The following is a 112986-nucleotide window of genomic DNA, read 5'->3' as shown; positions in this document are numbered from 1 at the left end:
GCCCGTCGTTTGTGCTTGTTTGATCCAACGGTCCAGAGCCGAGGCGGTGAGCCCATATTCCCCCACAATATCCGCTCTGGACTTTCCGTTCTCGTATAGTTGAATCATTTGTTTCTTGAACTCCGCTGTAAAGGTACGTCGTTGTTTAGGCATGTAGATGATCCGCTCCTTATGAAGATATGTTTATTCTACAAGCCCTTATTTTTGTTGTCCAACTAAGTGTAGCCGATCCAAGGAGAGTGTATCATGATGGACAGGATGAACTCTTTATGTCACCATATGCTCACATTCATCTCCTCTACAGGTGCAAGATTTGAGCACTGGCTGTTTTCTCTCTCGAACCAATAAAGCCCCGCGGCTCACTTCTACTCAGGTTATAGGAGATTGATTTCACTCTATTTCTTATAAAAAATCCTGTACTTCACATAGCCACACCATGTGATCTCCATCCTTGCCCCAATAATCCTTTGCAACGGTGTAGGGGGTGCCGAATTTTCGCAGCCATTTGGTCTGGGCTATTTTGAAGCCACTATCCAGGCAAAATTGTGCAACTTCCATTTCGTTCAGCCTGGTCATCAAAGCTCGAATTAACGCCGAGCCTACTCCCTGTCCCTGATAACTTGGCAGCACATACAAACTCCCCAAAGTCCCTACATGCTGGAGTTCGTCGTTGGTGCACTTCCTGATTTCTTCTCCGCAAGGGCCATAAGAGATCGTTCCAACAACGTTATGGTTATGTTTGGCCGTCAGGAAAAACAAGTTTGGATTCAAAGCTGACAAAGATTCGCGCAGCAATTGTTTTTTATGTTCAATCTCCTGCTGTATGTCGTCGATTAAGTCTTCCAGACCCTCCTCTTCAAATGCCGCAGATATGGAACTTTCAAAAACAATATCCGCCGCCTCCAGATCCGAAGGAACAGCGGATTGAATACTGAACTGTTTTTTCATGATGTAAAAACTCCTAGTTATTAGTCTTTTTTTGCATTTGGTCTCAATACTCTCTTATCTTATAATACTATAAAATAATTCCCGCAAAATGAGCATCTTCCAAGTATATTGAAATCCCCCGATTGGCGATTTCGTTCATCAATTCCACTAATTATTGCAAGGCCACTGCCCAGTCCAGCAAATGTATCTTTTCAAAGTAAAAGAGCCTACTTAATGATGCAGGCTCCATTGTATGTTCTTTGCATATTATGTGCATTTCCATTGCAACAGTCTGCTTTTCAAGGAGCTGTACCCGCAGCCCGCACGCTTAAGAATCAAACTGGTATATTCTTCGTATTCACATGAGTCTATTCATTCCAAATAAGCACCTGGACGGGCGTAGGGTTATACGCGTTGCACGGATTGTTTAACTGCGGGCAATTACTGATAAGCACCATCGAATGGCATCTCGATTGGAGCTCCACGTAACATCCAGGTCCCGACACGCCGTCTTCAAACGTTAATCCACCCTCAGGGGTTACAGGCACATTCATGAAAAAGTTAATGTTCGGAGACAGATCCCTTTTTGCATAACGATGACCTTCCGGATGCTTGGCAAGCTCCAGCATAAACGTATCACGGCAATTATGCATGTGGCCTTTCTCATGCGCATACCGAACCGTATTGCTCTGAGAAGAACAGGAGCCGCCGAGTGTGTCATGACGTCCGCATGTGTCTGCCACGATGGTAGCAAGCTCCTTGCCGGATTCAGCCAAAAGGGTTGAGCCTGTGGTCAAATAAATATTACTTTGCGCGTTGATCGTCCGTACAGCGCTATAATGGTCTTCCGGATGATCTGCATCATAAAACAGCGTGTCCGCGGCTTGGTTTCCTTCCAGATCCACGATTCTAAGCACCTGTCCCGGCTGCAGCTCATACATCCAGCCTTCGCCAGCCGGGATAACCTTATCATAAACAGCGGCCTCCGGATTTCTGGGACTCTCCACCCGATGAAATGCCTTTAACATGTTCTTCTTCCTCCTCACAAAAAAAGATAACAGCTAGTCTTGCAGTGCGTAATACGTCCATGTATTGTCGAAAGCCCGGCGATTCTCCGGCCGGAAATTGACGCAATAGTCAGCCGTATCAATCTGCACGGCAGGAAGCACCTCAATCTTGACCGGCACAGACGGATAAACCTCCTGCGGATCAAGAGGATGCGGCGTATTGGACAAGATCAATAGCACATCCATCTCTAAGCGAAGCGTCACCGTTATTCCCGCAGCACAGTGATTTCCTGCAAAAAGCATATTTCCTTCCTCATCGCAAAACACCTTGGAGAACCAGTTCACTACTGGTGACATATCCCTATCACCGAGGCCGTTTCTAACAAGCTCAACCGCCAGATTTTCCTGGCCGCTGCGCAGCCAGTCATTGCGGCTTTCCTGATAGCGGCTAGCCCCGTACTTGCTGTCTGTGCCCGCTCTTGTCGTGTAACCGCCCAGCGGATCATGCCAGCCCAAATCGTCGTGTACAATGCTGGCCATCACTCTTCCATTATCGCTCATGAGCACGTTGCCCTTCGTCAAGTGTGCCGTATGCTGCGCTTTCAGTGTATCGGGCATATTGTAACGCTCCGTCAAATCCCGCGCATGGTACATCAGCATCGAAACATTGGCGCCCGGTTCAACCGCAGTCAAGCGAATCATCTTCCCTTTGCCGATGATGCCAGACCATTTGCCTCCCGGATGTATCGTTTCACTCCAAATCGCATTCATCCATCGCTCACTCCTCTTCACTTCTTGTCCCTGCCATTTTCCCCATAGGGAAGATTAACTCTAGTCTATCAGACTTTATGTTAGGCAAGATAACATAGCATTTCAGCAATTGTCAAACAAGAAAAATCAAAAACTCGATGCCCAAACAAATCTCACTCCGCATACTTGCTTTCCCAAAGAACCATCTTTTCCCTGCCTTCTTATCTTCTCAAAATAGCTGGAATAGCAAGGGTTCGTGGAAATGTTTGATTAATCATTCACAAAGTCAGAACGATTTATTTAGCAACACTTCACAAATCGCCTCCTGCTTTTACGGCCTAATCTGTCGACATATGATGAAAATCCTCCCACGATCTAAGGATGTCTTGACAGTCTTCCAGACCGGGAACGATAATGAAGAACATAATTAACGTGTTAAACTTCTTAACACAAAATATTTAATTTCTCTCATAACCATTATCTCATCCGTTTTATATGTAATAATATCTTACATTAATTTTCATTAATCATCCTTTCACCAAACACATGGCTTAACGATCTGACAGAGAGGGGCTGCAATAATCTTGAGAAAATGGACCATCGACACATTGAAAATGATGTACAAAAACGACAAACTGACTCCTCTAGTTTTAATAGAGAACATTATCAGGCAGGCTGAGCAGGAAAAAGAGAGCAACATCTGGATCGTTCCTCCCGCTTTATCCCATATCAAGCCTTACCTGGACAACCTTGAACATAAAAATCCGGATGAATACCCGCTATGGGGCATTCCTTTCGCCATCAAGGATAATATTGATCTGGCAGAGGTGACGACAACGGCAGCTTGCCCCGCCTACGCCTATCTGCCTGAGAAGAGTGCGGAAATTGTATCCAGACTGGTGGAAGCAGGCGCGATTCCCATTGGCAAAACAAATCTGGATCAATTCGCGACCGGCCTCGTGGGAACACGCAGCCCTTTTGGAGAAACACATAACTCGCTTAAGCCCGAGCTGATCAGCGGAGGCTCCAGCAGTGGTTCTGCTGTAGCCGTCGCGAGAGGTCAAGCCATCTTCTCGCTTGGGACCGACACGGCCGGGTCGGGACGTATTCCGGCAGCGCTTAATGACCTGGTAGGCTACAAATCAACTGTCGGTGATTGGCCTACCTGGGGCGTGGTGCCGGCTTGCGCTACCCTCGATTGCGTAACGGTATTTGCCAATACGCTGGAGGACGCTTATCTCATTGATGCTGTAGCCCGCGGTAAACGGAAGAGCGGCGTGGGCACAGACATTTATGAAACCATTGCCTCAATGAAACCTCAAAAAATATTACTGCCCAAAGAACAACTGTACTTTTACGGAGATTACAAAGATTCATACCGCATGGCATGGGAAGCGGCGGTAAGACGCCTGGAACTTTGCGGAATTCCTATTGAATACGTCGATTCCAGCATTTTCAACAAGACCTCCAGCCTTTTGTACGACGGCCCTTGGGTCGCTGAGCGCTGGTCTGACCTGGGGGAATTTGTCGAGAGCCACCCCGGAGAAATCTTCCCGGTTACCGAGCAAATTCTGCGCTCCTCGCTGGTTAAGGGCTATAATGCAGCTTCCGTATTCAAGGCACTTCACGAGCTTCGCGAATACAAAGAGCAAGCCAGTTCTCTCTTAAAGGACGCCGTCCTCGTGATGCCAACCTGTGGCGGAACCTGGACCAGAGAGCAGGTTGCGGCCTCCCCGGTTTCCACAAACAGCGACATGGGCTATTATACGAACCACTGCAATTTGCTGGATCTGTGCGCGGTCGCCCTGCCTTCCGATTATGCAGAAGAGCAACTGCCTTTTGGCATAACCATGTTCTCCATGAGAGGGCAAGAAAGCATTCTGAAAGGGGCATCCGCTGAATTTCTGAAGACCGAATCCATCGAACTGGCCGTTTGCGGTCTGCACATGCGGGGCTTTCCGCTGGAGAAGCAACTGCTCAATTGCGGCGCTTCCTTTGTACGCTCTGACCGGACGGCTCCTTGCTATCGGCTGATCCGCTTAAACTCAATCCCTGCAAAGCCGGGGCTCATCCGTTCTGAGCAGGGAGGCTCCATTGCGGTAGAAGTATGGAGAATTCCCGTTGGCCGGCTTGGCGAATTCATCCGTCTGGTTCCCGCCCCGCTTGGTATCGGCAAAATCAAGCTGGAAGGCGGAAGTGAAATAACCGGTTTTATATGTGAGCCTTATGCCGAGCAAAACGGCGAGGATATTACGAGCTACGGCGGGTGGGCAGCGGCGGAAACAGACAGACTGCGTAATGACACCTCTGCGATAGGCTAAAATTAGTTCTCTGTTGAAAAAAAGGGAGGCGGAAGCGATGACAACAACCAGAATACCTTATGAAGAATCATCGCCTTCATTCCGGTGTACGGACCTGTTTGAAATGAATTCCTTGCAAGGTCTCAAGCTGCTCGCAGGCAGGAACCATCTCGATAATATCATTAGCCGGGTCAACATCATGGAGGTCCCGGATATTCAAAACTGGGCGCAGGCGAACGAGTTTCTGGTGACAACCGGATATTCCTACCAAAATAATATGGACGCCTTTCTTGAGCTTATCCCTCATCTGGTTAACCGGGGCGTAGCGGCATTCGGCATTAAGCCCAAACGGTTTATTGCCGAGATTCCGCAGAAGATCATTGATTGCGCAGAAGATCATGGGCTGCCGCTATTCGAGCTTTCGGAGTCCACCATTTTCTCCAATGTTGTGCGTGAGGTCATGGAGAAGATTATAACCTTTGAAACCCGCAACATTCTGCTGCTACAGCGTCGGCTTGAGCAGGTGTCGGAGCTTATGCTCCATGGGTACGATATGCCGAAAATTCTTGAGGTGATTGAAGAGATGATCGGCAATCCCATTTCCATACTGAATGCTTTCAGCCAATTCATCGCTTCAACCGAGCAAAAGAAATATTTTAAGTCCTTCTACAATCATCTCCTGAGCTTTGACTCCAGATCTTCCCCAAAGCACAGTACGATTCAGGTTGAAGATGCCGCAGGTCGCTGCGTCAACCTGCATGTCTTTAACCTGTGGGAGACAGAGCGGGACCCGATTCTGGTACTGCTTGCGGAGAAAAATGGAGCCTGCAGCGAGCTTGATCTGTCCACGGTGTCCCGAATGCTCCCACTGCTTAATATTCGGCTTAGCAGTGAGAACACCTATAAGCTGGTTCAGGCCAAATACTTTGATGATTTCTTGAAAGACTGGCTGATGGGCTGCATTCCCAGCTCGGAGGATCTCGATATTAAAGGCCAGTTTTACGGGTACAGCAATCTGTCAGCCTACAGCTATCGTGTGATCATTGTGAAATTCCATTCCAGCGTGCAGCCGACACCAGACTCAGCCATGCTGTCAAAGCTCAATCATATGAACCCCGAGAGCCCGGCCCTGTTTACGGCCATGTCTGGAAAAATCATCGTGCTCATGCCTCAGCCCGTCGACGGTGGCAATATCCCACCAGATGAGACGGAAGCCATAGTCCGGCTAATTGCCGAAGCGTGCGACACAACAGATTTCTCCTTATGCATCGGTGAATCCAGCGCTCCGCTTTCCATTAATGCGGGATATATTGATACTGAAAATTTATATATCGCCTCCTGTATCAGTCGGGAGAATGCCAAACTGATCACCTGGAAGCAACTGGGCATCTATACGATACTGACCTTGCTCCCCAAGCATGCCAACGTTGATAAGTTTATCGACCGCTTTATCCGGCCTCTCGTGCACTATGACAAAGCCCATAACTCCAGCCTGATTCCAACGCTGACTGCTTACTTTCAAATGGGCTGCAACATCAAACTCACCGCACTAGCCATGTATACACACTACAATACCATCGTATACCGTCTCGATAAGATCAAAACGATACTCGGTATCTCTTTTGATGATGCGGAAGCGCGGCTTCAATTGCAACTGGGCTTGAAAATTTACGAAATGGGAGAGTAGAACAAACATACTTTGAAAGGGGAATTAGCCAGTGAACAACAGAGGCCCGCTACGCAACCTGTTTCGGATTCGCCGGGATATCAACCCTCGTCTTTTTAATTCAATTATGATCATCACTTTTATGTTGCTGATTTTGCTGTGGTACGTAGGGAGCAATTATTCGGGGATCAACTCCATCTTTCTGCCTACACCTCAAGCGACCTTCTCTTACCTGCTCTCCGCTCTCCAGAACGGAAGCCTGTGGGCGGATATCGCTATCAGCTGCTACCGTGTGCTGATGGGCTTTCTTATCGCCGTTGTAATCGGCATTCCGCTGGGCCTGCTCTCAGGCACTTACAAAATCATAAATGCCGTAACCAAACCGTTAATCGAGTTCTTCCGCTACCTTCCCGTTTCGGCACTGATTCCGCTGATTATGGTATGGACCGGCGTAGGGGAAACCGCAAAAATTACGATCATCGTCGTCGGCGCCGTTTTTTCGATGACCGCCATGATTGCGGATATCGTCAAGGGCATCCAAATTGACCTGATCAACACGGCTTATACACTGGGCGCCTCTCAGGCACAGGTGATCCGCAACGTCATCATCCCCGCTATTATGCCTAATGTCATGGATACGATGCGCATGGTCATGGGCTGGGCCTGGACGTACCTGATTATGGCGGAAATGCTGGCTTCGAGCTCCGGCCTTGGCTACAACATTATGATTGCGGAACGGTTTATGAAGACTTATATCATCTTTGGCGGCATTTTTGTGATCGGCATTCTCGGTTTGCTATTCGACCGCATATTTGCATTCATCAACAAACGTCTGTTCCACTGGGCCGAAGATGTATAACAACAGCAACACTTGAAAGGGGGACCTATTTAATGAAACAAACGCCGGCTATTAAAATTTCCTGCAAAAATCTCAACAAAATTTACCGATCCAAAAAAACGGAAATCCTCGCGCTCCAAGACATCAATATAGATATTGCAGACAATGAATTCATTAGTGTGGTTGGCCCCTCCGGCTGCGGCAAATCCACCCTGCTCCGCATATTTGCCGGTTTGGACGAAGCGACTTCCGGCGATATCCTGTTGGATAACCGTGTCATGGCAGGGCCGGGTTCGGACCGCGGTATGGTATTCCAAGCATACACGCTGTTCCCGTGGCTGACGGTGGAGCAAAACATCCGCTTTGGCCTAAAGCTGAAGAAAATGCCCAAGCCGGAAGCGGATCAAATCGTCGAGAAGTACTTAAGCCTTATCGGCTTAACCGATTTCCGCAACAGGCTGCCAAAGGAGCTGTCCGGCGGCATGAAGCAACGGGTAGCCATCGCACGTGCGCTCGCCAACAATCCGGAGGTGCTGCTCATGGACGAGCCCTTTGGTGCGCTTGATCCCGACACTAAAGGGAATATGCAGCTGCAGCTGAGAGAATTATGGGAGAAGGAAAAGCATACCGTCATCTTTATAACACATGACATTGAGGAAGCCGTATTCCTCTCCCAGCGTGTGTACGTCATGAGCTCCCGTCCGGGGCGGGTTATTGCCGATATCCCGATTGATCTGCCTCAGGAGCGGGACCTGGACCTTAAGGACACTCAGGAATTTATTCAGATCCGCAAAAAGATACACAGTCTGTTGCATTCAAGAGATTTCGGGAATAACCTTCATGCGACAAACTAACTTTATCAGTACTTTTCATAAGGATAAGGCTTTTCTAAAAGGGTTCTTGCTCTTGTCACTACCGATCGGCCTGCAAAGCATGTTGACAAGCATTACCAACACCTTCGCATCCTTGATGGTGGGTCAGCTTGGGGACCTGCAGGTATCCGCCACGAGCCTGGCGGGACAAGTCTTTTTCATACTGAATCTCATCATTGTCGGCATTGTCAGCGGCTCTACTATTTTTCTGTCACAATATTACGGCAAGGGAGATCACCACAATCTCAAGGTCGCATCTGCAGTCGCCTTTGCCCTCGTTCTTGCTGTGAGTGCCTTGTTCACTGCGATCGCCCTGCTGTTCCCAACCCAGGTGCTGCATATTTTCTCTAACGAATACGAGGTGGTCGAGCAGGCCGCCGACTATCTGCAGATAGTCGGCACCAGTTATTTGCCTACCGGGTTATCCCTGGCCTGCACAATGATTTACCGAAATATCGGGAGAGCCGGTATTCCTCTGCGAATCATCGTCTTGACTATCATTATCGACATTGTGCTCAGTTACATGCTCATTTTCGGGTATGCTGGCTTGCCTGTGCTCGGTATTCAGGGAGCTGCCATTGCCATTGTTATGGCCAGAACGATAGAAATGCTGATTATGACTTCCATCCTGTACAGCAGATTCAGAAGCTTTGCACCGACGATCCGGGATCTGCTCTTGGCCAAAAAAAGCTTTCTTGCTGTATATTTTAAAACATCCGCTCCGGTCATTTTGAATGAAACCGTGTGGAGTATCGGATACGCAATGTACAGCGTCGTTTTCTATCATATGGGCTATACGGTCGGCGCTGCGGTTGGAATCGCCAAGGTGCTGGAACAACTGCTTATCGCATTTTTTATCGGTACGGGACAAGCCGCCGCCATTATACTCGGGCAAACCATTGGCGAGGGTAAATCCGAGAAGGCTCCCTATTATTCCAGCCGCTTGGCGACGTATACCGCCCTAGGGGGCGTGCTGCTGGGCATAATTATGATGGCCTGCGTGCCCCTCTTCCTGAACCTATATCAAGGAATTTCACAAGAAGTCCGGAACACCATTATCATTCTCATGATGTACCTGGCCGTCATCATGCCCATCAAGGGAATGAACTTCATTCATATTATGGGGACGCTGCGGGCCGGAGGAGATACGAGGATGTGCTTTGTCATCGACAATGCAACACTTTGGTGCGTATCCCTTCCGCTTACGTTCCTGACCGGCTATGCGCTTAATCTCGGCATCGAAATTGTGTTTTTGTTCGTCATTCTCGACGATCTGTGTAAATATACGCTCGTTCGCCTCCGCATTCGGAGCAACAAATGGATTCACAATCTGGTGGAATGATTCCTTGGATCACCATCGGATGTTTATCATATACAAACCAATTGGAGGGGAAGAATGAAAAATGAACCGAAACAAATTCAGCTTCATAAAAACAGGCGCGACCATGCTGTTGTCGATTGTCATGTTATCTGGTTTATTAGCTTGCGGGAACACAAATTCAGCGGGTAGTGCGACTAACGCTGCAGGCGACAATAACTCTTCCAGTGCGAAAAGAAGTCCTGTTACTGTTAAAACGGCATATGCCCCATTCATCGGGGGCATTGGCATCTATGCGCTGGATGATAAAAAATTCGACCTTGACCATAACGTAGACCTGCAAATCGGCGCGTTTGGAGCTACTTCTCCTCTAATGAGTGTCATGACGGGGGACGTAGACATTGCCTTCACGACACTCCAATCCTATTTGGTTTCCGTCAATGCACTTATCGAGGAAGGCTCCGATATTAGCACGCTGCCGAAAATCGTATATTTGCACAATGCTTCCACGGGTGCAGACGGCATTGTAGCTGATGCCAGCATCAAAAGCGTCGCTGACCTGAAAGGAAAATCCGTTACCGCTCAATATGGCGAAGTTACCCATTATATGCTGGCTAAAGCACTCGCTACAGCAGGAATGACCGTGGACGATGTCAATCTCGTAGACATGGGTCCGGGCAAAGGCGGTGCGGCGTTTGTTGCCGGCAGTGTAGATGCAGCAACAACCTTCGAGCCTTATCTGTCTCAAGGCACGACAGCACGAAATGGCAACATTATCATATCCACAGCCGACATGAAGAATACAATTCTGGATGTTGTAGTGGTATCGGCCAAGAACGCCAAGGAGAAGCCGGAATGGCTGTTGAATACACTGAAGGCGGTAGAGGACGCCACAAAGTATGTCAATAGTGATCTGGATGCTGCTGCGGAGCTGACGGCAGGCGACCTGCAGGTGAGTGCCGAAGAGGTCAAGGCCATGTACCCTACCGTTCATTTGTATACGATGGCTGACAACATCAAAGGCATGAGCGAAGGTGGGTGGATTTACGACACCATGAAGGATGTCGTTGATTTCTATACTTCCATCGGTACTTTCAAGAAGCCGTTTGATGTGAAGCAGCTTGTCTCGACAGACTTTTTGTCGAAATAGAACATAAGCGGCATACTATATTATGAACCGGAGGCAACCTTTATGATTACGATACCCGAACATAGTGTGTACATCCTGATCGATGTTCAGAACTCGGACCCTGCGAAATCGCGCGGTCTGACTCCCCAAAGACAGGCTTATCTAAACAATGTGGAGCGGGTAACCGAATATTTCCGCACGCGCGGCGACGTGCCCATCGTGCACATTCGCGAGATTCACCGGAAGGACCTGATCGACTTTGGCCGAGAGCTGGACGGCGCAGAAAATATCCATTGCGTAGAAGGTAATCCTGAAGCTACCTACTATGAGCCTACAGCACCCATCGAGGGAGAATACACGGTTGACAAGCGTCGCTACAGCGCCTTCTTCGGCACAGACCTGGAAATTTTGCTGCGCGGCCTCAAAGCTGAGCATCTGTTCCTGGTTGGCGGCATGACGGACATTTGCGTGCATTACACGGCGGTAGACGCGCACCAATACAACTACCATGTGCATGTATTCAAGGAAGCTGTTGGTACGCCAAGCAGCGACGAAGTAGCCCAAGCCGCGTTAGACAACATTGAATACTTCCAGACCGGATCGATCATTTCGGTCGAGGATTTGTTTAACTAAACCAGTGAAGGAGAAGGGAGATTACCCCGTGAACAAAATACCTGAACATAGCGCACTTATCGTCGTAGACATCCAGAATGACGTAGAGAGTGATGCCATTCCCGTCATGGAAGGTGGCACCTGCATGCTGAACAGTCCAAAAGTGATTAAGCACTTTCGCGAGCTTGGGCTGCCGGTCATTCAAATCCGAGAGCTTCACCGTGCTGATCTCAGCGATTTTGGACGTGAGCTGGACGGTGTGGAAAAGATTCATTGTCTGGAAGGTACCCCTGCCGAAGAGTTCCATCCCTTAACCGCTCCAATTGAAGGTGAATATATCATTACCAAACGGCGGTACAGCGGCTTCTTCGCCACTGACCTCGACCTGCTGCTCCGCTGCCTGGGCGTCAAACGCCTGTTCCTCGTCGGCGGCATGACAGACATCTGCGTCCGCTTCACAGCCGTCGACGCACACCAGCACGATTACCACTTTCATGTGGTATCGGACGCCGTCATCGGCACCAGCCAGCAGGCGCACGACATGGCGCTGAAAAACATGGAGTACCTGCAAACTGGCGCAAATATAACAACGGAGCAATTACTCGCCCTTTCTTTATAATCTGCATATATAAGTAGAAGAAAAAAAGCAGCATCCGCCGTACGTTCTATTTACTGGGAACATACGGACAGGATGCTGCTTTTTATTGCTGCGAGGCTTATTCAGACTGCCGCCAGGATGGACGCTCCTTCACCGACGGCTTGACATGGGCAGGTATCGGGCAGTTATAGCCTTCCATGCCTCCTCCCCGCGCCTTCAGCTCCTGCTTTGCTTCTTCCATGATCCCGGGGTACATAAGCAGCTCTGCGGCGGTGGCAGCCATAACCTTGGCAGCATGCAGCATCCCCTTGTGGCTCGCTGAAGCCATACCCTGCGCCACCATCTGCCAAGAATGGAACGGCGTTTCGGACGCATAGCATACCGTCTCCAGCTGTGCGGTCGGGACAACCCAGCTTACATCGGATACGTCTGTAGAGCCTAACATCCTCCCGCTGGCAGGTTCGTACGGGTCAAGCGTTTCCGGCAGACTTCCGCCGTTCTCTGCATCCGTTCGTCCCTGCTGCAGCGTGGACAGGATTTCGCTTGCATAGCTCTGCTCGGCCTCTGTAAATACGGGTACACCCAGATGTGTGAAGCACCGGTACATGACCTGCTCCAGCGTTACATTTGGAATAAGATTGGAGCAGGCCTTTTCGAACCGGATGTCTACTTCTGTGCCGGTCATCAGCGCCGCCCCCTTGGCCACATCGTTCATCCGGTGATAAATCTCTTCCACCTGCCGAAGTTCTGGTGCGCGAATCAAATATACAACCTCGGCCTCCGCCTGCACCACATTCGGAAATTCCCCGCCTGTCTCGGTCACAGCATAATGAAACCGCGCTTCCGGCGGTATATGCTCTCTCATGTAATTGGCTCCAACGTTCATCAATTCCACGGCGTCCAAGGCGCTTCTCCCCTTATGGGGGCTTATGCCGGCGTGTGCGCTTTTGCCTAAGAATCTGTACCTTATCTGGTAATTCGCGACTGAGGTCTGTGAAACCACTCCATTGTTATACCCTGGGTGCCAGGTTAAAGCCGCATCTACATCATCAAAGAGCCCTTCACGCACCATAAAGGTTTTGCCTGATCCTCCCTCCTCAGCCGGACAACCATAGTAGCGGATCGTCCCTGGAAGCCCTCTCTCCTCCATATATTCCTTTACGGCAACAACGGCAGCGAGCGCCCCTGTCCCCAACAGATGATGACCGCAGCCGTGACCGTTCCCCCTATGCTCAAGCGCTTGTTTGACTGCCACTCCCGCTTGCTGGCTCATGTTTGGCAGCGCGTCGAATTCCCCCAATACGGCAATCACCGGACTTCCTGAGCCATAGCTGCCAACAAATGCCGTTGGAAGACCTGCGGCGCAACGCTCGATTCGAAAACCGGAGTGCTCCAGCTGGCCGGCCAGCAGATCGGCCGATTCAAACTCTTCAAATTTGCTTTCAGCCAATTTCCAGATGTGATCGCTTATTTCCGTAAACGACTCTCTCCCACGCTCAATCCTATCCGCAAACCATTCACAACCACCTTGCTGAGCCTCATGTATGTTCTTCAAGCTGCACCTCCGGCATATTTTTGGACATATTATTACATTTTCCAAAATTATAGTATACTTAAGGGGCCTATTCAATAAGTAGAGAAAGATTGGACGTGAAGGAATGTTTAAAATCGCTTTTATAGTGGCTGAGCACTCCGTGAAACGCCTGAAGCAGGTACAGGAGCAGCTGGAGCAGTTATGTGAACTCACGGTGCTCCCTTACCGCTCTCTGGACGAAATCGCAACCCTTTATTTATCCCGGCCTATGATGCTGGACGCCATTATTTTTGGCGGAGAGCTCTCTTATTTAACTTTGCATAAAGAGATCAAAGGTCCTTACCCTCTGCCGATGAAATACTTGGATGTTACCGAACATGATTTCTATAAATTGATGTTTCAGGCTCATTCAGCCCGTCCAGAGCTGCGCAGCCAGCGTATCGCCGTCGACTGCTTGAGCCAGGATAACGGCTTTCTCGGCATTAAGGAAATACTACAGCCTGAACTCCTTCCTTATATGCCAGAAGAGTATCTGGACAGGCTGTCCTATGACGATATGCTACGGTTTCATTTAGAACTGTGGGAGCAGGGAAAAGTAGATCTCTCCGTTACCCGCTACAGCAATTTGGTCCATAAGCTAACGGAGCACGGGATAAACGCCGTCCATTTATTCCCTTCAGACAATACTATTCTTGAAGCATTCAGAAATACGGTTGGCGAAGTAGAGAGGCTGCACATGAAAGCCAACCGCACAGCTGTCGGTCATGTGCAAGTTCAAGGCTTCCGTAAGCTGCGCGAGCAGGATGAGCCCGAATCCGCGTTGATTATGGCGATGCTGCACAAAGCTCTGCTGACATTTTCCAGAGAGGAGGAACTGCCTCTTGTCGCGCAGAAGCATGCGGATTTTTTTGAACTGCTAGTATCACAGCAGGAAATGGAGGAGAAATGGACGGGGGGCTTGGCTCACTGCAAGCTGCAGGCTTTCCTGAATTATCAACTGTCTTTACGCGTGGATATCGGCTGGGGAGCCGGAGAAACATTGTATAAGGCCCGCTTTCATGCACAAAACGCACTTATGCTTGCTGAGCGGCAGCCCTTGTCAAGCACCTTCATAGTCATGGAGGACGACCGCATCCTCGGTCCGCTTGGCGAGTCAAATCGCCTGGAGGTTACGCACGCACACGATCCCCAAGCTGAAGCATGGGGCCGATATATAGGAATATCACCGCTGCAGATTCACAAAATTATATCCGTCATGAACAAGCTACAGCGTGATGAACTGTCCGCTCAAGACCTGGCACTTCACCTGGGGGTGACGCTCCGCAACGCCAACCGGACCATGAATCTGCTCGCCGAGAAAGGTGCAGCAAATGTAAGCTATCAAAAACAAGAAAAGCTGCGCGGTCGCCCAACCAAAATTTACAAGCTCCAATTTGACAAGCTGCCAGTACTGTAACTGAACAATTGAGGTCGGAATAGTCTTCTAAACATAGAAACATATGTTCTTCACTTCTATATTATGATATCTTTATGCTAGAAACGTCATGTCGGAGGTGTGAGATGTATACATTGTCCCTCCGTGGCTTTTTGAATGAAATGTGATGTTTCACTTAAACTGGGACAAGGTAAGGGCCAGTCTTTAGTCACTTTCACGACCACGACATCCAACCCCGAACAGAGAAATTAATAGATTGCTGGGATAGTCGGATCTCTGTATCCCTGAGCTTGAGTATCTGTACAGCCATTATGAAATGATCGATGCCAAGGCAGCGGGAACACACAAGTTGAAAAATGCGGCTGTTGAAATTGGAGATGCTGCCGTACTCTTTTTTGCCGCACCGGAGCATCTATATCGCCAACAGCTAGGCTATCGCTGGATTGGAACTGGTGAGCTTGTCCATGAATCCTCCTCGTGGTCACCTCATCATGCCGTAATCGCCACTTATAATGAGGACCCACTCATTGTTGATACTGGCGCAGCCCGTTCTTCTGTGTATGCTGCGTATGAAGGTGGCGCGCCACAGCAGGTTGCCGACTCTTTGGCTGACTTCTTTGCGGCTCTTTCCATCCTGATTGAAGCTGCCCGTACCTTTAAGGGAGAACTAAAAGATGAAGAGTTGATTAAGCAATGGGGTACGCCCCTTTTTAACGATCCCTGTTAACTATATAATTCATTAGATGCTTTAGAAAAGCAATATTGCGGGGTATCTGTTCAAGTGCTTCCATGGCAAGGCAATAGTGTTCCCACATCTCTTTACCGGCACCCTCGTGACCAAGGATGGACACGAAATTCGAATTGTTGTTATCAGAATCCTGACCAACAGGTTTTCCGAGTAAGAGCGTATCTCCTTCCACATCAAGCAAATCATCTTTAATCTGAAAAGCAATCCCCATATGATAGGCGAATTTCTTCAAAGCAGCAATTTCCGATTCCTTGGCCTGTGCGAGCATGGCTGGCATAACGAGACAAGCCTCAAACGCCACTCCTGTTTTGTAGAAGCACACCATATTCAGCTGCTCCAATGTCAATGCCTTTCCTTTGGAATCCAGATCCATCGCCTGTCCCATACACATATCTTCTGCCTTTTGGGCCGAGTATTGTACCAAAGCAAGTACAGTCTCAGCATTGAACTGATCAAGTGACGATTGTTCCCCAATCGCCTTCTGGATCAGGTACAGACCGGTTAATTCCGCGGTAGCGCTGTTGTGAACCTGATGTAACGTCTGACGCCCTCTCCGGGTAGATGCATTATCCTGGGAAGGCAGATCATCAAAGATCAGAGATGCGGTATGCATATACTCCAGCGATCTCAGAAGAGGTACGATTGCCGATGCATCCAGTCCATATTCGTTCACGCCCATGACCCAAGTCAATATAGGCCGTATCCGTTTACCGCTTCCTTCGAGGCTGTAATTTGCAGCATCTATAAGCTGTTCTTTCATTGACGGAATCCCATGAGGTTTGGTGATCCTCAATTGATTGTTAATCTGCTCACGGACTATTTTGATCGTATTGAAAAAGCCTTCCTTTTCCTTCGAATCGTTTTTCAGATGTGTAAGCATTTGATCCCGAAGCAGCTTATCAAAGAAATCCACATCATCCGCTTTTTGCACCATCTTCTGAATGAGACGATTGAATTCCGGATTGGCGGATGCAAAAATTCCCATCATTTCATCATACTTTTCAACACCTACACGTTCTTTATAACGTTTGAGTCCATTCATTGCACGATCCAGTATCACCTCACGAGCCCTGGCATCGGAGTCATATACGCTATGGATCAAATAGGAAATGACCGCCCAGTATAATTCAAACGGATTGATCAAATCCGACCTCTGATGATGATATTTTAAATAATAGGTATAGGGTGCCACTGCACCCTCTCTCATATCGTCAACCATATCCGCAAAATCATCAGCAAGCTGGTTATAGATACCATAAAAAAATGTTCGTTGCTCAAAGCCCTCATCCTCAGGAGCACCAATCACGGAACGAACAATCAACCGGGAAGAAGCAGACTTTAAAATGACGGGGATATAAATCTCTTCATTGGTGTAATTAGCTCGCGTTAGATCCTTGACACGGTCGATATCTTGGGAATGAAAAAAAACATAGGACTGCTCGAAAAATGTTTGCTGTGTGTCTGGCCGCTGATGTTCCTTTATATACTCAAAAGCATCCGAGAGCTCCGAATGTATGTATTGAATCAGCTTCATATGTTTTCCGGTCCAGTTGCCAAGCTCAGGCACAGATCCAGTAAGAAGCGCGGTACGTATCATATGAGAGTATTGTTTCTTCTCTTGAACGGTCAAAAGCCGAGAATCGAGAAGATCATCAATAAAAGGATAGGTTAACCCATAGGAGTAACCAAGCCTGATGGCTTCATCAAGTCTGCGAGAACGTTCATCAGGTGACACTGCATCGTCCATTTCTTCCATCACATGCAGAATAACCCCAATAATGATCTTAATCAGCTTGCGCTGGGCTTGCTCTGCATCCATTTCCTCGGGAACATGAGAAGACACAGAACCAAGCTTGTTGATTACCCAGATTACGGTGGCTTCTATCCCTTCCTTTTGGGACCACCGATACACCCCGGCTAAATTCATAAACCCCGGTTGGTCGCTCCTGTTTGTATCGGTGGATTGAAGCAAGTATCTTTTTACGTCAGCAATAACGCGCTGAATCCGGGTCTGTGTGTCAGCAGAATCCAGGGCCTTGCCTAGATCCCTCATGTAAATATAAGAAACACTTCGATCCAGATAATCATCCAATTTACCTGTATAACTCAGCCATTGAATATATCTATAATAATCCCGAGTATCCGGTTTTCTCTTTCCCCGTGAAAAGAAGGATAACCATGAAGAATGACGAATATGATTCCTTTTCCATATTTGGATATCTTCCGTAAGATTAGTCACATAAGTCTTATCCATGACCTGATCATAGAGTGATGCAAAATACTGAAACGCCTTCTGCTCAGCCAGCCGATATCCTGTATTTGCATGAAATTTTTCATTCATATGATGCATTACCTCAACTTCTCATTTTGTTAAACATGGCTGCATTTCTCCCTGAGGGAACGAATTTGGATCATGTTTTTATCTTTATACGGAAAAAAATCTGTGAGGTTACGAAATTAAATTTGTTGAGAAATATGAGCAATTGTCAGAGCGTTTAGCTTTTTTCGGCCTTCTTCCATAAAGCCTCCGTCAGCTCATCAATCGTCTCCTTCATCGAGAGCTTCTCATGCCAACGAGTTGGAATACCATTCAAACCATAGTAAGCCCCGCCAATCTGCCCGTACACCGCTCCGGTTGTATCGGCGTCATTCCCTAAATTTACCGCTAACAGTGCTCCCTCTTCGAACGAAGTCGAATGGTAAAATGCCCACAACGCAGCCTCAAGGGAACGAATGACATAACCGGTTCCCTGTATTTCGGGCGGCTCCTTATGACGGTAAGACCCCACGATTATTTCTTCAATTGCTGTCGAATAAGTTGGCATGTCCCGCCGCCACTTTCGACACACGTCGGCCGATAACATGGCTTCTTTGTCCGCTCCCTGCAGAGCTGCTACAAGAATTGAAGCAAGCACAGCGCAGGCCTCAACACTTTCGACTGCTCCATGGGTGGTGCGTGAACTCATCTCGGCGTACCTGATCGCCTCTTCCGGACGGTTCGCATAGGCCATAGCCACAGGTGCAAGCCTCATAATGGAGCCGTTTCCTGCGCTCATGGGGTCAACAGATCCGCTGTACGGATCTCCAGTGGCTTCGAACCGATGCAGCGCCTCTCTCGTAGCACCACCAATATCAAAGCACGTTCCTGTGCTGCTCATATATCCCACATAGTACCAATTCGTGTATCGCCGCATTTGGTCTGCCGGATCAAATTCATCTTTTCGCACCAAACTCTCGGCCAAACAGAGCGCCATCGATGTATCATCCGTCCACTGTCCCGGTTTTAGTCCAAACACACCGCCGCCCACGATATCCGTTACAGGTTCAAATGTACCCGGACTGCTGAATTCCACCGTGGTTCCCAAAGCATCACCCGTCGCCAGTCCGACCAGACATCCAAAAAAACGATCCTTGATAAGTGCCATTCTAGTTCTACCCTCTTTACAATTGTGATAACTAACGTATATTTTCCAAAACGCCAGAAAGGAAGCAAAAGCATAAAACACAGTACAGATATCCATTTGTAATCTATATTATAAAATTAATCTGGCTGAATTAAACATTCCACAATCGTCCCACTCCCTCCATTCCCATTTTAAGATAGAAACATATGTTCTTTACTTCTATATTATGATATCTTTATGCTAGAAACAAAACGATTACATCTCCATCATTTCGAATACTTATCCCTTTGTTAAAATCCTTTTCTACAAGTGAGGTGGTTCTTATATGATCTATATCGCGTTGCTGCGGGGCATTAATGTGGGCGGCAAAAACAAGATTAATATGAAAAAGCTCAAGGAAACGTTCGAGAAATCGGGCATGAGCCATGTGACGACCTACATCAACTCCGGTAACATCATTTTTTCCAGTAAAGTTCAATCCAACGAGGAGTTGTCGCTCCAACTGGAGCAGGCAATTCTGGAGGATTTTAGCTTACCTATCCGGGTTATCGTCCGCAATATGGCGGAAATACAGACCATTATGGAGACATTGCCGGAGGAGTGGTCTAATGATACACAGATGAAAAGTGATGTATTGTTTCTATGGGATGAAATTAATGATATTTCCGTTCTGGACAAGCTTCCATTGAAGCCGGGAATCGGCAATGTAGTGTATACGCCCGGGGCTATTCTGTTTTCTGTCAGCAGAGAGCATGCCATAAAAAGCGGGATAACGAAACTGGCCGGCTCCAGTCTGTATCAGCAAATGACTGTGCGGAATGTGAACACGACCCGGCAGATTTATAAGCTGATGCAAATGGCTGAACAGGAAGAGTTGCGTGCCGAAGGCAGCCGTAGAGCATAAAAAAAGGGAGCCTTCCTGCGGCTCCCTTAACTGCATTTTGGGGTTATATTGTTTCCTATCGTCCCTGCCTGTCAAGCGAATAAAGTTCGCTCCTCATATAGAATACCACTCAGCGTGCTGGCTTCGTTAAATTGCAAAACCGTCGACCAGTCCATTCAGCCGGGCAGCGCTTTCCTTCACCTGATCGGACTGGTGTGCCACTTCAAGAGACTTTTCCGCCGATGAAACCATATTCTCAGCAATGTGCTGGGCAGAAGCGGCAGACTGGTCGCTGGCTGTTGCAATCTCATGGATAGCTCTCACCATGGTTTGAATGGTTGCATTCACCTGCTTGGAGGTGGCGTTCAAATCATTGACTGTATTCGTATGCTCAACTGCATCATTGTAATATTGTGCTGCCGTATCCTCAAGCAGCTGATAATCCTTGCCCACCTTGGCATGCAGGAAATCCAGTAATTCCTCGGCATTGGTCGTCAGATTGGCTACAGATTGCACAACCTCTTGAGTAACACTCTGAATTTGATCTACCGCCTGCTTGGACCCATCTGCCAGCTTGCGAATCTCGTTAGCTACAACCGCAAACCCCCGGCCTGACTCACCGGCACGAGCCGCTTCAATGGATGCATTTAGAGCCAGCAAATTGGTTTGCGCCGTAATTTCCAGAATAGACTGGGAGAGTGTGCGAATTTGGTCTACCGCCTTGGCCCGTTCCAGCGCTTCCGTCATCTTTTCACTGGCTTTCCGGTAAATCTCTTTGGACGCTTTATTGGACTCACTGGCCTCATGCATCAACGCCTCTGCTTTTAGGCTTGTATCATAGGCAGACTGGGCTTTTTCTTGAGTTTTGACCGAAATGTACTCTGCCGCCCGCTGCATTTCATCGGCAGAATGATTCATATTTTCTGTATATGCCGAAGTTTCCTCCATCGCCGCTGACAGCTGTTCGACCGTTGCCGATACCTCTCTAATCCGCCCATTGAGATCTGTCATATTATGATTCGTCTGGTCACTTAGCTGATTAATTTGGCGAGATTCATTGATTACCCCCGTAATAACCATTGAGGTCGAATCTGTCATTTGTTGAATGGCACGTGCAATGACAGCGATTTCGTTATTACCCTTGAGCAGGGCTGGATCAAATGCTGCCGTTAAATTTCCTTGGGTAATCTCTTCACAGTATTTCGTAATGGTGCTCATCCGAGAACGGATATTCCGAATGGCCGACAAGGAGATCATACCAAGAACAGCCAGCACAAGAGTCAAAATCACGATCAAAACAATCGTACGCATTTTAATCTCATTTTGCGTATTTTGATATAGGTTCGCGGATTGCTCATTGTTGTAATCAGTAATATCGGTCAGTAGCTTGACAATTGCCGTACTGGATGTATTAATTCGGCTTCTCTCTTCCTTGTCATAGGTTCCGGTATTTTTTTTGACTGTCATGATCTGCTCAATATCCTGATAATATGTGGCCATACTGCCTTCTAGTTGCTCGTACAAATTCTGTTCCCTTGAATCGAGATTCTTTTGCGAGAATTTATCCAGCCCTGAAGTAACGCTGCCTTTTCCCTTCTGTACCTGATTATATTGTTTATCTGTGTACACCTCATTATCGAGTACCTTGGTATAGTTGGCCCGCATGTTATAAAAATCACTTTTTACTTCAAGAATATTCGTTTGGTGTTGAAAGCGATCCATATACAAAATACCCTGGCCCTCTTTAGCTTGATACATGCCGAAAACCCCTACCAACGATACAATGAGCAAGCCCGCTAAGCTGATCATGATCATGGAGACCATCGTTGTCGTGACCTTTAGATTTTTAAATCCTTTTACTTGTTTAGTGCTGTCTGATAGTTTTGTTCTCATCAAAACTCCTCCAGTCGTCTATGTAAAATAGATCACGCTGCTCTCACTTTCACAGGTGCTTTCGGCTGATACCATAGATATGATCCCCAAAAATAATAAGAATGAAGAGATTACACCGTGATAATATATATATCGGTAGAAAGCGCTTAATTTTGTAAGAGAAATAACAAAACTGCTAAAATAAAGAATATCTATCCAGTGAATGTGGGCTTGGAAAGTGTTAATGGATATGATGAGAAGTTGAAAAGGCTTAGGACCCGAACTGAATTCCATGGAGTGAGCGTAAAAGCCCCGGTGCTTTGCACCGGAGCTGGTAACCATAAATTATAATCATCGGTCAGGTCTGTTACGGCCCTACCTGTATACGTTTCCGTTTTCGCAGAAAATTCCGGGCCAGCCGGAGCATCCGCTCTTCACCATACGCATACAGCTTGTAATAGCTTTGGCAAAAATAGTCACGGCCCTGTCCCGGCTGCATGTTTCCTTCGGTGTGAGAAGTCCGGTTACGAGGACATCCTCCCTGACAGTAGGAGAGAAATTTACACTGTTTGCATTCCGGGGAGAGCTTGCCTTTCTGTTCCGCAAATGCTTGATATACCGGATGATGCAAGCATTCGGCAAGAGAGTCCTGGCTTGCATTCCCCAGACAATAGCGGTCATCCAGATAAAAGTCACAGGGATAGACATCCCCATTCTGCTCCAGAACCAGCGTTCCTCCGCAGGAGCTACTCTGCACACAGCATTCCGGCTCCAAACCCACCAGCTTCATCAGCCAGTTATCGAACAGACGGACGGACAAAACCGGATTACCATCCCTGTACCAACGGTCAAAAGCTTCACACAAAAAAGTGCCGTATTCCTCCGGTGTGATCAGATAGTTACCCGGAGCATCTGCCTGTTGGGAACGGAAATCCATGCAAGGAATGAACTGAACATGCCGCAGTTCTTGCTCCTCAAGCCAGGCCATTAACACCGGAGCTTCCCTGACATTCCCCTCATGAATGACGGTCAGAATGTTAAAATCAACGTCCGCTTTGCGTAATTCTTCAATTCCCCGCATCACCTGATTGTAGCTGCCTGTACCTGAGGCAGTTACACGGCGCTTGTCGTGAATGGCTTGGGGGCCGTCCAGACTCACGCCGATCAAAAACGAGTAAATACGGAAAAATCTCGCCCATTCGGCATTAATTAATGTTCCGTTCGTTTGGATCGAATTGCTGATAACCGTGTTGGGCCGGGCTAAACTGGCTTGATATGATACAACCCGCTCAAAAAACTCCCTTCCAGCCAGTAGCGGCTCACCGCCCTGCCATGCAAAGGAAGCACTGCCACGCGTGCCTTGCATCACTTCCCGGATAACCTTTCTCAGCAGCGGGTCTGCAATCCGCCGGATGGTCTTGCCTGGTTTACCTCCACAAGTGCTGTAATAGCAATAGTCGCATGCCAGATTGCAGTCCTCGGAAACCGTCTTCCACATGATGGATACAGGAGGCGAGGCAGAGACTGCCTGTGCGTACGACACAGCCCCCATTAGTTTTCATCCCTGTATACGGCGGCTGTCACAGGAGTAATAGGCGGTGCGGGTGGTGCCGACATGCCATCTCCCAGGTAATAATCCACCAATGTCGATTGCATATAGCCTTTTACACTCAAGGTATTGCGATAAGCCGGATTATGCAGCAGGGTATAGAGGCGGAGCCGTGAAGGAATGATTGTCGTGTATATTCTTAATTCAGTAAAATCGGCGCTTTCATACACCACTTCCTCCCGCCAGTCGCCAAACAGATCACCATATAGCACCGGAGCATTCCGCGAGTTTACACGAATGCCCTCGGCGGTGAACAGACGCACAGAACGGCCTTGTTCATAATCCCATTTGTCCACGAAATTCTTGTCCAGCAATTCGCCCAACGCATCGCCGTCCCACCAGATTTTAAAATTTTCGGTCGGTTTGGCTGTGCTGATCTCTTCTCCGTTCACGTTATATACACCGCCCGCACTGGACCACAGCTCATAGCCGCGGTGCCGCGGGTCAATGTCCGCTGCCGTACCCCGAGCCACATCCTGCGGTGGCTGGCCTGTGCGGATCATTCGGCCGTTCGAAGCATCGGCATAGAACCAGGGGAACTGGTTCACATGTCCGTTCTCGGCCTGCTGAATCCCGAACTGTTCCAGTCCCGGACGGTCCGGGTCAAGATCGGTAATATGGAATCGGTCACCATGCACAACACCTGGCAGGCTGTACAACGTACTGCCGTCATCATCCAGCGCCCAGCCTCCAAAGGAAACCTCGTCCTTGCCGTCACCGTCCAGATCCAGAATCCGAATCTGGTGAAAAAATTCACCGTCAGCGCCGACATGCTTCCAGCGTTCATTTAGCTTGCCGCCTGCGTAGTCGTAAGCCGTTGTAACGTAGCGGAATACCCTGTCCGTCCCCCGATTCTTGAATGCGGCAATCAGGCTTGGATGGACTCCATCCACATAGCCAATGCCAAAATGTCCGCTCAACGGCCCGTGCTGGATATGATCATTCGGCACCGGGACACGCGTCGTTTCGTATCCATGCTCGCCGTTGACAACAGAGATATACTGCACGGGCTGCGCAGACTCTGCAATGACTGCTCCATCGGCAAAACGAACGCCTGCGAACGTACGGATCAACACTTCGGCCCGGCCGTCACCGTCCAGATCACCGACGGTGACATTATCCGTATCGCGCCAGCCCCCAAGGCCTGGTACACCGTATTCACTTACAGATGCGGGCGGAGCGTTATACGTATCTATCGTTTTTACGCTGTAAGGCCCCATATCAATGCTCCAAAGCCATCCCTTGTCCAGGCTGTAAGCTTCCACCAAACGGTTGCCATCCTTTACGGGAATCCTGGTAACGATGTATTCATATGTGCCATCACCGTCCAAGTCCCCCGGCCAACCATGCTGCACAAAGTAATCACCCGGATTGGACGTAATCTGACGGAGCGGGATACTAAAATATTGGCGCTCAGGCGAATCCGCAGGCAGCACAAATTCCTCGCTCGTATCAACCCACTGCCCGTTGTTATATGATTTTACAAAATACACCTGCTTCTGGCCGGGATCGGCTCCCTCATCGGTATAATGGGTTCCTTCTCGCAAAGGCTGCTCATTCAGCCTGATCGCCGGTTCCTCCGCCGTCCGACGGTAGACGTCAAAGCTTACGCTATTTGCCTCTGTATCAAGCAACCTCCAGCTTACAAAAATCTTGCCTTCTCCTGCATGGACAGCCACCAGCCCCCGGTTCAAATATTCCACGAGCCGTGGTCCGCTTCCATTTTGGGCTTGCCCCTCCTCTGCTTGTGCCACGTCCGATGCAACACCCGATGGAACTGCCAAAGCCAATACAGCAGATAACCATACTTTAAGCCATTTACTTTTCACGTTTCATCCCTCCATATCGTTATTTCAGCGGGTTTAGACCACCACGGTCGTAAAGAGCCGGTCCTTTTGCCCAACTGCAGGCCAGATGCATCAGCAGTTCCGTTTTCAATTGTTCACGAATGGCTGCATAAGAATCGTCACTGTAGAGATTGTTCCATTCATGCGGGTCCTGTGTGAGATGGTACAGTTCTCCCCGGGTTTCATGCACCCGCGCCGCTGCCTCCCGTACCGTTCCCTCCACATACAAAATGAGTTTCCACTCCTGCGTGCGCCACATATAGGCTGGAGCAGAATGCGGCGCCGTCACACCCTTGCCGTGAAATTCACAAAAGCTCCCTCGATGTCGGATCTCCTGCAGCAGATCAAAGCCGGGCAACTGCGGATTCGTTCCCAATCCGGCTACCTCGCGCAACGTCGGCACCAGATCCACCAGTTCAGCAGGCCGCTCATCTATGCTGCCGCGCCGTTCACGCGGGATATAGGAACCCGACAGAATCATCGGAACCCGAACACTACTGTCATACAGATTGTATTTGGTAAAACGATAACGACGTTCACCCAGCATCTCTCCATGGTCGGAGATAAACACGATTAATGCGTTATCCAATCGGCCCAACTGCTGCAACCGATCAAGCACCTGACCAAAATAATGATCCAGCCATGAACAATTGGCCCAATACCGCAAAGTCGTAAGCCTACGTTCATCCCGGCTGAGCTGCTGCCAGACATTTTTCTTTTCCAGATAGGATTCACGGCTGTGGGTATTGACCTTATCTGAGGATGCCAGATGCGTCTCCTGCTCGTCTTGCCAAGGTGGTTGCGGAATATCGGGGATATCGTGCAGATTGTACAACTGCTCAAACTCGGCAGGTACGTTGAACCCGGCATGGGGCTTTAGAAAAGACAAGTAAAAAAATAACGGCCGCTCAGGATCAGGCCCCTGCTCCAAAAAACGCAAACTTTGCTCCGCCACCCAGCCGTCCCGGTGCTGATTCATCGGAATTTGGCTGGTGAGCCCCTTGTAGCCAAATTCATTTTCCTCCCCGCCCCCAAAATGACGGGTCTCACGATGGTAGGCCGCCAAGCTCTCGGGGTCCGCATCGCCCATCATGACGGCTCCCTGCTCATAATGGCCGCTTTCCCTCGCCAGACCGATGGCTCTGATTTCAAACCCGCGCGAAGATGGCTCGGCGAGCTCGCCGCTGTGGTTCCAATGCGTCTTGCCAAATCCTGCGGTCTGATAACCGGCACGCCTCATCAGCTCCGGCAGTGGTTCCGACGGCAGACGGTCTTCATCGAACAAGCCGCCGTAGTTCGTTCTGACCCCCAACTGCGAAGGGTAGTACCCGAACATCATTGAACTCCGACTTGGCACACACATGGGCGATTGGCAGACCGCCTGACTGAAGGTAATTCCTTTCGCCGCCAGCTTGTCCAGATTGGGGGTATGAATATGCTCGTTAAACGTTCCGATACAATCCCAGCGCTGTTGATCGGTCATCAAAAAAATAATGTCCGGTTTCGTATATGACATCCTATCACCTCCTGTTATGATGTGGGGCTAACAGCCAGCCCCGTTGCCCTGCTTATTCTGCCTGTCCAGCCGTACCAAATCCCTGTAGCGGCTGGGTGTTATGCCTTCATTTTTTTTGAAAATCCGGTTAAAATAACTCGCCTGATAGCCAACCTGCTCGGCAATTTCGTTCATTTTGCTGTCCGTCTCGGCAATCAGTTGTTTGGCATGCTTTAACCGGATTTCCGTCAAATAATCCACAAAATTATGCCCGATCATCTGCTTGAAAGCACGGCTCAACGTGTACGAGTGAATGCCGTGCAGGTCAGCCAATTCTTCAAGCGACATCGCTGCCGCATAAGCCTGGTCGGCATGCTTCTTGATCTCATGCACGGCCAGCTTGAGTCGTTCCTCCTCCCGACCTGTATAGTTATCAATGCACACCTGTATGATCCGGTGCCGGAACCATAGCTGCATATTTTCCGAACTGTCCAGATGCAGAAGCTCTTCAAATACATCTGCTTCAAACAGCATAAAAGGGTCGCCGCCAAGCCGGGCCATGCCGTGCTGGACAGCGGCCAGCAGTTGCAGCAGAGCCTGCTTCAACCGTTTGCAGTCGTCTCCAGCCGGGGAAACCTCTCTGCAGAAGCGTGACAGTAGTTCCGCCGCTGCTTCATAATCCGCATCGCGAATCGAGGCCAGCACTTCTTCTTCGAGATCGAGTGGATATTGCACCTGGACCAATATTTCGTCGTGCTTTGGATTGCACAGGTCGATCAGATCATGATGGTAGCTGCGCCGTAGTGCGTGTCTCGTTTGCCGGAATAGCTGCGCAATTTTGAGCGCTCCATCTGCCACTTCGCTGACCGCAACCGTCATCCGGCGGCCTATGCGCAGCCTTCCTTGGTCCACCCACCTCCTCCCGACATCCAATAGAATGGCTCTGCTGTCATTCGTTGACGCATGAGCGGGCATAGCCAGCAGCAACCCTACAGACAGATCGTGAAAATGGATGATTTCACCGCGGCATGGAAGCTCTTGCAGCAGATTATCCAGCACATCCGATACGTTCAGAACCAGCAGCTCCTCGTTATCTGCTGTATCGGTGTTGGCATAAAGCGCAGACCATGCCTGCGGAAATTGTGCAGGATAAGGGCTGATCTGTGCCAGCAGCACGACAAACGTATGCTCCTGCACCGGCCAGCCCAACCGGAAGAACCGCTCCCGCAGCTCCTGCTCCGTCATGCCGGACAGGTGTCCCTGAGCTAATTGGAGCAGGAAGCTTCGCCGAACGATGGGAAGCTGCTGCTCCAGCCTTTGCCCGAGCGATTCACGTTCATGCTGGAGCCCAAGCCAGTGCTGCTCCATTAGACCAAATTCATCCTGAACAGGAGTGCGGGCGCTCCCCCCATGAAGTACCCGTTCACCTGTAAACATATGAACAAGACGTCTCACCGGCTTATACAAATGCAGGGAACCCACCCAGGACATGAACAGTGCCAGCAGCAATCCGGCGGCATTCACAATGACTATCATTTTCGAGGCTGCCAGCATGGGAGCTGCAATCGCCGTCAACGGGGCAGCGGACACATACGTCCATTCTGCGCCTAATCGGCGAAAATTCCCGTACCGGATGGAATAGCTTTCCCCTTTATAGTCCATGAGAAAAGAAGCGTCGTGGCTGGAGATCAGCACCTTTTTACGAAGCAGAGCATTAAATTCGCGGTCCCCGGTTGAAGGGGATACAATCCACTGGCCTGCGCTGTCCAGTAAAAAGGTCGAACCGTTGGGGTATGGAGTTAGCGTTTGGATCAAATTCGTCAATTGTACAGAATCGAGGGTCATGGTCAAAGCTCCGAACGTCACACCGTTTTCCCCGGAAAGCTGAATAACTGCCATCATGGATTTACCGTCAGGCGTATGTGTCCAGAACGTGGTGTGAGGCCGCTCCAGCAGTGATTGATAACGTTCTGCACGGACAGATTCCGTGACAAACTCATAACGTTCTGAGGTCATGATCAGCGGCTTGGGCTGCTCCAGATATAATTCAATCCGCTGAATGAGCGTATTCGAGTTCTGAATAATAAGAAGCGTCCGATACAGTTCATGCACTTTTTTGTAATCATACACAAAGTTCAGTTGCTTCAAGCGGCTGTCAAACATCGGATCAAACGCCCATTGCGAAAAGGACAGCTCCAAATCATCAAGCTGCTGTTGGACAAACGCCGTGCGATGCTCCATCTGCCTCTGGTCGGTCTGCCGCAGCATCCCATCCAGACTGCCTGTCAGCCAGCCGTACAAAACACTCCCGGTTACAATACCTGGAATGCAAGCGATGAATAGCACTAGCACCAGACTTTTACGAAAAAAACGCCCTCGCTGACCTCCGCCGAGCAACCGCATGCACCGCACCGGCCCCGCCTCCCTTTCCGTTTCCTGTTGAAACCACCGGATAAATTCCGGACATTAGCCTTTGACTGATCCCATCAGCGCTCCTTTGGCAAAATGCTTCTGCACAAACGGATACACGGCCAGAATCGGCACAATCGCCACGATGATCGAAGCCATTTTCAGCATTTCCGTAGGCGGTGTCTCCACCTGCTGCCCTGGAGCAACCAAATCAATATTGGATGCGCTTAACAGCATATTTTGCAATAACACCTGAATCGGCCACTCGGCCGGATTATTCAAATACAGCAGCGCCGCAAAAAACTGGTTCCAGTACCCGACGGCAAAAAACAAACCGAATGTCGCCAAGGCTGGAAGAGATAACGGCAGCACGACGGTATACCATGTCCGAAAAGCATTGCAACCGTCCATAGCAGCCGCTTCGCTGATTTCAGCAGGCACCTGATCGAAGAAATTTTTCAGCAGAATCACGGTCCAGCCGTTGGCCAGCGAGGGCAAAATCAACGCCCAATGGGTGTTGATCAACCCCAGCTCACGCACCAGCAAATAGTTTGGGATGATGCCAGGACTGAACAAAACCGTCAGCAGAATCAGCAGCATGATGCCTCGCCGGAACACAAATTTTTTCCAGGAAAGGGCATAGGCTAATGAGGCAGATACAGCCAAACTACACACGGTCCCTACGGTGGCCAAAAACGAGCTGTTGCCAAGAGAACGTAAGAACGCTTCGGTGGACAGCAAGTAGGTGTAAGCTTCAAAAGACCATTGCTGCGGAAAAAGGACGATTTTTTTCTGTAAATACTCACCCGGATCGGTCAATGAGACGACCAGCACATAATACAACGGAAAAAACATCACTGCCGCCAGCAAGGTCAGAAACAGGACATTAACCGCTTGACCGATTCGCTCCAACTCTAATAACCTGTGCATATTGCCACCTCGTTTCTTGATCCGAAATCCGTTTTCAAGCATCAAAAGACTCCCTCTTCTCCCCAGCGCTTGACGAGACGATTGGCCAGCAGCACCAGCACCAGCCCGGTAACAGATTTGAACAGCCCGACAGCGGTACTATAGCTGTATTCCCCTTGCTCTATTCCGGTCCGGTAGACATAGGTATCGAACACTTCTGCTACCTCCGACACCGCGCCGTTGTACATCAGGAAAATTTGCTCAAACCCAACCTCCATAATATCGCCGAGCCGTAATATAAAGAGAACGATGACCACGCTCCGGATCGCAGGTAAAGTAATATGCCATATTTGCCGCAGTCTGCCGGCTCCGTCCATTCGAGCGGCTTCATACAGATGCATGTCTACCCCGGATATCGCGGCCAGAAATACAATCGTCCCCCAGCCTGCTTCCTTCCACATCGATTGCAGTGTAACCATAAGCCAAAAGCTGTCCGGATTGGTCAGAAAGTCGATTCTTTCATATCCCCAGGCTTCCAGCATATCGTTGACCAGCCCGCTCCCCTTGGCAAATAGCAATAGTGTTAGACCCGCAATAATGACCCAGGACAGAAAGTGCGGCATGTAAATGACCGTCTGGATGAAACGCTTAAATACATGACCGCGCAGCTCATTGAGACAAAGGGCAATCAGGATGGGAAAAGGAAAAAACAGCAGCAGATTCAAAGAACTGATAGCCAGCGTGTTACGGAACAATATGCCGAAATCAGGATGGGAGAACAGTCTCGCAAAATGGCTGAATCCAACCCACTCGCTCCTGCTAAATCCGATATAGGGCGAATAATCCTGAAAAGCGATCATCATTCCACCCAACGGGATATACTTAAACACGAGAAAAAAGAGGATGCCCGGCAAAGCCAGTAAATACAGGGTACGTTCCCGCAGCAAATGGCTGCGTATTCGTTTTGCTCTCCGCAATGTCCATCTGCCCTCTGCCCGTACTGCTCTTATTTCTTGATTCCATAAGCTCATATCGGGGAACCTTTCCAATCGGCCTACTGACCGATTCTTTTTTTGTACGCGTCTGTCATTTCTTGCGTTGTGGCTTTCAATTCAGGATCACGGCTAAGATCGATTACGAACGTATCCCAGGCTTCAATCGGTTCGCGTCCCAAAATAATTTTCGCTTTGAGATCCTGTATTTTTTTATTCAGCTCAGGCAGAACTCTTTGTCCGGTGGCGGATTGCAAGCCTGTGGAGATATTGGGTACACTGGTAGCCTGCCGTTCCTCTTCCACCTTTTTAAACAATTGATTAGCCTGCGTTTCTTCGTCCGTCTCCCCCTGGGTGTCCCATGGAATGTTAATAATGTTGACGATATGGTTAAAGTCCGAAGCATTATCTTGGGTCAATTTCTCGGCATTCGGTTTCTTTTCACCCTTGACGACGGTATGATGCACTCCCTCCAGGCCAAAGCGCTGAATTTCGAACACATCCGGATTCATCCAGGTATTGATGAGCTTTAAAATCTGCTTCATTTTCTCTTCCGGGACTGATTTGGGGATGGCCAGCATCCCGTTATAGCCCGAACCAAGCGGATTATAGCCATTCAGGTTCGTTAATGGATAGAAATCCGTGTATTTGAAATGAGGGTCCACCTTTTTCAGATCATCCGCATAAATCTTGCGCATCGTGCCAGTCTTGTCTACGATAATCCCGGCCTTGTTCCGCTTGAACAGCTCACGCGCCTGAGTCAGCTTGAGAGACAGCAAATCCTGTGGCATCATTCCATCTTGGTAGGCCTGACGCAAATATGCCAGCGATTCTCGTGTTTCGGGCAGCAGCGCCGTGTTAATCAGGGTTCCTTGGTGGGAATCCCATTTCCAGTTGCCGTTCACCCCGGTAAAAGCACTCTCAATGGACCCGAGCACAGGCCCGATATTTCCATTCCAGCCCAAATCGTCAGGACTGATATACGCAGCAAGCGCAGTTGTATCCTTCACACCGTTGCCGTCCGGGTCCTTCTCCACAAATGCCTTCATCACCTCGAACAATTCATCAGTCGTTTGGGGAACCCGCAGTCCGAGCTTGTCCAGCCAGTCCTTGCGGATAATAAAAAAGGATTCTCCTGTTACCGGTCTGGGACGCGGAATGCCATAATTGTTGCCGTCTGCCGCTTTTGTCGTTTCCCATGCAATCTCGGGAATTCCGTTCACCAGATTAGGATAATTCTGAATGTAAGGAGTCAGATTCCAAAAAGCGCCCTGCGTAACCATTTTGGAAAAGGTACTGTTGAACGGGTCATTAATCATAATGAGGTCGGGGATATCTCCCGATGCCAGCGTCAAATTCAGCTTGTCGGTATACACATTGTTGGACACCCATTGAATATGCATTTTGGAATTGGTCGCTTTTTCAATAGCACGCTTGATCACGTTATCATCTGCGGCCGGGATGGCGCTGGGCGTAATCGTCATAATGCTCAATTCCAGCGCTCCGGCGGCTCCGGTATTAGAGGCCCCCTCTTGCGAGTTTGCCCCGCCGCAAGCACTTAGCAGAAGTGACAGTACAAGCAGAAGTATCGTCGATTTAATCATTGACAGTCGGTTATGTTTGAAAAGCATACTCGGACCCTCCATTTTACCTATAGGTTTAATCGGATTTTGAAGTAAAAAAATGGTGCCTGCTGCCGACTTTCATTCACTATACCCAACACTGTTATTTTCTGCAATTGCATTTTTTTGCAGCCCAAATTCCTTGCTCCAAGCCAGGTATTCAACGCCCGCCAGCAGCACGATCCCGATGCCGTGGGTGTCATTTAGCTGACTCGGAAGCTCATGCTTATAGTAATTACAGGAAAAGGAATAGCCCGAACCCCGGCATACGCCACTCACGTTCCCCTGCGAATCAATCGACAGACTCGCCAACGCCTGCCAGCCTCTGGCTACAGCCTGGGTGTAATCTTCGTGCGCACCAGCCAGCCACCCGAAGCGTAACCCCCGCGCCAAACCATATACAAACATCGCCGTGCAGGATGTTTCTTCGTAGGAATCAGGATCATCCAATACCTGATGCCATCTTCCCTGGCGACCTTGCCAGCTTATCAGCCCTGCACTGAAATCCTGATACCATTGCAGCAGTTCCTGCCGCTGCGGATACGACGATGGCAGCCCACTCAGCAGCTCGACCAGTGCAAAATAAGCCCAGCCGTTTCCCCTTCCCCACGGAATTCCCGTCGCCCGGTCAAATTTAAAATCATACACATGCGACATATAACGTTTATCAGACCTGTACAGATAACGGCGATACGCCGCAAGCTGATTGCAGGCATCCTCCAGCCATCTGTGTTCACCTGTTCGTTGATAATAATGAACGAGAAAAGGAACACACATATACAGATCATCACACCACAATGTACGGTGCTTGATCCCCTGACTCTGCTCGCCGCGATATAGCGTGCCGTCCGGCAGCCGTTCCTGTATATGAGCGATATAATCGGCAATCCGTGCGGCGACTTCGGCTCCACCAGGCAGTTCACGCCTGTCCAGCGCCAGCAGCAAGGTTGCCGCAAAAGAGCCGCAATCGTCCAGACTGTCTATCGCCGCAAGCTGATGATTAATGCCGCTGGCCCCGTACATCTGCTGATCCCACAGCGCGTACTGATCATAGGCGGTGCACTGGCTGATATGATTGTACGCATAGGCCGAATACTGCCGCTCATCAAGGGCCGTGCCTGTCTGGAGCAGGCCCAGCAGGGTGACGCCCAGCGGATAATTCCAGCGCCCATAATGGTCCGTCTCCACATAGGGCCGGACAACCCGCGCCGGATTCGCAAGCTGCCAGTACACCTCCCGTCCCTGGGCCATGTACAGCTGATCCATTCGACACAACTGGCGAAGGTCGAATTCATCGTCTGCCGCGAAGGCCCCAAGATGAAGCCATGTATCCCGCTGCGCACCTTCTATCTGAACCGGCAGCGTATACCCAAACGGCCCGGAGAGAGGCGCAAGCTCGAAGTACCAGTCCTCTGCCGCCGGACGTACCGAACGAAGGACCACATCCGAGCCTTCCGGGCCCACGGGCAATGGCAGGCTGAACCTCCCGTTCACCGAAGTCGAACGGTACAACAGCTCGCCAGCCGCGTATATGTCCAGTGCGCCTGTGTGGCACCCGTTCAGCACGGCTGTCTCCACTGCCAGGCCTTCCTCTGGCAGCGACTGTACACGGGTCCATGCATAGGACACCATACCGGGCGGTGCCGTACCGAACATGGTACTTAGCCTCACAGTGCCGCATGAGGTAGATGTGGAGCGTCCGCGCCGTAAACATGGCCACTGACATTCAGCCGCCGTTGCCTGACCGCGCTGCTGACCCGGCTCTACAGCAAGCCTCTGCCCCATTTTCAGCTGCCCCTGTACTGTCGCTGCCTTCGGCTCCCGCTGCTGTTCCTGCTGCACCTCCAACAATTGCTCTTGTTTCCGCTCTGGTTCCTCCTCCCTCCACTCCGGCTCCCCCTCCCGGTTTGGCAGCCACTTGACGGCCGTGTCCTGCTCCGCTGTCCCCGGACCGGGGAGCTGATCCAGCCGCCGATCCAGCCCTGGCGTATAAATCCATCCTTCCTCCCCTTCGCGCTCCGGTGAAGGAGCCAAAACATGAAGTGGGCTGCGCTTCAACATCCCGGTTCCGAATTTGCCGCCGCAGCCGGTACCGGTCTTTTCAAACTCCAGCACAAAATGATTCCAGCCCGCTTGCAGCAGCAAAGGAACGGTCGTTTTCAACTCGGGAAATACTTCAATATGAATCGCGGATTTGTAAGCTAATTCCCCGTTCAGATACAACCGTACCGGACTAAAGCAGCTCAGGCTAAATGCTTTTACCTCCTGTGCCGGATTGAAATATTTTCCCCAGGCATATACGTACTGCCCTTCCACAAGTCCCGGCAACCGGGAATCCAAATCGAATACATAACGGCAATCCGCGTCCCTGCGCAACCCATTCCGATCCGAAGCCCGAAACACAAACGGAACCTCCGGATGATCGCTCATATACCGGTCCGCTACCAGGCGAAGAACATCCTCCACCCATTGCCAGCTATCCTCTGTGAGAGCCTTACCCGATCCTTTCCCTTGCGCCATTTCATCCATCGGCAACTCCCTTTCTACTGTTATTTCCTTGCCTCTTTTCAAATCTGCTTCATTCGTACTCCCCGCCCGGATACAGGGTCGAACTGTACAGCCTTTTCGATTGCTTTAATGTTTGGCCCGGACGGGCAGCGTCCAGAGTACCGGGGCGGTTGGCGAAAATATGCAGAGCTTCATCATCATGCAACACTACATGAGTAAATCCCGCGCCCGTAAGATCGGCATAAGCCGCCAGCCCGTCGACTGGAAAAGAGGTCACAACTTCCATGTATCCGTTGTACAGAGCCGGCAATACGCCGCCCCCTCTCCGATACGCCAAGATGTAGTCCAGACGTTCCTCATCCCAATGCCGTACGGTCTCCGCAATCGTCAGCCAGCCAGCTGTCGTGCGTTCTTCCTTCCATAATTGCCGCCCGTCTTGATCCAGCAAAAACAGCGCATCCCTGCCTGTCTCCGAAAAAACATCTCCTGCATCTCCGCGAATGATCCGGTCCACACCGGCAATCTGGAGGCCAGGGAGATCAGCGCGAAACTTGCCCAGTGCCACATGCTGTGATTCCACCGAGCCGGAATACCGCCATATCTCCTGTCCGTCGGCATCGTACATTACGGTTACACTGCCGCCAATCACAATCATGCTGCGGCCATCTCCAGCCACGTCCCCCACCCAGATGCAATCGGCATGGTCCTCAAGTCCACGACAGGACCAACGCAGTTTACCTTCATGATCCAGCATGTCGTAGCCAGCCATAACTTCATCACGCCCGTCTCCATCCCAATCATGCGCCCATGGAAAATGCCCCGGATTTCCCTCATGCGTCCAGAGCAGATTAAAATGACGGTCCAGCACCCAGAGGGTATGATACCTGTCCTTCAAAAGAATATCCGAAGGCCAATCATGGCCCGATATATTTGTGATCATAATACAATCATGGGCCATCTCCCCGGGCAGGGCGAATGAACGTTTTTCCCGTCCACTTCGCCCCTCCAATATACGAAAACGCCCGTCCATCACACACAGCACCTCGTTACATCCATCCCCGTCTATGTCCGCAATCTGCGCCGGGAAATCAGAACCGTTTCGCCCCGGCTCTGGATCTGGTGCCCCTTTTTGCCACAGAAGGTGTCCATCCAGATCATAGGCAGTTATGCATTGCACCTGATGAGGCACATACCTGTCATCAATACCTCCATTCCCCTGCACCAGCACCAGTTCCATACGTCCGTCTCCATCCAGATCACCAATCAGTAGCTTGTTGCGAGCTCCTGCCTGTCGGATATCTATCCTTTTCAGCAAATAAGGCTCCTTAAAGTTGGCTATGTTTGTTCTCTCCCTTCTCACGTGTCAATCTTGTACCGATTAAACTTATTTGTAGTATTATCAAAGTCCGTATATCCTGCAATGGGATTTTTCTGCATCATTTTACAAGCTGTTGACGCAACTTTAAACGCGCAACCATCTTCCTTGCCGTCATTTCAACCTGCTATCTGATACACGTTCGAATTATGTAGTATAATCAATTTTTAATAGCCTATCGCTATGAATGGGTTAATTTATATTATTTTGAGGTGTATGTATGAAGTGGCTGGAAACGATCAGATTATGGAACCAAACGCCAGTTAAAGTGCTGGATATTCGTCATTTTACGATGAAGCCCGGAGAGAAACTGAGTGACTATTCCCTGCCTTCAAGCGGATTTCTATTGGCCCGTCAAGGAGAAGCCAGATTGATGCTTGATGAAATCGAAACCTCATCAGCCAGGTTTCAGGTTCTTCACGGCGGAAAAGGAGCAAATCTTAACATCTGGTGCTTAAACCACCCGTTTGAATATTACCTCATTTTATACAAGCCCGTTCAAAAGCAAGCGGATCAACCTTCACATAAACAAGAAGATCCTATGGTTTTATTTAGACAGCAATATGCGTTTCAGGCCCTTTATCCGCTCCCCCTGATATCGCTTGTCGAGCAAATGAATAATCAGTGGGCCAAGAGAAATGAGCTGGATAAACTACAAGTGAATGGATTGTTCTATCAGTTCGTACATGAACAGTTTCGTCAATTGCAGATGAAGGAGGTCAAAATATCCGAGCCGGATCTGGCTACACAAATAGCTCAGTATATTCAAGCGCATTTCCAAAAACCAATAGCCATGGAGACAATGGCGAAACAGTTTCATTACAGTACCCACTATCTCGTAAAAGTGTTTAAGCGCAAATATGAATGCAGCCCGATCGAATATGTCGTTCGCACCCGTATCAACAGAGCCAAATCCTTATTGGCTGAAACAGATGCTTCCATTAGAGATGTTGCTGAAAGTGTTGGGTATACCAACTTTTATTATTTTAGTCGACTTTTCAAAAAGCTGACTGGCGAAACGCCTACACAATTTAAAATGCATAGCTTCATTTTAAAAGGTTCAACAAATGCAAATTTTACACTCAAATCATTCATTGCTCCCCGATCAGGACAAAGTTATATTAATGATATTGATAACAATGATAATCATTATCAACATGATGCTTGGAGAGTGGATGATATGAATGTTAGCTTTAAGCCTGCCTTTGCCGTTACTCTTTTGTTCAGTCTGGCCCTGCTGCTGGCAGCTTGCAGCGGTTCGAGTGACGTGGTGAAGCCCCTTGAAACAAGAACGTATACAGATGCACTGGGTCGGCAAATAGAAATACCTGTTCAACCCAAAAAGGCAGTGGTTATTACATACGGCGGTTATTTGCTTCCATTAGGCCTGCAACCGATTGGCGCCAATCAGGAAGTGCTTGATCTGTATCCGGACAAGATGGCCGATGTCCAAAGCATAGGGAAAGGAACGGGAAATGTGGAGGCCATCTCCGCCTTAGGCCCGGATTTGATTATACTGCCGGACTTCCACGACAAAGCAACCTACGAGCAATATCAAAAAATCGCCCCAACGATTGCAGTAGCATGGGGCGGTGATCCAGACGTGGTGGATACATTGCGGACCTTTGGTGATATTATGAATCGGAATAAGGAAGCAGAAGCCTGGATTGCCAAGTTCGAGAAAAAATTGCAGGGCATTCGAGCACAAACTCACATCCCTATTAAAGCAGATACTACCGCGATATCTTTCATTATTCACAAGGGAGAGGTACTGCTTGGAGGTGAGGGCGGCACACTCGGCAAATTGATCTACCAGGATTTTGGGTTCCAAATGCCTGAGCAATTCAAACCCTATGCCGATGGTGGTACTGCTCTGTCCATGGAGGCTCTGGTTCATCGTCCGGCTGACTATTTCTTTACGCAAATGACCGATCAAGAGCTGGAACAAACCATGAAGCTGTTCAGTGAACCTGTGTACCAAACGATTCCTGCTGTGAAACGTAATCACATTATTAATGTCTCTCGGGATAAATGGAACTATGGTCCCTTTCTAGTGGACGAGGCTGTCGATTCGTTGATGGAACAAATATCTCAAATTCAGCCATAAGATATGATCCACCAGTTCAGCAACCGTTAACGTATGCATGATCTTTCCCCCTTACGGGCAGTACGGTTTTAACTTGGTGCCATTCCTGCGAGGACCAGCTCCTCCTGAATCCAGCTACCTCTGTCAGACAATTGCAGCAAGTCGGCAGAGACCTGCTTGACCTGCTCTTGTAGCACATGTGGCTGATCCGTCCCTTCCAGAAAGCGACTCAAAAAATGGAGAAACACGTCTACCTTCCTGAGCAGCATCAATACAGGTAAAGCATCAATCTCGTCGGAGGACAGGTGAACTCGGCGGCTAAAGCCCTGGCAAAAATCCCGAACTGCCTGCGTCTCCTCCGGTTGTCCCAAAAAACCTGATAAGATGACCGCTGGTTCCATGACCCGAACGTCCAGCGTACAAAATTCAAAATCAAGCAGTGCAGCCACCTGGCTATGATCGGAATCCTTTACTAACAAATTGGAAGCGTTCAAGTCCCCATGTACAAGCTGATGCGGCAATTCTTCCATTGCATGAAGTGAATCTGTAATCTCTTCATATACTTTTCCTATCAATCGCAGTTCTTCCTGCAAAGCTTTCAGAGGCTCAGGCGGATTTAGGCAAACCTCTCGAACGATCTCTTGGTTGCACAATGGATAGGATTGCTGCAAGGCGTAATACGGTCGGTAGACTGGAGCCAGTTCAAGCTTGAATGTCGCAAGCACAGCAGATAATTCCCCCGTAACCTCGCCAAAAGAATAAGCAAAGCTTGAATCCTGCTCCAGTGGTGATTTGCCTTCGATGTAGTCGAACAGACAGACATATTTGCCGCCTTCCTTCTCCAGCTGAACGACGGTCTCTCCCGTGACCGTTCGCATTGGCATCGGTACACTGAATGACAGAGAATGCTTACTCAGCGCCTGCAAAACCGCATGCTCAAATTCAATTTTGTCCCTATCCCTGTGTGTATCGTAGACGCGCAGCACCCCGCTTCGGCCATTACCCTTAACAAAATACGTCGTATTATTCCAACCCCCGGTTCGTTTCTGCAACGTCCCGTTCCACGCCGGCCAGTGCCGTCTTAGTACCGCTTCCAAGAATGTATCCTCCCTTTTGCAGGAGACAAAGGTATCCCGCAGCCTATCATTTCATCAGCCTTGAGCTTATGAATTTGCAGCTATTATAACAAATATAGACGCCCGTTAGAATTGGACGTCCTTGTATATCCTTCATTTCCTCAACTGTTTGTTTCGGATATTTTGCGGAGTGGCACCATACGCCGTTTTAAATTTTTTATAGAAAAAACTCATGCTGTTATATCCAACCTGCTTAAATATCATTTCGAACGGTAGGCTGGTATTCACAACCAGAGAATAGGCTGCATTGAGTTTAATGTCGGCAATAAGCTGAGTGTAAGTAAGACCGGTTACTTTTTTTAACTTATTACTTAAATACGTACTATTGTAATTAAAATGGTTAGATAATTGCTGCAGGCTTAAATGCTGATAGTGCTCTTCCATGTAATTCAGAATAGAGGTAATATTATTTTCCTGCTGGTTTAAGTGAATATTATGCTCGCTTTCCAATACACGGACCAATTCTCCAAAAACAATTTGCAAATAAGCCTTGACCAATTCCATCGAATCTTCTTGCCTGGAAAAATATTCAATCAAGATTCTACGCAGTATATATTGAAGGTTTTCATTATGCTGCGACTCAAAAATAATAAAGTGATTATGGTGCTGATGCTGGAGGACAGAGTTGGCGAGAAATTCGCCAATCAGGCTTTTTTTCCTGGATAACCGTTGCAGGAACAGGGAAGAAATCGTTTCTCTTTGCAGCAAGATATTAATAAGTATATCGTCTTCTCCCAAAGGAGCGATGCTGTGCGGCACATCCTTATCCAGAACACACACCTGGCCTTCACAAAGCTGAATTTCTTTGCCTGCTATGATTTGATTGCACTTGCCTGAATAAACATAGTTTAATTCAATAAATTCATGCATATGCTCCAGCATCGGAGCATATCTATTGTGCTTGCTAATATAAATATCATGTTCTCCGAAGAAAAACAAAGCAGGCATACGATACATATTCTGATTCACATCAAAGTATCGTTCATCCTCCGATTCTTCGAAGAGGTCGTTAATCACCTGATTGTTTTGTTGTTGTAAAAGCTCAATTTCCGTTTTGGTTCTCAGCAGCTGGTCCAACTCATGAAGGTTCATGAACACTAACTCCTCCTTCATTATATGGTGGAAAAACGGGCGGTTCTCCGCCCGTTGCAAAAACTACCTGTATAGGATGACTTCCATTAACCATGGACTGCCGCCTGAGATTTGCTTCCCTTTCCTCTAATAGCGATTCCCAGACAGATGAGTGCGGCAATCATAAATACAATCGCAGAAACGAGGAATGCAAATGAGGCGGTTTCATTTCCAAACATCATGCCAACCAGCTTGATGACATAAGGCGAAGCAAACGCTCCCAAATTGGAGCCTACCATCGCAATGGAAATGGATAACGTCTCACTGCCTTTAGGCACGATTTTGGTTAGTATGGTAAAAATATAAGGAATAAACAACGCAAAACTAAAGCCAATGATCAGCATGGCAACAGTAACCATGGTCACATTCTGAGCAAACCACAGCAGTACAAAACCTGTTGCTGTCAATAGACTGGAGATAAAGGGAGCATAATTTCTAAACCATTTATATATTCTACCAAACAAGAAGCCTGCAATCATGGTTGACAAGGAAAACAGCGTTAACGCAGTTCCTAGAAAACCAGCATTGGGCATACTCTTTTCAGCAATCATAATGCCTGTTTTGGTATACACAATCATAATAAAAGTCATAAACAGGAAAAGTGCAGCCCCTAATCCGAGCACAGGTATGGATACTCCTCCACTCCTGTGGCCCGTTCCTGTGGAACTCACCGCAGGCTCTCCACGCTCTGGTTCGGGAATGACAAGAAAGAATAACAGTGCAATCGGAATGGTGATCGCATAGCATAAAAAGGCGAACTGCCAGTCGATTAAGGCAAGCTGTCCTGCCACAAAGGTAGCCAGGCTGCTTCCGAGCCCTTGAACGGCGCTTTGAAAGCCTACTAATTGGGCACGTTCGTCCCCTTCAAAAAAATCGCTAATTAAGCTGACAGCCAGCGAATTGAACATCCCGAGACCTGCACCGAGCACCAGACGCAATGCGAGAATCCATGTAATGTTAGTCGTGAGCATAGGAAGTATACCGCCAATAACCACGAGCAAAAGTCCTAGCAGGACTGTATTTTTTTTGCCCAATCGGGAAGAGATCGGACCACTCAACAGCACAAACAGCATCATCGAGAAGGATGGAATCGTAACTACGCTTTCAATCAGCGAGCTGGAAACTCCTGATAATTGGTTCAGCATCATCGGTATGACAGCCGAAATGGCACTCGCTGATGTCAGGACTAAGGAAATGGACAGCAACGCCGTTTTAAACAACACTTTGTTCCTAATATTCATCAAGCTTCTCCCCTCTAGTCTATGTTATTTAGCCTCTGGTTGCATGTGCAGGAACCTGGGCAGCCTGGTAGTATCTGTACTGGAATGCATACTGTCCAGAACCGACCGTAAACGTCATTTCATGATCTTCGCTCCTTTGGAAGAGCGCCTGTTCCCCTGTTGAACCTAGCTTCCCGGCCAGCTCCTGTGGCACATCACCAGGCGGATACTGAATCGACGGATATTGCATGGCAATTGTCTGCTGTAGTGCATCCGGCTCCATCACTCCCGGAAGTGTAATCTTGGCCGTCGTATTATGCGGTACGAGAACCGTCATCTGCATTTCTTCATTCACGATTTTCCAATGGACCTCAAGCGCACCATATGGCGTCTCCAATTTCCCGTGGGCCGAAGTAAGATTGGCAGGCGGTTTGGGAGCTAAACGTGATTTTTTATAGCCCGCTTCAAGCACATCGATTCCAGCAATATTCTGGTACATAAAGTCTCCAACTGATCCGTACGAATAGTGATTGAACGAGTTCATATCGGTACTCCAGAACGAGCCGTCCACTTTGATGCTGTCCCAATGCTCCCACATGGTCGTTGCCCCTCGTTCAACCTGATAGAGCCATGAAGGGTAGTCATTTTGAAATAAAATCTTATAAGCTACATCCGTATAGCCATTGTCGGATAAAACCAGGCATAGGTAGGGTGTGCCCACAAAGCCGGTATCCAGATGCATATCATTTTTTTCTATGAGCCGTACGAGCTCCTGGATCACTTGCTTTTTATGCTTTTCCGGTACCAATCCGAAGTGCAAAGCCACAACCTGTGCAGTCTGGGTATTGGAGGTCAGTTTGCCAGCGTCATCGAAGTAGCGGTTCGCAAAAGCGATTTTAATCCCCTCATGCAAGCTTTTATATATGTTGTAATCGGTATAGCGATTCAGCAGTTTGGCCGTCTGTGCCACAATATGAGTCGAATACGCAAAATAAGCAGTTGCCACCAGCGTTCCGTCCGTCGCCCCAAAATAGCTTCCTTCCTCGCTATCCAGCGCCAGCCAGTCCCCAAGCTGCAAACCGGTATCCCAAAGATATTCTTCGTTCCCCTGGGCGCGGATATAATCCACCCATGCTTTCATACTGTCATACTGCTGAGCTAAAATTTGCTTATCTCCATAGCATTGATAAATGGTCCATGGACATATAACCGCCGCGTCTCCCCATGCTGCCGTCGTTTTGTCCATATTATCGGCAAAGGTTCCTTTGAGGACATCCGGCACTACAAAAGGCACTGCCCCATTTTCCAGCTGGTTGTAAGCCAGATCCTTCAGCCACTTGCGGAAGAAGGAAGCCGCATTCATATTGAAGCTGGCCGTTCTGGCAAAAATCTGTGCATCGCCGGTCCAGCCTAATCGCTCATCACGCTGCGGGCAATCGGTCGGCACGTCCAGGAAGTTCCCCTTTTGCCCCCACACAATATTGTGCTGGAGTTGATTCAGCTTTGGATCGGATGTCTCAAACAAGCCAACAGTCTCCATGTCCGAATGCAGAACAACACCCGTAAAATCTTCAATTGCAATGCTATCCGGAAAGCCCTCAAGCTTCACATATTGAAAGCCCTGAAAAGTGAAATGCGGCCGAAATATCTCCGTCCCCTTCCCGCTGCAAATGTACGTAATCTGCTGCGCTGCATCACGAATGTTGTCTCTGTAAAAGTTCCCTTGCTGATCCAGCACTTCACCATGCACCAGATTCAAAACCGTACCTTCAGGGGCTTGAACTTTAAATTCCAGCCAGCCTACCATATTTTGACCCAAGTTAAGCACAAGCTCACCTTTGGGGGTTCGAATGAGTTCAGCAGGCTTCAATCGGTTCATCACACGGACAGGCTCGTTCTCCTGAGCAACCAGATGACTTAACGGGAATGGGACGACCTGCATCATTTTCCGTTCGGTCAAGGAGCTATGTTCGGCTGCCTGTTGCTGCTCAAGTCGGGCATCATAGATTTCGCCGTTATAAATATCCGACATTAAAATGGCACAATTCGCTTCCTCCCAGGAAGAATCAGAGCAAATGACTTCAGAACGGCCATCTTCATAGCTAATCTTCATTTGAAATAACAATGCATTCGTGTTCCCGTAGGTGTCCTTGCGCTTCTGCCAGCCCAGATAACCGCTATACCAGCCTTCTCCCACCGTTGCTGTGATTCGATTATGCTGCTCCCGAAGGGTAGAAGTCACGTCATAAGCTTGCACCTGGACACGATCGTTATAATCCGTCCATCCCGGGGTAAAGTAGGCATCGCCCACTCTTTGTCCATTTAACTCCAGTTCATACAGACCAAGGCTTGTAGCATAAATGACTGCTTTTTCCACTTTTCCCTCAACCGAAAAACACTTGGAGGCGGCAAAAGGAGCTCTTGTCTGAAACTGTTCATGGATGCTCCGCTCCTTCACGGTGATCCATTGTGCCTTCCAGTCCTGCTCATAAAGCAGTCCCATCTCCCAAAAGCCGGACTCACTCCATTCCGATTCCTCCGGTTCGGTGTCACCCGCTCCCTGAGCCCATACTTTTACCCGATAATAATATCTTTGTCCTGATTCCAGTGGAGGGCCTTCATATGGAAACAGAATGGATTGATCCGAATAGGAAAAATGATTCCAGAGCAGCGGTTCAAAAGTGGGATTTATGGATACCTGCAACTGGAACCTTTTTTGGGAAACATACATTTTTTCAGATTCGATCTGCCAACTTAACCGCGGCTTTAGACAGCCCAGCCCAATCGGATTATTTAAATGTTCGCATCTAAGCGCTTTCACTTTTAGCATTCTTATGTCCTCCCTGAGGTCTTCTTTTGTATTTCCATACTCAAATTAAAACGCTTCCATAGACTATGCGCAATGTTGTATCCCTGCATGTTGTATGCTTGATTTACAGGTGTTGAAATTCCAATCCTGATATCGAATCTTAAAATGGATTTATTGGATAAATATGTACATTGACAAGATAGCTACATCCATTAAAAAAAACCTGAATCCGTTGGGGGCGGATTCAGGCTTGATTCTTTCGAGAAGGAAGGCCTATCTATTCTCTATTCTTTTTCAGCCAGCTTATGCCTGTCCAGCTATTGCCTGTTCCGGCGTAGAGGTCGGATACAGGTGACAGGCTACCTGCCGACCTGGTGCGGCTTCGGCAAAGATCGGCTGTACTTTGCTGCAAATATCCATGGCTGCCGGGCAGCGGTTATGAAATGCACAGCCGCTTGGCGGATTTTCCGGGCTGGGCACATCGCCCTTGAGCACAATCCGCTCACGCTCGGCTTCCGGATCAGCTACAGGTACCGCAGACATTAACGCCTTCGTATACGGATGCAGCGGCTCCTTGAACACTTCCTGGGTCGGTGCAAGCTCGACCAGCTTGCCTAGGTACATCACACCAACACGGTCGCTGATAAATTTGACGACCGACAAATCATGGGAAATGAACATGTACGTTAGGTCATATTTCTTTTGCAGGTCCTTCATCAGATTGAGCACCTGCGCCTGGATGGACACATCGAGGGCCGAGACTGGCTCGTCACACACGATAAATTTGGGATGAAGCGCCAGTGCCCGTGCAATCCCGATCCGCTGGCGTTGACCGCCCGAGAACTCATGCGGGTAACGATGAGCGTGATAAGGAGACAAGCCGACCACTTCGAGCAGCTCTTCCACACGCTCTTTGAGCTGTTCTTTGCTCAATTTTTCATGCGTGATGAGCGGTTCTTCCAGCACCTGCTGCACCGTCCACCTGGGATCAAGCGAAGCAAACGGATCTTGAAACACCATTTGCATATCCGTTCTGAATTTGCGCAGCTGTTCTGTATTCAGCTTCCGTATATCCGTGCCGTTAAACAGAATCTCTCCATCGGTTGGTTCGATCAATCTGAGAATGGCCCGTCCGGTTGTGGATTTGCCACAGCCGGATTCTCCCACGATTGCCAGGGTTTCACCCTGCTGTACAGTCAGGTTAATACCATCCACCGCTTTGACTGCTCCCACTTGCTTGGAAAAAAGTCCTTTTTTGATCGGATAGTGTTTTTTCAAATTACGTATTTCAAGCAGTGTACTCATGATATCCCTCCTGCTGTAACAAGCAGCGGCTTTTGTGCCCAGGCTCCACTTCCACAAGCCCCGGGGCCTCTGCAAGGCAAATTTCCTTGGCAAACTGACAGCGTGGTGCAAAACGGCAGCCTTTTGGCATATCGAGCGGGTTAGGAACCTGGCCCGGAATGGAAGCCAGACGCTCCTGATCACTGTTCAATTGTGGCAATGAGGCTAACAGGCTCTGTGTATACGGATGCTTGGGAGCTTTAAAAAGCGTTTTGACATCCGTTTCTTCCACGACTTGTCCAGCGTACATAATTACGACCCGATCACACATCTCAGCAACAACACCAAGATCATGGGTAATCATCAGAATAGAAGTTCCTTCTGACTTCTGCAGCTCACGCATCAAATCAAGAATTTGCGCTTGAATGGTTACATCGAGTGCCGTTGTCGGCTCATCTGCGATCAGCAACTTCGGATTGCAAATCATTGCCATTGCGATCATAACCCGTTGGCGCATACCACCTGAGAGCTCATGCGGATAAGAAACGGCTACCTTCTCTGGACGCGGGATACCCACCTTCGTCAGCATTTCCACGGCCATCGCTTTCGCCTTCTGTTTACTTACACCATGATGGTATCTGGCAGACTCCGCAATCTGCTTGCCGATTTTGAACACGGGATTCAGCGAAGTCATGGGCTCCTGAAAAATCATGGCCATCTCGTTGCCACGAATCGAACGCATTTTCCGCTCTGAAAATTCCAGCATGTTTTCACCGTTAAACCTTACTTCACCAGCGGCTACTTTCCCAAGTCCTTTGGGGAGGAGCTGCATAATGGAAAGGGAGGTAATGCTCTTGCCACACCCGGACTCCCCAACGATTCCGAGTGTTTCCCCTTTGCCAACCGACAGATCGACGCCGTCCACGGCCCGGATGGTTCCGGCCGCCGTCTTGAACTCCGTCCGCAGATTGGTTACTTCAAGCAGTTGTGCCATGCCTTCTTCCTCCTCCTTGACCATCATGAACCTTCACGTTATTTATCCAAGAGAACAAGCTTATTCGGACTTGCCCATCGTTTGCAGATGCTTCATGCTGCCATACAATTTTGTAATATGCTGATACTCTTTTTCCGAATGAAAAGAGCATTGTCCACGACCATAGGCCTTGGCTGTCTCGACAGCAAACTTGGCCGCCAGCGCAATATCGCCTTCGTGGCTGGCACCCGTCGCACTGCCTGGCACGGGAGCAGCGGCCGTAATGGCTACACCAACCACCGGAGCAGATGTTGCTACCGCTGGCTGCAAAATGCTGTTTATATGGTACAGATCGTTGCCATAAGGCGTGATATCCTGCGTCGTTACAGCAAAAGTGACACACGGCTCGCCGGTTACGTTCTGGGCAATATCGACAAGGTCTTCACTGATCCGCAGCACATAGCCTTCACGTACCGTCGGGGAAATGGCAATACCTTTATGATTGATAACGCGGTTCCCTTTGGTCGTATCTATCGACAGGATCGCTTCCATTTCGGGAGTCACTTCATATTTGTTCATCGTCAAAATATCTACGGGTGAATCCATAAATGGAACCGGATCATGGGGCTGAGTGGGTGCATCCGGGCAAATATGTGTACAGATGATCACGTCTCCGTCAAGCACATCTCCTTTAGACTGCATAGACAAAAGCTTGGCTGCCGCCGAAATTGCCGCTGCTGCTCCATCACCATCCGATACAAATCCGATCATTTCCGGTCTGGCTCCAAGCCCGCCAAGGCGGCCAACTACGCCCAGAGTTGGAGAATCCCCTCCCTGAATGCGACCGTTCTTCCCGGCAATGACGATTTTAATAAAATCCGTAGAGCCCTTGTCACCTTGCACGGTTGAAACCGTGATCTCCGCTTGACCCAGCTGTTCCAGGTAAGCTTTGACTTCTGCCCCGCTGGCAGACGGGCTATCCAAAAGTTCATAGACTTCATATACTTGTTTCATCATGCGGCAGATCCCCTTATGCTTCTTTTTGTGTTGTTTTCAAATATTTAAGCGCCGTCAAAGCGTATACTTTCGCAGATTGAATGATCTGCCATACCGGAGCCTTTTCATTAAAGTTATGAATGGTCCGCAGCTCGGCAGGCCCGTATTGCAATACCGGGATATTATACTTGCGGAACGCACGTGCATCGCTGGTCGCCCATTGCAGTACGCCATAGGCTTCTTTACCGCTGACCTCAGCGATAGATTCCACGAGTTCATGCACAATCGGTTCGGTTGGCGGGGTCCAGTTAGCATTGCCGTAAAATCCGAACTGCTTGGGTTCAGCATCAATGCCTACACTTGCAAGCAATTCCTTCGCTTTCGCCAGTACATCCCGGTAATCTACGCCAAATGGAACACGGGAATCCACTTGTACAGTGCAACGGTCGGCAACCACATTGACTTTGGTGCCCCCCTGGATCGTACCAATGTTCACTGTTACATGATCAAACGCTTGTCCATAGCTCGGGTTTTCCCGTTCGCTTGCATAACGTTTGGAAATTTCAATGATCTCTTTGACTTCCTCCGGAATGTCCGGCTTGATGTCCCACAGTTGCTGCAGAGCTTCAATCCCTTTTGCCGCCTTCAAAATAGCACTTTCACCTGCAATCGGCTGCAGACTGCCGTGACCTGGCGTGCCTTCAACGGTAAATTCAAACCAGCAGCTTCCTTTTTGGCCGATGGTCGGGTTTTGCGGACCCGAGGGCTCTGCGATCACAGCAGCCGTTCCTTCAATCAGCTTTCTTTCCAGCACCCAAGGCACACCAAGATGTCCCCCGGTCTCTTCGTCTGGAACTACAAGCAGCGACAATGCCCCTTCGAGCGGTACGCCAAGCTTGGAAAACAGCGCAACGGTAAATATCAATCCAGCCAGTCCGGCTTTCATATCCGAAGCGCCGCGGCCAAGCAGATAGCCGTCACGAATTTCGCCGCAGAACGGATCGAAGTCCCAGCGGGTAAGATCCCCTGCCGGTACAACGTCTGTATGTCCACAGAAAATCAGCTTTTTTCCATCCGTTGTTGCAGCACCATAATCGGAAATGAGATTCCACATATTCGGCCCGGATTCATGTACAGTTGTTTCAATCCCCGCTTCTTTAAGGTAGTCCATAATAAACTGGCTGATTTCACGTGAATCACCTGGAGGATTTTCCGAAGGAAACTGAATCAACCGCGAGCAAAGCTCCAGCAGTTCATCCTGCCGTTTATCTATTTCATCAAGGACTAACGCTTTCCAATCTGTCATTTCATTCCATCTCCTTCGTTTTTTCATTCCATGTAGTGTAGTCATCTACAGCTTCCATACCGAAACAGCAGCCTGCCTCAGATGTAAAATGATAGCCTTCGGCTGTAGTCAACCGAAGGCATCCAGGTAAGATGAACAACTTACTCTTTATTCAATGAATAGAATCGAATGACTTCATCCGGGTAGTACACATATCCCGTGATGCCTTTGCTCATGCCAACAACCCGATTGTATTCATACAGGTACGCCCAAGGGGAATCTTGATTGATAAGCTCTTGCGCTTTGCCATACAGTTCTTTTCGTTTATTGGCATCCTGCTCCTTGCCTGCTTGCTCCCACAGCTTATCCACTTCCGGATTGGCGTAATGCATATAGTTCGAGGAACCGCCGCTGTACATCAGGAAGCCAAGATGGTAGCCTGGGTCATTGACGAAGGAGGTCCATTTGGAGATGTATGATGTCAGATTGCCTTCTCTTTGTTGTTCAAGAAATTGTGCACGAGCAACGTTGACAACGTTCATCTTTACACCGATTTTGGCAAGTTCAGCTTGAATCAACACGGCGTCATCCGCCCAGTCCTGGAAGCCGGAGCCCAGGGTCAAATCAAAGCTAAAGCCATTCGGGTAGCCTGCTTCAGCTAGCAACTGTTTTGCTTTGTTCAGATCATGCTTATAGCTGTAGCCTGCATCGGTGTAGCCAGGCGTGTTACTCGCTACAGAGCTCTTCATTTGCTTTGCTTGACCGTACATGACATCGTCGATTAACTGGTCGTAAGGAATGGCATAAGAGATCGCCTGACGCACTTTTGGGTTATTAAAAGGCTTTATTTTGTTGTTCATGGCAAAATACAAAATCCGGTTACTTGCGTTGGATTGAACCTTCAGATCAGCGTTCGTTTCCAGCTTCGCAACGTCCTTGGCAGGAATTTCAATGGCCATGTCGACATCGCCTTTATCCAGCAGGAGCACACGGTTGGAGGCTTCCTTGGTAAATTTCATCGTTACTTTGCTCAGACTTGGCGCACCTTGCCAGTAGCTGGTATTGCCATTAAAGACGGCTTCTGTCGCCGGGTCCCATTTTTCAAGCTTGAACGGACCAGAGCCTGCTGCATTTGTTTTCAAATAGTCGCCATCGCCCTTTTCCTTGACAAGCACGTCATCCACGATGGAGAAGTTGTACAAGGACAGAATTTGCAGGAACATATGATTAGGCTGGGATAAGGTAATGACAACAGTGTGCTCATCCGGCGCAGTAGCGTTTTTGATAGAGCTCATGCCGTAAAGAAAGCTGCCGGAATCGGAATTTTTGAGCCGCTCAAAGGAATACAACACAGAGTTGGCGGTCAGCGGGTTGCCGCTTTGGAATTTAACGTCTTTACGCAGATGCATTGTATAAGTCATGTTATCAGCGGAAACATCCCATTTCTCAGCCAGCATGGGCTTGATCGTCTCCGTATCTGCGACTTCACCGCTGTCCGTAGACTTTTTGCCGTAGGTCACAAGCTGGTCATAGAGCGCAAGCACAAGTGTATCGGATGTAAGATCACTTGCTTCAGCAGGGTCCATGGTCGACCCACCCTCCGAGTAGGCAAGCGTAATCGCCTTGGGCGGGGCCGAAGCTTCTGCGCCTTTTTCGCCGGATGAAGCGGACGGGCTATTGGCATTGCTTGCGCATCCTGCCGTCCAAAGCAATGTAGACAAGACGACAATTAGAGAAAGACTTTTTTTCAACATGGCTTACGTTCTCCCCTTTGATAATCTATTATTTTATTTGCTAGAGCGCAGTCTAGGATCAAGAACATCCCGCAAACCGTCTCCAAGCAAATTGAAGCCCAAAATAGCTGTCGCAATTCCAAGACCCGGGAAGGTTACAATCCACCACTCACCGGAAATGATATACGCCCGTCCTTCTGAAATCATCGCTCCCCACTCAGCAATCGGGGGCTTGACGCCAAGTCCCAAGAAGCTGAGACTGGCAGAGGTCAGAATGGCAAAGCCCATTCCAAGGGTTGCATTCACAAGCAGCGGAGCAAGTGCATTCGGCAGAATGTGGCGAAACAAGATCGTTCCGTTCGTTACACCGATCGCCCGGCTGGCCTCCACAAACTCCTTCTCCCGAAGAGAGATGGTTTGTCCGTGAATCAGTCTGGCGAATTCGGGGATACCCACAATACCCACGGCGATAAGTGCACTCATCAGTCCTGGTCCCATGGCTGCGGCAATTGCCATGGCGAGCACCAGCGAAGGGAAAGCAAGCAGGATATCCATACAGCGCATAATAAGACTGCCCATCCGACCGCCATAGAACCCGGCTACTGCTCCAAGCGGTACGCCGATGATAAACGAGATCGACACGGCGATCATCCCCGTCCAAATACTGATTCTCGCCCCGTAAATCACACGGCCGAGAATGTCACGTCCGTAATTATCGGTTCCAAACCAATGCTCCGCACTTGGCGGCAACAGTTTGTTCGCCGGGTCGGTTACATAAGGATCATGTGGAACGATCCATGATGAGAGGACGGCGACGAGCGTCCATCCCACAATAAAGATAAATCCGATTAGAGCGAGCTTGTTGCCAAACAACAAACGCCAAAAGGTCTTTCTTTTCGGTATAGCGGCTGTGTTGGGCTGAGGCACAGCCGCTTTTGCCGCCAAATCACTTGCAGTGCTCATCCGAGTACCTCCCCTACTTTTGTGCTTCGTGCTATCACTCGTACCGGATACGTGGATCAATTAGTCCGTAAATCAGATCAACTCCGAGGTTGATAAAGCTGTAAATCAGCGCACTTACGAGGGTAAATGCTTGAATCGGTGCGTAGTCAGCCGCCAAAATGGAATCCGTCACATAGCTGCCCACTCCTGGCCAGGTAAAGATCGTTTCGGTAATAACCGCTCCACCAATCAGGTACCCAACCTGCAAACCAAGTACGGTAAGCGTTGGAATAAAAGCATTAATGAGTGCATGCTTGTAAATGACAACCCCCTCACGCAAGCCCTTAGCCCTGGCTGTACGGACAAAATCCTGACCGATAACCTCCAGCATGCTGGAACGCATCATCCGTGCTACAATCGCCATGGTGCCTGTGCTGAGACAGATTGCAGGCAGAAGCAAATGGGATAAGCTGCTTTTTAGAGCTACAAAATCTCCCGTCATCAAGCTATCGAGCACATAAAACCCCGTAATGTGCGTGGGAGGATTGATGTCACCGCTAATCCGTCCCATTGGCGCAGGAGCTATCCCCCATTTGGCATAAAAAATATAAATGAACAACAGTCCGATCCAGAAGATAGGCATACATGCACCGATTAAGGAAAACACACGTGAAATGTGGTCAACTATCGATTCTTTTCGGGTCGCCGCCAAGATGCCGATCGGGATCGCCACCAGAACCGCAATGATCAAGCTTGCCAATGCCAGCTCGATGGTTGCCGGAAACCGAGTAGCAAAGTCACTTGCCACCGATTGTCCGGTGTGATAAGCCTGACCCAGGTCACCATGGAACAATCCGACTACATAATGAAAGAATTGAATGTACTTGGGCTGATCCAGTCCCATGCTGCTGCGAATATTTTCAATCGTCTCAGGTGTAGCCTGTTCCCCCGCAAGCATCACGGCAGGATCACCCGGAAGCACTCTTGAGATCATGAATGTGATGACGACAATACCAAGCAGTGCCGGAATCATTTGAATCAATCTACGTAGTGTGTAAACGGCCACAGCCTGTCCCCCTTTGCTCTTAATCCCTTTCTTCCTGTCACGTTTCTTTTCATTTGTTGTTATTTTGAATCATTGTACTAGGGAACAGACCAAGTGCCTACGTCCTGAACAGCTAAAAATAGTGACGAATTTTGTCGTTCGCGCACTAAAGCAACTCATCATGTTATTTAAATGTTATGTATTAATGAAAAAAATCAAAAACATGACAATATTACAGTAAAGCAGTACCGCATTAGCATATTATTGTATATAAAATGCACAAAGGCCCTTCATCCAACAGGACAAAGGGCCTTTGCCTTCTCTTCTCTTCTCTATACAATGCCAAAACAGGCATACACATCAGATTGAAATCATGTTCAATTTCTCATTCCACTTCTTGATGATTTTCCTGATATTTCTTGTAGCTTATTGTACCTTTTCCTTTTCTTCCCCCAACATCATGATAGCCATAGCAGCTACCAAAACCGCTATAAGCACAAAGGGAATATATTTGTCTACCCGATACAGGGTGGTCGTCAAAATAGGAGCAATGATCGCGGAAATTCCCTGTACCGCTGCTACCAGACCTGCGGCTCCCCCTTGCTGTTCCTTACTGACCGAAAGAGAAGCACCAGCCATAAATCCGGGCATCAGCAAGCCTGTACTCACACCGAACATAAAGAACGCTGCATAGTAAACGACCAAGCTGGTTGAAATCAGAAATATTCCCATGCCAGTAATCAGGAACAGAGAACCAAGCAAAATCATCAGTTTCGGCTGCCATTTAAGCCATTTCATCTGGATAATCTGCACAATCAGCATCGCTGCCCCGGAAAACATGAGCCCAAAAGAAACTACTCTTGCCGTTTCTTCGGATGTAAGGCCTAATTGATCTTGAAAATAAAAACCACCTATAACCTGAATAGTCACAATGCTAATCATCGTAACCAAGCCTGCAAGCAAATATATTCTTAGGCCAGGCTGGAAAGGGTTAATCCGAGCTGGTTTTTGCTGAATAACGGGTTTGGCAGCCGGAATCGCCAGCAGAGACACCACGAATGCAACAGCGGCAATGACAATTCCAAAATATAAGGGCCATAGAAGCCCGATCAAAGTAAAGGCACCTGCAATAGCAGGGCCGAATACCAACCCAAGCCCATTAGCTGCACTAATAATAGCCATACCACTTCCACGCTCTTCTCCCTCCGTTACATCCCCCATATAGGCTTGGGACGATGACAGTACCGCCGGGATAAAGCCTCCTATCAATCCACGTGTAACAATCAGCAGAGCTAAGAGCAGCCCACCATTGAGCCATCCATGTAATCCACCAAAAAGAGTAAGCGTAAACAGCAAGCAGCTTACACACATCCCTATGAAACCAAGCAGGATCACAGGCTTGCGCCCTTTTGCATCACTCAGATTTCCCCATACTGGAGCCATTAAGGCCATCGTTATGGAGCCAAGCGATATAATTATTCCGGAGTGGCTTTCTCTTAAGCCCAATTCACGGATAAGGGGCGGCATGATCGGAGCAATCAGCATTAACCCCAACATAGCCACAAATACACTGAAAAAGATACTCCCTTTGATTCTATTCATCCTCATGCACTCCTCTGCATTCAATATCTCTTTATGCAGAAGTATACGGGGCATATCACAAGCCCACTGCCTGTACACGGATGAATCTGCGGTTAAACGGATTTTAATTTTAAAATACTTTCTTTATTGCCGACGGCTTCACTCCGTATTCACGGAAAAATTGCTCCGAAAATGCACTCACATTGCTATATCCTACAGCCATCGCAGCTTCTGTCACATTGCTTTCTTGGCTTCGCAGCAGCTTCATCGCATAATCCAGTCGAATTTGGCGCAAATATTCAAATACAGTAGTTCCAAAGCACGCTTTGAATCCCTTTTTTAATTTAAAATCGTTTAGGCCAACTTTTCTGGATAATGTGATCAGTGAGGGAGGGTCAATCATGCAGGATTCAAGGATCTGCCGGGCCAGATGCAGCTTTCTGACATCTTCTTTGGACAACCCTTCAGGCATGGGCGTTAAATCAAATAATTGAATCATATATCTGTTTAAAATCTCTAATGCCGCTGCCTCCATTAATAAAGGGGATCTATGTACACTTTTCAGGTCTTTTATCAAATGCTCAATCATCACTTTGCTTCTGTGATCCAGTTCAAAACTAAAATGATGAAATGCAGCTCCCTTAATAATTTGATTAAATTCAATGGCTGCCTGCTGGCGAGCCATCAACTGCGAGGCTGCATAATTAAACAACGAGACAGGGATACCGAGTGCAAATGATGCGTATTGCTCATGAGCTGGGGGATGAAAATGCGCTTGGAAATCCTGTAAAAAAATAAGTGCCCCCTGCCCCATCGGGAGTGTATAATCCAGTCCGTCCACATTGACATGGCGTTGACCGGAAAGCGCAAATTGAAGCTCAATCATTTGTCCACTGGAAGCAAACTGGGTTGGGTATGGATTGTAGTATTGAATATGTGAATACACAATTTCAATTCCGCTGTAGGTTGTAACCCGGTAAATATGCCCATAACCCGCTTCCGGTAAAATCATATAGGTATGCTCATTCTGTTGCTTAAACGGAGTTTTTTCCAAATAGCGCTGGTATATTAATGATAATGAACTTGAATTCACAAGCATTCACCTCAAATGTATTCATTCAGCCTGATCCTATAAATGAGAATCATTATCATTAATCTTAACTGAATATGCACGATTTGACCAGTTAAACAGCGCGTACCCATGGAGCATCGGCACGCGCTGGCTGTATATCTTTTTATATCCGTTTCAGGTTCTCTCCACTCGCAAATCAGACACTACAAGTTAATCCAACTGCTCTCCATTTGTTTCTATCACGTTCTTATACCAATAGAAGCTCTTCTTTCTGGATCGGGCAAGTGTACCGTTGCCTTCATTATCCTTATCGACATAAATGAAGCCATAACGCTTTTTCATTTCACCGGTTCCTGCACTTACCAGATCAATGCATCCCCACGGAGTATAGCCTATTAATTCTACTCCATCAGCAATGGCCTCTTTCATCTGCTCAATGTGTTGCTTCAGATAATCAATGCGATAATCATCGTTAATGGAGCCGTCTTCTTCCACTGTATCTACGGCGCCAAGACCATTTTCAACAACCATTAACGGGATTTCATATCGGTTATAAATGTTATTGAGGGACCATCTTAATCCCTCTGGATCAATCTGCCAATCCCAGGCACTTGCTTTCAAATGAGGATTTTTTAAGCCCATGGATAAGTTTCCTCCCACCTTCTCCTGGTTGGGATCGGCACTGACACAGGTAGATGAATAATAACTGAAGGTATAGAAATCTACGCGACCTTCTTTTAAAATGTTCTCATCCTCTTCTTGCATGTTGATCTGAATGTTATGATCTCTAAAATAACGCTTGGCAAATCCCGGATAAGCTCCTCTTACTTGAACATCTGAGCATAGGAAATTACTCAAGTTATCCTTTTGTTGGGCCAGCAGAATATCATCAGGATGACATGTAAGCGGATAGGAACACATATAAGCAATCATACAGCCGATTTTAAAGTCCTTGTTGATTTCATGACCCAGCTTTACCGCCTTGGCACTGGCAATAAATTGATGATGCAAAGCTTGGTACAGAACCTGCTCATCCTTCACTGTAGCATGGGCAAGCTCTCCATTCCCCTCCGGCATCATAGCGCCAGCCATGAACGCGCCAAAGGACAAGGTTAAAATATTGATTTCATTAAAGGTTAACCAGTATTTCACCACATCTTTGTATCTGTTAAAGAGCACTTCACAATATCTCACATAGAAATCTACGACTCTGCGATCTGACCAGCCATTATACTTTTGGGTCAAATGAAACGGTGCTTCATAATGGGAGATCGTAACCAAAGGCTCAATATTGTACTTTTTCAATTCTGCGAATACACGATCATAGAACTGCAAGCCTTGCTCATTTGGCTCCGCGTCATCTCCGTTAGGAAATATTCTGGACCAGGCAATAGACATTCTAAAGACCTTGAATCCCATTTCCGCAAATAAGCGGATATCCTCTTGATAGTGGTGGAAAAAGTCAATAGCTTCGTGACTTGGATAGTTTGCTCCTTCTTCCAAAACAGGTGTAATTCTTCGTGAGGTCGTATGCGTTCCAGCTGTTATTACATCAGCGGTGCTTAATCCTTTACCTCCTTCATTATACCCACCTTCAAATTGGTTGGCAGCCGTTGCCCCTCCCCACAAAAATCCTTGCGGAAATTCCATATGCGTAGTATTTTTCATGATTTAATTCCTCCTCAGTTTTTTATTGCCCAGGCTCCCACCGGCTTCGTACAAAAGCCCGTTGGAAGCCTAAGCTCATAATTAAAATGCTACTTTCCCATATATTAGGGTCAGACCACGACGGTCAACAGGTCCTCTTGATACTCAATCGACTTCTTCTCTGTTTCAATTACATCCAGATAATTCGCCGTATTGGCAACAATTACAGGAGTGGTTAGCACATATCCCGCCTCTTTGATAGCTTCCATATCAAATTCCATGAGCAGTTGACCTTTTTTAACAATATCCCCCTGTTTTACTTTTGGATAAAAATGCTTGCCTTTTAATTTGACCGTATCCTTGCCTACATGAATAAGGACTTCAACACCGTGATCACTTGTAATTCCAATCGCATGACCTGACGAAAAGAATGAGGTTAATACGCCATCTACCGGTGCAACGACTTTGCCTTCAGAAGGTTCAATGGCTATTCCTTTACCCAGGGCACCTGTTGAAAAGGCTTCGTCGGTTACTTCAGATAAAGGCTTTACTTCACCCTTTAACGGACTGATCACAGTCTCCTGTTTTACTAAAGCTTCTCCTTTAGCTGCTCCTGCTGTGCTGTCTTCCTTCTTAGCCTCTTTTACTTCATCATCTTTAAATCCGCTAAAGAACATAAGCAGGAAACCTAACACAAAACTTACCAGGATACCAATAACCGCTCCATAAAATCCTCTGTCCATTCCTGTCGGGCTGATATAGCTTGGAATGGCGAAAATCCCCAAGCCACCAAGGATATACCCTTTGGTTCCCATCGCCCCTATAATACCGCCACCTACTGCAGCCCCTATACAGCTTAGAATAAACGGTTTCTTACGCGGTAATGTAATCCCGTAAATCGCGGGCTCTGTAACACCAAAGATCCCCGAGATGACCGCTGGAATGGAAAGTGATCTTAATTTTGCGTTTTTGGTTTTAAACAAAATGGCCAGTACGACACCTGTCTGAGCAAAGGAAGCTCCCAACGTCGCAGCAAGAATCGGGTCGAATTTGAGCACTGCCAAGTTGTTAAGCGCGATAGGAACAAGTCCCCAGTGTAAGCCAAAGATAACAAACACTTGCCAGAAAGCGCCCATGAGTATACCTTCAATAATCGGACTCAAGTTATACACAAAGAGGGTGCCTGCACCAAGCAGTTGACCTGCCCAAGTCGAGAGCGGTCCAATCACAATCAGCGCTAATGGAACAATAACCAACAGTGTGAAGAATGGAACCAAAAAAGTTCTGACTACGCTAGGAATTACCTTTTTAAAGAAGTTTTCTATTTTCGAGCCTACATAGGTGGATATGATAATCGGAAGAACGGTTGACGCATAGCTCATCAGAATTACAGGTATACCTAAGAAGGTGATATATACCGGCGACTCAAATATAGTACCGCTAAATAGAGTGTATAGTGGCTTGCCCGAGGCTGTTATCGTGCTAAAGGTTGGATACACAAGCGATGCCCCTATCGCCATACCTATAAAAATGTTGGCATTGAACTTTTTAGCCGACGTGTATCCCAGGAAAATAGGGAAGAAGTAAAAAAGGCAATCTCCTAACGCATTGAGAATTTGATACGTACCTGATGTATTGGTAAGCCAGCCCAAAGCTACAAATAAGGCAGTAAATCCCTTAATCATACCTGTGGCACTCAGGACACCGAGCGTTGGTGTAAATACACCTGAAATGGTATCGATAAATTTATTAAACAAGCTCACCTTTTCATCAGATACTTCTGAAGCTCCTGCCTGAAAACCGCCTATAGCAGCAACATCGGCATAAACCTCAGGTACATGGTTCCCTATAACAACCTGGTATTGTCCACCGCTTTTTACTACTGTGACAACGCCATCCATATTTTTCAAAACCTCTGTATTGGCTTTACTTTCATCTTTTAGTTTGAAACGCAAACGTGTAATACAATGAGTTAGACTGTTTACATTTTCTTTGCCGCCGACATTTTTGATGATGTCTTTTGCCAATGTCTCATACTTCATCGTAAGTTCCCCTTTAGTTGTATTTGGCATTTTGATCAATCCCGAGAGCGTTTTAAATCTGCAATATTATAGGTCGTCTACATATTGTGCTTTCGGGGGAATGGAACTATTCAAAATATTGGCATTTATAAAAAAAGGCGAAACCAAAAAGATCGAATTCGATCTAGATTGGTTTCGCCTGCATTACCAGTAACAATCCAAGTGTTATTTAATTTTGTCTTTGGGTCAAACGCTGAATATGAATCGTGATATACAGCTTTTCCTCATCCGACAATACCGTATTCAAGTATTTCTCGATCTTCAGCATGCAGCCGTGGGCCTTTTTATACTTTGCTTTCACTTGTCTCCACAGAAAATCGTCTTCCAGTTCTGTTTTTTCTTTTTTATTTAATCGCTGAAAGAAGAATCTTAAATGTGTAACAAATCGCTCATAACCGATCGAGTGCTCATCCAAGGTAGTGTTATAAGAGTATTTAATAATATTTAAGATATCCTGTATTTTTTGAGTTTGCTGTGCAACATCTGCTACCTTATTGTAGGAGCTGTTTACTTGAGCATTGATTAAATGAAGAGCTATATTCCCCGCTTCATCTTCTGACAATCGTTTGCCCGTTTCATCTTCAATAAAGTCCAGTGCTTTTATTCCAACCCCGAATTCTTTAGGATAAAATTTTTTGATTTCCCAAATTAACGGATTTGCATTTTTAAGCCCTTCATCAAACATTTTAAATGCATTGTTCATGTGATCCGTAAGCGAAACATATATATAATCGCTTAATTGTGCTTCTAATATGCTTTTTCCATACTCAATGATGTCATAGCATAACGAAACATATTCTGTAGGAACATCCTCTAACAATAATTTAAATTTCTCTGAAGCATCATTTTGTTTAAGCACGAACACCTTTTCAATTAAATGCTTTTCTACTTGCTCTCCTGCACTCTTTTTGAATGCAATACCACGACCCATAACAACAAATTCATCCCATTTTGAATCTTTGGCTATTATGGCGTTATTATTAAATATCTTCGTTATGATCATCTAACTGCCCCCTTATCCCACAATCATTAAAAAAGGATTTAGATGCTGGGCGAAATTTCAGATAGGTCACAAGACGGTAATAGCCGATCAAACCTTCGTCGTAAACCAAAATGGAAAGGTGACGATTTACAACTCCATGTTATGAAAACGCATTCATATCAAGAGACAAAAGCCTTACGTTTTCCCTGAATGATCTTGAGTGCCCCCAAACCGATCTGATATTCCGTTTTGTGAAAATGGATATTAGTCGGTTAACCACGTCCTGCATCATTTCTCGGCTGTCGCTTTGTTGGTCGACGTCATCATCTTTGTTGTTCAGCACTTGTAAGGCTCAACATCACTCACCTTTCTGCGTTATGGTTGGGCCAAATGTTCATATCGTGCAGGATATCGCAAAGCTTAAAAGAAAAGGCAAAACCCAACACATGGAAATATAAATTCCATGCCTCGGGTTTTGCCTTTTCAGTAACAATCCCAAGATCATAATAACACTTAATTTAAGCTTTGCCAACAAAAATGTTTGCGCTTTCTTTTTTGGGACGCTCACAACAAATACAACATATTTTTCTGGTATAAAATGTTAACCGCCAATGTAGGACATGTTAATCTTTTTTTTGTTTTTTGCTGTCTGTTCAGTGCGTTCATCGGAATATCGGTCTGTGCGTTGTTCCCATACTGAAGTAATCACATCGAGTAGTTCCTGGTCATTCGCTCCATTACGAAGCATCTGGCGTAGATCAAATCCGCCTGAAGCAAACAAGCACGTATAAAACTTGCCATCGCACGATAAGCGGGCACGTGTGCAGGACGAACAAAACGATTCAGAAACCGAAGTAATAAAGCCAATCTGTGCACCGCTGTCTTTATAACGATAACGCTTTGCTACTTCTCCATAGTAATCCTGATCCACCGGCTCCAGCTCGTACGTATTCTTAAGACGTTCAAATATTTCTTTTTTTGTTAGTACCTTTTTGAAGCTCCATCCGTTGTCATTACCTACATCCATAAACTCGATGAAACGAAGGGTTATTCCCTGCTCCTTAAAATAAGCAGCCATCGACAAAATCTCCGAGTCATTCACGCCTTTTTGAACTACCATATTGACCTTGATTTCAAAGCCGATTTCTCTTGCATATTCGATCTGCTTTAAAATAAAATCAGGCTTAATCCCCCGCCCATTCAACCGCCCAAACAGCTCGGGGTCCAGAGCATCCACACTGACATTAAGCCGTCGTAGCCCCGCGTCATAGAGAGGCTTAGCCTGCTGTCCTAGCAGCACACCGTTGGTGGTCAAGCCGACATCTTCTACTCCGTCAATGGACAGGATTTGGGAAACCAGGTCGGGTAGATTCCTGCGCATTAATGGTTCGCCGCCCGTGAGTCGGATTTTTTTTACACCCAGGGATACAAAGAGCTTCGCCAGCCGGTGAATCTCTTCAAACGACAGACATTCATTTGGGGGAAGAAAGGCGTAATCGTCACCGAAAATTTCTTTGGGCATGCAATAGGAACAGCGGAAATTGCAGCGGTCCGTAACCGATATACGCAGGTCACGAATCGGCCGCTGCAATGAGTCTTTCAGTGGATGAAAATTCATACGCCCCCTCCTTTCTAGTTGTTTAGCATCGTTATCATTAGCCGCCGCTGACTGGCGGAATAAAGGCTACAACGTCTCCATCCTGCACCACATCCGTGGACAACGCGTACTCCTCGTTTAACGCAATTCGTACAGAACTGATTGGCACAGCTGGATATTGATCTGTTATCCAATTGTATAAGTCGCCTACAGTTTGGCCTGCCAAATCTGCCATTTCTTCTGCTTTTCCCGTCACCTCACGGAGTCCTGCAAAATAGTACAGCTTAATCATAAATGATCTCCTTCGGCTTTTTCCTTTGATTTCCGACCCACTGCGTTCCATCTTCCCATATCTCTTGTTTCCATATGGGGACTATTTCTTTGATTCGTTCGATCGCATATTCATTCGCCTCATACGCATCCGAGCGGTGTGGTGAAGAAACGGCGATGACAACGGCAATATCACCTATTTGAAGCTCGCCAATCCGGTGTGCAATGGCCACTTTGGTCCCTATCCATTTTTCTTCGATTTCGCGACCAATTTCCGCGAGCTTTTTTTGAGCCATGGGTACATAGGCCTCATAAGCGAGGTATAAGGTTCGTACACCTTCGGTCCACTCCCGGACGTGCCCTGTAAACACGGTCACCGCTCCCGCTTCCGGCCTTAGGACATAATCCGCATAAGTCTGCGGGACAATAGGCTCAGTCACGATTTCAAAAACACTCATCTTTTCCACCTTCCAGCCACCGTGCAAACCACTCTATGATGACAAACTCTATCTAATAACTTCTGCCTCTTATATCTACATTCTTATGCTCAGCCGAACAACTGATGATATAGCTTTTGACCTTTGGCAATACTTCCAATACCGTGAATGAGAAGCCTTCCGTTTTTGAATAAAATCATTCGATGCTTAAAGGCATAAAATTCAACGAAATATGGGGTTCTTTTTACATTTTCGGCCATAAGTCTACCCATTTTCTCAGCATCATCGAGCGTAATCGGACGATTAGGGTCCGGAAGAACCTGCACGACATCCCGTCCACACAGCGCAGCATACGCCGAGCGGCGTGGTGCAGTCAGTGCAGGAAATACAGGGTGTTCACCACAGGTTGGACAATCCTGGTTACGGATGCGGGAAATCCCTATGTCCATCTGTGTGTTCTCCCAAAGATCAAATAGATGAACCTTGCAGCGCATTTTATCACGTCTACCGGTCAGCCACTTCATGGCTTCTGCACATTGGAGAGCCGCTGTCGCCTGAACTGCGGGCGAAATGATTCCAGCCGTATCGCAGGTCTGATTGATCGCCGGCAGTGATGGCAGAAGGCAGCGAAAACAGGCCGACTCGTCCGGAACGAAAGGAAAAACGACGCCTGTGCTTCCAACACAGGCTCCGTAAATCCATGGAATTCCGGTCTTCAGTGCGGCATCGTTTATAAGTAGACGGGTTTCGAAATTGTCCGTAGCATCCATCAACAATGTGCTTTTGCCAGCAAGCTCTTGAACAAGCCCGGCATCCAGGTTGTCGAGATATGTGTACAAACGTACGTCTTCTCGTATGGCCTTCAGTCTTTTTTCGGCAGCCATGACCTTGGGCAGCATTTCCACAGCATCCTGCTCCGTGAACAGCTGCTGACGTTGCAGATTCGACAGCTCCACATAATCACGATCAACCAGGTGAAGCTCCCCAACGCCAGCCCTTACCAGTGCTTCGGCAATGGCGGAACCCAACGCCCCGCAACCAATAATGGTGACGACAGCTGCAGACAGATTACGTTGTCCTTCACCGCCGATAGGTCTAAACAAGATCTGTCTTGAATAACGTTCATTCATCACAATGTCCCCTTACGTTGAAAAATGATCGTCATTCTCAAGTTTTTTCTCTTACTTTTGGAGTTCTTTTTGCTTCTTCTTGTCTTGCCCCACCGAATTGATCGCTTCGGTAGCCGCAGTTAAGCGTGCTTGATAATACAGCCATATGACAAGTATCATGCTAGCCAGCGCCACTTGGGAGAGCAGCATGAATCCAATGGAGTAATGGCCAGTTGCAGCATGAATCGACGATAACAAGATCGGTGGGAAAAAGCCACCGAGGCCGCCCATCATGGATACAATTCCGTTCACTATGCCTGCCTGTTTATTAAAATAGAATGGAACCAGCTTGAAAATGACACCGTTCCCGACTCCCGCACATACAGCGATAGCCAAGCAGCCCACTGTATAAAGGGTGATCCCTGGTGAAAAAGCCAAAAGAATCGCAGCGACCGTATAAACGGCAAACGTACCTACCAGCAGGAACAGGGGCTGAAACCGATCCGCCAGCCAGCCACCGATGGGGCGGAAGAATGTCGCAATCGCAATGAAGCCTGCTGTACGCATCCCTGCGTCCACTTTAGTCAGCTCAAAATTCGATACCAAGAAATTCGGCAAATACACCGTGAACGCTACAAATGAGCCAAACGTAATAAAATAAAAGAGCGAGAAAAACCAAAGCTTTTCATTTTTGTAAACTCCTTTGATCTGCTCCATAATCGGTGTTTTTACTTTAGTTTCATGACGGTCCCCAAAGAAGAAATTCAAAACGATAAAAACAAGCAATAAAATAAGGTACAGCTTGACTGTAAGTGCCCAGCCTACCTGCGTCGCTACAATTGGAGCAGAGAAGGTAGTTACTGCTGTTCCCAGGTTCCCCACACCATATATCCCATTGACAAAGCCATGCTTTTCCTTCGGATAATACTTGGGCAGCGAAGTCACCCCAACCGAGAACACCGCTCCTCCAATCCCAAGGAACAAGCCACCGATAATTAAATCCATCATCGTAGAAGCTTCACTGATATAGTAAACCGGAAACAAAAGTAAAATAAAGCTGACGAGGAAAACGATTCTAGCTCCGAAAATGTTGGCATAATAGCCCAACGGAATGCGCAGAATCGAACCAAGCACGACCGGAATCGCCGTGACCATAGCCAATTTTCCGGGTGGAATAGCAATATCCTCGGTAATGAACGGCATGAGGGAAGAAATGATAACCCATACACTAAATCCAAGGATCAAGTTCATTGTTTGTAGCGGCAACTGCAACTTTCTAATCATTTAACTCACCTTTTCCAACGTTTTTTCTGTCGAATTATTGTTTGTTTTAAATTTTCTGTCCCCATTGTAGCCGCTAGCTACTCTCAACGAATATAGGGGACTCCCCTTTCCCTAACAGGGGAGTCCCTGAAAATAAAAAAAGCCGCCTCTACTAGAAACGACTTCGTTTATTCAAGAGATATTTTTCACAAAACGTTCATTTCATTGGTTTAAAAATCCAGCATTTTTTTCTTTAATGCATATTGGACCAACTCAGGCCGACTTCTTAAGTTCAGCTTCTCCATGATTTTGGCTTTGTTCGCTTCCACCGTCTTGACAGAGATGAACAGCTTTTCAGCAACTTCCTTGTTACCGTATCCCTTTGCGACCAAAGGGAGAATCTCCAGTTCCCGCTTGGTCAGGATCTCATACGGATCTTCTGTTTGTGATGTTGTATCTTTCTTGATGAACTCACGAACGAGAGAAGTGGCCATTTTAGGATGGATATAAGTTCCGCCCCCATGAATGGTTCGTATGGCAATCAATAGCTCCTCATCTGGTGCATTTTTCAAAACATATCCCGAAGCGCCACTCTTCAAAATATGAAATAGATATTCTTCATCGTCATGCATGGTCAGAATCAGAATTCTAGTATCAGGATGGTCCTCTTTAATCTTGCCTGTGGCGATCAATCCACTTTCTCCTGGCGGCATGCTGAGGTCCATGATTAGAATATCCGGCTTACATTTAGCTACCATTGTGTACGCTTCAATTCCGTCTGCAGCCGTTCCGACAACCTCCATATCCGATTGGAAGTTGAGAATCATGGAAAATCCGCTTCGTACAATCGCATGGTCATCTGCTAACACAATTTTGATCACGTCTCTATTCCTCCTCATGTCCAATCGGAATTTGTAAAAAGACTTTGGTTCCTTGGCCAACATTCGAAAGAACACCAAAGCTGCCGCCTACCAGTTCTGCCCGCTCCTGCATACCATACAAACCGAGCCCTGTTCCAATAGGCTTGCCCCCCTTATCAAAGCCAATTCCATCGTCCTCTACAGTCAAACGAAGCGCATGATCATGCTCAAACAAAGAAACTTTAACCGTGTCTACCTGGGCATACTTCAAGGCATTGAGAACGGCCTCCTGACAAACACGGTAAATGACGGTTTCCTTTTCACTTCCATATCGCTTTCGGGGAAGATCGGACTCAAATTCAACCACTAGACCAAAGCTTTGCTCGATCCGCTTGAAATGGGAACGGAAGGCTGCTTCAAGCCCAAAATCATCAAGGGTGGCAGGACGGAGTTCCACAGACAGGTTGCGGATATCATCCAGCAATCGCGTCATGGATGCTTCGGTCTGCTTCATGTTTTTGAGGAGCTGGTCATCATTCGTCATATATTTTAACACTCGTAATTCAACAACCGCGCTCATCAATTCCTGAGCAACGCTATCATGCAGCTCCCTGGAAAGCCGCTTACGCTCATTTTCCTGCGCTTCAATGACATGCTTCATCATTTTATTTTGATACAATTTTTCTTGCGTCTGAAATTGCGGGGTCAAATCTCTGAGCATCAACACCCGAATTCCGTTTTCAGAATCAATCGTGTGAAAAGAAGCAGCATAGGGGACCATTCCGTTGCGCTTCGTTTCCAAATAGACCTGGAAAGAAGCGAAATTTTTGGATTCGGGCACATTGAAATAACAATCAAGACAGGTGCGGGGCTCTGTGTCGCTTGTATAGCCTCTGCATGTTCCGCATAAAGCTTTTTCCTTCCCTTCATAGAGTTGAATGAGGACGTCATCTCCCACAATCTCCTCAGCTGCCGGGTTCATAGCCAGGGTATCCCCTTGTCTATCAAAAAAGAAAATAGCTTCTGTACTGTTCTCAAACAATTTCACCATTAGCGCACTCAAAGAGTCGGTCCCTACAGACAATGTCAATTCACATCACTTCCTTCCCGTTCAACTCTCCAATTCCCTTCCGCGCCAAGGCTTCCAAATCATGCATCATGGCTTCGGTCATCAGCTGTTCTTCACGAAATCCGCCAAGCAGTACACCCGCAACGCGAGCATCATTCCACAGGGGTACAGCCCCGAGACTCTTGAGCCTCTCGGATTGAACGATCGGATAGTTAAACAGGTTGTCTGCCCCCACAAATTGATAAACAGATGGAATGAAAATGGATTTTCCGGTTTTAAACACGACTCCTGCTATGCCCTTTCCGGATTTCAGCACAATCCGTTTAAAGCGATCATTTAAATTCCCGGCCGCATTTTTCCATTTAATTACGTATTGATATTCGGCCGGTTCAACAAGAGCAAGTGCCATGAAATCATAACCGAAATGCTCGCGAATTCGCTCAAGCTCCCTTTGATAATCCATCCTATTATTCATCACTCTCTCCTAATTACAATTAGGAAAGAAGGCAGCGCCCGCTTTCCTAATTCGATTTATGTCTTCTGTACAGAATATAACTTCTACGCACATAATTCAATGGAACACTCCACACATGAACAAGCCGGGTGAACGGCCAGAATGCAAAAATGGCAAAGCCCATAAGTACATGAAGCTTGAAAGACAACGGTACATCTCTCATCAGTGACGGGTCGACACGGAATATGAATAAACCGCGGAACCAGATCGAGATGGTTTCTCTATAATCAAATTCAGGCTGTACTGCGTTCGTTACAAGGGTCGCAAACATCCCCATGCACACAAGGGCCAAAAGCAATACGTTAACAATCAAATCAGACGCTGAGCTTAAACGACGCACATTGCGTATTGTAAAACGGCGAGAGGTAAGAATCAACATACCCAGGAACGTTATGGCTCCAAATATGCCTCCAATATATACTGCTCCAATGTGATACAGATGATCGTTTACACCCAATGCGTGCATCCAGGTTTTTGGAATACCCAGACCGGATATGTGACCGAAAATAACAGGAATAATTCCCAGGTGGAATAAGAGGCTGCCGATCATCAATTGTTTCTTTTCAATAAATTCACTTGATTTCGCCGTCCAATTGAACTGGTCCGTTCTGTAGCGAAAAATATGGCCTACAATAAAGATAACCAAACACATGTAAGGGAAAATAACCCACAAAAACTGCTCTAGCATCATAGCGTTGCTGCCTCCTGTTCTACGCAAGCTTTAAGCGTTTCGCGCAATCCCTTGACCAGATGAAAATACGGGCTTTTCATTTTTTCCAGCGCTTTAAGCAAATGATAGGTGCCGTCTTCCAAAATCGCGACGGGCATGCGGAAGTTTTCTGTCGTCTTCGGATCTTGTACCCATTCGGCGGCATACAGAAATTCGCACATGAGTGGCAAGTAATCCGGCAGCTCTCCATCCGGCATTTCAAGACCGTACATCTCATACAAAACCTTTAATTTGACCAGCATTTGTCCTCGTTCTTTTGCATCCTCAAACTTGAAGTAAGTCATATATAGTGCGCAATTTTTTTGAAAATCGAAGGTTTCTGTATACATTTCCTGAATCTCTTCCATGCTGAATTCTTGCATAAGAGACCAGTACTTGTTAGCGTGCGTATACGCAGGATGACCCGGATCAAATGATGCCTCCAGAAAAGCCGGATGAAAATCCAGCTTTTCCGGGTACATGAGTTGTTGGGCGAAAAACCCGAATGAAGGCTTGCATTCATACAGCTTCGCTACATTAATCACGCCAAATACCCCCGTAGAAGTTTTCTTCATACATTTGCTTGCCTGTTTTTGAAGGCTCTTCCATTCCCATTGAGCTTGCCAGGCTACAGCCGCTACAGCCAGAACCACCCGATCCGCAAGCTTCCATATTCCCTAAGGTGTCGCCGAAACCCGCAGTTCCTTGGGCGCGGTATGGATTGTCGTAACTCTCTTTATGTGATGTCGGAATGACGAAGCGGTCCTCATATTTAGCAATGGCCAACAGTCGGTACATCTGCTCCGCCTGACGTGGTGTCATGCCAACGCGCTCAAGACGGCTTTCATCGAAAGAATGTCCTGTGGACTGGGCACGCATATAGGCGCGCATCATAGCCATCCGTTGCAGGGATTCCTTCACCGTAACCGTGTCGCCCGCCGTCAGCATATTGGCAAGATACTGAACGGGCGTACGCATTTCTTCGATAGCCGGAAAAATCATATCCGGATTCTCGATCGAGTCTTTCCCTTCAAAGTAATTCATGATCGGGCTAAGTGGCGGTACATACCAGACCATAGGTAACGTGCGATATTCCGGGTGAAGCGGGAATGCCAGCTTGTATTCAATCGCAAGCTTGTAGACCGGCGAGTTCTGAGCGGCCTCAATCCAGTCTTGCGAAATGCCGTCTTTTTTCGCCTGAGCAATTACCTCCGGATCACTTGGGTCCAAGAACAGGTCGCATTGCGCTTTATACAGGTCCTTCTCATCCTCCATAGAAGCAGCCTCCTGCACTCGGTCTGCATCATACAGCAGAACGCCAAGGTAGCGAATTCGTCCAGTACATGTCTCGGAGCAGACGGTTGGCAACCCGGCTTCCACACGTGGGAAACAGAAGGTACATTTCTCCGCTTTGTTCGTTTGCCAGTTGAAGTACACTTTCTTGTATGGGCAGCCTGTCATGCAATACCGCCAGCCGCGGCAGGCTTCCTGATCCACGAGCACGATTCCGTCCTCGTCCCGTTTGTACATCGCGCCCGAAGGGCAGGATGCGACACAGCTTGGGTTCAGACAGTGCTCGCAAAGCCGAGGGAGATACATCATGAACGACTTCTCGAAATTGAATTTGATCTCTTCTTCAATTTTCTGAATATTCGGATCAAGTGGCCCCGTTACATGGGCTCCTGCCAAATCATCCTCCCAGTTTGGACCCCAATTCAGATCCATTTTTTCGCCCGTCACTGCGGAATGCGCACGCGCTACCGGAGAATGCTTCTGCTCTTTTGCGTTGGTCAAATGCTCATAATTATAAGTCCAGGGCTCATAATAATCTTTCATTTCCGGCATGTCGGGATTGTAGAAAATTTTGCCCAGCGCTATCTTGGACAGCTTGCTCCCTGACTTTAGCTCAAGCTTTCCTTTGCGAAGCTGCCAGCCACCCTTATATTGCTCCTGGTCTTCCCAGCGCTTTGGATAGCCAATGCCGGGTTTGGTTTCCACGTTGTTGAACCACATATATTCCGCGCCCTTGCGGTTTGTCCAAGTTGTTTTGCACGTCACGCTGCATGTATGGCAGCCAATACATTTATCCAGGTTCATGACCATGGCAATTTGAGCTTTAATCTTCAAGCCAATTAACCTCCTTCATTTTACGTACCGCTACGTACACATCACGCTGGTTCCCGATCGGACCGTAATAATTGAACCCGTAGCTTAGCTGAGCATATCCGCCAACCATCTGGGTTGGTTTGAGATGAATTCTTGTTGGCGCATTATGGCTGCCCCCGCGCGTATCCGTGATTTCGGAGCCCGGCACTTGAATATGCTTGTCCTGAGCATGGTACATGAACATCGTTCCTCTTGGCATCCGGTGGCTGACAACTGCCCGGGCGGTTACGACACCGTTGCGGTTGTACACCTCCAGCCAGTCATTGTCGGCAATACCATGAGCTGCTGCATCTTCGTTATTGATCCATACCGTAGGACCTCCGCGGAACAGCGTAAGCATATGCTGGTTATCCTGGTAGGTGGAGTGAATATTCCATTTACCGTGTGGAGTCAGATAACGAAGCACAAGTGAATCCTGACCGCCCTTGATTTCCCGATCACGCGTGCCAAATACCATTGGCGGCAGAGTCGGTTTATAGACTGGCAACGACTCCCCAAACTGCTGAAAAATCTCATGATCGATGTAGAAATGCTGTCTTCCTGTCAACGTGCGAAACGGAACGAGACGTTCAATATTCGTTGTAAATGGCGAGTAGCGACGTCCCTGCTTGTTTGATCCACTGAATACCGGTGTTGGTATAACTTCACGCGGCTGTGCCGTGATGCTTTGGAACGTGATTTTTTCAGCAGCACGGTCGGCCGAAATGTCCATCAGTTTAACACCGTGATCCTTTTCCGCCTCTTCATAGGCTTTTTGGGAGACACGGCCATTGGTTGCGGACGAAAGATGAAGAATCGTATCGGCCACTTGGCGGGCTGTCTGGATTTTCGGCAGTCCGTCTTTAATGGACTCATCGTAATAGACCCCGTTCAGCTTCTTCAACTCCTCATATTCCTCCGCTACCGAGAAGCTAACGCCGTGCGCACCTGTCTTCCCGGTAGCCAAATTTGGACCGAGCGAGACATATTTATCGTATATTTTTGTATAATCGCGTTCTACAATGCTGAAATTCGGCATCGTTTTACCCGGAACTGCTTCGACCTCGCCCTTCGTCCAGTCCTTTACAAGACCCATCGGTTGCGAAATTTCGCCTATGGAGTCATGCCCAAGCGGTGCAGTCACAACGTCTTTATATATTCCTGGCAGATGCTCTTTGGCCATTTCCGAGAAGGTTTCGGATAGATGACGGTAGATATCCCAGTCGGAGCGGGATTCCCAAAGAGGATTAATCGCAGGATTAAATGGATGCACGAACGGATGCATGTCTGTCGAGGACAAATCTGTCTTCTCGTACCAGGTTGCAGCCGGGAGTACAACATCCGAGTACAATGGAGTTGTTGTCATCCGAAAATCAAGTGAAACCACCAGATCAAGCTTTCCTTCCACATCTTCCCGCCAGACGATTTCCTCAGGTTTCTGCTCTTCGTTCGGCCGGGCAAGCAGCGCATCGGAGGCTCCGAGCAGATGCTTCATAAAATATTCCTGGCCCTTCGCCGAACTGGAAATCAGATTGGAGCGCCAAATAAAGAGTGAACGCGGGAAGTTCTCTGCTGCCCCTGGATCTTCAACCGCAAAACGGGTCTTGTGTGATTTAATCTCTTCTACAGCGTGATTAATAATGTCCACGTTTGATTTCTTGCCCAGCTTCGCCGCTTCTTCGGCAAACAACAGGCTGTTCTTGTTAAACTGCGGGTAAGAAGGCATCCATCCCAAACGTGCTGCCAGCACATTGTAGTCTGCCGGATGCTGATATTTGACATCTCCGCCCGTCGGTGATTTCAGCGTATCCGTGCCGCTTTCTTCATAGCGCCACTGTTCTGTTGCAAAATAGAAAAATGAAGTGGCATTTTGCAATCGCGCTGGCCCCTGCCAGTCTTTGGCAAAGGCAATGGTTGACCAGCCTTCAATAGGACGGCACTTTTCCTGGCCTACATAATGCGCCCAGCCCCCGCCGTTTACGCCTTGAGAAGCAGTCAACATAACCAGGTTCAAAATCGACCGGTAGATGGTGTCACTATTGAACCAGTGATTGATCCCCGCTCCCATAATGATCATGGAGCGCCCTTGGGTATCGATTGCGTTCTGAGCGAATTCCCGAGCAATCTGTACCACAACCGATGCCTTGACACCCGTGATTTTCTCCTGCCAGGCAGGGGTATAATGCGAAGCCGCATCGTAATAATCCTTGGCGTTATGAGGGCTGTCGTTGCGAGCGATACCATACTGACTCATCATCAGATCATATACGGTCGCTACGAGACGTTCCGAACCATCTGCCAGACGTACTTTTTTAGCTGGAATCACACGTTGGAACGTTCCATTACCCGAGTTATCAAAATAAGGGAATACGATCTCTTCCCATTGCTCGTCATGACCTTCCATCGTGAGCGCGGGCTCAACCCTCGTTCCATCTTCCCGTTCCAGGATCAGGTTCCATTTCTTGCCCTGCTCCCAGCGCTGTCCCATCGTACCGTTCGGAACCAGCATTTCCTTCGTCGCTTCATCGTATATGACCGGTTTCCAGTCTGCATGCGGCGAAGCATCCCCCAGATCACTCGCCCGTAGAAAACGTCCACCTTTCCAGGCTCCCTCATGGGGATCAAGCAGAATCATAAATGGCATATCTGTATATTGCTTGGCATAGTTAATGAACATCGGTTCTTGGCGTTCTTTGTAGAACTCATCCAGAATGACATGCGTCATAGCCTGGGCTACGGCAGCATCTGTACCTGGATTTGGTGCGAGCCAATTGTCAGCGAACTTCACATTCTCCGCCAGGTCAGGTGCTACCGACACAACCTTCGTCCCTTTATAACGTACTTCCGTCATGAAGTGGGCATCCGGTGTCCGGGTAAGCGGCACATTCGATCCCCACATGATCAGGTAACCCGCGTTGTACCAATCTGAGGATTCAGGTACATCCGTTTGCTCACCCCAAATTTGAGGAGAAGCAGGCGGAAGATCGGCATACCAATCGTAAAAGCTCAACATTTCCCCACCGAGCAATGAAATGAACCGTGCTCCCGAGGCGTAGCTTATCATCGACATCGCCGGAATCGGTGTGAAGCCTGCAATCCTGTCAGGGCCGTACTTACGGATGGTATAGATCAATTGCGCCGAAATCAGGCGTAGAACATCGTCCCAAGCCACACGAACATGGCCGCCTTTTCCGCGCGCTGATTTGTAGAGCTTGGCTTTCTCAGGGTCTTCCACAATACTCGCCCATGCGTCTACCGGATTACTATGCTCCTTGATCGCAGCCAGCCACAGTCGCAATAGCTTGCCGCGCATATAAGGGTATTTCACACGTAACGGACTGTATTCATACCAGGAAAATGAAGCACCACGCGGGCATCCACGCGGCTCAAATTCCGGCATGTCTGGGCCGCAGGAGGGATAATCAATTTGCTGATTTTCCCAGGTGATGATGCCATTTTTAACAAAAACCTTCCAGCTACAGGAACCAGTACAGTTAACACCGTGCGTCGTACGAATTACTTTGTCGTGAGACCAACGCTGACGGTACACGTTTTCCCATTCTCTATTTTTTTCCTCAAGGATTGACCAGTTTCCGGAATAACTCTCGATCGGCTTAAAGAAGTTGAGGCTGTATTTTTTTTTCATCGATGATCAACGCTCCTTAGATTCATTCGCATACTCTCATTATGTAATTCATTCATCTCTGTTCCCATTAGGGAATGTCCTATAGCGATATAGAAAATCCCTCGTTCTATGGAAAGATACAAAAAAGCCTCCCTCTGCCAAAGGGAAGCTTGAATAAAATGGTTAATTGTTCTTTTGCCCCGTTAACAGGAGCATAATAAAGGAAATCAGGATGATAGAGCATGTCCAGGCCCAGGCCATAGGCAGGTGGTCAGAATCCACCGCAACATAAATGGCCGTCGGAATGGTCTGGGTTTTGCCCGGAATATTTCCGGCAATCATCAGTGTAGCACCAAACTCACCCAAACCGCGGGCAAACCCTAGTATAAAGGCCGCTTTAAAAGAAGGGAAAATTAAAGGAAAGGTGACATATCGGAAAACCTGCCACTCACTTGCTCCCATGGAACGTCCCACGTCTTCCAGATCACGGTCAACTGAAGAAAATCCCATTCTTAGCGTACGATAGACAAGAGGGAAAGCCACAACCACTGCTGCCACAACCCCAGCCCACCATGTGAAGATAATAGGCTCGCCAAACCATTGTTCTATAAAACGTCCCAACCCGCTTTTTCGTCCAAGCAATATGAGCAATAAAAAGCCAACAACGGTCGGTGGGAGTACCAAAGGCAGCATAAGCAAGGTTTCAACGACCGTTTTCCCTTTAAATAATCCCAAACGCGACATTGACCATGCCGCAAACAGGCCTATGATGATTACCAGAACGCTAGCTAACAGCGCCACCTGCAACGATAACAGGATAGGAGGCCAATATTCATTCCAATCTATAGCCTGCATGCTCACTTCGGTATGGTAAATCCATACTTAGCCATAATATTCAGAGATTCTTGTGATTGAAGGTAGGCATAGAAATCCTCGGCCTCTTGAGCATGCTTTGAAGCTTTGATAATCCCGATCGGGTACTCAACAGCTGAATAGGTTTTAGGGTCCACCTCAAAGGAAATTTTTGCCTTTTGCGAAGTCAACGCATCTGTTTTATAGACGAAGCCGACATCAGCGTTTCCAGTCTCTACATATTGCAGCACTTGTCTAACGTCTTTTGCCTGAACGAGCTTGTCCTGTAACACGTCCCAAAGCTTCGTGTTTGTCAGCGCTTCCTGTGCGTATTTGCCTGCAGGGACACTTTCAGGAATGCCTATCGCCACTTTTTTTACTTCTTCCTTGGTTAGATCATTCACACTCGCAATGTTCATCGTTCCGTCTGCAGGAATAACAGCTACCAATTCGTTCGTCAGCCATGTTTTTTGTTTATCGCTCTCTATTAGCTGCTGATCTACGAGAGACTTCATGTTTTTCTTCGAAGCGGACAAAAACAGGTCTGATGGTGCTCCTTGCTCAATCTGCTTTTCCAGCGCACCAGAGCCGCCAAAGTTGAAATTCAATTTGACATCTTTATGGCTAGACTCGTACAAAGGCTGGATTTCCTTGAGCGCATCTGTTAAGCTCGCTGCCGCGGAAATGGTTAGCTCAACATTCTCAGCCTTTTTCGAAGAATCCTGGCTGGAAGCCTCGTTCTGGGCCGTGCTGCTACCATTTGAGGCTGATTGCTGCGCCGCACCGCACCCTGAAAGTAATAACACAATGGAAAAAACAAAAAAGAATGCCTGACAATGTTTAACAATTCTTTTCATTTTGTTTGACTCCTTAAGTTTAGTCTTTCATTCATTATACAATAAATTATATTTTGAGTTGCGCCTGTCTCGTACGTTCGATTAATGTGCAATTCTCAAGAAGGATATGATTAAAAATATCTGCTTCCAGATCCTCCAACCGTCTCAATACAAGTCGGTGCGTACCACAAGCTTCCTGTGTCGGCTCAAAGCCGTTCGTTATCATGCGCAGCTCCTTTAGCAGCTCCACCACAGCCTGATGCTCATCTTGCAGCTTGGATACGTAAGGATTCAGAGCATTTGCCCGTTCAAGTGTCGATTCCTGTAAAAACGCTTCAATCAGCGGAAATACATGGTCTTCCTCACTCTGAATATGGTCGGATAGCTCCTGTTTAAGCAAGGTAAAAAGCTCATTCACTCGCTGTAGATGCGGATACCGTTCGCCATGAACCCGCGTTAGTTTGGTTACATACGGCGTGAGCGCCGACAGCTCCTCGCGAAGTCTTGTATGATACGTATCCTGAATATAGGCGATTAGCTCTTTGGTTTCGAGTGAGGACGGCTGCATTTGCTTATGCTGCGCCTGACTTTCTGCCACTTCATGCACCTGCGCCAGCAGTTCACCAGCATTCAGCCCTCGGCTGGCAGCTGCTTCCCGGAGTGGTATTTTCCCGCCGCAGCAAAAGTCAATCCGCAGTTTACGAAATAAATCTCCCGTTTTGGGGACCTCTTTCACAATATCAGCAACCCATGTTTCTTCCGTTAACTGGATCATTTTCTATTCCCCTACCTTGCCTTTAATTATTGTTCAATTTCAACTTTACCTCTCCTTTCTACCCGAGCCCATTAGGGAGTTCCCTCTTCTAAAGCAGGAAATAGCCTGATCATTACAAAGCTGAGATCAGCTGTTCAGCGGCATCCTTCCCTTGAGCGACACAATCCGGAATCCCAACGCCTCCATAACCGGCACCACACAAAAACACATTTGGAAAATGCTCTGACAAATCATGTCTTACCTTTGCCATATGCTCCTTGTGCCCAATCGGATATTGTGGCATCGATTCATTACACCGACTAACCTCGACGAATTCCGGCTCCGCTTTCAAGCCCATTAAATCCTTCAAGTCTTTGCGCGCAGCATCCACAAGCTCAGCATCCGTCATCTGCATCCATTCCTGTGCACCTGCATGTCCGATATATGTCCGTAACAGCGTATAGCCTGCTGGAGCAGTATGGCTCCACTTGGTCGAGGACCACGTGCATGCTGTAATCCTTTTACCTTCCTTGCGCGGCACCAAAAATCCCGTTCCCTCAAAGGAAAGATTAAGCTCCGTATTTTTATAAGCAAGCGCGATATTGGCTACCGAAACATAGCTGATCTTATTAAGCAAGCTGGCACTCGCAACGCCGGAAAATAATTTAGCCGCCTCGAAGGCTGGAACAGCGCAGATCACTGCATCTGCATCTATGACTTGTCCATGATCCAGGATGACCTGATAACCGTCCTCTTTTCTTACTTCAGCCACACCCTGTCCCATAACAAACTGTACGGTATGCAGCCTCTCCTTTAACCGCTCCACGATAGTAGATAATCCTTGCCGATAGGAAAGAAACATGCTTTTCTTGGCGATCTCCGGCAATTGGTTAGGAACACCCGACTTTCGCCCCGCTCCCTTAGCCATGCCTACAATCAAACTTCCATGCTTTTGTTCCATCTGTTTAAATTGAGGGAAGGTTGACATTAAGCTGAGAGAATACGTGTCGCCAGCGTAAATTCCAGATAGCAGAGGCTCTGTAATCTGATCCAAAACCTCTTTGCCAAGACGACGCTTGATAAAATCACCCAGAGATTCATCCATATCACCTTGCTTTGCGGGAAGGATTAAATCCAGAGCTGCGCGCGCTTTTCCCAGTGGAGAAATCAGCCCTGTCCGAATGAAGGGAGTCAACTTTGTTGGAATGCCTAAAATAAAGCCCATCGGCATGGTGTGCAGCTTGCCCTTATGCAAAATGCAGGCAGATTTGGCCTTCGGGTTTGTCGGCACCAGTTCTGCTTCCATTCCCAATTCCATGGTCAGCTCCAACATAGCCGTTTTTCTGGCCAGAAAAGCATCCGGTCCTTTTTCAATCATAAAATCATGCTGACGAATGGTGTGCAGCTTTCCTCCCAGCCGGTCGCTTTTCTCAACCAGCGTAATCTCTACCTCCATTTGCTTCTCCTCAGCCAGCTTTTTCACATAAAAGGCAGCGCTTAGACCACTTATTCCTCCACCGAGAATAACGACTTTTTTAGAACTCTTTTTCATAAAAATACTTTTCCTTCCTTAGCTCGAGGAGGCATATATGCACAGTAGGGGTCACTCTCCAGATAATCTCCTGTGATTGCATAAGCCCTTGCTCTGGAGCCTCCGCAGACTGTATTGAATTCGCAGACCCCACATTTTCCTTTAAGCAGTGACTTATCTCTAAGATTGTTCATGATCGGAGAGTGCCGATAAATATGTGCCAGACTATCCTCTCGCACATTTCCGCATGCAAGAGGCAGGAAACCACTCGGGTACACCTCGCCGATATGACTGATAAAAACAAATCCATCTCCATCATTTACGCCTTTTGGGGCACGTCCTAAAACATCTGTCCTTTTTTGCTCGAACGTTGCATTGCTCTTGTTTGCGCTGTGCTTTGCCTGCAGTACAACCCTTCGATAGTGAGGTGCTTCTGTAGCCTTTACACCGTAGGGCATCTGTTGTTGTATTTGATACAACCACTTCATTACTGCTTCATGCTCATCAGGAGTAATCATATCCTTCTCCATACCACGCCCGGTTGGAACAAGGAAAAACAAGCTCCACAACACCGCCTGCATTTCCTTTACCTTCTCTGCAATCTGCTCCAGATCGTGAAGGTTGTACCGGGACACGGTCGTATTTACTTGGATAGGAATGTTCATTTCCTTCAAATAGCCGATTCCGCGCATGGTCGTAGCGTAAGAGCCCACAGTTCCCCGAAAGTGATCATGAATATCTGCACACGAACCGTCCAGACTAAAAGCCCATCTAGATAAGCCTACCTGCTTTGCTTTTTCGACCGCTGCTCGTGTCACTTTAGGAGTGGCACTGGGAGTCATGGAAACCGACAGCTTTTTCTCTTCAATGGCATATTGAGCCAACTCAAATAAATCAGGACGCGATAACGGATCTCCGCCTGTGAAAACCACCAACGGATGATTCATTTCAGCAATTTGATCGATCAGCCGCTTGCCCTCCTCTAATGTCAGCTGACGAGGATCAGGCTTATACTGGGCTTCCGCTCTACAATGAAGGCATTTTAAAGCACAAGCTCGCGTTACCTCCCAAATGACGATAAACGGGTTTTCGCGATAATCTCGTGGTGTTTCCAAAGATATCATTGATGTCTCTCCTTTTTAGAAATATAAAAACAACACAGATACATAGAGCATCAATGAAAATCCAATTTCAGCCATGCCAACTTGTTTTGCCTTTAAATCGAATTTAGGAAGCCATATCGCTCGTAATAATAAAATTAAAAAAGGAACAGCCAAAAACACCTTTATCCAGGCAGCAAACAGCACAATGATCAGATGATAGATGATAGATGCATAATAGTAGCGTATATTTTTTCTTTCACGGATGATCGTTTTTACATAAAGCGCAGTTCCCGTAAAGTAAGCCACCAAAAGCAAAAATAGCTCCGTGGATATTCTCCAGTCTCCTGTCTCTCCAATATGAGCAACAGGGTAAATAAAAGAACAAAAAAGTAAAATCGCAATAATATCATTGAGCAAGGCGCGTTCATTTTTCATTTTTGCGTAGTATATGTTGGCCATAAAAAAGAACAGCAGCAGAACTCCATACCAGATCAACGCAGGCTTAATCCATACCAGTGAAACTAATAAGGGAAGCAGTATCGCTCCGTATACAACAACCGGTTTACGGTATCTTGCACGGTTTCCTGTTTTGATCCATTGGAGGACAGGAAAACTGAATAAATAGATAAAAAACCAGCACGCGAATAGTGGTATATGAATGAATTCCCCTTGAGAGGCCGCTAAACCGAATAAAAATGGAAGAATGAGCATTGCCCAGGCTCCATGCTGATTGGGAATGTATCTACTGATCCCCATCAACGACTTGCTCCTTTTTTCACAATGTTTAATATCTTTATGGCTTTGGTTAATCGATTCACCATCCATCCCCCCAAGATTAAATTTCTTACCTTCTTTAATTCTAATTATTCTTTTCAGTTGAACCAATCAGGGAGTTCCCTGATTCATATCGGGGAATAGCCTAGCCAGGGAACCAACGCTGTCTGCTCATCATGCCATTATCATCATTCGCTTTTTTTACAAAAATGTACCAAAGTAATCATTCAGTGCTTCCTGCGAGTATCCGTCATCTCCTTGCCATGCTGCGACTGCATTAAAATCATCATTTCCGTGCCGGCGTCTACGAGGTGTCTCCTGTGGAGTCAGCAATCCGGCATATCCCCACACCTCCATAACTACGTCGCGTTCATGCTTGCTGGATGGGAACACATCTTTCCAACGCTTCTCCAATTGCCGCGCACCGTTTTGAGCTTCACAGTCCTGAACGGCTGCGAGCATGTTATGAAGTATGGCAATATCCTGATCAGAAACCTCGAAATCTTCTTCTTTACAGAACAATTCAAGGTCCATCCAGCAATAGAGAAGATGATTTAGACGAACACCACCCCATTTGACTCGTTCAAAATTCAGTACATTCAAATCTTCATTGACGTATTCCTTATTGGACATAATTTTATTAAAATTACAATCCCCACAGCTGCTGTAATTGGGTAGTACGACAGACCGCTCCTCATAAGTATGCAAAGGCAGGCTTGCGGTTAAGGCCCAGCTCGACAAGGCACTGCGCAAATGAACCTTTCTCGTGGAAAGACTATGCAAAAAAGCCGCCGTCACTCGCTCTTTTGTAGCCACTTGCTGATGCAGCTCATGCAGCCTGCCCATAATCTCGTCATGTGTAATGGCAATCGGATCGAACATCAGGCCCTTGCTTTTGGCATACTCAAAATCCTCACCGGAAAAAGGCCCCCGCTCCGACTTCCAGCCACTGGCGGACCAGAAGGTGCTCATAAGTATTTTCTTTGCTTTTTTATCCATATCGTATCACCGTTATTCCTCACTATATTTAAAAGCAACTGCCGTATTCCCTGACTCCCAATCATTCATTGCTGCCTCTCCTTAACCCGATGTACGAATTTTTTCACTTTACAGTTTCCTATAATTCTCAATATATATTAAACTATAAATCACCTGGCACAAAATAGTTAAAAAATGTTGCCGGGTTATTTGACAAAGCTCGTATAAATTCAAAACTTCGGAAGGGGAGAACTCATGATGCAAAAGCTTTGGCAAAAAGGGAAGTCTCTGTCCTTGCCTATTATGAGCGGTAAAGGCACGCAGACTGAACAAGTGTCTCAAATGGACGGAACGATACGCTCGAACGAGATCCAAGTGGGTACTTTTCAGAGCAACAGATTACAGAACGGCTACCAAGTGGTCCATGCTGTGGCTGATCGGCGGGTTCTATCCCCTCTACATATAAAAACTTCGAATTATAATCACTCCTACCATTTTCCTCCATGCATTCTCAAGAACTCGTACAAACGACTTATTTTTGCTTGAAAACCCCTACTATTTTTGCCAATGACCACTGGATTCACTAGAATATATGTAATCATTTTAACCATTCGGTTCATTCAAGCAGTTGTACGTGATGAGGTGGTAATCCGGATAAAATTACATATCGCAGCAGTATAACGAAGGTCTCTTCTCACCTTCATTGTCTGCTTGCGCTTTGAAATATACTCTACCGGGGTATATCAAGGCCACCATTGATACAGCGCCGTCCACAACAGTGTATATGGTTGATTACACGCCAACTACCGTAGGGAGCCTGTTAAAAACCATAAGTGGGTAACAGAAAACGAGCTTTCCGCAACCTGAATCCTGGTCAGTTTTTTCTGGGATTTTAAAATAACAAAGGCGTACCGGGATTGGTACGCCTTTGAGCTGTTCAATTGTGAGCTTATCTGCAATGCACTTGGGTCGGATTACTTGACCAAATTGAGCTTCGCATCCTTAATATCATACAAAGTCCCTTTATTACGATCTGCAAGCTTTTTCATTTGTTTGTTGGCCAGTCCATTGGCAGGCACGATGGCATTAAAAACAACACCATTTTTCTGTAATTGCTCGTTTATTTCATCCACTGAAAAACGGGCTTTATCCGGCGCTGTACTTTTATCGTGAACCGGTGCATCTGTAATAAAAACGATCGTTTTGGAATTCGAATTTTTCGAGAATTTACTTATAGCCAGCTGGATGGCCTCCAGTCCCGATTCCTTCAAATCCCCGCCAGCGGAAGAACGCAGCAGATTTACATTACCTTTCAACTTGTTTTTATCCGCCGTAAACTCAAAGAACTCTAAATCCTTATCTGCCTTTAGATTGATATCCCGAAATGCAACAACAGCAAATTGGGAGCCTGCCGGAACGGAATCAACAAAGCCTTTTACCTTCTGTTTCACATAATCGAGCGTTCCAGTCATACTACTCGTCACATCGATGACGAACACAATATCAGTCGACTTGGTAAGAGTCGTGGAAATCTGTTTCAGAACCGGCACATTGGATTGTGGTTCAGGCTTGTCCTCGTTTTCCTCTATTAATTCTTCACTTTCACTGGTCGTCAAAACCTGTGGCGGGGCAAGTGAAATCACAACACTCTGCGCTGGAACATTCCATTTCACTTTCGCTCCCAGCGCCTCACTTACAAAGCGAATAGGAACCATCACTTTGCCGTTAATGAGTCTCGGCGCTGCATTGAGCCGCACCAGTTTCCCATTGATATAGGCATCTCTGGAGCCTACGGTCAGCTTGATCGTTGTATTGCCTTTGGTTGCGGTCACGGTCTTCGTAGTGCCGTCCCACTTCACCTTCGCACCAAGCGCCTCAAAAACAGCGCGAAACGGCACCAGCATACTCCCGCTAATGGAGGTTGCAGGCTGCTCATATTGCTGCTGCTTCCCATCAATAAACACCAAAACCTGCCCAGCTTTGTTATGATTCACAGGAACAAATTGGGGGACAGACGCTGCCGAATTTCCCGACTGATCAATCATTTTAATATAAAAGTAGTATCCGCCCGTATCCAAGTCCAGGTTACTCAAAGAGTAGTTAAATGTTGTTTTCGGATCGAACTGAATCCGTTTAACCAATTGGGCATCCGCATTTTTGACCATTACGTATGAGGTATATGTCGGTTGAATATCTTTCATTTTTAAACGAACCGTAAATGACGTACCTGAAGAGTTAATCGTAAATGTGCCCGGGAAATTTTCACCAGATGGTATGGACAAAGGAATTTCCGGTGATTCAGCTACCGAAATGTCTTCTTTAGACTCTATGACAGGCTGCGTTGGTTGAGGCTCGACGACTGGTTGAGAAACCTCGGATTCAGTGACAACCGGAGCCTCTTGCGTCTTGGTCTCCACATCAGGCTGCGTCACTTTGGGTTCTTCAACAGGTTGATCTGCTTTTAATTCCCCGTCAGACCCTTCCATGATGGAACCTATAGAAATCTCTAAATAATTTTCTGATCCTACACTAGGCGCTGGCTGCGAATCCGCAATTGTAATGGTTGAATTCGTATAATCGACTGTAAAGTTACTGGAAGGAATTTCAGTAAGGTTACTGTACAGACGAATTAGTGTACCAGGCTTAATCATATTCTCAAGATTAAATTTAAACACTCTGTTGACACCGTTGCCATCCTCAAGTAAGAGCTTAAGCTTGCTTCCCTCTCTGAATACAGTTGAAGTGGCAGCGTGAACACTTTCCGTACCCACCGTTAACCAACCCGTGAGTATCGTTGAAAACATGAGCAGAAGCATCGTCTTCTTGAATTTCATCGTTATTTCCCCTTTTGAAATCTCTGATCTATTTGGTAAATCATATCATAGGACCGGGTGTAGTTCATGTCATCTAATGACAGTTTTGGATATGGCAGCTCACTTTTTTCAAGCAGCTCTATACCACGTTCTGCTCATGAGTTCAATATCTCTGCATGATCGCTGAAAAATGCTTCTCATGCCGAAGCAGCTATTCTTTTCTCCACAACCCTCCTTACGTAAACTCATGGCGCTCACAAATGCGAAGTATCTTGAAGCTTTCAACTGTTCAGCGTTCTTGTGCAAAGCAACTATCATATTATCAGAAAATGCATTACCAAAGCTAAACCGTTTAACTCCTAACTGCTGAAGCTTGCGAACATTCGTCAGACCTCGTTTCGTCCTCATTCTTGCACTTATGGTCTACCCTGCTGTTCTTCTTTTGAGGAAACTATGCAAAAAAAGATCCACAGCGGAAATATGCCGCTATAGAGCTTCGCAATTCTCAGACACCTAATGTAATGCAGATTCTTTCCCCTTATTACTCGACTTATAGACGATTCAGTTATTGTGCAATGCGTCTAGCTACTTTATTCCATTCACTCTTATCCAGAAAACTGCCTGGTACATTGTCTTCCATCTCTTTAAACATGGCGTACAGTACACTAAATGACAGCAGATTGGTATCAATACGAGGGCGTGCCGAAATATCCATCAGCCCAATAACAGCACGCGGGTGTTCCCGGGCCGCCTCATGCCAAGGAAGTAAACAAACCGTTTGACAACCTGCTGCATAGGGAACGATAACATTATCAATGCCGGTTCGACCATAATTAGCCAATACAACGAGGGCAGACAGTTGATCGGGATTGGCATAGAATACAACAATCTTCGGTTCTTCTTTGGCAGTATCAACCTCGGTCAGTGGTGTAAATACTACGTATTGTTCAGGTATATTAATAAGAGGAATGGTTTCCATAAAATCTTTGGCTAGTTCTGGCGTCTTTTTGAAAGCTTCCGGCTCGGGTATTCCGTCCATCGGGGGCAATCCCTCTTTTCCTGTAGACATAAAGTACTCAAAACCATCCGAATACTGATTTATAAGTCCTAGTCCGATTCCGCCCCCCTCACAGCCAAATGTAGTACGGCTGAATACGGCCCGCCGCCCCTTGGCTGCTGCTGTTAACATGGCTACAACGCATCCCCAGCGTCCTTCAGCAAACTCCAGTGCTCCTTGAGGTTTCTCATTGGTGAATAGAATGGCAATAGGAGAATACTTGAGTTTTAGTCTCTGCGCAATTTCACTCTGCATATGTGGATTGCCTCCCTTTTTTGAGTTAACGCTTCTCATGAACTTAACTGCTTGTCTAGTGCCGCTTAGGTTCGCGAACACCCTTACCATATAGATATAGCGAACACAGATTGACCCGGGTCAATTATAGAGCAAAAAAAATTCTTTCCTACCTATACAGCTCAGTGTATTTCGGAAAAAACGTAATGATTTTTTATGATTCACCTTAAAACAGCATGCGGATTGACCCGGGTCAGTATTGATTGTAAAAAATTAGCATGTGCATTGTCAAGGAAAAATTACACAATAGCTGCACAGTTGGAAACAGCGATTCATACAGTAAAACTGCTGCTTCGGGAGTTACTGGAGACCATAATATTAGAAAGCTAAAATACAGAATTCTCTTGACAATGTGTACAAACTTTTTATACTTACGATTGACCAAGCTTACAGCTTTTATCGCTTGGCGATAGAACCTTGACAGTCATTAAACCGATTAGGAGGTGTTTTTTATAACTAGAGCTATAAAAGAGGCTGAAGTAAGACGGGCGGAATTGATCGATGCGGCTTTGGAGCTTTTTACCTCCAACGGCTACCAAAAAACCATGATCATTGATATTGTAAAAAAAACCGGCGCCGCTAAAGGCACCTTCTATCACTACTTTTCTTCCAAAGAAGCCATCCTGGAAGCCATTTGCACCCGCTGGGCAACTGAAACAGCCACTTCCTTCGAGTTGGAAAGCCGCCAATTCACCGCCTTGTCCAAATTGCAATTATTTATTACACGACTGTTTCATCCTAATCAGCTTAATCTATTTTTTAAAAGACTATGTGATGAAGAACAACTTAACTTATACTATAAATTATGGAGAATCATAGTAGAAAACGTCTTTAATCCTCTTATCACTGACATCATTCAGCAAGGAAATCAGGAGGATACCATGCATGTAGCTAGCCCGAAAGAAACCACTGCTTTTTTCTGGAGTACGCTGAGTTGTGTATGGGAAGCTGTGCTTTTTCAAGAACCTTCCGAAATCATTGCTATCAAAATAAAAATAGCCGAATCCTTGTTGGAACGAGCATTAGATACCAAGGAAGGTATGCTCAAATTATCATTGCCCAGCCAGGGGATTGCGTAAGAGCTCCCTCACTTGGACATCCGGATCGATTTGTCTACGCCGAGGAAAAACGTATTAACGCTTCAAAGAAACCCAAAGAGACGACAGAGGTCCCCTTACTTACCGAGCTTCGGAAGGGGCCTCTGTCTGATTCACAGGCTTTTAACGATATAAATTACAGTTCATCGCGATCAGACCTTCACACAGAGCGCGGTCGCCCATTACCATATCATCGCTACACCAAGGAATCGGTGAACTTTTCATCCCTTGAACTGTGTTTCTCGGTACGCCCAGATTATCCCGCAATGCATATTTAATTGAATATAACAGGAATAGACTTGAAAAAGGAACATATGTTCTGTATAATCTAACTTAGCAATTTGCACAATCCTGAACTAACGGAGATACGAACATGGACCATAAATTTATTAAGGAACTACGCGAAATCAGTAGAAATGACAAGCGAAGATCCGAATTTCTTATCAAGGGTATGAAGGAAACACTTCAGGAAAGAAAAGAAAAAAACTTTATTGAGAGATGGATTTGGCGACAAAAGAACAAGAAGCGTATCGCGCGGAGATTTAAGTCCTGATAGATCTAACAACGGGACTTCTTAATAATGGGTGAACAAAGTATGATTGAGCAGCTAGTCCCTACAGAAAAAGTACTGTCAATTCAATCAAAAGAGGGCCCGTAAAAACCATCTTTGTGGCCGGACTCCCTCTTTTCAGCTTATCTATAAATCTTTATTCCGTAACACTCACTTCCGTTTGAACTGAGGATCTTCGTGAAAGTAAATACACAGCTGCAATGGCGATAGCAACACCTGCTGCTCCAAACCAAGTGATGGAAGCTAGAGATACCTGACCTACAACTACGCCTCCAATTCCGGCCCCAGCTGCCATGGAAAGCTGCATCGTAGACTGATTGAGGCTCAGCATGACGCCGGAAGACTCAGGCACAAGCGTAACCAGATTATATTGTTGAGTGGGCCCGGATGTCCAGGCTGCGAACGACCACAGAATCAGTAAAGCAAACACAGCGCCTAGAGAATGAGCGGCAAAAGGAAGTATAAGCAAGGAAATGACGTGCAGTATCATGCCTCCAAATAATGTAACAGGAATACCCTTTTTATCTGCGCTGTATCCACCGATTTTAGACCCGATCAGACTGGCGATCCCGAAGGCGAGTAATACTGAACTTAGCATATCCTCCCCTACACCTGACACATTCAGCAAGTACGGTGAAATATAAGTATACGCGAGCGAATAACCCCCTAGCCAAAAGAAGGTGATAGCCAATCCCAAAGCGACTTCAGGCTTTTTCAGAAGGGCAAATTGCTGTAGCAAGGGAACAGGTTGATCTCCTCTTAAACGGGGAATCGTCATAGCGATAATAATCAGGGCAATAATCCCTGTCAAAGCGATGCCAAGAAATACAGTTTTCCAGCCATATGCAGAAGATATCATTCTTCCCAGTGGAACTCCAATGATCAGCGAGGCCGTAAAACCCATGGTGACCGTAGCAATAGAACTGGCCTGTTTGCCTGCTGGGGCAATTTTCGCTGCGATGCTCAGGGCCGTAACCACGACCATTCCCGCCCCGAGTGCCATAAGAATACGTGCGGCAATAAACATTCCAAAACCCGGCAAAACAAAGGACAGAACATTGGAGACTGCAAATAATCCGAGAGCATACAAAAGCAGCTTGCGTCTGTCCCATTTAGCTGTTATGGCCATCAGGATCGGCGTGCCAATCGCGTAGGCGAGAGAAAAAACAGTAATCAACTGACCTGCGGCAGCCACTGTAATTCCCATGGTCGTCGCAATCTGATCCAAAATCCCCGAGATTATATATTCGGATGTGCCTACCAAAAAACTGACAATTGCCAAGATATATACCTTCCATGTGCTCTGCATTTCTGAGTAACGCCTCTTTTCTTTTTTGTTTTTATATTTCTGCAAATATCGAAATTAAGACTAAAAAAAATTATTTTATCAGGAAAGGGGCATATTTCTCTGCTGCTTCAACATCTAAGCTGTAATAAATAAAAGTGCCCTCTTTCCGAAATGTCAGCAGCCCGGATTCTGCCATTTGCTTCAAATGATGCGACAGCGTTGAAATAGCAACACTATTCAGCTTTTCGCCCAGCACAGAGCAGCATTGGTCACTTTCCTCTTTTAGCAAAAGTGCTATCTTGAGACGAGTCGGTTCTCCAAGCGCTTTATATATTTTTACAGCCTGCTGCATCTCCGTAGTATCTTTCACCCTGCTCCATTCCCTTCTGGTTCCAGTCTTAATTTCGATGTTCATCGAAATAAAATTATCATAAACATCTACAAAAGTAAACCACTTATTTTAGCTCACTTCAAATTTCCGATTGTCGCATGACAAAATAATCCTCCATCCACAAAGGATGGAGGATTAAATATCCAGCAATAACCAGTTTTACTATACCGACCACAAACGAGGGAATCGCTAATATTAAAATTCTCTTATCCGTGGCTTTAATTCGGGCTTGCTGTTGGTCTAACAATAATTTCGTTCACATCTACATCCGCAGGCTGCTCCATAGCATACAGAATGGAACGAGCAATGGCATCCGGTGAAATCGAAATACGACGATACTCTTTCATTCCCTGCCGGGCCTCTTCATCTGAGATACTATCAGCAAGCTCGGATTCGGTTACTCCCGGTGATACCATCGTCACACGAATATCTCCGCCAACCTCCATACGCAACCCTTCAGAAATCGCCCGGACTGCATACTTCGTAGCGCAGTACACCGCTGCAGTTGGGGTTACACTATACGCGCCAATGGAGGTAATATTGATAAACTGACCAAATCTTTGCTTTTTCATGATAGGAAGTCCTGCAGCGATCCCATGCAAAACACCCCGTATATTTACATCAATCATACGATCCCATTCCTCTACCTTCAGCGCTTCTAATTTTGAAAGAGGCATCACTCCCGCATTGTTCACAATGACATCCACACGTCCAAATGTTTTTCCCGCGAACTTAATGAACGCTTCCATCTGCTCCCTCTTGGTCACATCCAGTTGCTGATAATCAGCCGATCCACCTTTTGAACGAATCTCAGAGGTAAGAGCTTCCAGTCGTTCTGTGCGTCTGGCCCCCAATACCACGTGCGCCCCATGATGAGCAAGTAAACGGGCAGTTGCTTCACCGATCCCACTGCTTGCCCCCGTAATCGCTACGACTTTACCTTTAATATTCAACATGCCTGCTCCTCCTTTGGTTTAAGAACTCACTGAAAATGCGTATAGATTACTTGTTGACTTTTCTGTAAAAAACCATCCCTGCATGATACAGAACACCATCCTTAAATTCGCCATCTGCCGTAAATCCGGTGTCGTCCACATACTCGATACGGTCGCCTTTCACGATATAGCTACCTGTGTAAGCACTTTGCCTTTGACCACGTGCTTCATCATAACGGCCATTAGGCAGGAGTTCCTGACGGATGTACCCATCCTGGGTAACCCACATCCCGATATAGGGATGCTGTGAAGCGTGTACACTTTTTTCCTCTTTGTTGCTCTCCATGCCTATTTCACTCCTTCTTTCTAACATCGCCATGGACAGTGAACCAGGTAGTGCATTGTTTTTCCTCTTCACTTGTTCACTTGGCGTTGTTGCTGTACCCTATTATGAGACGATCATGCTTGGAGCTGGTAGAAAAATCAGACCAAATTATTGCCTAATCCTCCAAAGCCTCTTAATATGAAATTAAATCCATATCGAAAAGCAATGCATCTGAAGTGTAGAAGTGTATAGTCTATTGAAAATATGAAGATAAGCTGCTTTTTAAAGAAGGGATGTGTCATGATGGAGGCAGCCAATATAGAGGGTTCCACCATGGAAAAACAAGCCGAATTGACAAGGCTCATAGAACGATTCTCCATCCAGGACGGAGTTCTCGCTACAGCCATACCTTCGCTTCATTTTATCCGAAGCTCCAATACAACCGTTCCGATTTATCAAGTCCATGAACCCGCCTTATGTATTGTGGCACAAGGCAGAAAAGTCGTGATGCTCGCAGAGGAAAGCTACCACTACGGCACATCCGACTATCTTGTTGTTTCGGTGGATTTGCCGATTTCCGGACAGGTCATACAAGCCTCAGCAGAAGCACCTTATTTGTGCCTCCGGCTCAATTTTGATCCGCATCAGGTTTTGGATCTGATCAAAGAATCTGCTTTATCCACAAGTTCAATTCCTGATTCCAGAAGAGGCTTGTATGTAAGCCAAACCAACCCTCTGCTGTTAGATGCCGTGGTAAGGCTAGTGCGGCTTCTGGACAAACCGCAGGATATTCCGGTGCTTGCTCCATTAGCCATTCGCGAGATACTGTATAGAATTTTACAGGGAAATCAGTGGGAATCCTTAAAACAATTGGTCATGACCGGCAGCCAATCCTACCGAATCGCAGAAGTCATCCAGCGGATCAAGCAGGATTATGATAAGCCGTTGCGCATTGAGGAATTATGTAAACTAGCTAATATGAGTTCCTCGTCGCTACATCGTCATTTTAAAGAGATTACGGCTATGACCCCATTGCAATATCAAAAGCAAATACGTCTACAAGAAGCCCGCCGCCTGTTGTTATCCGAATCAGCGGATGCAGCAGATGTCGGTTTTCAGGTAGGTTACGAGAGTCCTTCACAATTCAGCCGTGAATACGCCCGTTTGTTTGGCCTGCCTCCAATTCGTGATATCAAGCGCTTGCGCATGGATCAGGATCATCCAACCATTTAAACCATTTTTTGAATAGCACAAATAAGCCGCTCCTCAGGTAGAGAAGCGGCTATCATTTTATTTTTGTTAAATGACATTTGGAAAGCTTTCCGATGGAATAAAAGTGCGCTGCTTATACAAATATTCGATGATTTCCCCAGCTAAGCTTCTACTCCATCACGTCCAACCATAGGCTTACGGATCACAGAGACGCTTGATTCCCTGACGATCAGGCGAGGCTCGAATTGCACACGCTCATAATCACCCGGAGTCTGCTCCTGAATTCGCTTAAGCAGCAGCTCCGCAGCCAATCGTGCCACCTCTTCCCCCATGATGGAAACAGAGCTGATTTGCGGCGTCGTTACCGTTGCCCACAGGTTGTTATCAATGCCGACTACAGCAACCTCGTCCGGCACTTTGACGCCCAGATCCTTAAAGCGATTGACAATGCCAATCGCCACCATATCGTTAACCGCATAAATCGCATCCGGCATATGCTTCAGGCTGTAAAAATAATCGGCCGCACGCAGCCCTGTCTCAAAAGAGAAATCATCGCCAAAATAAACGAGTGAAGGGTCCACATGCTGGAGAGACTGCTCGTAAGCGAAGTATCTTTCCTCGATTTTGTCCTTTGCAGCACCTGCATAAGCAATTCTCGTTCTCCCGATTTTAAGCAAATGCTCCATCACAAGCCGTCCCTCTTGCCGGGCCAGACTGACGATATCCGCTTTTACATTTTCACCCAGCTTCTTGCCATAATTAATGATGGATACGGGAACGCTGGACTTGTTGATCAGATCCACCAGCATTTTGGGGTATGCCAGCGGCATAATAATAAGCCCGTCCACATGCAGCTTCTTAACCTCCCGAACCGTTTCAAGCTCCATTCTGGCATTGCCGGCAGTATTAATCTGCACAACACGGTAGCCATGCTGCTTGGCAGCCTGCTCCACGGACCAAGCAATCTCAGGGATTATCGCGTTGCGAATATCCGGCACAGCCAACGCAATTTGGCGTGTCTGACGTACCTTCAAGCTTTGCGCTGAGGTGTTGGGTGTGAATCCCATTTCTTCAATCACCTGCAAAATCAATGCTTTCGTCTTCGGGCTGATGCCCTCACTATCATTAATAGCTCTGGAGACAGTCGCAATACCTACACCTGCCCGCTTGGCTACATCCTCTATGGTTACTTTTTTTTGATCTGTCACGCCCAAAATCCTTTCAAAAACGGAATCGTTTTCTGGCTTTCTAAAATGTAGTTTCGATATTGATATTATACCATAGAATAAACCTCTGAAAATGAAAGCAGATTTCTTCATTGTCTCTGCTTCGCCTGAAAAACCCACCCCAGCTCTTGAATGTAAGCGATAAGTCAAAAATAGCGCCGCAGTCACAAGTGATTATATTCACAAAAAAATCAAGTGCTTTTTGCATGATTTTAGTTTGACAATGTGTAAAATTTATGACATATTATCTTTCGGAAACGTTTCCTACTTCATTCGCTTTTATAGCAATAAATGATCATATATTCGTCAAGGAGATGACAGACATGCAAGCATTGAGATGGCATGGAGTAAAAGACTTACGTTTGGAAAACATTGAGCAGCCTGCTGCTCTGGCAGGAAAAGTGAAAATTAAAGTAGAATGGTGTGGCATTTGCGGAAGTGATCTTCATGAATATGTGGCAGGACCCATCTTCATTCCCCAGGACGCTCAGCATCCATTGACTGGTGAAAAAGCTCCGATCGTAATGGGACATGAATTCTCTGGACAAGTGGTCGAAATCGGCGAAGGTGTTACCAAGCTTCAGGTTGGCGACCGTGTGGTCGTAGAACCCGTTTTTGCATGTGGAGAATGTACTGCATGTAAACAAGGCAAATATAATCTTTGCGATAAAATGGGCTTCCTCGGCCTGGCAGGCGGCGGCGGTGGATTCTCAGAATATGTTGCGGCTGACGAGCATATGGTTCATAAAATTCCAGATAGCGTGTCTTTCGAGCAGGGCGCTTTGGTAGAGCCTTCTGCCGTTGCTTTGTATGCTGTTCGTCAAAGCCAGCTGAAAGTCGGCGACAAGGCCGTCGTTTTTGGCGCTGGTCCTATCGGCTTGCTGGTTATTGAAGCCTTGAAGGCTTCGGGTGCATCTGAAATTTATGCAGTAGAGCTTTCTGAGGAACGCAAAGCTAAAGCCGAAGAGCTGGGTGCTATCGTGCTTGATCCTAAAGCTTACGATGTCGTGCAAGAGCTGCACAAACGGACCAACGGAGGCGTAGATGTAGCCTATGAGGTCACTGGCGTACCGCCTGTGCTGACTCAAGCGATCGAATCTACCAAAATCAGCGGACAAATTATGGTCGTCAGCATTTTTGAAAAAGAAGCTCCGATCAAGCCTAACCATATCGTAATGAAGGAACGCAATCTGACGGGTATTATCGGCTACCGCGATGTGTTCCCGGCTGTCATCAGCCTGATGGAAAAAGGTTATTTCCCTGCGGACAAGCTGGTTACCAAACGTATTAAGCTCGAAGAAGTGATCGAGCAAGGCTTTGAAGGCCTCCTGAAAGAAAAAAATCAAGTTAAAATCCTGGTATCTCCGCACTCCTAATATAGAAGCAAAATCAGATGTCTGCCATGTACAGGCATCTTTTTTATCAAAAAAAGCGCTCCCTCCTGCGGCATGCGACCGTCAAGATGAGTAGCGCTTTTTGGATTACACTCCAAATTATTGAATTACACTTTTCAGAACATCGTCAATCATTTGTCCATTCGCAATGGTTCCCGTATACAACCAGCTCGAATCTTTGCCAAAATCGTATACATGGCCAGCTTTTACAGCTGGAATTCCCGCCCATACAGGATCTTTTATAATTTCTTCTTTACTTACGTTTTTGCTGTTCACGATAAAGATATAATCGGCATCCAGCTCCGCCAGCTTCTCCAGCGATAAATTACTCCAGTTTGCCTTGGCCGTTTTGGAGATTTCCTGTACTACCTGGGGAATCTTGAAGCCCAAGTCCTTATACAATACATCACCACTGGATAGATTCTGGTTCACGACATACACGTTTTTATCCGTTACCCACAAGGCTGCTGCGGTTTTTTGCCCAACCGTCTGGCTCAGCTTGGTCTTGGCTTCTGCCGCTTTTTTGTCATAGCTGCTTAATGCCTGCTTCGCTTCACTGCTCTTATTCAGCACCTCACCCACGGTCAACAGCTCTTGACGCCAATCATTGTTCATATTACTGCCTACAACGTAGGTGGGGGCGATTTTAGAGTATTGATTATATTTGTCCCCCTCTACCATACTCGCACTGTCCATAATGATTAAATCAGGCTTGAAGTTCAGAACGGCTTCAAACGGAAGGTCAGAAGCGATGGTAGGGACATCCTTCAGTTCTTTTTGCAAGTAGCCCTGAACTGAATTTTTGCCTACCGACCATTGAGCTACAGGTTTAACACCCAGCGCAACCAGATGATCCTCCAGATACGAAGCAATGACACGCTGAGGTTGAGCCGGAATCTTCACCTCATGTCCAAGTGCATCTTTCAGCACCCTTTCTTGTGAGGCTTGCTCCGCTGTATTGTTGGTCCCTTGGGACGTACCTTCCGTTGCAGCAGGACTGGATGTGCCTGAGCATGCACTGAGCAGCAGCGTAAAACTAAGCAATAAAATAAATGCCATGGAATGCCTTGCGTTTCTATTCATTCGTAAAATCCCTTCATCGTAATTTTGATAATGATTATTATCCTCAATAACAGTATGCAGGGCACCACTTTTCGAATCAATGGAACATCCGGACATGTGTAATGGATTTTCCAGACGTTCATCTCTTACAAAAGCAGATGAATGTAAGCTGGCCCGGTAATGAACCGGGGATACGCCGGTATACTTTTTGAATGCCCGGCTAAAAAAGTAGACATCCGGGTATCCCACACCGACAGCAATATCCTGTAAAGTAGCATCCGTCTTCCGCAGAAGCTCCTTCGCCTTGTCCATTCGCAGCCGGATCAGATACATAATCGGGCTGCAATCTGTTTGTTTTTTAAATAATCGGGTCAGGTGCCTTGGACTGCATTCCAACAAACCGGCCAAGCGCTCCAGCGTTATGGACTCCGCATAATGTACCTCCATAAACCGAATCGCCTGTATCACCATATCCCTCGCGGGGATTCGCGCCTTCTGTTCCTGATATTGCCGCATAAATTCATATGCAAAATCAAAGAACCTGCTTTGAGCCTGTACCCTCGACAATGCATCCTGATCCTGCCATGCACGCTCCAGCCGTTGCAGCTTTTGATACAGCATAACCGGATATGGCGGCACAAAACCATGCGCTATAGCGGGAAGTTGATGCACCGCATATCCTGATGGAGAAGTTGCTTTATATAGTACAAGAAAATATTCGATCCCTCGGATCGAGGGGGCCATTTTCAGTTCGAAGCCTTTGCTGCCATGCAGTATGTATCCTGAATGTGCAGTATCATTCCATTCATCACCCAAGCGCACACTACCCTGTAGCACCAAAACAAAAGCCTGCGCCGGAAGACGGTATGGTTGAAGCTGCTGTTCGGGTTCCAGTCGAATATGACGAATGTCCATGATACGGATCGATGAATGGAGCCATGCGGACAGCAGCCTGTTCAGTTCATCTGCTTCATGCTCCTTACCCATTCCACTTTGGGAACCTGTCTGCTTTTTCCGATCCTGCTTCACTGATTAAAGCCTCCGCTCATAAAATAACCATACTATTTTTCCAAACCAACCTCATTATATATCATTCTCTTCATTGATCCTATTTCTTTCATTTCCTAATTGGATATTTTCATGTAGTATAAGTCTAATTGAAGTAACCCTGTTTGGGCTATGCTGAAGCTATACACTTTATGAAGGAGGATTTCAGATTGAAGTCAAATGAAGCAACTTTGCACAAAAAGCTGCGCCCAAGGCATATTACCTTTATGGCAATGGGCGGAGTTATCGGGACCGGTATTTTTAAAGGAAGTACCGAAACGATCAGCTTGGCAGGGCCTGGGGTTATTTTATCCTATGTCTTTGCAGGGCTTCTGCTTCTGGTCGTTATGGGCGCAATTGCCGAGATGGCTACCGTCTACCCTAACATGAATATGAAGGATTTTATTCGCAAAGCTTTTGGAGAGCGGCTTTCCTTTATCATCGGCTGGTTGTATTGCTTCATGTGGCTGGCTGTCTGTGTCATTGAGGTCATCGCTGCGGGAAGCTTCCTGCAATACTGGCTGCCGGATGTCCCCTTATGGGTACTCAGTTTGGCGAGTGCGGCTTTCATTATTGTCGTCAACATGCTGAGTGTCGGCGGTTTTGGGGAACTGGAATTTTGGCTTGCGGGTATTAAGATTGCCATGATTATCATCTTTATCGCCTTGGGTGGCTGTATACTGTTCGGCATTATCCCTACCGAAACTCCGCCCTATCTGAGCAACTACGCGCAGCATGGTGGATTTCTCCCCAATGGCTGGCTGGCTATTTTTTCGGCGCTGCTGGTCGTTACCTTTTCTTACGGAGGGTCCGAGCTGATCGGACTAACGTTAACAGAGACGGAAAATCCGGAAAAGGTACTGCCTAAGGTAGTTAAAAGCTTTATTTTTCGCGTTGTCTTGTTCTATACGTTGCCGATTCTCATCATTTGTGGCTTGATTCCCTGGAATCAGCTGGATGCGAATACCAGTCCGTTTGTACAGGTTCTGTCTTCGGTAGGACTTCAAAGCTCGGCCCATGTCATGAACTTTATCCTGATCACTGCCGTACTGTCTGCCGCCAATTCGGGGATTTACGGTGCTACACGCATGCTGCATTCACTAGCGGTCAATGGGGAAGGACCCAAATCACTTGCGCGGGTATCATCGAATGGAGTTCCAGTGAATAGCCTCAAATTGTGCGCTGTGATTCTGATTGTGGGCTCCATGGTTGCTTATATCGCTCAAGACGGACTGTTCCGTATTTTGATGGCCGTACCTGGCTTCGTCGTGCTGCTCGTCTGGAGCTGTATTTGCCTGTCCCAGTTGAAACTGCGTAAATCTTATCCGATAGAGCCCAGCTTCAAAATATGGGGATTTCCCTATATCACGGCAATAACCATCGGATGTCTGTGGGTGATTGCATTTCTGTTCCTGCTGGACCCGCAAAACCGGATCAGCATTAGCGTATGCGTGGCTTTCATGGCATTCCTGATCATTTGGTCTTTGGTGAAGTTCCGGAGAAAGCAGGCGTAAGCAGCTCATGATTCAATCGTATCTGTTTCCTGTTTCATATGCTTTTCTAGCATTCCCTTTTGCTGCGTTATTGTTCACACTGCCTTTTCTCATCGTGCAATATCGCAGACATGGCTATATTCACAAGGCTAGAGCATGGCTGCTTTACCTGATGCTTTTATACTTGATGAACGCCTTCTTTTTGGTCATTTTACCGCTTCCGTCATCGCGTCATAACGCAGCATTAGCCGGGGGAGCGCTGCAATTCATACCCTTGCAATTCATTCACGACATTGTAAGAGAAACATCCGTCTCACCCGCTCATCCCTCCAGCTATCTTCATTTGCTGAAGGAGCGGGCTTTCCTGCAAGTGGCTTTTAACGTTCTTATGACCGTGCCTTTTGGCATGTTCTTGCGTTATTATTTCCGTGCGCGATGGGGATGGTGTCTGATTCTGTCCTTTGCCCTGTCCCTCTTCTTTGAGGTAACGCAGCTGACAGGACTGTATGGATTTTTTGACCATGCCTATCGTGTGTTCGATGTGGACGATCTGATGGCTAATACATTGGGCGGTATGCTGGGCTTTCTATTGGGCGAATGGTTTTCTCGTTTCCTTCCCCGCCTGGAGCATCTGGACAAGCATTTGGACATGACGACCAAGCGGGTATCCTATACGAGACGGGGCGTAGCCTTTTTCGTGGATTCTATCGTTTGGACCGGGCTGCTCGGCATTATGGAGTCCCTGCATGTACCTGCTGCTTTCTGGGTTTCCAGCGGGGTGTACTTTATGCTCGTTCCTTGCCTGACGAATGGACGAACTCCAGGGAAATGGCTGGTGCGTATTCATCTTACAGGGACAGGAAAACGAATTTCCCTGTGGGGGCTCATCAAGCGCTACAGTCTCTTATACTGGCTGTATTTTGGCCTTAACTACGTGCTGGGTGGTCCTGTGCTATGGTCTCAAGTCTCTCCATGGGTAAGTGTTCTGATCAGCCTCTTATTGCTGGTGATAAACGGATGGTTCTTTTTCCATCTCGTCATACGCCTGTTCAAGAAAGGCCCCTTATTCTATGAAGAGCTTAGTCATACTTCACACCAGATTAGTTGGCCCAAGCACTATCACCGTCCTCAAGGTGACACCGTTGATGCTGCAGAACCACCGGGAGCTCATACGGACGTCTAAGCCAGCATAAAAAAACAGGCGAGGCAAAGGGAGTTCCTTTGTCCGCCTGTTTTTATTTTGCATGTAAATGATAGCTCGCAGCTCTTATTTCCACTGTGCGATTTGATCAATGGGCAAGCGTGTGGACGGATGACCGTCGTTGACTCCTTTACCCATGGAAATGAGCATTACTGGTACATAACGATCTTTATCCAGACCAAAGGCTTCAGCAATTTTAGCCTTGTCATAACCACCGATAGGGTTGGTGTCGTAACCGTGAGCACGCGCTACCAGCATGAGCTGCATAGATACCAGACCACCGTCGATCAGCACCGTTTCTTTGTTCACAACCGGATCAAGCGCTGCAAAATGGGCTGCCACTTTCTCCTGCTGCATTTCCTTTACATCCTTTGGCATATAGCCCAGTTCTACAGCTTCTCCGAAAATTTGCTCAAAATAATCAAAGTTGTTCAAATCTCCGAACACCGCGATCACTGCCGATGAGGTCTCCACTTGACGTTGGTTAAAACTTGCCAGTGGTGCCAGGGTTGCTTTGCCCTCCGGGCTGTCAATCACGAGAAAACGCCATGGCTGCAGGTTAACGGAAGATGGAGCGCGAGTAGCTTCCGTCAAAATCTCAGTCATTTCCTCGCGGCTGATTTTCACAGACGGATCGTATACTTTAATAGAACGACGTCCGAGTGCGATTTCTTTAAAATCATTCGTTTTTACAGTTGTGTTCGTATTGCTCATCCTAATCTCTCCTTGTTCCCCTGTGGGTATAATTTGTTATGATAGGAATTTCAGTCAGTCCATGTCGGAAATATGACCATTCATGACTTGCAGCATATCAGCCAGCTGTCGCCGCTGCGCCTCGTCGAAGCTTTGGAGCAGCCGATCCACAAACTGTGTGCGCTCCTGCCTAAAAGTGATAATATGCTCACGCCCATAATCGGTCAGGCTTACCAAGGTAACCCTGTTGTCCTCTGGCTTGGTGCGGCGTGTGACCATAGCATTCGCTTCAAGCTGCTTCAAATGGCGAGTTACGGCTGCGGCGTCGATGCCAACCTCTTTTTGCAGCAGAGTTTGACTAATCTCCTCCACCTGATACAGCTTGCACAACAGCTGCAATCTGGATGCGCTGATGCCTGCACAACGCTCAAACTTGGAGCTCATCTGCTTGTTCAGCAACAGCAGCATTTCAAAAATATACTCAGCCTCAGATGATGTTTGGGTGATAGCAATCACTCCTCCTTTAAGCATGTCGCCGGGCTTCGCGATTCAACCTTTGATCTATCAATGATTGATCCATCAAGTAATATACATCCTCTTTATAAATAAATCAAGTCCCCGAGAAAAATAAAGTGCCTCTTGGCAAATAAAAGCTGAGCGCCCTCGCGAGGGACACTCAGCTTCTATTTTTATAAGCTTGCTTATTCTATATACGTGTACTCACTTATTTCTCCACTTGTGTCCTAGACTGCCGTTGACTTAGACAATCCCGTGGGACAGCATAGCGTCAGCCACCCGAACGAATCCAGCGATGTTCGCCCCGACAACCAGATTGCCTGGCACGCCGTATTCCTCAGCCGCCTTCACACTGTTGGCATAAATATTTTTCATAATATCATGCAGCTTGGCGTCCACTTCCTCAAAGGTCCACGATAAGCGCATGCTGTTCTGTGACATTTCGAGCGCAGAGACCGCAACCCCGCCTGCATTGGCAGCTTTGGCTGGCCCAAACAGCACTCCACCGTCCAAAAATACTTCAATCGCTTGCAGCGTGGATGGCATATTGGCACCCTCGCCCACAGCTTTTACGCCATTGTTCACCAGCAGTTGTGCTGCATGCTCGTCAATTTCGTTCTGTGTAGCGCATGGCAGTGCGATATCGCATGGAATCGACCAGATGCCGGAACAGCCTTCTGTATATGTTGCGCCTGGACGCTCTTGGGTATACTCGCTAATCCGCAGACGGTTCACTTCTTTGATCTGCTTCACCAGTTCCAAGTCAATGCCTTCGGGATCATAGATGTAGCCATTCGAGTCACTACAGGCAACGACTGTAGCACCGAGCTGCTGTGCCTTTTCAATCGCGTAAATGGATACGTTACCCGAGCCCGACACGACCACTCGCTTACCTTCAAAGGACGTTCCCTGAGCCTGCAGCATCTCATTGACAAAGTACACACAGCCATAACCTGTCGCTTCTGTACGCGTGAGGCTGCCTCCGTAATGAACCCCTTTACCTGTCAGGACACCACCTTCATGTCCTCCGCGAATCCGCTTGTATTGCCCGAACATGTAACCAATCTCACGGCCACCTACCCCAATATCCCCTGCCGGAACGTCGGCATCCGGGCCGATATATTTGTACAGCTCGGTCATGAAGCTTTGTGTAAAGCGCATAACTTCGTTATCTGATTTCCCTTTGGGATCAAAATCGGAGCCGCCTTTGCCACCGCCGATAGGAAGACCTGTCAATGCATTTTTGAAAATTTGCTCAAATCCCAAAAATTTGACGATTCCCAGATATACAGACGGATGGAAGCGGAGTCCACCTTTATAAGGACCAATCGCACTGTTAAACTGTACACGGAAGCCGCGGTTAACCTGTACATTCCCTGCATCATCCACCCAAGGTACACGGAAGGTAATGACACGCTCCGGCTCCACCAGCCGTTCCAAAAGCCCCTGTTGCATATACTTGGGATGCTTAGCCAGCACGGGAACCAACGAATCCAATATTTCCTTGACGGCCTGATGAAATTCATTTTCATGAGGATTGCGCGCGATAACCTTCTCAAAAACGGACTGTACATATTCGGCTGCTGCCTGTTGACTCTGCTCTGAACGGATAATGGTCACTTTTCAATACACCCCTTTATGATTAGCCCCTCTGTCAGATGATGATCCGAGTTGATCTACACCCGCGAGAGTGGAATTTTATGTATTCATAAAATTTAGTTAACTATACATGATTTTTAATATAAATACATCTGATTTGCTTATAAAAAAAATTTGTCCCCTTTATTAAATAACTCTATAAACCTCTCATATCCTGTTATATTCATACAGCTAAATCCCTTGATTTACGGGCTTTTTTCACAATTTTCAAGTATTCTAAACCTCACTCAATATGGGACAATTATGTGAACAAATAAAGCTATTCTTAAATTGTACAGGTGAAATCTACCGTATATTGTTTCCTCTATCTTCGACACACATGCGCCGAACCGGGCAAATGTGAAGGTAACAAAGAGAGGCCACGCACAGTGCGTAACCTCTTTTCCTCATCCTATGGGATATAGCTCGTATTGCCAAAATGATCCTCTACACATAAAAGGCTTCAAGCTGACGCACGATTTCTGCCTCGTCATGCTCTACCACCTGCTGGTGCTGCGGCTTGGAGAACAATTGTTCAATTGGCGCCGGGAACTCCTGCTGAATGTTCACCAGACGGATGGCTTCATCGAATTTGGCCGGATGCGCTGTCGCAAAGGTCACACATACTTCGTCCGCGCCATTATACGCTTCATATGCAGCAATACCGCAAGCCGTATGCGGGTCGAGCAAATAATCGTATTCGGCCTTGTATTTTTGGATCAGCTCCAGACACTGCTCATTCGAAGCACCGAGAGCTTCAAAATCCTGCTGTACCCGTTGCAAATCCTCTGCACTGATCACAATCCGTCCCTCGGTTTTGAGGTTATTCATGTATTCAGATACCTTGGCTGCATCCTCTCCGAGGAAATAGTACAGATATCTTTCGAAATTGCTTGCCACCTGAATGTCCATGGAAGGACTGTATGTGCTTTTGAAGTCGCCTGGCTTGTATTCACCTGTCTTCACAAAGCGCTCCAAAATATTATTTTCATTCGTTGCAATAATCAGCTTATGGATCGGCAGGCCCATTTTCTTCGCGAGAAAGCCGGAAAAAATATTGCCAAAGTTGCCGGATGGTACGCTGACATTGATCTTTTTCGCACCCGCTGACTCCTGCGCCCGGAAATAGGCATAGAAGTAATACACCGTCTGCGCCAAAATGCGCACAAAGTTAATCGAATTAATCGCACGCAGATGATGCTTGCCTTTAAAATCGAGATCTGCAAACAGGTCCTTGATGACTTTTTGACAATCGTCAAAGTTTCCTTTTACAGACAGATTCAGTACATTTTTATCGTCAACCGTCGTCATTTGCAGCTCCTGTACCTTGCTCACCTTTTGGTGCGGATGCAAAATACAGATTTTAATGCCTTCCTTGCCACGCACGCCCTGAATGGCTGCCGCTCCGGTATCGCCTGAGGTTGCGCCCAAAATGTGAATGATCTCATTCTGCTTTTTGGATACATACGAATAAAATTCACCCATAAATTGCAGTGCCACATCCTTGAACGCAAACGTAGGGCCGTGGAACAGCTCCAAAATAGACAGGGATTCGCTAATCTTCTTCACTGGCGTGACTTCCGGGTGACGGAAGCTTGCATAACTACGTTCCACCAACTGCTCCAGATCTTCACGAGGAATTTCATCATTGATATACAGCGCAAAAACTTCCAGCAGCAGCTCCCTGTAGCTCAATGTAGCCCATTGCTCCAGCGTAGCCGCAGACACCACCGGAATCTGCTCCGGTACCATCAAACCGCCATCGTCAGCTAACCCCATGAGCACGGTATCAATAAATCCCTTGGCTTCTACTCGACCTCTAGTGCTTATATATCTCATATCCATCCCCCAATAAAAATTCAATTCGAACCTTTTTCGAATATATTATTGTCTATAATACCCTGTCGCGGTGCTGTAACCAAGCCTTTTTTTCATATTTTTAAAACCTTTCTCCTACTTTACCATACCCCGAAGCATCAGGCATCTGTAATCGCCAGGCAATCGGAACGCCAGAAACAGACTGTAAATATGGAAAGAAGGAGATTGCTCCAGTACTTATGAGCCTGAAATCGAGAGTGAAGCCAGCTTGAGTGAAGGTGAAGTGCAGCTTCCCGTAAAACGCAAATCATTGCCAACCTCCTCTACCTGCTGCAACACATCAAAAAAGTTGCCAGATACGGTAATCTGATTGACCGCTCTGACCACTTGCCCCTGCTCAATCCAGTATCCCAGACAAGCCAGCGAAAAATTACCGGACGCTGTATTCGTTCCCGCATGCAGTCCTTGCAGCTCAACGATCATCAACCCACGATCCATCCTGCGAATCATATCCTCCAACGCAGAGGTGCCTGGTTCCACATACAGATTATGATATGACACACCGATTTTGCCGTTATAGCTGCCCTTGGAAGCATTGGAGGTACTCTGCACCCCGGCTTTGCGAGCGGTCTTGCGGTTATGGAAATACGTCCGTAGTTCCCCGGCCTTGATGATCTCGTTACGGCGCGTTGCGCTGCCTTCGGCATCAAACGTACTACCTGCCGGAACGTTCTTCATAAGCGGATCATCAATCAGCGTGATATGCCCGCTTGCCACCTTTTGCCCCAGTTTCCCAGCCAATCGCGAAAAGCCTTTATCCACCGACTCCGCTGAAAATACCGTCGTATACGCAGCCAGCAATTGCGCTGCTGCATCATGACGGAAAATGACCGGATAGTTATCCGATTGAATCGTGTGAGCCCCCAGACGGGAAACAGCCACTTGTACCGCCCTGTGCGCCACATCTGCAATATCGATTTCTTCCACACTCCGCAGGGAATAATCATGCCAGCCCCCGGTAACGGTCTCATCATGTTCTGTTGCGATGACGTATACATATGCGGTCGCCAGGCTTTTGCGGCGATGACAATGCAGTCCCTTTGTATTCACAATCAGGACCTCATTTTCACGAATGCTGACCGAGCAATGCCGAGCCATCACAATCCGCGGATCTGCGGCAAGCGCTGTGCGTTCCATTTCCAGCGCAGCCTCGATAAGTATCTCGGGTGCAGTATCGGCCAGCTCGGCGGCATAGGCTTGCTGCTCAGGGTAGCTTTCAGAGCCCTCGAACAGTTCATCCTGCTCCTCGCTCTCCAGTATGACTGCGTTGCTGCGTGCCTCTTCCAATAAAAAGTCGATCACGTCCGGCTCCAGCTTCTCCGTAGAGGCATAGCCCAATTTCCCATTAATGACGCCCCGGAAGGAAAGCCCACCGTTTTCGACGATTGTATATTGGTCAATTTCTCCCTTCAATACCTTTACCGAGGTAGATCGTCCATTCACATAGTAGATTTCCATATCCGCGTAGCCGATTTCCCGCCCCTTCGTGAACAGTGCTTCCTGAAATTGCTGAATATTCATCGCTTATTCCCCCTTCCGTCCGCCGACGGTCATCTCGGACACTCGTATCGTTGGCTGTCCGCAATTGACCGGAAGACTTCCGCTGACCGAGCCGCACATGCCCTGACCATGATCCAGATTGTTGCCGACCATATCAATATTTTGCAGGGTTTCAATCCCTTTGCCGATCAGCGTTGCACCTTTGACCGGCTCAGCAATTTTACCGTTGCGAATCATATACGCCTCTTCGACTGCAAAATTAAACTCGCTCGTCGAGGTGTTGACCGAGCCGCCGCCCAGCGATTTGGCATAGATCCCGTACTCCGTATTGGCAATAATTTCTTCACGGGTGGACTCGCCATTCGCAATAAACGTATTGTTCATACGGGATGCAGGCGCAAATTTATAGGATTGTCTTCGTCCCGACCCTGTCGCAGTCATACCCATCTGACGCGAGCCCATTCGGTCGATCAGATATCCTTTTAAAATGCCGTTCTCGATCAGTACGTTGCGCTGTGTCGGCGCTCCTTCATCATCGATATTGAGCGAGCCCCATGCGTTCGGAATCGTTCCGTCATCCACAGCCGTGACCAGCGGTGAAGCCACCTGCTGCCCGATTTTATTCGCGAACACGGACGTTCCATGGGCCACCGCCGTAGACTCCAGCCCGTGTCCACATGCCTCGTGAAAAAGAACACCCCCGAAGCCGTTCTCAATCACGACAGGCAGTCTGCCGCTGGGCGCATATCCCGCTTTGACCATCGTGGACGCAATACGGGCGGCGTGTCTCGCATTTTCTTCGATATTTAGATTCTCCAGGAATTCAGTCCCCGCATACGCTCCAGGCCCGCGAAAACCAGATTGTCTATGCTCCCCAGCGGTCGCAATGGCGCTTATTCTCATGCGTGTATACGTGCGGGTATCTTCCACCAGTAGTCCATTGCTATTGGCGATCAGTACGTTCTGGATCGAGTTGCTAATCCCAATGGAGGTTTGCGTGATGGAAGGATCGTACTGGCTGGCCGCCTCATGCGTACGTCTCATCATCTCGATCTTGGCGCGCTTCTGTGATCCGTCAGGAATGATGGCAATCGGATGTTGGTTAGGGATCGCGTGGGGATGGAGTGTAATTGGTCGTGTACCTGGCGCTCCACCTCCGCGAATGGCCTTGGCTGCCGATTTTGCCAGTCGAATCAGGCTCTGTTCGCTCATGTCACTGGTGTAGGCGTACACCGAAAAATGCTCCTTCATGATCCGAATGCCAATCCCGAAATCCCGGCCTGACAGCGCCGTATCCACGACTCCCCCAGTCATGCCCAGTTGTCCATTGGTGCGGTCCTCGACGAACACCTCTGCAAAATCACCGCCCGTCTCCAGCGCGGCTTGCAGCATATCTTGAATCTGTGTTGGATGTATCATCACGTTCCTCCTCGTATTTGCCATGTTTCATATTGAACGGTTAAGCGATCAAGATAATATGCGGGTTCATGTTTATTTCCCATAACTTTACTATACATGATGTTGGATGTGGGTGTAACTATCTGGGCGTAGGGTGCTTGCAGGGGGAGTGGTTTGGGAGAGGGCGAAGATTTCATGTGTGGGGATTGGGAGAGGGAAAATAGGAAAACCCGATTAGACCGTGAAGGGTCATATCGGGTTTGACTTTTTAAGGAGGTAGTACGTGCAACTAAGACCGCTACGTAGACGGATCATTCTTCCGATCGCTGTTGCCCCCAGATTTTTTTGAATTATATTTTAAAGGTAAAAATCCGGTTTCAAAGGCGAACGCTTCGCTTCTCCAGAACGATTCCGTCCCCTCCGCTGCTATGCTTGGGTTTGCTTCATTTTGTTTCAATTTCTAACTGATTAGTTAAAATACTTTTCTCTAAACGGATATAGTACAATACATGGTTTAGTTCAATCTCCGTTGAGTGTAAATAATAAGCAGCTTCCTTAACTGCATCCATGCTCAACGCTCCTGCTTTGGCAGCGATAATGTTAAACGCATCTCCAAGTAATTTAATACAAGTTTGAATCCTCTCTGTGTATTGCTTTTCAAGTTCTACTAACTTTTCATACTCCGCTACCATGTCACTCTGAGAAGTCAAAATATCCCCCACCTTTTGGTACGTATATGAGTACCAGTTTTACAAAAATTATATGTTACGTTTATGCGTATCGTCAAGAAAAATTTGTAAAATAAGGTGGGAGCCCTAATGGCAAAGAAAGTAGTTATGAAAATAAACGAAATAACGAGAAAACACAATATCTCCTTGAGAGAATTATCACGTTTATCAGATGTACGTCACGCCGCTCTAAGCGAACTTCAATCAGGTAAACGTGAGAGTATTAATTTTAATCACATTGAAAGAATAGCCGAGGCTATGAATATTGAAGATATTCGCGAGATTATTGATTTGGTTGAGATAGAAGAAAAGGAATAGTCATCATTAGCTTTTTGCCCTTACACAGAAACACATAGGTATGCCGAGCACTCTCTTGATCATTTGTAATTGAATAGTTGGCTGTAAAGCCCTTTTCCAACAAACGTTTGAGTTTGTCATTATCCTCCTCATTACGTCCACGTTCCGTTTCGATTGTCATAATTGGGAGGATATTTTTCTTTTTCCTGATCGGCTTGCTGTTATTGGATTGTCAGTATATTGATTGGTTATGTACTCTGTTGTAGCATCGAATTGCTTATTCATTATTTTCTCGTGCAAAATGTAATACATAAAGGTTTCACTCGTTTGTTTAGCATCTACTAAAGTGTAGGCCAGCGGAAATTCGCCAGTTTGCTCTGTTACATCGTCAAATTGATATTGCCATAGGTAGTATTGCCTTTTTTTGATCATATGTCATCCTCCGATATTTATAATGCAACAATAGAACAAATGTTCTTGATTATAATATAACAAATGCACGTTTAGTTTAAAAGACCGGGACTTGAGAAACTTAAAATTTCATGGGGAACAAGAAAAAACCGAGGACGATATACCTCTCGGCTGTCAAAAATGTAGATGAACAAGTTGAGATTATAATATCTATCTATTTCACAATCATACTTAGCTGAAATTGAGTATTTGTGCTCATTATTACGAATCACATTTACTTTCGTCCCAAATCAGCGCGGCTTGCTTTAAAATATCGTTCTCCATTTTAAGTCGCTGATTCTCTTTTCGCAGTGCAATGAGTTCGTTCTCTTCAGGAGAACGATTATCCTTCTCCGCGAATGAGCCTGAGGTTTGAGCTTGTTTAATCCAACAATCTAAGGCAGATGCACTTAATTCGTATTCCTCCACAATATCTGCTCTTGATTTTCCATTCTCATATAGTTGAACCACTTGTCTCTTGAACTCGTCTGTAAATGTACGTCTTTTTCTTGGCATAGTAGATCCGCTCCTTGTTATGTTGTAACTATTCTACTAGCCCTTAATTTTTCTGTCCAGCTAAGTGTATCCGATCCAAGAGCATGAATGGTGGGCAGGATGGAAAAAAGAGATGAAGGATTTACATAACTTTAAAATAAAATTGTGGGATACCATCAAGTTAACTACAAAACTTAAAAAAATAGGTTGTTTAATCGTTATTTTTCAGATAATCAATCAAAAAAAGAAGAATTTAGCAAGGATTTTCGTAATACGATTTCAATTATGAGTGAAAATCCGCTTTATTATGACCTTGATTTTCTTGATCACATAGATGAATTAACGCATAAGAGGCAAGCAGATGAATTTATCATAAAACGAGAAACTCCAATGTTTTCTTACACAAGAGAGTTTAACATGACTTTTGCCGTTAATAGTGGAGTGTTAATGAATAACGAAGAAGCGAGAGTTAGGATTACAGAGTTACTTAAATTAATCATTAAGGAATACAAGAGGCTTGTCAAAGATTGAGAACAGCCTTACAGATTGATGTTTAAAGCAAAGGGCATTTACCTATTCATCAATCTGCTAAAAAGATGTCTTCGATTTACTTAGAAATCAAGAAAATTTAGTATCTCATCATAAAACAACTCTGCATTCTCTAATCGATTAAGAGCTTGTTCTACATTTTTCTTACGAATTTCTCCTGTTAAATCTTCAGAAACTCTGGATTTGTAATAACCAGTTCCGTCTCCCCAATATGTTAAGGGATTTTCCCAAGAATGATAGTTGTACAATCCCGCTTCAGTTATTTTAAAGTAGGATTCACGGTTTTTCTTATAAAAATTATCGTATTCTGAATTTATTTTAGACTCAAGAGAACTCTTACATATCGATTCAATCTTGTCACCATTATGAAAGAGTCCACTGATCTCCCCCAACATTCGTGTTTTAATTTCAAAACATTTCTTTTGAAATTCCTCTCCCCCAAGCTTATGAACCATATCATACAGGTTAAAGCTATTGTATTTTCCCCATCTATTAACCGAAGCTCTTAACACCGAAGGATGTTCACTCATAATTTCTTTTTTAAAATCACCAATAAAATCATAGGTTTTCTTCATAACATCAACTTTTGCATTATAAATTATGTCTTTACAATGTGTGAGTTTATACACTGCTTCCTTTGTAATGCTATTTTGATTTAGAAATTGGATATTCTCTAAATGTCCTGTCAATTCTTTTATATATCTTGCATACATCCTCTTCAGTCCGTGCTCAATTGCTCCGAAGAAATCAGCTTTTTCTTTACTGTATTCAGAAGGATCCAGTTCATATATCTTTCCTGATTTATTTGAGTAATCAATTCCATAAAATGAATTGTAAAAAATAAAATTATCAGAACTATAATTAATTCCTATCAACTTGTCTATTACTTGTCCAATTTTTCGTTTCTTCCCCAATTCTCTATGCCCATTCGCACTATTGGCTTTATCCAGTTCATTTCCTCTCTCGATACCAGTTATAAAAACTCTAAAGTTTAGATCCTGATTTTCTTTAATAAGCGTTTGTTTTAATATATTGAATAAATTTGGGTTTTCACCAAAGCTACCAATTTCATCACACATAATTGAGATACTACTTACGTCCATAATCGCATCTTGAATATCTTTACGCTCTCCTCCGTCGATTCCCCTCGTGTCAATAATTTTATCAATAAATGAAGGCATCCCCAGATCAATATCATCTTTATTAATATATATAGTTATCTTTTTAGGCAAAGGACTTTCATGCAGTTTCCCATCATTTATATTTTCATATGTGTCTTTTAGCCACTTTTTAAAGTTATCTCCATTACAAAAATGCTCTATTTTAGTTCTATTCTCGTACTTGAGGAACTCAAGAAGAGACTCTTCAAATTTATCTGTTGTAACGTTCACTATCAAACGTTCTTTAATATAATTATACTTCTCTTCATTTTTTGTAATACTCTCTGGGATTTCTAACATATTTTCAATAAATCGTTTTAACTCATCAGATAATATTTTTTTACCAATATTCCCATTAGGAGTAATCATTTTGCAATATTCTTTTATCAGCACTTTAAAATCCTCTATACTGGTAGCCTCAATAACGATTTTACTTTCGTTATCTTGAGTTTGTACGATCACAGTCTCACAGACAGTCGTTCGTCCCGATGCAGTCTTTAATAGCATGGCCTCTGACAGTATTTTTCCAACTACAAATCTATCTTCATCGATTAGATTGAACAAATTGCATATAGCAGTTGATTTACCTACAGCAACCTTCCCATTGAAAAAAATGTTATATTTTTCAACAGAACATATTCCCTTTATTTGAGTTACTCTTCTATAAATGTACTCTCCTATTTTCCGAATGATTTCATGATTCTCTGGATTATCCTTGATTTCTTTTGACTCTACGAGTAATTGATCAGCTAAATTCACAACATTTTCTTTGTATAACATTATCCGCCCATACCACAATTGCGGCATGGTTCACCTCCGTTCATAATTCTCATATTCATTTTTTCTAAAAACATTTTTTTTGATCCATAAGCAGTCTATTCAGATTTTCAAAAACAACCTCATGTAAATTTTCAATCCCTAAAAATTGTTCAAAATCACGATAGATTAAAGGAATGTCATCTGGTACAGCCTGCCGATTATTATATTTACTATACGGTCCATCGGTTTCAATCAATATTTGTCGCAAAGGTATTCTTTGAATTAATTCCCTTCCTTTTTTTGTTCTTAGCATTGAAGGGTTTAAAGATAAATAATAATTGGATTCGATAATATCTTGTAAATTCTTTATACTTCCCGTATACCAATGAAAAACAGCATGCTTAACCCCAAACTCCTTCAAATTCGTCAAAACATCAAGTTCCGCATTTCGTGAATGAACAGACATTATTTTATTCTTGCCAGCGGTTTTGTGACAAATGTGTCGAAAAATTCTGATTTGCTCATCCCGATTCTTAATATGATTTTTTGTGAAGTCAAGCCCAACTTCACCTACATATTTAGTTTCATCAAGGTATTCATCAAAATACTTCTCTTTGAACGGTCGTATGCTAATCATTTCTGGATGATAACCTAATGCTATTTTGACATACTTTGACTCTGGAAAGGTGTCCTTAGCCTTTTTAAAAACTTCTGGAAAATTCGTCACAAATAGAGCATAGATCTTTTGATTGCTATAGAAATCATAAATTGTTTTATAGTTTGGGTAATAATCAATATGAACATGAAAATCAACAAAGTTCTTCATAGCTTTCCTTTAGATCCATATAATTTTTTAATCCGCCTCCGTTAGTTACTTCTTCATAATCAATCATTTGTAAGATTTCTCTTAAAGATTCTCTGTAAACTCTCTCGTAGGAGTTTATTTCGACGCTCGTTAAAGGACCTTGTATGCGAAGCAAGCGTCTTATGAACAATTGATCATGCCTTTTTTCTACATATCTTTTTAACGTGAACAAAATTGCTTTAAGGTCACTTGCCTTTCCATCAAGTTTATTGTTTTCCTCAATGAATCTTCGGTTTAATTCATAATTTGGATTATATTGATCATCAATAAATCCATTGACGATTAACGAAGCTCTACGTATGAGGCAAGGATAACAGTAACCGCAGTTTACAGGTGGACTAACTCCATCATATCTCCCTTGGCATGGATGAGAACAAGATAAGGTTTCCTTAAACTTCTCTCGAAATACAATATTATTTTTATGTTCTTCGACAATTTCTCCTTTTGTCATTGTAGAATAGAAATTCATTACTTGATGAGTAACTCCAATTTCATCAAGAACCTCATTTAGTAATTTTAGAAAATAAGGATGTGTAGTTCTGGTACTACAGCTTCCACTTCTACTTTGTGTTAAAGGAACATTAATACCGATAAATCCATTTTCAGGTATATAGACTGGTGTGTACTCTCCAATAATTGAAGCAACTGCTACTGCACCCGTAATGAACAAGAATGATCTACTTCTGCTTGTACTCTCACCAACAACACTTTCATTTATATTGAATGGCTTACCTGGTGTAACGCTGAATTGAACAAAGTCTGAGCTTTGCTGATCATAAGCTTCTTGTATTTCTTTGAATAGATCCTGTTGCCTTTTAATGAGCAACGAGTATTCTTTAAAACCCAAGAATAGCGGATTCTTTTTTTCTTCCATAAGCTTTAATGCACCGCAGAATGAGTCCAATCCTCCCGAAAATAATGATATACAATCAAAAGAAGCCTTGTTTTTCACACTATACTTTTTATTGATCTTATCGCCTCTGAATCTTTCTTCAGTAGGATAGAAAGATAAGATCCAATTGTCCCCGCTTAAAAATGATAGTGTTTTCTCCAACTTATTCTTGACTGATAACCATTTCTGAAATTCTAATACGGGAATGTGTACGTTTAATTCCCTACTCCACCCATCTGTTGAGAACCTTCTTGATATTTTCTTATCGACTGTAAAGACCGCCATTCCAATGATCAAAAAATCTTCGATAATTGGAGATAAGTTCTCCATACTAAACATTCGCCACAAGTTCTCTATGTCCGTCTTAATATTGGACTTGTTGTTTTTAGATGATATATTAAATGTTGTTCCCTCGGTTTGTACTTGCTGTTCATTTTTCACAATCCATACATTGCTCATACGGAATCACCCCACTGTTTAAAAATCCCCCATACTTCTTCACACTTTTTTTCAAGATACTCTCTTCCTTCTCTCCCTCTCCAATCCATACTTTTGGATTGTCAACATTAAATCAAACAACTTTTTTAAGGGCTAATTTTCGATAGTGAATTGGAGTCATGTACCCCAGTGTTCCATGAATTCGATGCTTGTTATACCAATTTACATAGTCAAAA

The 112986-nt window shown here is 46.6% G+C and carries 92 protein-coding genes and 3 pseudogenes; 21 read left to right on the top strand and 74 right to left on the bottom strand.

Annotated features, from left to right (window positions below):
- The 4 genes from BAZ21_RS30345 to BAZ21_RS24570 form a co-directional block, all read right to left on the bottom strand.
- Positions 1-153 (bottom strand): transposase (locus BAZ21_RS30345; RefSeq protein WP_141695029.1); only part of this gene is annotated, 153 nt, incomplete at its 3' end.
- Between the two features lie 249 nt (positions 154-402).
- The gene (locus BAZ21_RS24580; RefSeq protein WP_068505515.1) at positions 403-948 is read right to left on the bottom strand and encodes a GNAT family N-acetyltransferase; all 546 of its coding nucleotides are present in this window, start codon (positions 946-948) and stop codon (positions 403-405) included.
- A 347-nt stretch (positions 949-1295) separates the two neighbouring features.
- The gene (locus BAZ21_RS24575) at positions 1296-1955 is read right to left on the bottom strand and encodes an urea amidolyase associated protein UAAP2 (protein ID WP_068505514.1); all 660 of its coding nucleotides are present in this window, start codon (positions 1953-1955) and stop codon (positions 1296-1298) included.
- Between the two features lie 33 nt (positions 1956-1988).
- Entirely contained in the window at positions 1989-2705 is a 717-nt protein-coding gene (locus tag BAZ21_RS24570; protein ID WP_068505513.1) for an urea amidolyase associated protein UAAP1, read from the bottom strand.
- A gap of 563 nt (positions 2706-3268) precedes the next feature.
- On the opposite strand from BAZ21_RS24570, the gene atzF reads away from it, so the two are divergent.
- From atzF to BAZ21_RS24530, 8 genes are all read left to right on the top strand, one after another.
- Positions 3269-5005 (top strand): allophanate hydrolase, encoded by a 1737-nt coding sequence (gene atzF / locus BAZ21_RS24565; protein WP_084011907.1) that lies wholly within the window; start codon positions 3269-3271, stop codon positions 5003-5005.
- Positions 5006-5042: 37 nt separating this feature from the next.
- Positions 5043-6671, top strand: a complete 1629-nt coding sequence (locus tag BAZ21_RS24560; protein ID WP_068505512.1) for a PucR family transcriptional regulator — start codon at positions 5043-5045, stop codon at positions 6669-6671.
- Positions 6672-6702: 31 nt separating this feature from the next.
- Positions 6703-7509, top strand: coding sequence for an ABC transporter permease (locus BAZ21_RS24555; protein WP_068505511.1), 807 nt, complete (start codon positions 6703-6705; stop codon positions 7507-7509).
- A gap of 32 nt (positions 7510-7541) precedes the next feature.
- The gene (locus tag BAZ21_RS24550; RefSeq protein WP_068505510.1) at positions 7542-8342 is read left to right on the top strand and encodes an ABC transporter ATP-binding protein; all 801 of its coding nucleotides are present in this window, start codon (positions 7542-7544) and stop codon (positions 8340-8342) included.
- Positions 8329-9702 (top strand): MATE family efflux transporter, encoded by a 1374-nt coding sequence (locus BAZ21_RS24545; protein ID WP_068505509.1) that lies wholly within the window; start codon positions 8329-8331, stop codon positions 9700-9702. The genes BAZ21_RS24550 and BAZ21_RS24545 overlap by 14 nt, the downstream gene beginning before the upstream one ends.
- 61 nt (positions 9703-9763) lie before the next feature.
- Positions 9764-10828: an ABC transporter substrate-binding protein gene (locus tag BAZ21_RS24540; protein WP_068505508.1), complete on the top strand. Its 1065-nt coding sequence runs from the start codon at positions 9764-9766 to the stop codon at positions 10826-10828.
- 42 nt (positions 10829-10870) lie between these two features.
- Entirely contained in the window at positions 10871-11440 is a 570-nt protein-coding gene (locus BAZ21_RS24535; RefSeq protein ID WP_068505507.1) for a cysteine hydrolase family protein, read from the top strand.
- Between the two features lie 28 nt (positions 11441-11468).
- A complete protein-coding gene (locus tag BAZ21_RS24530; protein ID WP_068505506.1) occupies positions 11469-12038 on the top strand; it encodes a cysteine hydrolase family protein in 570 nt (189 codons plus the stop codon).
- A gap of 97 nt (positions 12039-12135) precedes the next feature.
- Here the strand turns inward: BAZ21_RS24530 and BAZ21_RS24525 are convergent, their stop codons facing one another.
- Positions 12136-13572, bottom strand: a complete 1437-nt coding sequence (locus tag BAZ21_RS24525) for a M20 family metallopeptidase (protein WP_084011905.1) — start codon at positions 13570-13572, stop codon at positions 12136-12138.
- Between the two features lie 103 nt (positions 13573-13675).
- Between BAZ21_RS24525 and BAZ21_RS24520 the strand changes: the two genes are divergently transcribed.
- Both BAZ21_RS24520 and BAZ21_RS24515 read left to right on the top strand, forming a co-directional pair.
- On the top strand, positions 13676-15007 hold the full coding sequence (locus BAZ21_RS24520; protein WP_068505505.1) for a hypothetical protein: 1332 nt from the start codon (positions 13676-13678) through the stop codon (positions 15005-15007).
- Between the two features lie 295 nt (positions 15008-15302).
- On the top strand, positions 15303-15713 hold the full coding sequence (locus BAZ21_RS24515) for a hypothetical protein (protein ID WP_256022463.1): 411 nt from the start codon (positions 15303-15305) through the stop codon (positions 15711-15713).
- Here the strand turns inward: BAZ21_RS24515 and BAZ21_RS24510 are convergent.
- Entirely contained in the window at positions 15697-18084 is a 2388-nt protein-coding gene (locus tag BAZ21_RS24510; protein WP_068505504.1) for a polyprenyl synthetase family protein, read from the bottom strand. The two genes, BAZ21_RS24515 and BAZ21_RS24510, sit on opposite strands and share 17 nt — an antisense overlap.
- 145 nt (positions 18085-18229) lie before the next feature.
- Complete coding sequence (locus BAZ21_RS24505) at positions 18230-19159, bottom strand: ADP-ribosylglycohydrolase family protein (RefSeq protein WP_068505503.1); 930 nt, start codon at positions 19157-19159, stop codon at positions 18230-18232.
- 304 nt (positions 19160-19463) lie between these two features.
- Between BAZ21_RS24505 and BAZ21_RS24500 the strand changes: the two genes are divergently transcribed.
- Positions 19464-20042 (top strand): DUF1697 domain-containing protein, encoded by a 579-nt coding sequence (locus BAZ21_RS24500; protein ID WP_068505502.1) that lies wholly within the window; start codon positions 19464-19466, stop codon positions 20040-20042.
- Positions 20043-20168: 126 nt separating this feature from the next.
- On the opposite strand, the gene BAZ21_RS24495 is transcribed toward BAZ21_RS24500, so the two are convergent.
- The 10 genes from BAZ21_RS24495 to BAZ21_RS24450 all read right to left on the bottom strand — a co-directional run bounded on the left by BAZ21_RS24495 (position 20169) and on the right by BAZ21_RS24450 (position 36599).
- Positions 20169-21914, bottom strand: a complete 1746-nt coding sequence (locus BAZ21_RS24495) for a methyl-accepting chemotaxis protein (RefSeq protein WP_068505501.1) — start codon at positions 21912-21914, stop codon at positions 20169-20171.
- Positions 21915-22260: 346 nt separating this feature from the next.
- Positions 22261-23445 (bottom strand): anaerobic sulfatase maturase, encoded by a 1185-nt coding sequence (locus BAZ21_RS24490; RefSeq protein WP_068505500.1) that lies wholly within the window; start codon positions 23443-23445, stop codon positions 22261-22263.
- Positions 23445-25331, bottom strand: coding sequence for a rhamnogalacturonan lyase family protein (locus BAZ21_RS24485; RefSeq protein ID WP_068505499.1), 1887 nt, complete (start codon positions 25329-25331; stop codon positions 23445-23447). The genes BAZ21_RS24490 and BAZ21_RS24485 overlap by 1 nt, the downstream gene beginning before the upstream one ends.
- Positions 25332-25350: 19 nt before the next feature.
- Complete coding sequence (locus BAZ21_RS24480) at positions 25351-26865, bottom strand: sulfatase family protein (RefSeq protein WP_068505498.1); 1515 nt, start codon at positions 26863-26865, stop codon at positions 25351-25353.
- Positions 26866-26892: 27 nt separating this feature from the next.
- Entirely contained in the window at positions 26893-29247 is a 2355-nt protein-coding gene (locus tag BAZ21_RS24475) for an AraC family transcriptional regulator (protein WP_068505497.1), read from the bottom strand.
- A 63-nt stretch (positions 29248-29310) separates the two neighbouring features.
- Entirely contained in the window at positions 29311-30183 is an 873-nt protein-coding gene (locus BAZ21_RS24470) for a carbohydrate ABC transporter permease (RefSeq protein ID WP_068505525.1), read from the bottom strand.
- 41 nt (positions 30184-30224) lie between these two features.
- On the bottom strand, positions 30225-31193 hold the full coding sequence (locus BAZ21_RS24465) for an ABC transporter permease (RefSeq protein WP_084011903.1): 969 nt from the start codon (positions 31191-31193) through the stop codon (positions 30225-30227).
- 23 nt (positions 31194-31216) lie between these two features.
- Complete coding sequence (locus BAZ21_RS24460; RefSeq protein ID WP_256022459.1) at positions 31217-32785, bottom strand: extracellular solute-binding protein; 1569 nt, start codon at positions 32783-32785, stop codon at positions 31217-31219.
- A gap of 72 nt (positions 32786-32857) precedes the next feature.
- A complete protein-coding gene (locus BAZ21_RS24455; protein ID WP_068505496.1) occupies positions 32858-35305 on the bottom strand; it encodes a glycoside hydrolase family 88/105 protein in 2448 nt (815 codons plus the stop codon).
- A 49-nt stretch (positions 35306-35354) separates the two neighbouring features.
- Positions 35355-36599 (bottom strand): hypothetical protein, encoded by a 1245-nt coding sequence (locus BAZ21_RS24450; RefSeq protein ID WP_068505495.1) that lies wholly within the window; start codon positions 36597-36599, stop codon positions 35355-35357.
- Positions 36600-36879: 280 nt separating this feature from the next.
- On the opposite strand from BAZ21_RS24450, the gene BAZ21_RS24445 reads away from it, so the two are divergent.
- Positions 36880-38766 carry an ABC transporter substrate-binding protein gene (locus BAZ21_RS24445; protein WP_068505494.1) on the top strand — a complete coding sequence of 629 codons (1887 nt, stop codon included), beginning with the start codon at positions 36880-36882 and terminating at the stop codon, positions 38764-38766.
- A 68-nt stretch (positions 38767-38834) separates the two neighbouring features.
- On the opposite strand, the gene BAZ21_RS24440 is transcribed toward BAZ21_RS24445, so the two are convergent.
- The 35 genes from BAZ21_RS24440 to BAZ21_RS24270 all read right to left on the bottom strand — a co-directional run bounded on the left by BAZ21_RS24440 (position 38835) and on the right by BAZ21_RS24270 (position 81109).
- The gene (locus BAZ21_RS24440) at positions 38835-39842 is read right to left on the bottom strand and encodes a phosphotransferase enzyme family protein (protein WP_068505493.1); all 1008 of its coding nucleotides are present in this window, start codon (positions 39840-39842) and stop codon (positions 38835-38837) included.
- Positions 39843-39974: 132 nt separating this feature from the next.
- Entirely contained in the window at positions 39975-40973 is a 999-nt protein-coding gene (locus BAZ21_RS24435; protein WP_068505492.1) for an AraC family transcriptional regulator, read from the bottom strand.
- An 86-nt stretch (positions 40974-41059) separates the two neighbouring features.
- Positions 41060-42253: an MFS transporter gene (locus tag BAZ21_RS24430; RefSeq protein ID WP_068505491.1), complete on the bottom strand. Its 1194-nt coding sequence runs from the start codon at positions 42251-42253 to the stop codon at positions 41060-41062.
- A 28-nt stretch (positions 42254-42281) separates the two neighbouring features.
- Positions 42282-45062 (bottom strand): alpha-L-rhamnosidase, encoded by a 2781-nt coding sequence (locus BAZ21_RS24425; RefSeq protein WP_068505490.1) that lies wholly within the window; start codon positions 45060-45062, stop codon positions 42282-42284.
- Between the two features lie 282 nt (positions 45063-45344).
- On the bottom strand, positions 45345-46346 hold the full coding sequence (locus BAZ21_RS24420) for an ABC transporter ATP-binding protein (protein ID WP_068505489.1): 1002 nt from the start codon (positions 46344-46346) through the stop codon (positions 45345-45347).
- Entirely contained in the window at positions 46330-47319 is a 990-nt protein-coding gene (locus BAZ21_RS24415; protein ID WP_068505522.1) for an ABC transporter ATP-binding protein, read from the bottom strand. The genes BAZ21_RS24420 and BAZ21_RS24415 overlap by 17 nt, the downstream gene beginning before the upstream one ends.
- Before the next feature lie 60 nt (positions 47320-47379).
- Positions 47380-48315 carry a DUF1177 domain-containing protein gene (locus BAZ21_RS24410; RefSeq protein ID WP_068505488.1) on the bottom strand — a complete coding sequence of 312 codons (936 nt, stop codon included), beginning with the start codon at positions 48313-48315 and terminating at the stop codon, positions 47380-47382.
- A gap of 13 nt (positions 48316-48328) precedes the next feature.
- Positions 48329-49600, bottom strand: a complete 1272-nt coding sequence (locus BAZ21_RS24405) for a M20 family metallopeptidase (RefSeq protein ID WP_068505487.1) — start codon at positions 49598-49600, stop codon at positions 48329-48331.
- 140 nt (positions 49601-49740) lie between these two features.
- Positions 49741-51333 (bottom strand): ABC transporter substrate-binding protein, encoded by a 1593-nt coding sequence (locus BAZ21_RS24400; RefSeq protein ID WP_068505486.1) that lies wholly within the window; start codon positions 51331-51333, stop codon positions 49741-49743.
- A gap of 33 nt (positions 51334-51366) precedes the next feature.
- Complete coding sequence (locus tag BAZ21_RS24395; protein ID WP_068505485.1) at positions 51367-52275, bottom strand: ABC transporter permease; 909 nt, start codon at positions 52273-52275, stop codon at positions 51367-51369.
- 34 nt (positions 52276-52309) lie between these two features.
- Entirely contained in the window at positions 52310-53320 is a 1011-nt protein-coding gene (locus BAZ21_RS24390) for an ABC transporter permease (protein WP_176718213.1), read from the bottom strand.
- Positions 53321-53725: 405 nt separating this feature from the next.
- The gene (locus BAZ21_RS24385) at positions 53726-54901 is read right to left on the bottom strand and encodes an MFS transporter (RefSeq protein WP_068505484.1); all 1176 of its coding nucleotides are present in this window, start codon (positions 54899-54901) and stop codon (positions 53726-53728) included.
- Positions 54902-55010: 109 nt separating this feature from the next.
- Positions 55011-55973, bottom strand: a complete 963-nt coding sequence (locus tag BAZ21_RS24380) for a helix-turn-helix domain-containing protein (RefSeq protein ID WP_068505483.1) — start codon at positions 55971-55973, stop codon at positions 55011-55013.
- Between the two features lie 189 nt (positions 55974-56162).
- Complete coding sequence (locus tag BAZ21_RS24375; RefSeq protein ID WP_068505482.1) at positions 56163-57620, bottom strand: glycoside hydrolase family 1 protein; 1458 nt, start codon at positions 57618-57620, stop codon at positions 56163-56165.
- A gap of 110 nt (positions 57621-57730) precedes the next feature.
- The gene (locus BAZ21_RS24370) at positions 57731-59641 is read right to left on the bottom strand and encodes a beta-glucoside-specific PTS transporter subunit IIABC (RefSeq protein WP_068505481.1); all 1911 of its coding nucleotides are present in this window, start codon (positions 59639-59641) and stop codon (positions 57731-57733) included.
- A gap of 208 nt (positions 59642-59849) precedes the next feature.
- Positions 59850-60683, bottom strand: coding sequence for a BglG family transcription antiterminator LicT (gene licT, locus BAZ21_RS24365; RefSeq protein WP_068505480.1), 834 nt, complete (start codon positions 60681-60683; stop codon positions 59850-59852).
- Between the two features lie 580 nt (positions 60684-61263).
- A complete protein-coding gene (gene moaA / locus BAZ21_RS24360; RefSeq protein WP_068505479.1) occupies positions 61264-62280 on the bottom strand; it encodes a GTP 3',8-cyclase MoaA in 1017 nt (338 codons plus the stop codon).
- A gap of 37 nt (positions 62281-62317) precedes the next feature.
- On the bottom strand, positions 62318-62551 hold the full coding sequence (gene moaD / locus BAZ21_RS24355) for a molybdopterin converting factor subunit 1 (protein ID WP_007431437.1): 234 nt from the start codon (positions 62549-62551) through the stop codon (positions 62318-62320).
- Positions 62544-62987, bottom strand: coding sequence for a molybdenum cofactor biosynthesis protein MoaE (locus BAZ21_RS24350; protein ID WP_014282705.1), 444 nt, complete (start codon positions 62985-62987; stop codon positions 62544-62546). Before BAZ21_RS24350 ends, moaD begins: the two co-directional genes overlap by 8 nt.
- Before the next feature lie 89 nt (positions 62988-63076).
- A complete protein-coding gene (locus BAZ21_RS24345; protein WP_068505478.1) occupies positions 63077-64096 on the bottom strand; it encodes a ThiF family adenylyltransferase in 1020 nt (339 codons plus the stop codon).
- 51 nt (positions 64097-64147) lie between these two features.
- Entirely contained in the window at positions 64148-65359 is a 1212-nt protein-coding gene (locus BAZ21_RS24340) for a nitrate/nitrite transporter (protein ID WP_068505477.1), read from the bottom strand.
- 209 nt (positions 65360-65568) lie between these two features.
- The gene (locus tag BAZ21_RS24335) at positions 65569-66216 is read right to left on the bottom strand and encodes a response regulator transcription factor (RefSeq protein ID WP_068505520.1); all 648 of its coding nucleotides are present in this window, start codon (positions 66214-66216) and stop codon (positions 65569-65571) included.
- A gap of 7 nt (positions 66217-66223) precedes the next feature.
- Positions 66224-67288, bottom strand: coding sequence for an ATP-binding protein (locus tag BAZ21_RS24330; protein WP_068505476.1), 1065 nt, complete (start codon positions 67286-67288; stop codon positions 66224-66226).
- Position 67289: 1 nt separating this feature from the next.
- Complete coding sequence (locus tag BAZ21_RS24325) at positions 67290-67742, bottom strand: GAF domain-containing protein (RefSeq protein WP_068505475.1); 453 nt, start codon at positions 67740-67742, stop codon at positions 67290-67292.
- Between the two features lie 46 nt (positions 67743-67788).
- Positions 67789-68472: a respiratory nitrate reductase subunit gamma gene (narI, locus tag BAZ21_RS24320; RefSeq protein WP_068505474.1), complete on the bottom strand. Its 684-nt coding sequence runs from the start codon at positions 68470-68472 to the stop codon at positions 67789-67791.
- The gene (gene narJ, locus BAZ21_RS24315; RefSeq protein ID WP_068505473.1) at positions 68469-69035 is read right to left on the bottom strand and encodes a nitrate reductase molybdenum cofactor assembly chaperone; all 567 of its coding nucleotides are present in this window, start codon (positions 69033-69035) and stop codon (positions 68469-68471) included. Before narJ ends, narI begins: the two co-directional genes overlap by 4 nt.
- Positions 69028-70617, bottom strand: a complete 1590-nt coding sequence (gene narH, locus BAZ21_RS24310) for a nitrate reductase subunit beta (RefSeq protein WP_068505472.1) — start codon at positions 70615-70617, stop codon at positions 69028-69030. Before narH ends, narJ begins: the two co-directional genes overlap by 8 nt.
- Complete coding sequence (locus BAZ21_RS24305; protein WP_068505471.1) at positions 70607-74281, bottom strand: nitrate reductase subunit alpha; 3675 nt, start codon at positions 74279-74281, stop codon at positions 70607-70609. The genes narH and BAZ21_RS24305 overlap by 11 nt, the downstream gene beginning before the upstream one ends.
- A 162-nt stretch (positions 74282-74443) precedes the next feature.
- Entirely contained in the window at positions 74444-75115 is a 672-nt protein-coding gene (gene modB, locus BAZ21_RS24300) for a molybdate ABC transporter permease subunit (RefSeq protein WP_176718211.1), read from the bottom strand.
- Positions 75116-75117: 2 nt separating this feature from the next.
- Positions 75118-75969: a molybdate ABC transporter substrate-binding protein gene (gene modA, locus BAZ21_RS24295; protein WP_068505469.1), complete on the bottom strand. Its 852-nt coding sequence runs from the start codon at positions 75967-75969 to the stop codon at positions 75118-75120.
- A gap of 46 nt (positions 75970-76015) precedes the next feature.
- Positions 76016-76723 (bottom strand): iron-sulfur cluster repair di-iron protein, encoded by a 708-nt coding sequence (gene ric, locus BAZ21_RS24290; protein ID WP_068505468.1) that lies wholly within the window; start codon positions 76721-76723, stop codon positions 76016-76018.
- A 112-nt stretch (positions 76724-76835) separates the two neighbouring features.
- Positions 76836-78254, bottom strand: coding sequence for a protoporphyrinogen oxidase (gene hemG / locus BAZ21_RS24285; RefSeq protein WP_068505467.1), 1419 nt, complete (start codon positions 78252-78254; stop codon positions 76836-76838).
- On the bottom strand, positions 78251-79357 hold the full coding sequence (locus tag BAZ21_RS24280) for a TIGR04053 family radical SAM/SPASM domain-containing protein (protein ID WP_068505466.1): 1107 nt from the start codon (positions 79355-79357) through the stop codon (positions 78251-78253). Before BAZ21_RS24280 ends, hemG begins: the two co-directional genes overlap by 4 nt.
- Before the next feature lie 15 nt (positions 79358-79372).
- Positions 79373-80161, bottom strand: coding sequence for a YwiC-like family protein (locus tag BAZ21_RS24275; protein WP_068505519.1), 789 nt, complete (start codon positions 80159-80161; stop codon positions 79373-79375).
- Between the two features lie 150 nt (positions 80162-80311).
- Positions 80312-81109 (bottom strand): hypothetical protein, encoded by a 798-nt coding sequence (locus tag BAZ21_RS24270; protein ID WP_068505465.1) that lies wholly within the window; start codon positions 81107-81109, stop codon positions 80312-80314.
- 237 nt (positions 81110-81346) lie between these two features.
- Between BAZ21_RS24270 and BAZ21_RS24265 the strand changes: the two genes are divergently transcribed.
- Together BAZ21_RS24265 and BAZ21_RS28725 are read left to right on the top strand one after the other, a co-directional pair.
- Positions 81347-81634 carry a hypothetical protein gene (locus BAZ21_RS24265; protein ID WP_141695026.1) on the top strand — a complete coding sequence of 96 codons (288 nt, stop codon included), beginning with the start codon at positions 81347-81349 and terminating at the stop codon, positions 81632-81634.
- A gap of 199 nt (positions 81635-81833) precedes the next feature.
- Positions 81834-81955: pseudogene (locus tag BAZ21_RS28725) on the top strand (DUF1541 domain-containing protein); the annotation flags it as partial.
- Positions 81956-82062: 107 nt separating this feature from the next.
- Here the strand turns inward: BAZ21_RS28725 and BAZ21_RS24260 are convergent.
- The 3 genes and pseudogenes from BAZ21_RS24260 to BAZ21_RS24250 form a co-directional block, all read right to left on the bottom strand.
- On the bottom strand, positions 82063-83922 hold the full coding sequence (locus tag BAZ21_RS24260; RefSeq protein WP_068505463.1) for a stalk domain-containing protein: 1860 nt from the start codon (positions 83920-83922) through the stop codon (positions 82063-82065).
- 233 nt (positions 83923-84155) lie between these two features.
- Positions 84156-84294, bottom strand: a pseudogene (locus BAZ21_RS30140) (isocitrate lyase/PEP mutase family protein); the annotation flags it as partial.
- 172 nt (positions 84295-84466) lie between these two features.
- Positions 84467-85213 carry a DUF169 domain-containing protein gene (locus BAZ21_RS24250; RefSeq protein ID WP_068505461.1) on the bottom strand — a complete coding sequence of 249 codons (747 nt, stop codon included), beginning with the start codon at positions 85211-85213 and terminating at the stop codon, positions 84467-84469.
- Between the two features lie 533 nt (positions 85214-85746).
- Here BAZ21_RS24250 and BAZ21_RS24245 point away from each other — a divergent pair.
- The gene (locus BAZ21_RS24245; protein WP_068505460.1) at positions 85747-86331 is read left to right on the top strand and encodes a TetR/AcrR family transcriptional regulator; all 585 of its coding nucleotides are present in this window, start codon (positions 85747-85749) and stop codon (positions 86329-86331) included.
- Between the two features lie 725 nt (positions 86332-87056).
- Here the strand turns inward: BAZ21_RS24245 and BAZ21_RS24235 are convergent.
- The 4 genes from BAZ21_RS24235 to BAZ21_RS24220 all read right to left on the bottom strand — a co-directional run bounded on the left by BAZ21_RS24235 (position 87057) and on the right by BAZ21_RS24220 (position 89880).
- A complete protein-coding gene (locus tag BAZ21_RS24235; RefSeq protein WP_068505458.1) occupies positions 87057-88229 on the bottom strand; it encodes an MFS transporter in 1173 nt (390 codons plus the stop codon).
- A gap of 70 nt (positions 88230-88299) precedes the next feature.
- Positions 88300-88578 (bottom strand): ArsR/SmtB family transcription factor, encoded by a 279-nt coding sequence (locus tag BAZ21_RS24230; protein WP_007431462.1) that lies wholly within the window; start codon positions 88576-88578, stop codon positions 88300-88302.
- Between the two features lie 239 nt (positions 88579-88817).
- A complete protein-coding gene (locus BAZ21_RS24225) occupies positions 88818-89555 on the bottom strand; it encodes an SDR family oxidoreductase (protein WP_068505456.1) in 738 nt (245 codons plus the stop codon).
- A 46-nt stretch (positions 89556-89601) separates the two neighbouring features.
- Positions 89602-89880, bottom strand: coding sequence for an Atu4866 domain-containing protein (locus BAZ21_RS24220; RefSeq protein WP_068505455.1), 279 nt, complete (start codon positions 89878-89880; stop codon positions 89602-89604).
- A gap of 282 nt (positions 89881-90162) precedes the next feature.
- Here BAZ21_RS24220 and BAZ21_RS24215 point away from each other — a divergent pair, with 282 nt between their 5' ends.
- Positions 90163-91092, top strand: coding sequence for an AraC family transcriptional regulator (locus BAZ21_RS24215; RefSeq protein ID WP_068505518.1), 930 nt, complete (start codon positions 90163-90165; stop codon positions 91090-91092).
- Positions 91093-91232: 140 nt separating this feature from the next.
- On the opposite strand, the gene BAZ21_RS24210 is transcribed toward BAZ21_RS24215, so the two are convergent.
- Positions 91233-92279 carry a LacI family DNA-binding transcriptional regulator gene (locus tag BAZ21_RS24210; RefSeq protein ID WP_068505517.1) on the bottom strand — a complete coding sequence of 349 codons (1047 nt, stop codon included), beginning with the start codon at positions 92277-92279 and terminating at the stop codon, positions 91233-91235.
- Positions 92280-92620: 341 nt separating this feature from the next.
- On the opposite strand from BAZ21_RS24210, the gene BAZ21_RS24205 reads away from it, so the two are divergent.
- Entirely contained in the window at positions 92621-93673 is a 1053-nt protein-coding gene (locus tag BAZ21_RS24205) for a 2,3-butanediol dehydrogenase (protein ID WP_068505454.1), read from the top strand.
- A gap of 117 nt (positions 93674-93790) precedes the next feature.
- On the opposite strand, the gene BAZ21_RS28265 is transcribed toward BAZ21_RS24205, so the two are convergent.
- On the bottom strand, positions 93791-95782 hold the full coding sequence (locus BAZ21_RS28265) for an AraC family transcriptional regulator (RefSeq protein WP_084011897.1): 1992 nt from the start codon (positions 95780-95782) through the stop codon (positions 93791-93793).
- 188 nt (positions 95783-95970) lie between these two features.
- Between BAZ21_RS28265 and BAZ21_RS24195 the strand changes: the two genes are divergently transcribed.
- Complete coding sequence (locus BAZ21_RS24195; RefSeq protein WP_068505453.1) at positions 95971-97314, top strand: amino acid permease; 1344 nt, start codon at positions 95971-95973, stop codon at positions 97312-97314.
- 7 nt (positions 97315-97321) lie between these two features.
- On the top strand, positions 97322-98476 hold the full coding sequence (locus BAZ21_RS24190) for a VanZ family protein (RefSeq protein ID WP_068505452.1): 1155 nt from the start codon (positions 97322-97324) through the stop codon (positions 98474-98476).
- Between the two features lie 84 nt (positions 98477-98560).
- Here the strand turns inward: BAZ21_RS24190 and BAZ21_RS24185 are convergent, their stop codons facing one another.
- The 7 genes from BAZ21_RS24185 to BAZ21_RS24155 form a co-directional block, all read right to left on the bottom strand.
- Positions 98561-99208, bottom strand: a complete 648-nt coding sequence (locus BAZ21_RS24185) for a nitroreductase family protein (protein WP_068505451.1) — start codon at positions 99206-99208, stop codon at positions 98561-98563.
- 54 nt (positions 99209-99262) lie between these two features.
- Positions 99263-99655, bottom strand: coding sequence for a MarR family winged helix-turn-helix transcriptional regulator (locus BAZ21_RS24180; RefSeq protein ID WP_029389999.1), 393 nt, complete (start codon positions 99653-99655; stop codon positions 99263-99265).
- Positions 99656-99946: 291 nt separating this feature from the next.
- Positions 99947-101323 (bottom strand): NADP-specific glutamate dehydrogenase, encoded by a 1377-nt coding sequence (gene gdhA / locus BAZ21_RS24175; RefSeq protein ID WP_068505450.1) that lies wholly within the window; start codon positions 101321-101323, stop codon positions 99947-99949.
- A gap of 465 nt (positions 101324-101788) precedes the next feature.
- On the bottom strand, positions 101789-103180 hold the full coding sequence (thrC, locus tag BAZ21_RS24170) for a threonine synthase (protein ID WP_068505449.1): 1392 nt from the start codon (positions 103178-103180) through the stop codon (positions 101789-101791).
- 216 nt (positions 103181-103396) lie between these two features.
- A complete protein-coding gene (locus BAZ21_RS24165) occupies positions 103397-104740 on the bottom strand; it encodes a TldD/PmbA family protein (protein ID WP_068505448.1) in 1344 nt (447 codons plus the stop codon).
- Positions 104741-104743: 3 nt separating this feature from the next.
- The gene (locus tag BAZ21_RS24160) at positions 104744-106138 is read right to left on the bottom strand and encodes a TldD/PmbA family protein (RefSeq protein WP_068505447.1); all 1395 of its coding nucleotides are present in this window, start codon (positions 106136-106138) and stop codon (positions 104744-104746) included.
- Between the two features lie 422 nt (positions 106139-106560).
- On the bottom strand, positions 106561-106809 hold the full coding sequence (locus BAZ21_RS24155) for a hypothetical protein (RefSeq protein WP_039774265.1): 249 nt from the start codon (positions 106807-106809) through the stop codon (positions 106561-106563).
- A 126-nt stretch (positions 106810-106935) separates the two neighbouring features.
- On the opposite strand from BAZ21_RS24155, the gene BAZ21_RS24150 reads away from it, so the two are divergent.
- Positions 106936-107163 carry a helix-turn-helix domain-containing protein gene (locus tag BAZ21_RS24150; protein ID WP_068505446.1) on the top strand — a complete coding sequence of 76 codons (228 nt, stop codon included), beginning with the start codon at positions 106936-106938 and terminating at the stop codon, positions 107161-107163.
- Positions 107164-107319: 156 nt separating this feature from the next.
- Here the strand turns inward: BAZ21_RS24150 and BAZ21_RS24145 are convergent, their stop codons facing one another.
- Positions 107320-107574, bottom strand: a complete 255-nt coding sequence (locus BAZ21_RS24145) for a hypothetical protein (RefSeq protein ID WP_068505445.1) — start codon at positions 107572-107574, stop codon at positions 107320-107322.
- Positions 107575-107786: 212 nt separating this feature from the next.
- A pseudogene (locus tag BAZ21_RS24140) lies at positions 107787-108108 on the bottom strand (transposase); the annotation flags it as partial.
- Positions 108109-108294: 186 nt separating this feature from the next.
- Between BAZ21_RS24140 and BAZ21_RS24135 the strand changes: the two are divergent.
- On the top strand, positions 108295-108618 hold the full coding sequence (locus BAZ21_RS24135; protein WP_176718210.1) for a hypothetical protein: 324 nt from the start codon (positions 108295-108297) through the stop codon (positions 108616-108618).
- Between the two features lie 80 nt (positions 108619-108698).
- Here the strand turns inward: BAZ21_RS24135 and BAZ21_RS24130 are convergent, their stop codons facing one another.
- The 4 genes from BAZ21_RS24130 to BAZ21_RS28260 form a co-directional block, all read right to left on the bottom strand.
- Positions 108699-110603: a hypothetical protein gene (locus tag BAZ21_RS24130; protein WP_068505442.1), complete on the bottom strand. Its 1905-nt coding sequence runs from the start codon at positions 110601-110603 to the stop codon at positions 108699-108701.
- Positions 110604-110640: 37 nt separating this feature from the next.
- Positions 110641-111381: a TatD family hydrolase gene (locus tag BAZ21_RS24125; RefSeq protein WP_068505441.1), complete on the bottom strand. Its 741-nt coding sequence runs from the start codon at positions 111379-111381 to the stop codon at positions 110641-110643.
- Complete coding sequence (qatC, locus tag BAZ21_RS24120; protein WP_068505440.1) at positions 111365-112771, bottom strand: Qat anti-phage system QueC-like protein QatC; 1407 nt, start codon at positions 112769-112771, stop codon at positions 111365-111367. Before qatC ends, BAZ21_RS24125 begins: the two co-directional genes overlap by 17 nt.
- A 112-nt stretch (positions 112772-112883) precedes the next feature.
- The coding region (locus tag BAZ21_RS28260) for an IS3 family transposase (RefSeq protein WP_141694956.1) at positions 112884-112986 on the bottom strand (103 nt) is incomplete at its 5' end.

This window comes from Paenibacillus kribbensis (genome assembly GCF_001705305.1).
Classification (GTDB): domain Bacteria; phylum Bacillota; class Bacilli; order Paenibacillales; family Paenibacillaceae; genus Paenibacillus; species Paenibacillus kribbensis_B.
Note: the sequence above shows the minus strand (reverse complement) of the source record. Positions and strands in the feature narration are given on the sequence as shown.

Excerpts from the sequence above, each read along its gene's own strand:
- BAZ21_RS24130 (WP_068505442.1), bottom strand. The coding sequence starts at position 110,603 with ATGCCGCAATTGTGGTATGGGCGGATAATGTTATACAAAGAAAATGTT.
- BAZ21_RS24190 (WP_068505452.1), top strand. The coding sequence starts at position 97,322 with ATGATTCAATCGTATCTGTTTCCTGTTTCATATGCTTTTCTAGCATTC.
- BAZ21_RS24465 (WP_084011903.1), bottom strand. The coding sequence starts at position 31,193 with ATGAGCTTATGGAATCAAGAAATAAGAGCAGTACGGGCAGAGGGCAGA.
- licT (WP_068505480.1), bottom strand. The coding sequence starts at position 60,683 with ATGATCATAACGAAGATATTTAATAATAACGCCATAATAGCCAAAGAT.
- BAZ21_RS24180 (WP_029389999.1), bottom strand. The coding sequence starts at position 99,655 with ATGCTGCTGTTGCTGAACAAGCAGATGAGCTCCAAGTTTGAGCGTTGT.
- BAZ21_RS24325 (WP_068505475.1), bottom strand. The coding sequence starts at position 67,742 with ATGAATAATAGGATGGATTATCAAAGGGAGCTTGAGCGAATTCGCGAG.
- BAZ21_RS24260 (WP_068505463.1), bottom strand. The coding sequence starts at position 83,922 with ATGAAATTCAAGAAGACGATGCTTCTGCTCATGTTTTCAACGATACTC.
- BAZ21_RS24270 (WP_068505465.1), bottom strand. The coding sequence starts at position 81,109 with ATGGATAAAAAAGCAAAGAAAATACTTATGAGCACCTTCTGGTCCGCC.
- BAZ21_RS24345 (WP_068505478.1), bottom strand. The coding sequence starts at position 64,096 with ATGAATGAACGTTATTCAAGACAGATCTTGTTTAGACCTATCGGCGGT.
- BAZ21_RS24500 (WP_068505502.1), top strand. The coding sequence starts at position 19,464 with ATGATCTATATCGCGTTGCTGCGGGGCATTAATGTGGGCGGCAAAAAC.
- BAZ21_RS24250 (WP_068505461.1), bottom strand. The coding sequence starts at position 85,213 with ATGCAGAGTGAAATTGCGCAGAGACTAAAACTCAAGTATTCTCCTATT.
- BAZ21_RS24340 (WP_068505477.1), bottom strand. The coding sequence starts at position 65,359 with ATGATTAGAAAGTTGCAGTTGCCGCTACAAACAATGAACTTGATCCTT.
- BAZ21_RS24570 (WP_068505513.1), bottom strand. The coding sequence starts at position 2,705 with ATGAATGCGATTTGGAGTGAAACGATACATCCGGGAGGCAAATGGTCT.
- BAZ21_RS24575 (WP_068505514.1), bottom strand. The coding sequence starts at position 1,955 with ATGTTAAAGGCATTTCATCGGGTGGAGAGTCCCAGAAATCCGGAGGCC.
- modA (WP_068505469.1), bottom strand. The coding sequence starts at position 75,969 with ATGAAAAGAATTGTTAAACATTGTCAGGCATTCTTTTTTGTTTTTTCC.
- BAZ21_RS24155 (WP_039774265.1), bottom strand. The coding sequence starts at position 106,809 with ATGGTAGCGGAGTATGAAAAGTTAGTAGAACTTGAAAAGCAATACACA.
- BAZ21_RS24510 (WP_068505504.1), bottom strand. The coding sequence starts at position 18,084 with ATGCATCATATGAATGAAAAATTTCATGCAAATACAGGATATCGGCTG.
- BAZ21_RS24410 (WP_068505488.1), bottom strand. The coding sequence starts at position 48,315 with ATGATGAAACAAGTATATGAAGTCTATGAACTTTTGGATAGCCCGTCT.
- BAZ21_RS24205 (WP_068505454.1), top strand. The coding sequence starts at position 92,621 with ATGCAAGCATTGAGATGGCATGGAGTAAAAGACTTACGTTTGGAAAAC.
- BAZ21_RS24455 (WP_068505496.1), bottom strand. The coding sequence starts at position 35,305 with ATGGATGAAATGGCGCAAGGGAAAGGATCGGGTAAGGCTCTCACAGAG.
- BAZ21_RS24460 (WP_256022459.1), bottom strand. The coding sequence starts at position 32,785 with ATGCTTTTCAAACATAACCGACTGTCAATGATTAAATCGACGATACTT.
- BAZ21_RS24145 (WP_068505445.1), bottom strand. The coding sequence starts at position 107,574 with ATGATCAAAAAAAGGCAATACTACCTATGGCAATATCAATTTGACGAT.
- BAZ21_RS24185 (WP_068505451.1), bottom strand. The coding sequence starts at position 99,208 with ATGAGCAATACGAACACAACTGTAAAAACGAATGATTTTAAAGAAATC.
- narI (WP_068505474.1), bottom strand. The coding sequence starts at position 68,472 with ATGATGCTAGAGCAGTTTTTGTGGGTTATTTTCCCTTACATGTGTTTG.
- BAZ21_RS24505 (WP_068505503.1), bottom strand. The coding sequence starts at position 19,159 with ATGGCACTTATCAAGGATCGTTTTTTTGGATGTCTGGTCGGACTGGCG.
- BAZ21_RS24235 (WP_068505458.1), bottom strand. The coding sequence starts at position 88,229 with ATGCAGAGCACATGGAAGGTATATATCTTGGCAATTGTCAGTTTTTTG.
- BAZ21_RS24220 (WP_068505455.1), bottom strand. The coding sequence starts at position 89,880 with ATGGAGAGCAACAAAGAGGAAAAAAGTGTACACGCTTCACAGCATCCC.
- moaD (WP_007431437.1), bottom strand. The coding sequence starts at position 62,551 with ATGATTAAGCTGTACTATTTTGCAGGACTCCGTGAGGTGACGGGAAAA.
- ric (WP_068505468.1), bottom strand. The coding sequence starts at position 76,723 with ATGATCCAGTTAACGGAAGAAACATGGGTTGCTGATATTGTGAAAGAG.
- BAZ21_RS24425 (WP_068505490.1), bottom strand. The coding sequence starts at position 45,062 with ATGCTAAAAGTGAAAGCGCTTAGATGCGAACATTTAAATAATCCGATT.
- BAZ21_RS24545 (WP_068505509.1), top strand. The coding sequence starts at position 8,329 with ATGCGACAAACTAACTTTATCAGTACTTTTCATAAGGATAAGGCTTTT.
- BAZ21_RS24405 (WP_068505487.1), bottom strand. The coding sequence starts at position 49,600 with ATGACAGATTGGAAAGCGTTAGTCCTTGATGAAATAGATAAACGGCAG.
- BAZ21_RS24515 (WP_256022463.1), top strand. The coding sequence starts at position 15,303 with ATGATCGATGCCAAGGCAGCGGGAACACACAAGTTGAAAAATGCGGCT.
- BAZ21_RS24415 (WP_068505522.1), bottom strand. The coding sequence starts at position 47,319 with ATGGCACAACTGCTTGAAGTAACCAATCTGCGGACGGAGTTCAAGACG.
- BAZ21_RS24495 (WP_068505501.1), bottom strand. The coding sequence starts at position 21,914 with ATGAGAACAAAACTATCAGACAGCACTAAACAAGTAAAAGGATTTAAA.
- BAZ21_RS24305 (WP_068505471.1), bottom strand. The coding sequence starts at position 74,281 with ATGAAAAAAAAATACAGCCTCAACTTCTTTAAGCCGATCGAGAGTTAT.
- BAZ21_RS24420 (WP_068505489.1), bottom strand. The coding sequence starts at position 46,346 with ATGAGTACACTGCTTGAAATACGTAATTTGAAAAAACACTATCCGATC.
- BAZ21_RS24470 (WP_068505525.1), bottom strand. The coding sequence starts at position 30,183 with ATGCACAGGTTATTAGAGTTGGAGCGAATCGGTCAAGCGGTTAATGTC.
- BAZ21_RS24550 (WP_068505510.1), top strand. The coding sequence starts at position 7,542 with ATGAAACAAACGCCGGCTATTAAAATTTCCTGCAAAAATCTCAACAAA.
- thrC (WP_068505449.1), bottom strand. The coding sequence starts at position 103,180 with ATGAGATATATAAGCACTAGAGGTCGAGTAGAAGCCAAGGGATTTATT.
- BAZ21_RS24520 (WP_068505505.1), top strand. The coding sequence starts at position 13,676 with ATGTTTAAAATCGCTTTTATAGTGGCTGAGCACTCCGTGAAACGCCTG.
- BAZ21_RS24280 (WP_068505466.1), bottom strand. The coding sequence starts at position 79,357 with ATGATATCTTTGGAAACACCACGAGATTATCGCGAAAACCCGTTTATC.
- BAZ21_RS24160 (WP_068505447.1), bottom strand. The coding sequence starts at position 106,138 with ATGATACATCCAACACAGATTCAAGATATGCTGCAAGCCGCGCTGGAG.
- BAZ21_RS24400 (WP_068505486.1), bottom strand. The coding sequence starts at position 51,333 with ATGTTGAAAAAAAGTCTTTCTCTAATTGTCGTCTTGTCTACATTGCTT.
- BAZ21_RS24445 (WP_068505494.1), top strand. The coding sequence starts at position 36,880 with ATGAAGTGGCTGGAAACGATCAGATTATGGAACCAAACGCCAGTTAAA.
- moaA (WP_068505479.1), bottom strand. The coding sequence starts at position 62,280 with ATGAATTTTCATCCACTGAAAGACTCATTGCAGCGGCCGATTCGTGAC.
- BAZ21_RS24275 (WP_068505519.1), bottom strand. The coding sequence starts at position 80,161 with ATGGATGGTGAATCGATTAACCAAAGCCATAAAGATATTAAACATTGT.
- BAZ21_RS24350 (WP_014282705.1), bottom strand. The coding sequence starts at position 62,987 with ATGAGTGTTTTTGAAATCGTGACTGAGCCTATTGTCCCGCAGACTTAT.
- BAZ21_RS24385 (WP_068505484.1), bottom strand. The coding sequence starts at position 54,901 with ATGAATAGAATCAAAGGGAGTATCTTTTTCAGTGTATTTGTGGCTATG.
- BAZ21_RS24430 (WP_068505491.1), bottom strand. The coding sequence starts at position 42,253 with ATGAATATTAGGAACAAAGTGTTGTTTAAAACGGCGTTGCTGTCCATT.
- BAZ21_RS24395 (WP_068505485.1), bottom strand. The coding sequence starts at position 52,275 with ATGAGCACTGCAAGTGATTTGGCGGCAAAAGCGGCTGTGCCTCAGCCC.
- BAZ21_RS24150 (WP_068505446.1), top strand. The coding sequence starts at position 106,936 with ATGGCAAAGAAAGTAGTTATGAAAATAAACGAAATAACGAGAAAACAC.
- BAZ21_RS24375 (WP_068505482.1), bottom strand. The coding sequence starts at position 57,620 with ATGAAAAATACTACGCATATGGAATTTCCGCAAGGATTTTTGTGGGGA.
- BAZ21_RS24215 (WP_068505518.1), top strand. The coding sequence starts at position 90,163 with ATGGAGGCAGCCAATATAGAGGGTTCCACCATGGAAAAACAAGCCGAA.
- modB (WP_176718211.1), bottom strand. The coding sequence starts at position 75,115 with ATGCAGGCTATAGATTGGAATGAATATTGGCCTCCTATCCTGTTATCG.
- qatC (WP_068505440.1), bottom strand. The coding sequence starts at position 112,771 with ATGAGCAATGTATGGATTGTGAAAAATGAACAGCAAGTACAAACCGAG.
- BAZ21_RS24225 (WP_068505456.1), bottom strand. The coding sequence starts at position 89,555 with ATGTTGAATATTAAAGGTAAAGTCGTAGCGATTACGGGGGCAAGCAGT.
- BAZ21_RS24580 (WP_068505515.1), bottom strand. The coding sequence starts at position 948 with ATGAAAAAACAGTTCAGTATTCAATCCGCTGTTCCTTCGGATCTGGAG.
- hemG (WP_068505467.1), bottom strand. The coding sequence starts at position 78,254 with ATGAAAAAGAGTTCTAAAAAAGTCGTTATTCTCGGTGGAGGAATAAGT.
- BAZ21_RS24165 (WP_068505448.1), bottom strand. The coding sequence starts at position 104,740 with ATGAATATTCAGCAATTTCAGGAAGCACTGTTCACGAAGGGGCGGGAA.
- BAZ21_RS24480 (WP_068505498.1), bottom strand. The coding sequence starts at position 26,865 with ATGTCATATACGAAACCGGACATTATTTTTTTGATGACCGATCAACAG.
- BAZ21_RS24125 (WP_068505441.1), bottom strand. The coding sequence starts at position 111,381 with ATGAAGAACTTTGTTGATTTTCATGTTCATATTGATTATTACCCAAAC.
- BAZ21_RS24490 (WP_068505500.1), bottom strand. The coding sequence starts at position 23,445 with ATGGGGGCTGTGTCGTACGCACAGGCAGTCTCTGCCTCGCCTCCTGTA.
- BAZ21_RS24370 (WP_068505481.1), bottom strand. The coding sequence starts at position 59,641 with ATGAAGTATGAGACATTGGCAAAAGACATCATCAAAAATGTCGGCGGC.
- BAZ21_RS24560 (WP_068505512.1), top strand. The coding sequence starts at position 5,043 with ATGACAACAACCAGAATACCTTATGAAGAATCATCGCCTTCATTCCGG.
- BAZ21_RS24475 (WP_068505497.1), bottom strand. The coding sequence starts at position 29,247 with ATGCGGTTGCTCGGCGGAGGTCAGCGAGGGCGTTTTTTTCGTAAAAGT.
- BAZ21_RS24435 (WP_068505492.1), bottom strand. The coding sequence starts at position 40,973 with ATGAACCTTCATGAGTTGGACCAGCTGCTGAGAACCAAAACGGAAATT.
- BAZ21_RS24540 (WP_068505508.1), top strand. The coding sequence starts at position 9,764 with ATGAACCGAAACAAATTCAGCTTCATAAAAACAGGCGCGACCATGCTG.
- BAZ21_RS24265 (WP_141695026.1), top strand. The coding sequence starts at position 81,347 with ATGCAAAAGCTTTGGCAAAAAGGGAAGTCTCTGTCCTTGCCTATTATG.
- BAZ21_RS24535 (WP_068505507.1), top strand. The coding sequence starts at position 10,871 with ATGATTACGATACCCGAACATAGTGTGTACATCCTGATCGATGTTCAG.